The 91,440-nt window shown below is 51.1% G+C and carries 71 protein-coding genes and 1 tRNA gene; 39 read left to right on the top strand and 33 right to left on the bottom strand.

All coding sequences use genetic code 11. The annotated features are described in order from the left end of the window. Positions 1-1,136: 1,136 nt before the first annotated feature. Together ACO0LK_RS25055 and ACO0LK_RS25050 are read left to right on the top strand one after the other, a co-directional pair. Positions 1,137-2,165 (top strand): glucokinase, encoded by a 1,029-nt coding sequence (locus ACO0LK_RS25055; RefSeq protein ID WP_422979969.1) that lies wholly within the window; start codon positions 1,137-1,139, stop codon positions 2,163-2,165. A gap of 58 nt (positions 2,166-2,223) precedes the next feature. Further along, positions 2,224-3,867 carry an alpha-glucosidase gene (locus ACO0LK_RS25050; protein WP_422979967.1) on the top strand — a complete coding sequence of 548 codons (1,644 nt, stop codon included), beginning with the start codon at positions 2,224-2,226 and terminating at the stop codon, positions 3,865-3,867. Positions 3,868-3,940: 73 nt separating this feature from the next. Here ACO0LK_RS25050 and bcsQ (ACO0LK_RS25045) read toward each other — a convergent pair whose 3' ends face one another. From bcsQ (ACO0LK_RS25045) to ACO0LK_RS25030, 4 genes are all read right to left on the bottom strand, one after another. Next, positions 3,941-4,711: a cellulose biosynthesis protein BcsQ gene (gene bcsQ, locus ACO0LK_RS25045; RefSeq protein WP_422979965.1), complete on the bottom strand. Its 771-nt coding sequence runs from the start codon at positions 4,709-4,711 to the stop codon at positions 3,941-3,943. Then, positions 4,708-5,091 carry a hypothetical protein gene (locus ACO0LK_RS25040; protein WP_422979963.1) on the bottom strand — a complete coding sequence of 128 codons (384 nt, stop codon included), beginning with the start codon at positions 5,089-5,091 and terminating at the stop codon, positions 4,708-4,710. Before ACO0LK_RS25040 ends, bcsQ (ACO0LK_RS25045) begins: the two co-directional genes overlap by 4 nt. A 173-nt stretch (positions 5,092-5,264) precedes the next feature. Further along, complete coding sequence (locus ACO0LK_RS25035; RefSeq protein ID WP_422979961.1) at positions 5,265-6,614, bottom strand: alginate O-acetyltransferase AlgX-related protein; 1,350 nt, start codon at positions 6,612-6,614, stop codon at positions 5,265-5,267. A gap of 98 nt (positions 6,615-6,712) precedes the next feature. After that, on the bottom strand, positions 6,713-7,582 hold the full coding sequence (locus tag ACO0LK_RS25030) for an alginate O-acetyltransferase AlgF (protein ID WP_422979960.1): 870 nt from the start codon (positions 7,580-7,582) through the stop codon (positions 6,713-6,715). Positions 7,583-7,744: 162 nt separating this feature from the next. Between ACO0LK_RS25030 and ACO0LK_RS25025 the strand changes: the two genes are divergently transcribed. Genes ACO0LK_RS25025 through ACO0LK_RS25005 form a run of 5 tightly spaced genes read left to right on the top strand, consistent with a single transcriptional unit; the run spans position 7,745 to position 14,616 of the window. After that, positions 7,745-9,724 (top strand): BcsE family c-di-GMP-binding protein, encoded by a 1,980-nt coding sequence (locus ACO0LK_RS25025; RefSeq protein ID WP_422979959.1) that lies wholly within the window; start codon positions 7,745-7,747, stop codon positions 9,722-9,724. 32 nt (positions 9,725-9,756) lie between these two features. Then, on the top strand, positions 9,757-11,070 hold the full coding sequence (locus ACO0LK_RS25020) for a tetratricopeptide repeat protein (RefSeq protein ID WP_422979957.1): 1,314 nt from the start codon (positions 9,757-9,759) through the stop codon (positions 11,068-11,070). Continuing rightward, positions 11,061-12,419 carry a glycosyltransferase family 2 protein gene (locus ACO0LK_RS25015; RefSeq protein WP_422979955.1) on the top strand — a complete coding sequence of 453 codons (1,359 nt, stop codon included), beginning with the start codon at positions 11,061-11,063 and terminating at the stop codon, positions 12,417-12,419. The genes ACO0LK_RS25020 and ACO0LK_RS25015 overlap by 10 nt, the downstream gene beginning before the upstream one ends. Position 12,420: 1 nt before the next feature. Then, complete coding sequence (locus tag ACO0LK_RS25010; RefSeq protein WP_422979953.1) at positions 12,421-12,645, top strand: hypothetical protein; 225 nt, start codon at positions 12,421-12,423, stop codon at positions 12,643-12,645. Between the two features lie 27 nt (positions 12,646-12,672). Continuing rightward, on the top strand, positions 12,673-14,616 hold the full coding sequence (locus ACO0LK_RS25005) for a polysaccharide deacetylase family protein (protein WP_422979951.1): 1,944 nt from the start codon (positions 12,673-12,675) through the stop codon (positions 14,614-14,616). Positions 14,617-14,654: 38 nt separating this feature from the next. Here ACO0LK_RS25005 and bcsQ (ACO0LK_RS25000) read toward each other — a convergent pair whose 3' ends face one another. Both bcsQ (ACO0LK_RS25000) and ftrA read right to left on the bottom strand, forming a co-directional pair. Then, positions 14,655-15,407 carry a cellulose biosynthesis protein BcsQ gene (gene bcsQ, locus ACO0LK_RS25000; protein WP_422979949.1) on the bottom strand — a complete coding sequence of 251 codons (753 nt, stop codon included), beginning with the start codon at positions 15,405-15,407 and terminating at the stop codon, positions 14,655-14,657. Between the two features lie 169 nt (positions 15,408-15,576). Further along, positions 15,577-16,548 (bottom strand): transcriptional regulator FtrA, encoded by a 972-nt coding sequence (gene ftrA / locus ACO0LK_RS24995; protein ID WP_422979976.1) that lies wholly within the window; start codon positions 16,546-16,548, stop codon positions 15,577-15,579. Positions 16,549-16,811: 263 nt separating this feature from the next. On the opposite strand from ftrA, the gene ACO0LK_RS24990 reads away from it, so the two are divergent. From ACO0LK_RS24990 to ACO0LK_RS24975, 4 genes are all read left to right on the top strand, one after another. Beyond that, the gene (locus ACO0LK_RS24990) at positions 16,812-17,084 is read left to right on the top strand and encodes a DUF2798 domain-containing protein (protein WP_422979947.1); all 273 of its coding nucleotides are present in this window, start codon (positions 16,812-16,814) and stop codon (positions 17,082-17,084) included. A gap of 564 nt (positions 17,085-17,648) precedes the next feature. Then, positions 17,649-19,478, top strand: a complete 1,830-nt coding sequence (locus ACO0LK_RS24985; protein ID WP_422979945.1) for a PAS domain S-box protein — start codon at positions 17,649-17,651, stop codon at positions 19,476-19,478. Continuing rightward, a complete protein-coding gene (locus tag ACO0LK_RS24980; RefSeq protein ID WP_422979943.1) occupies positions 19,478-21,922 on the top strand; it encodes a two-component system response regulator in 2,445 nt (814 codons plus the stop codon). The genes ACO0LK_RS24985 and ACO0LK_RS24980 overlap by 1 nt, the downstream gene beginning before the upstream one ends. Positions 21,923-22,107: 185 nt before the next feature. Next, positions 22,108-22,752 carry a hypothetical protein gene (locus ACO0LK_RS24975; protein WP_422979941.1) on the top strand — a complete coding sequence of 215 codons (645 nt, stop codon included), beginning with the start codon at positions 22,108-22,110 and terminating at the stop codon, positions 22,750-22,752. Positions 22,753-22,798: 46 nt separating this feature from the next. Here ACO0LK_RS24975 and ACO0LK_RS24970 read toward each other — a convergent pair whose 3' ends face one another. After that, complete coding sequence (locus tag ACO0LK_RS24970; protein ID WP_422979939.1) at positions 22,799-24,961, bottom strand: prolyl oligopeptidase family serine peptidase; 2,163 nt, start codon at positions 24,959-24,961, stop codon at positions 22,799-22,801. Between the two features lie 76 nt (positions 24,962-25,037). Between ACO0LK_RS24970 and ACO0LK_RS24965 the strand changes: the two genes are divergently transcribed. The 4 genes from ACO0LK_RS24965 (at position 25,038) to ACO0LK_RS24950 (ending at position 27,290) form a co-directional block, all read left to right on the top strand. Further along, positions 25,038-25,202: a hypothetical protein gene (locus ACO0LK_RS24965; RefSeq protein ID WP_422979937.1), complete on the top strand. Its 165-nt coding sequence runs from the start codon at positions 25,038-25,040 to the stop codon at positions 25,200-25,202. A gap of 101 nt (positions 25,203-25,303) precedes the next feature. After that, positions 25,304-25,921, top strand: coding sequence for a LemA family protein (locus tag ACO0LK_RS24960; protein WP_422979935.1), 618 nt, complete (start codon positions 25,304-25,306; stop codon positions 25,919-25,921). Beyond that, positions 25,918-26,781 carry a TPM domain-containing protein gene (locus ACO0LK_RS24955; RefSeq protein ID WP_422979933.1) on the top strand — a complete coding sequence of 288 codons (864 nt, stop codon included), beginning with the start codon at positions 25,918-25,920 and terminating at the stop codon, positions 26,779-26,781. The genes ACO0LK_RS24960 and ACO0LK_RS24955 overlap by 4 nt, the downstream gene beginning before the upstream one ends. Before the next feature lie 2 nt (positions 26,782-26,783). Further along, positions 26,784-27,290 carry a TPM domain-containing protein gene (locus ACO0LK_RS24950; protein ID WP_422979931.1) on the top strand — a complete coding sequence of 169 codons (507 nt, stop codon included), beginning with the start codon at positions 26,784-26,786 and terminating at the stop codon, positions 27,288-27,290. Positions 27,291-27,302: 12 nt separating this feature from the next. Here ACO0LK_RS24950 and ACO0LK_RS24945 read toward each other — a convergent pair whose 3' ends face one another. After that, the gene (locus tag ACO0LK_RS24945) at positions 27,303-27,953 is read right to left on the bottom strand and encodes a hypothetical protein (protein ID WP_422979929.1); all 651 of its coding nucleotides are present in this window, start codon (positions 27,951-27,953) and stop codon (positions 27,303-27,305) included. A gap of 244 nt (positions 27,954-28,197) precedes the next feature. Then, entirely contained in the window at positions 28,198-28,623 is a 426-nt protein-coding gene (locus ACO0LK_RS24940) for a DUF2177 family protein (RefSeq protein ID WP_422979928.1), read from the bottom strand. A gap of 247 nt (positions 28,624-28,870) precedes the next feature. Here ACO0LK_RS24940 and ACO0LK_RS24935 point away from each other — a divergent pair, with 247 nt between their 5' ends. The 5 genes from ACO0LK_RS24935 to ACO0LK_RS24915 all read left to right on the top strand — a co-directional run bounded on the left by ACO0LK_RS24935 (position 28,871) and on the right by ACO0LK_RS24915 (position 37,584). Next, positions 28,871-29,566, top strand: a complete 696-nt coding sequence (locus ACO0LK_RS24935) for an ATP-dependent Clp protease proteolytic subunit (RefSeq protein WP_422979926.1) — start codon at positions 28,871-28,873, stop codon at positions 29,564-29,566. A 78-nt stretch (positions 29,567-29,644) separates the two neighbouring features. Continuing rightward, entirely contained in the window at positions 29,645-30,400 is a 756-nt protein-coding gene (locus ACO0LK_RS24930; protein WP_422979925.1) for a substrate-binding periplasmic protein, read from the top strand. Positions 30,401-30,509: 109 nt separating this feature from the next. Continuing rightward, positions 30,510-31,421: a transglutaminase family protein gene (locus ACO0LK_RS24925; protein WP_422979923.1), complete on the top strand. Its 912-nt coding sequence runs from the start codon at positions 30,510-30,512 to the stop codon at positions 31,419-31,421. A gap of 160 nt (positions 31,422-31,581) precedes the next feature. After that, on the top strand, positions 31,582-35,022 hold the full coding sequence (locus tag ACO0LK_RS24920) for a DUF2126 domain-containing protein (protein WP_422979921.1): 3,441 nt from the start codon (positions 31,582-31,584) through the stop codon (positions 35,020-35,022). Between the two features lie 42 nt (positions 35,023-35,064). Beyond that, positions 35,065-37,584, top strand: a complete 2,520-nt coding sequence (locus ACO0LK_RS24915) for a circularly permuted type 2 ATP-grasp protein (protein WP_422979919.1) — start codon at positions 35,065-35,067, stop codon at positions 37,582-37,584. 216 nt (positions 37,585-37,800) lie between these two features. Here the strand turns inward: ACO0LK_RS24915 and ACO0LK_RS24910 are convergent, their stop codons facing one another. From ACO0LK_RS24910 to mutL, 10 genes are all read right to left on the bottom strand, one after another. Beyond that, positions 37,801-38,838 (bottom strand): retron St85 family RNA-directed DNA polymerase, encoded by a 1,038-nt coding sequence (locus ACO0LK_RS24910; RefSeq protein WP_422979917.1) that lies wholly within the window; start codon positions 38,836-38,838, stop codon positions 37,801-37,803. Positions 38,839-39,052: 214 nt separating this feature from the next. Further along, positions 39,053-39,367 (bottom strand): hypothetical protein, encoded by a 315-nt coding sequence (locus tag ACO0LK_RS24905; RefSeq protein WP_422979915.1) that lies wholly within the window; start codon positions 39,365-39,367, stop codon positions 39,053-39,055. Between the two features lies 1 nt (position 39,368). Beyond that, positions 39,369-40,223, bottom strand: a complete 855-nt coding sequence (locus ACO0LK_RS24900) for a phosphoribosyltransferase-like protein (RefSeq protein WP_422979913.1) — start codon at positions 40,221-40,223, stop codon at positions 39,369-39,371. 126 nt (positions 40,224-40,349) lie between these two features. Then, on the bottom strand, positions 40,350-43,565 hold the full coding sequence (locus ACO0LK_RS24895; RefSeq protein ID WP_422979911.1) for a type I restriction endonuclease subunit R: 3,216 nt from the start codon (positions 43,563-43,565) through the stop codon (positions 40,350-40,352). Between the two features lie 105 nt (positions 43,566-43,670). Next, positions 43,671-44,894, bottom strand: a complete 1,224-nt coding sequence (locus ACO0LK_RS24890) for a restriction endonuclease subunit S (RefSeq protein WP_422979909.1) — start codon at positions 44,892-44,894, stop codon at positions 43,671-43,673. Further along, positions 44,878-46,434 (bottom strand): N-6 DNA methylase, encoded by a 1,557-nt coding sequence (locus ACO0LK_RS24885; protein WP_422979907.1) that lies wholly within the window; start codon positions 46,432-46,434, stop codon positions 44,878-44,880. The genes ACO0LK_RS24890 and ACO0LK_RS24885 overlap by 17 nt, the downstream gene beginning before the upstream one ends. Before the next feature lie 222 nt (positions 46,435-46,656). Further along, positions 46,657-46,733 (bottom strand) — tRNA-Met (locus ACO0LK_RS24880). 252 nt (positions 46,734-46,985) lie between these two features. Further along, a complete protein-coding gene (miaA, locus tag ACO0LK_RS24875; RefSeq protein ID WP_422979905.1) occupies positions 46,986-47,939 on the bottom strand; it encodes a tRNA (adenosine(37)-N6)-dimethylallyltransferase MiaA in 954 nt (317 codons plus the stop codon). Next, a complete protein-coding gene (locus ACO0LK_RS24870) occupies positions 47,936-49,156 on the bottom strand; it encodes a multidrug effflux MFS transporter (RefSeq protein WP_422979903.1) in 1,221 nt (406 codons plus the stop codon). The genes miaA and ACO0LK_RS24870 overlap by 4 nt, the downstream gene beginning before the upstream one ends. A gap of 43 nt (positions 49,157-49,199) precedes the next feature. After that, positions 49,200-51,143 carry a DNA mismatch repair endonuclease MutL gene (mutL, locus tag ACO0LK_RS24865; protein ID WP_422979901.1) on the bottom strand — a complete coding sequence of 648 codons (1,944 nt, stop codon included), beginning with the start codon at positions 51,141-51,143 and terminating at the stop codon, positions 49,200-49,202. An 84-nt stretch (positions 51,144-51,227) separates the two neighbouring features. Here mutL and ACO0LK_RS24860 point away from each other — a divergent pair, with 84 nt between their 5' ends. Both ACO0LK_RS24860 and ACO0LK_RS24855 read left to right on the top strand, forming a co-directional pair. Then, positions 51,228-51,875, top strand: a complete 648-nt coding sequence (locus tag ACO0LK_RS24860) for a VTT domain-containing protein (protein ID WP_422979899.1) — start codon at positions 51,228-51,230, stop codon at positions 51,873-51,875. Between the two features lie 40 nt (positions 51,876-51,915). Then, positions 51,916-52,257: a hypothetical protein gene (locus tag ACO0LK_RS24855; protein ID WP_422979897.1), complete on the top strand. Its 342-nt coding sequence runs from the start codon at positions 51,916-51,918 to the stop codon at positions 52,255-52,257. Between the two features lie 27 nt (positions 52,258-52,284). Here the strand turns inward: ACO0LK_RS24855 and ACO0LK_RS24850 are convergent, their stop codons facing one another. Continuing rightward, positions 52,285-52,935, bottom strand: a complete 651-nt coding sequence (locus ACO0LK_RS24850; RefSeq protein ID WP_422979895.1) for a hypothetical protein — start codon at positions 52,933-52,935, stop codon at positions 52,285-52,287. Positions 52,936-53,073: 138 nt separating this feature from the next. Continuing rightward, on the bottom strand, positions 53,074-53,697 hold the full coding sequence (locus tag ACO0LK_RS24845; RefSeq protein WP_422979893.1) for a LysE family translocator: 624 nt from the start codon (positions 53,695-53,697) through the stop codon (positions 53,074-53,076). A 101-nt stretch (positions 53,698-53,798) separates the two neighbouring features. Here ACO0LK_RS24845 and ACO0LK_RS24840 point away from each other — a divergent pair, with 101 nt between their 5' ends. Beyond that, positions 53,799-55,124 (top strand): PLP-dependent aminotransferase family protein, encoded by a 1,326-nt coding sequence (locus ACO0LK_RS24840; RefSeq protein WP_422979891.1) that lies wholly within the window; start codon positions 53,799-53,801, stop codon positions 55,122-55,124. A 16-nt stretch (positions 55,125-55,140) separates the two neighbouring features. Here ACO0LK_RS24840 and ACO0LK_RS24835 read toward each other — a convergent pair whose 3' ends face one another. Together ACO0LK_RS24835 and tsaE are read right to left on the bottom strand one after the other, a co-directional pair. Beyond that, complete coding sequence (locus tag ACO0LK_RS24835) at positions 55,141-56,556, bottom strand: N-acetylmuramoyl-L-alanine amidase (RefSeq protein ID WP_422979889.1); 1,416 nt, start codon at positions 56,554-56,556, stop codon at positions 55,141-55,143. Beyond that, a complete protein-coding gene (gene tsaE, locus ACO0LK_RS24830) occupies positions 56,520-57,005 on the bottom strand; it encodes a tRNA (adenosine(37)-N6)-threonylcarbamoyltransferase complex ATPase subunit type 1 TsaE (RefSeq protein WP_186950868.1) in 486 nt (161 codons plus the stop codon). Before tsaE ends, ACO0LK_RS24835 begins: the two co-directional genes overlap by 37 nt. 79 nt (positions 57,006-57,084) lie before the next feature. Between tsaE and queG the strand changes: the two genes are divergently transcribed. Continuing rightward, positions 57,085-58,167 carry a tRNA epoxyqueuosine(34) reductase QueG gene (gene queG, locus ACO0LK_RS24825; RefSeq protein WP_422979886.1) on the top strand — a complete coding sequence of 361 codons (1,083 nt, stop codon included), beginning with the start codon at positions 57,085-57,087 and terminating at the stop codon, positions 58,165-58,167. Beyond that, the gene (locus tag ACO0LK_RS24820; RefSeq protein WP_422979884.1) at positions 58,164-58,568 is read left to right on the top strand and encodes a hypothetical protein; all 405 of its coding nucleotides are present in this window, start codon (positions 58,164-58,166) and stop codon (positions 58,566-58,568) included. The genes queG and ACO0LK_RS24820 overlap by 4 nt, the downstream gene beginning before the upstream one ends. 582 nt (positions 58,569-59,150) lie before the next feature. On the opposite strand, the gene ACO0LK_RS24815 is transcribed toward ACO0LK_RS24820, so the two are convergent. The 6 genes from ACO0LK_RS24815 to ACO0LK_RS24790 all read right to left on the bottom strand — a co-directional run bounded on the left by ACO0LK_RS24815 (position 59,151) and on the right by ACO0LK_RS24790 (position 65,588). Continuing rightward, positions 59,151-59,516 (bottom strand): hypothetical protein, encoded by a 366-nt coding sequence (locus tag ACO0LK_RS24815; RefSeq protein WP_422979882.1) that lies wholly within the window; start codon positions 59,514-59,516, stop codon positions 59,151-59,153. A 341-nt stretch (positions 59,517-59,857) separates the two neighbouring features. Further along, positions 59,858-60,748 carry an AEC family transporter gene (locus tag ACO0LK_RS24810; protein WP_422979880.1) on the bottom strand — a complete coding sequence of 297 codons (891 nt, stop codon included), beginning with the start codon at positions 60,746-60,748 and terminating at the stop codon, positions 59,858-59,860. 34 nt (positions 60,749-60,782) lie between these two features. After that, positions 60,783-61,373: a response regulator transcription factor gene (locus ACO0LK_RS24805; RefSeq protein WP_422979878.1), complete on the bottom strand. Its 591-nt coding sequence runs from the start codon at positions 61,371-61,373 to the stop codon at positions 60,783-60,785. Between the two features lie 27 nt (positions 61,374-61,400). Beyond that, positions 61,401-63,389 carry an ATP-binding protein gene (locus ACO0LK_RS24800; protein WP_422979876.1) on the bottom strand — a complete coding sequence of 663 codons (1,989 nt, stop codon included), beginning with the start codon at positions 63,387-63,389 and terminating at the stop codon, positions 61,401-61,403. Between the two features lie 172 nt (positions 63,390-63,561). Further along, positions 63,562-64,851 carry a TRAP transporter large permease gene (locus ACO0LK_RS24795; RefSeq protein WP_422979975.1) on the bottom strand — a complete coding sequence of 430 codons (1,290 nt, stop codon included), beginning with the start codon at positions 64,849-64,851 and terminating at the stop codon, positions 63,562-63,564. A gap of 98 nt (positions 64,852-64,949) precedes the next feature. Beyond that, positions 64,950-65,588 (bottom strand): TRAP transporter small permease, encoded by a 639-nt coding sequence (locus tag ACO0LK_RS24790; protein ID WP_422979874.1) that lies wholly within the window; start codon positions 65,586-65,588, stop codon positions 64,950-64,952. A gap of 662 nt (positions 65,589-66,250) precedes the next feature. Between ACO0LK_RS24790 and ACO0LK_RS24785 the strand changes: the two genes are divergently transcribed. The 3 genes from ACO0LK_RS24785 (at position 66,251) to xerD (ending at position 69,443) form a co-directional block, all read left to right on the top strand. Then, on the top strand, positions 66,251-67,255 hold the full coding sequence (locus tag ACO0LK_RS24785; protein WP_422979872.1) for a TRAP transporter substrate-binding protein: 1,005 nt from the start codon (positions 66,251-66,253) through the stop codon (positions 67,253-67,255). Positions 67,256-67,986: 731 nt separating this feature from the next. Next, a complete protein-coding gene (locus ACO0LK_RS24780; protein WP_422979870.1) occupies positions 67,987-68,508 on the top strand; it encodes a methylated-DNA--[protein]-cysteine S-methyltransferase in 522 nt (173 codons plus the stop codon). Between the two features lie 14 nt (positions 68,509-68,522). Beyond that, on the top strand, positions 68,523-69,443 hold the full coding sequence (gene xerD / locus ACO0LK_RS24775; RefSeq protein WP_422979973.1) for a site-specific tyrosine recombinase XerD: 921 nt from the start codon (positions 68,523-68,525) through the stop codon (positions 69,441-69,443). Positions 69,444-69,533: 90 nt separating this feature from the next. Here xerD and ACO0LK_RS24770 read toward each other — a convergent pair whose 3' ends face one another. Both ACO0LK_RS24770 and ACO0LK_RS24765 read right to left on the bottom strand, forming a co-directional pair. Then, the gene (locus ACO0LK_RS24770) at positions 69,534-71,516 is read right to left on the bottom strand and encodes an alpha/beta fold hydrolase (protein ID WP_422979868.1); all 1,983 of its coding nucleotides are present in this window, start codon (positions 71,514-71,516) and stop codon (positions 69,534-69,536) included. 96 nt (positions 71,517-71,612) lie between these two features. Next, entirely contained in the window at positions 71,613-74,498 is a 2,886-nt protein-coding gene (locus ACO0LK_RS24765; RefSeq protein ID WP_422979866.1) for a TonB-dependent receptor plug domain-containing protein, read from the bottom strand. Positions 74,499-75,157: 659 nt separating this feature from the next. Here ACO0LK_RS24765 and ACO0LK_RS24760 point away from each other — a divergent pair. The 7 genes from ACO0LK_RS24760 (at position 75,158) to ACO0LK_RS24730 (ending at position 85,166) form a co-directional block, all read left to right on the top strand. Then, positions 75,158-77,761 (top strand): zinc-dependent metalloprotease, encoded by a 2,604-nt coding sequence (locus ACO0LK_RS24760; protein ID WP_422979864.1) that lies wholly within the window; start codon positions 75,158-75,160, stop codon positions 77,759-77,761. A 464-nt stretch (positions 77,762-78,225) separates the two neighbouring features. Continuing rightward, positions 78,226-78,360 carry a hypothetical protein gene (locus ACO0LK_RS24755; RefSeq protein WP_422979862.1) on the top strand — a complete coding sequence of 45 codons (135 nt, stop codon included), beginning with the start codon at positions 78,226-78,228 and terminating at the stop codon, positions 78,358-78,360. Further along, complete coding sequence (locus tag ACO0LK_RS24750; RefSeq protein ID WP_422979860.1) at positions 78,357-81,107, top strand: TonB-dependent receptor; 2,751 nt, start codon at positions 78,357-78,359, stop codon at positions 81,105-81,107. Before ACO0LK_RS24755 ends, ACO0LK_RS24750 begins: the two co-directional genes overlap by 4 nt. 143 nt (positions 81,108-81,250) lie before the next feature. Beyond that, positions 81,251-83,248 carry a S9 family peptidase gene (locus ACO0LK_RS24745; RefSeq protein WP_422979859.1) on the top strand — a complete coding sequence of 666 codons (1,998 nt, stop codon included), beginning with the start codon at positions 81,251-81,253 and terminating at the stop codon, positions 83,246-83,248. A 149-nt stretch (positions 83,249-83,397) separates the two neighbouring features. After that, on the top strand, positions 83,398-83,889 hold the full coding sequence (gene ybaK / locus ACO0LK_RS24740; protein ID WP_422979857.1) for a Cys-tRNA(Pro) deacylase: 492 nt from the start codon (positions 83,398-83,400) through the stop codon (positions 83,887-83,889). 87 nt (positions 83,890-83,976) lie between these two features. Next, a complete protein-coding gene (gene plsY, locus ACO0LK_RS24735) occupies positions 83,977-84,594 on the top strand; it encodes a glycerol-3-phosphate 1-O-acyltransferase PlsY (RefSeq protein WP_422979855.1) in 618 nt (205 codons plus the stop codon). A gap of 98 nt (positions 84,595-84,692) precedes the next feature. Then, positions 84,693-85,166, top strand: coding sequence for a cache domain-containing protein (locus ACO0LK_RS24730; RefSeq protein WP_422979853.1), 474 nt, complete (start codon positions 84,693-84,695; stop codon positions 85,164-85,166). A gap of 39 nt (positions 85,167-85,205) precedes the next feature. Here ACO0LK_RS24730 and tsaD read toward each other — a convergent pair whose 3' ends face one another. Beyond that, positions 85,206-86,234: a tRNA (adenosine(37)-N6)-threonylcarbamoyltransferase complex transferase subunit TsaD gene (tsaD, locus tag ACO0LK_RS24725; RefSeq protein ID WP_422979851.1), complete on the bottom strand. Its 1,029-nt coding sequence runs from the start codon at positions 86,232-86,234 to the stop codon at positions 85,206-85,208. Positions 86,235-86,424: 190 nt separating this feature from the next. Here tsaD and ACO0LK_RS24720 point away from each other — a divergent pair, with 190 nt between their 5' ends. The 4 genes from ACO0LK_RS24720 (at position 86,425) to ACO0LK_RS24705 (ending at position 90,417) form a co-directional block, all read left to right on the top strand. Next, positions 86,425-87,060, top strand: a complete 636-nt coding sequence (locus ACO0LK_RS24720) for an ANTAR domain-containing response regulator (protein WP_230412247.1) — start codon at positions 86,425-86,427, stop codon at positions 87,058-87,060. Between the two features lie 460 nt (positions 87,061-87,520). Beyond that, positions 87,521-88,690: a CmpA/NrtA family ABC transporter substrate-binding protein gene (locus ACO0LK_RS24715; protein ID WP_422979971.1), complete on the top strand. Its 1,170-nt coding sequence runs from the start codon at positions 87,521-87,523 to the stop codon at positions 88,688-88,690. 9 nt (positions 88,691-88,699) lie between these two features. Further along, on the top strand, positions 88,700-89,602 hold the full coding sequence (ntrB, locus tag ACO0LK_RS24710; RefSeq protein ID WP_230412246.1) for a nitrate ABC transporter permease: 903 nt from the start codon (positions 88,700-88,702) through the stop codon (positions 89,600-89,602). Between the two features lie 2 nt (positions 89,603-89,604). Next, a complete protein-coding gene (locus ACO0LK_RS24705) occupies positions 89,605-90,417 on the top strand; it encodes an ABC transporter ATP-binding protein (RefSeq protein WP_422979848.1) in 813 nt (270 codons plus the stop codon). Between the two features lie 66 nt (positions 90,418-90,483). On the opposite strand, the gene ACO0LK_RS24700 is transcribed toward ACO0LK_RS24705, so the two are convergent. Beyond that, a complete protein-coding gene (locus ACO0LK_RS24700; RefSeq protein WP_422979846.1) occupies positions 90,484-91,278 on the bottom strand; it encodes a hypothetical protein in 795 nt (264 codons plus the stop codon). Between the last annotated feature and the right edge of the window lie 162 nt (positions 91,279-91,440).

Raw genomic sequence — 91,440 nt, 5'->3', positions numbered from 1 at the left:
CTTCCATGGCCTTGCGCGCCAGGCCCGACACCAGTGCATATACCACCAGCACGTGAAATAATATGACCAGCCCTAATCCGATAAATTTCTTTCCCGGCTCTTGCTGGCGATTTGAAAAATCCATTCCCGCTGTCTCCTCGAACTTAGAATATGAAGGCGGTAATAATAACCGCTGTTGAAGAAAAATTTGCGCTTCTTTGCTGAAAACTTGCCATATTTTTTGCACCAAGCATTGAATTTAACTCCACGGTCAATATTTATGTGCGTGAATGCCAGTTCTTGCTCGCTGTAGGAATAAGCAAATCCAACTTCTAACTATCAAAATAATGATTATTTGTAGTGACTCTGAAACTAAGCAGTCAAACAGGTGCTGGGTACGTAGCAATAATTGAACCATGCATGATGTATGTGGACAGTCAGCACACCCGATCTGGATACGCACCAACACGATGAGAAATTCTGTAGGTGTACGCCCCAAAAAAATGCACTATGGGGTGAACAGTTTTGAGGTCATCTTATCCATATTTTTGTTTCTTTCAAACCGGCAATAAATAGCAGCTTCTGATGTGCCTGGAAATTGCCTGTGGCGTTGTAAATATGCATGTTGATACGACTAAATTTTGTGCTGTCTGTCCAGTAACTCTTGTGGTCTTGATCCGAAAAGTGAAACAGGGAAATTTTTTGCCGTGATCGCCATTCATGCTGATGTCGTTCTTTGATTGGATGGTACTCATGTGTGCATGCAAAGTCTCTTTATATTTTGCGAAAGAAAAATCACCCGCCATCGTGCCGTTAGGCATCTGCCTTGCCAGGTTTGTTGGTGCGAGTCATTTGTAGTCGCATGGTCATGCTTCACGATAAAAGTGCTGATATGGCTTGAGGCGCGCGAATGCATCATAAAAAGAGGATGGCAAGATGAATTCAGTTATGGCATAAAAGTAGTGTGACTACATATGACTGCGTTGCATTTTATTAAATTTTTACCAAATACCTTTCATTTTCATTGCTATATTTTTAGATTTCTCCTTAATACATATAAATTAGTTAGACATCAATGCGCATTATATGTAGTATTGTTACATAAATTAATGCCGAGACAGGTAGCTAGAGGCAAATCTGAACATATGAATGCTGAGATGTTGACCAAAAATCCAAAAACACCAGGTAGTGCAGGGCCGCGTTTGCTGGCAGATATTGGTGGCACCAATGCGCGCTTTGCACTGGAAACGGCGAATCATCGTTTTGAAGCGATTACCGTATTGCCCTGCAATGCCTATCCCGACTTGCAGGCTGCCATTACTGCCTATCTTGCCAGAGAGGAAGTGAGGGCGCTGTGTCCACAGGCAGTGCAGCATGCGGCAATTGCCATTGCCAACCCTGTGGATGGCGACGTGGTAAGCATGACCAACCATCACTGGACTTTCTCCATCGAGGCTTTGCGCCAGGCTTGCGGCTTTCAGAATCTGGTGGTGGTGAATGATTTCACTGCGCTGGCGATGGCTTTGCCGCATCTGGCGGACCATGAAAAATTGCAGGTGGGTGGTGGCCAGGCGCAGGCACAGCGCGCCATCGGTCTGATCGGGCCTGGTACCGGCCTTGGTGTGTCCGGCATTATTCCTTCGGGGCAGCACTGGATACCTTTGTGCAGTGAAGGTGGTCATGTCTCGTTTTCACCGGCAGATGATACGGAAATCGAGATTCTGCGTTATGCCCGTAAGGAATATGCGCATGTATCTGCTGAGCGTCTGATTTCCGGCATGGGTCTGGAAATCATGTATCGCGCCCTGTCATATATGGATCAGATACCCAATCCGGAAGACATGAATGCAGCCGATATCACGCGGCGCGCGCTGGATGGCAGTTGCCCTGTGTGTGTTCGTACAGTTGAATATTTTTGCGCCATGCTGGGAACCATCGCCGGTAATTTGGCGATGACACTGGGGGCTACTGGTGGTGTATATATAGGTGGCGGCATCGTGCCGCGCCTGGGTGAGTTTTTCAACACCTCGGCATTTCGCCTGCGTTTTGAGGCGAAAGGGCGTTTCGCCACTTATCTTGCGCAGATACCGACTTTCTTGATTACCGCAGAATACCCGGCCTTTTTAGGCGTATCTGCTATTTTGACAGAACGGCTATCGGTGGCTGACCACGCGACATATGCCTGACATGCCTGACATGCCTGACGCGTCAGGTGTATTTTCAATTATTTTCTGGTTTGAGTGAATGAATACTGGTGTTCAAACGAAACAGGTGCAGCAGCCTGCCGACTGGTGGCGTGATGCGGTGATCTATCAGGTCTACCCGCGCAGTTTTTTTGACAGTAACGGTGATGGTATCGGTGACTTGCCTGGTATTACCGCAAAGCTCGATTACATCGCTGCACTGGGTGTGGATATTGTCTGGATATCGCCTTTCTTCACCTCGCCCATGAAGGATTTTGGTTACGATGTGGCAGACTATTGTGACGTCGATCCCATTTTTGGGTCGCTGGCAGACTTTGACCGTCTGTTGCAGCGCGCCCATGTGCTGGGTTTGAAGATCATGATTGATCAGGTCTTGTCGCATTGTTCTGATGCGCATCCCTGGTTTGCCGAAAGTCGCCAGAGTCGTGATAATCCCAGGGCCGACTGGTATGTCTGGGCTGACCCCAGGGCGGACGGTTCACCGCCAAATAACTGGCTCTCGGTATTTGGTGGTTCTGCCTGGCAATGGGATGCACGCCGCCGCCAGTACTACATGCATAATTTTCTGGTCAGTCAGCCGGATCTGAATTTCCACCATCCCGCAGTACGCCAGGCGCATTTGGACAATATGCGCTTCTGGCTGGCACGCGGGGTGGATGGTTTTCGGCTGGATGCCTGCAACTTTCATTTCCATGACCGGGCGCTGCGCGACAATCCGCCCAGCCAGGTGCGTGACAATAAAACCGTGCAGGATAATAATCCCTACGGCATGCAGGCGCATATCCATGACAAGACACAGCCGGAAAATCTGGCTTTCCTGGAAAGCATACGCAGTTTGCTGAATGAATTCGGCGCGATTGCCATCGGTGAAGTGGGCGCCGATGATTCATTGGGTGTCATGGCAGAATACACGGCGGGTGGTAACAAACTGCATATGGCTTACAGTTTCAATTTGCTGACGGCAACGTATTCTGCTGCGTATATTCGTCAACAGGTCGAAGAATTTGAAGCGCGTGTCAAGGGCGGCTGGGTGTCCTGGTCGGTCGGTAATCATGATTCGGTGCGGGTCATGACGCGCTGGGGTGGTCCGCAGGCAACGCCCGCTTTTGCCAAAATGCTGCTGGCCATGCAAATGGCCCTGAAAGGCACACCATGCCTGTATCAGGGCGATGAGCTGGCGCTGACCGAAGCAGAAGTTGCCTATGAAGATATACAAGACCCTTACGGCATTACGTTTTGGCCAGAATTCAAGGGGCGTGACGGTTGCCGTACGCCCATGCCCTGGCAGGCAGATCAGGTACATGCAGGCTTCAGCAGCGGCAAGCCTTGGTTGCCGGTGTCAGCAGAACATACAGCCCACGCCGTATCGGTGCAGGATGAAGATGGCAATTCAGTGCTCAATTATGCGCGCCATATCCTTGCCTGGCGCAAGCAATACCCGCAACTTAGCCGGGGCGATATCAGCTTCTTTGACGCGCCCGAACCGGTGCTGGCGATACGTCGTGACCTGGCTGGCAGCAACAGTATTGTGGCCGCATTCAATCTGGGTAATCAGCCGGTGAGTTTTGACTGGCCTGATGCAGCCGGGGTACAAAAACTGGATGCAGCAGGTTTGCCAGGGCAGGCTGACGCAGGAAAAGTCAGTTTGCCAGCCTATGGTGCATGGTTTGGGGAATTGAGTTAAACAGGATGTTTTGCAGCGCGCTTGACAGGGCTGTACGCGTGGCGTACGGCCCTTTTTTAATCTTTTCCTGGTCTTAAATGCCGTCACTCAGTATTTCTGTCACCCAGTCAGCGATACCCTGAAACTGTTCGACAGCCGGATGATCCGGAGCGTAATGGCAAAGCGGCTGCTGAAATGCAAAAGCCATGCTGATGGCTTCATCGCGCGGTATGCCAAAAGGCAACATGCGCTGGCCATATGATTTACTTAATGCAGATGCGATGTCGCAATTGAGCTTGTTATCGGGTTCGAGCTGGTTCAATAGCAGCATGCAATGATCAAGCGATGTGCCGGTTTCCATATTGCTTAACCAGGATTCCATCGCAGGTATGGTGGCGTAAGAACTGGCGTCAGCCAGCGCAACCATGATAATCAGATCAGCGCAGGCAACGGCTTGCCGCAGGTACACCGATGGCCCGGGTGGTGTATCAATCAGCAGGATAGCGTCATCGGGCAGATCAAGCTGGCGGATCTGTTGTTCTATCCAGTCGGGCTGGCTGGTCAGGCAGACTTCAAATGCCTTGCGTTCTGCTTCGCTGACATCGCCATAGGGCAGGTTGATGACGTTATAGGCAGTCGGATAGGCAACATCTGACCAGTCTTGCCCCAGCACTGTCTGTCGGCATACCCCATCTTCCAATGCGACACCCAGCCCAAAATGCAGGTGCAGGCTATTTTGTGGATCCAGGTTCAAAACAGCGATGCCGTCGGTACTGGCATCCTGCGCCAGAACCGCAGCCAGATTGGCGGTCACGCTGGTTTTACCGACGCCACCCTTCATGGAAACAACTGCAATAATTTTCATTTTTTAAGTAGCTGTCCCAGAAATCCGGTATCGCCGGATGGCGCGGACAAATTTTTCTCACCGGTTGCCAGGCGCTGAAACAATGCCTGAACCGAGGATGAACCCTTTGCATTGCTCATGCCTGTGATGGAGGGTGTCAAATGCTGGAGCTGACTGGCGATCTGTTGTTTGCGGTTGGGTGCGCCACCAGGCAGCGAGCCGGCATATGGCGCTACCCCTGCTGCCCCTGCTGTAACTACCTCAGCGACAGGCTGGCATTGCCAGCGCGCTTCCCGTTCCGCTTCTGTTAACAGCGCAGGACGATGTGCCTGTTTTGCAGCGATAGACTGCAAAATGGGCCAGCTATGTTCAGGTGCTTTGCCATCGTCCTGGCGATTCATGAATACTTTCTATGGTTAATGGAACGTACTGCAAGCCGTTCAGATGATTTGTAAAACAAGTCCACGCGCTTTGCAAAGGCGGCCTGGTCCTGATTATTCAGATTAATTTTATCAATCATTAATGAAGCGGCATAGAAATACTTGCATGCCTTTCATCAATGCACGTGTTTTGCTTACTTCAATGACACAGCTGTTGCGCGACACATTTTCAAACCAGTGATCGATATCGCACCTGGCTCACTGGCGGTTATCTTCACACCCGTATAGGTTTTGCCATCACGGGGCAATGCAAATACCAGGCTGTGTGCAGCGGCATCACCATTAACGGGGACGGCCTGGCTTGATTTGCGTCCGCCCACTTCCCCTTTCATTGCTTCCAGGGTCAGTGTTTGCGATGTCTTGCTGCTCACCTGTGCTTGCAGATAATCAAGACCATCACTGGCGGGACTGAGTTGTATGTTCAACTCACCGCCTGTAATGGCCCCTTGCAAGCTGGCAGTGACAGATGTTGGGCGGCACTGCTGTTGTACCAGCGCCGACACACGTTGCAGCCATTCCAGATTGTCGCTGCGATAGCGTTCTTCGCGGTAAGGGAAAGCAGGTGGTGCACGCATATCCCTTTCCGGCATTTCCCATATCAGCAGTTTCGGTGGATTATTGCGAAAGGCATCATCGCGCAGATAAGATTCCATGCCTACCCACGACCCCTGGTCGGCACCAACCGCAACCGTCAGCACATCTTTTTGCAGGCTATATTTCAATAAGTCAGGAAAACGTGTCCAGGGTTTGGAATAGCTGCTACCTACCAGGCTGATCATAGGGACAGACGCATCACCCAGCAGATTATTGCCACCAGCGGCCTTGCTGACCTCGACGTCGTACACCATTTCTGGTGCATAGGTGCCCGCATTTTTCGGTAGCTGATTGACCAGGTCGCGTGATACGGTGGCGATGGCTTGCTGGGTCCAGCGCACCGAGAATTTTTCAGTCGGAATAGTGCGCAGTGTGGCTTTGAGTGTTGCATCAGTTTCCATGCTGATGGTGGCGGTGTCTGCCGCCAGCATGGCACCTTGCGCAGACCAGTGACTGTCAAGGCGGAAAAACAGGTTTTTATCCGGTTGGCTTTTTACATTCTGCAAAAAGCTGGTATTCAGGTCAATGACTTTGACTCCTGCAGTACTCAATGCCTGTGCCATTCTCTGGTAATTGCCCGCCATGTAAGGATTGAGCTTGTTCTGATCCGGCAGGTGTGCCTGGTAAATGCGTGCCTTCAACGGCACCATGGCTATCACCAGGGTAATGCCATTGTCTTTCAAGGCCTGATTGAAACCTTTGATCAGGTCCAATGAGGTATTACTTGCAGCCAGATCGGCACTGGTAGTCCATTCATAGCGATAAAACAGCCAGTCATGTTTGCCTTCAATCGCGGCGGCTTCCTGCGCACATGCAGATGTGGCACTCAGGCCCACCGCAATGAGGCTTGTGGCCAGCCAGCCGGCCAGATGTAGGTTGGGGCGCAGCATGCTTATACTCCTGATATGGTAATGACAGTGGTCATGAATTTACTTGTGACGTAGATAAATGATATAGATAAATGATATGGATAAATAAGGGGCTAATCTCATTTGGAAAACCCCGGCTCCAGTGTGTTTTTGGAAACCCGTGCACGCAAGCCTGAACCGGCGCGCAAGGCGGGATTCGCTTCTGTTGAAAGCAGCAGACTATAGTTGTCCCCGCGTTCCATCGCCAGCGAAGTCCTGGCCTGCCCCTTGCCTGAAGGCGCACAATCAAGCGACGCCGCTGGTTGCACATTCGATGGGCATACCAGCAATTCCACACTGACCGGATTCACCGCCAGCGAGTGGCTGGTGGATGGAGCCAGATCGTGAAAAACGCTGGTCTTGCCATCAGCCGTTTTGATATTGACCGCGCCAGACTCTGGTGCCAGATGGTAAGCCGTCAAGGTGGACTTGAGCCGGTTGGTGTTGCTCTTGTCTTCAAATATGATGGGGCTGAGGGACCTTGCTTGCGCTTGCAGATTCATGAAAGCCAGCGTCTGTATGCGCTTTGCGCGGACATCAAGCTTCAGTGTCAGGGCTTTCTTGCCACCGCTACGTGACTGCAATACCAGCTCATGCGGGCCGGCAGGCAACACCATGTAATGACTGAACTGGGATTCCTGCAAAGACGCCTGGCGTAGTTTGCCGTCGATAAGTACATCCACCTGATCTTGCTGGCCGAGGTAAATCACGCGTATATAACTGGCGTCCGCAGGTGGTTCGGGTTCATACAGGACACCGGTGGATTGTGCTGCGGCTAGCGTCGATAAGGCCAATTGCAGGCTCAGTAGTAAAAAAAGCGGCAAAAAAAACAGCGAACATAGCTTCAACAGATAGCGGGTGCCAAAGCCTTGCTCCATCGGCAGATACTGATTGCCAGGGCATGTTGTTGATGAAGCTTTTCTTTGCATATTGAAGTTTGTTGAAGACATGCTATGGTGAAAATGAAAACATAATTAACAAATCAATCACATTTTCAGTAATGTTACACATGGTAAAATGGCTTGATAAATAAGGCTGTAATAAGGCTGACAAGTGTTCTCAGATGTTTTTAACAGGATTCTTTGTCAATTAAACAAAAGGCGCTCGCCATTATGCATCAGACCCCCACCGTTGCCAACGCCAGGCTTAATCTTCCTGGTCTTCCCAGCCTGACAGATCAGATGCTGGTTGGCGGCCTGTATGCATTGATTGCAGAAATGCCGCCTTCACGCGTGCCTTTGCTGGCCAGCAGTCTGGCACATGCGTGGAACAGAGACATGGACTGCACTATCATTTTGCCATCACATCCGGAAGCCTTTCTCGAACGCATAGACGCGCTGGGTATTTACGATACCCAGCAGGCAATCGATAGTGGTCAATTGCAGATATTTTTGCGCCAGGATAATTTTTCCAAAAACATGTTTCGCTTTGGTGCAGACCGCTTTGCCAGGGAACTTGATCATTTTGCTATTCCAGACGGCAGTTATCTGATATTTGATCAGGCAGATGAATTATTCAGCCTGCACGATATCTCGCTGGCGATGGAACAAATTGAAGTCTTGCGGCTCTGGTTCAGCAAGCACAGGGTGACTGCCTTGCTGATATTTTCCCGCCTGAACAGTAACAGTGCCGATACCCTGCAAGCCATGATGGATCAACTGTCCGGCATCGTCAAAATTACCAGCGGGCGTCAGGGACAAGAACTGGTTTTTGATTATTGGCAATCACCCGAAGGCACTATCGCAGCCCGGCAATACCCTTTGCTGACACTTGATAACGGCATGTACCAGATCGGTGTACGCAACAATGAAGATGCGAATGACAATGTAATCAGCCAGATCATTGAATCCGTCGCAAGCGGACCCGCAAAATTCTTTTACATGGATGAAGACCTGTCTGGTCTTGCCAACGAATTACCCGGCACCTGGCAGCAAGTCAACAGCATGGTTGGAATGTTGCATGCCACCCGTGGCTTACATGCAGCGACCGTCATACTAAGCTTTCAGCGTGATACCGGCCTGCGTGAAATTGCAGAAACCGTGCACACCCTGCGCACCAGTCTCGGCAAGAAAGCGCATATAGTCGTTCGTGAAAAACAGGCGTCGCTACGCTACCAGAATGAAGCCCTGTTGCTGCGTCTGGGCGTCAACCTGGTGATACACCGGGATATCCCGGAAAGCCGACTGCCGCTCTTGCTGGAATCCTTGAAGGGGCAAAGTTTTGACCGCAATGTCGAGATTGATTTTGAAGTTGCCCTGGCCAGTGTCATACCTTCCGGCGCACGTGGCTATTTATTGCCAGCACGTTTTGCCCGTGAAGCCAGCGCCATTGTTGAACGTGGCGCAGCTTTGAATATTCCATGCGCACTGGTCATCGGCGAATTGGTGCGAGGTACCAGTTTCCCTGACATACTCGGCCGGGTGAGTATTTCCCGTCCTGGTGATTTGCTGTCCAGCGATGGCCGCGCATGCTATCTGTTTTTTAATGGCTGTCCGGAATCTGCCTTGCCATTTACCATAGAGCGTATTTTAGGTGGGCGGGTGGAGGGCACATTTTACGATCCCGAATTTTTGCTCGACAGGACATCTATTGAAGCCGCCTTGAATGCACTGGCGCGTGTAGCGCGGGAGAAAAATCTTCCTGACTATTCCACTGAGCCTGTGCTTGAGGAAAAACTGGTCAATACCGCGCCGGAACCAAAGACGGCAAAGCTGGCAAAGCCGGAACTGCCTGCTGTGAGCAAAATACCCAAAATATCTAAAGTATCTCAGGTGCCTGATGTCTCTGTTGCAGACAGTGCCACCGTTCCTGTTAAAAAGGTATCCTCTGCACCGCAACAGATGGCAAAGTCTGTGCAGGCAGACATCAAACCCGTCATGACCGAAACGAAGGTACTGGCCAGCACCGTCATTGCAGAAGCCAGCCCCGTCTTGTCCGCAAATGCCAGACAAGTGCCAGAACTGCTGGCGGAGGTGGTGTCGAACGTAGTGACTCAGCCAGACATGCCCCAGCCCCGCGCAGCCAATCAGGTATTCGGCAAACAGCCGGCACCAAGGGCTACTCGTGCATCCTATAAAAAGCAGACGGGTTAATGTTTACCGTTCAGGCTATTAATAAAAAATTTATGATCCTTTCACCATTGTTCTCAGCGTCAGCAAATCATTCGGCACCCTTGTCGGCAGTGCTTTTTTTTGTTGCCTTATGTGGCAATACGCTGGCGTTTGCAGCGGACCCTGTCTCACCGGATGTAGCACAGAGTCCAGCACAGCAACGCATCGTTGAACTCAGTGCCAGCGGTAATTACCAGGCCGCCGGTACCCAGGGGCTGGAAGTGCTGGAGCGAGAAAAAACCGATACCGGCCTGCGCCTGATTGTTGCAAACAGCCTGGCATGGTCCGGGCGTTTCAAGCAGGCGGCATTGCAATACAAACTGCTGTCGAATAGCAAGCAGCGCAAGGAAGCACGGGTCGGTCTGGCCAATGTCTATCGCTGGAAGGGGCGTGACGACCAGGCACTGCCCCTGTATCAAACCGTATTGGCGGAAGATCCGCAAAACGCCGCTGCCCTTGAAGGGCTTGGCTATGCCATGCGTGAACTTAATCCACGCACGCTCATCACCGTGGGTGCTGGGCAGGATTCTGGCGATGCCAAACGTCGCGAAGCCACGATCAGCCAACGCTGGCGTGACGATACGGGCCGCCATGTGTTTGAAATCGGCACCGCCGGTTTGCGCGATCAATTACCGACTACCGCCGTCCAGCAAAGAGATATCAGTGTCAGTTACCAGAACCTGAACCTGCCGCTGGAACCAAGACTGGAGCTGAATGCCCAGGCCAAGCCCGCAACCGATGTATTTGGCAACCTGAAACTGAAGATAGACGATGGACGTTTTCTGCTGGAAGTCGGCAGGACCAACTGGGGCAAATCTGCCTTCAACGCCCGCGCTGTGGAAGATGGTCTGACCGCAGCCCATATCGGGTTCGACGCCAATCTGAATTTTGAGGTAGGACAATTGAGCGAGCATGTCGATGTTTTCCGCATCTCCGACAACAACGTGATCCTGACCACGCGCAGCAATTTCATTCCCTCCTGGCGGCCCTTTGGTCACCGTATCAAACCGTTTGCGGGAATAGAGACACGCGATGTGCGTTTTTATTCCAACCGCTACTGGTCACCGACAGACGGTTTTGGCACCGCCTATGTAGGTCTGTCAGCTGACTGGGGCAGTGAAAACTGGAGTCTGTTTGGCAGCGGGCAAGTTGGTACCCGTCTGTATGGCGAAGCCGGCAGTAATTGGAGCCTGGGCGTAGGGGGTAAGCGCTGGCTGGGCAAGAACCTGGCAATCGGCGTTAACCTGTGGTCCATGGCCAGCCGTCGTGACAACGCCCGGTATCGTGCCAAATCTTTCTCGATGAATCTGGAGAAACTTTGGGACTGAGGCAATTCTGGCGTTACCTGATTGCTGCCCTGTCCATAGGCGGCGTTGCTGCGGTTTTTATATTCAGCCTGAGCGGCATACGGCAATTCGGCCTGGGCAGATTCAGCGTTCTGTTTGAAAACCTGTTTCTAAGCGCTGTCTCAGCCTATCTCTTGTTCTTCCTGGCTTTGCTGGTGATACGTTACGCCGTCTTGATCCTGTATTCCTTCATGGAACATCTGGAATACCTGATGAAGCGTCGCCAGGAACCAGAAAGCACCTTGCATGATGAAGCATCGCTGCCCATGATTTCGCTGGTGGTGCCGGCTTATAACGAAGGGCCGGTCATACAGCAGGCCCTGCGCTCACTGTTATTGCTCGACTATCCAAATTATGAAATTCTGGTGATTGACGATGGGTCCAGTGATGACACCTATGAAAAAGCACTGGCCGTGGCACGCGAAGACCATCAGGTGTCCATCCGCGTCATCACCAAGAAAAACGGTGGCAAGGCGGATGCTCTCAATAGCGGCATGACCGCAGCGCGCGGTGAATATATTCTGAACATGGATGGTGACACCAAGCTCTCGCGCAATACTCTGCGTGCCTGCATACGGCATTTTGATGATCCGCGTGTTGGTGCGGTAGCAGGCAACGTCAAGGTATTGAATCGCGAAAATCTGTGGACCAAGGTACAGGCGCTGGAATACGTCGAAGGCCTGGCCATGGCCCGCAAGGCCCAAAGCTTCATGCGCGCAGTCAATATCATACCCGGGCCACTGGGCATGTTTCGCAAGACTGTCTTGCAACAGGCCGGCGGTTATGACCATGACACCTTTGCCGAAGACTGTGACCTGACACTGAAGTTGTTGATGCGTGGCTGGCACATCGCCTATGAGCCAACCGCCATCGCCTGGGTCGAGACACCCAGCGGCCTGCTGGATTTGCTCAAGCAGCGTTACCGCTGGACCCGTGGTATTTTGCAGGCAACCCGGAAGCATAGCTCAGCTCTATGGAGTCCGCGCCGGGCTGGCCTGAACTTCTTCATCTTATGGTACATGCTGTTTGAAGGTATCATGTGGCCGTTTTCCACTGTGCTGGGCAATGTTTTCTTTGTGTATATAGGCCTGCAATACGGTGTGGTCATCTTCCTGTTTTACTGGTGGTTGCAACTGACTATTCTTGATATTGTCGCCGCTACCTATTGCATTATTGTCGAAGAAGAAGACCCCTCGCTGATATTCTATGCCGTCGTGTTCCGGCTGTTCTACATTACAATTATTGATATTTCCAAGGTCTTTGCCACCATAGAAGAATGGCGGGGAACGGCAATGACCTGGGGCAAGTTACAGCGGGAAGGCAAACTCTGACATGGACCTGATTTCGATACTGGCAACGGTGATACTGATCACCACCATAGGCACCCTGGTGGTCGGCGTGGCGGCTTATGTTGCTTTCAAGTTGCGCGACAAGCGCCGTCCCAAACGCAAAGACCCGACGGCATCCGGTGATGGTGAAATACAGCCAATTTTTCTCAAGCGTTATACGCCAGAAAAACACGCTACTGCTGATGCCACGACCACAAGCTCATCTTAAGTAATGGTAACGGTGCTTTAATTTTACATGCAAACAGAAGATCCAAGTGGTTTTGAAAACCGGCCAGCCTACCGGCGTATAGGCACCTATCTGATCGGGCTGATTGTGCTGGTCATGGCCGTGTCGGTATTTGCCTACCTGTCGTCGATGCAGGTACTGGGCTGGCAAATGCCGCAATTCGGCTTGAACACACCTTTTGGTGCACCTGGCGGGAATACGTCGACGCCCGTATCCAAAGGCCTGTACCTGTACGTATCGCCAAATACCCGTAGCTATTTTTCTTCCATAGGTGGCAATTACGACCGCTTGCTGGCACCCTGGCGCGCGTATGGCAAGCAGCGCCAGATCAGTTTTAAGGAAATCACTGATCCACAAGAGTTGCGCAACATCAGCGAAGGTGTCCTGATACTGCCTTCAGCAGTTGCACTCAGCGAGCAGGAACGGGTAGATTTACAGGCTTATCGCACACAGGGCGGCGCAATACTGGCGACCTGGGCCAGCGGCACACGCAATGAAAAAGGTGAATGGGCTGGCTGGCAATTTCTTGAAGGTCTGGGTGCTATTTCCAAAGGCGAAATTGCGCAGGGGGCGCCGGCAGCAGCGGCATCTGTGGCATCTGCGGCATCCCTGGCATCCGCGACATCACCAGTGTCACCAACATCACTGGCGCGTTATCTGATACTGGATGGTGAAACACCACTGACTCACAGCCAGGCTGCCGGGCAACGCATTTGGCTGGGCAACGCCTCGGAAAGTTTGCTGCGCTTCAGTGGCAAGGCGGGTGCCGCCCGCATCATGGACTGGGGCAGGGTACAGGATGCAGAACGCAAGAATGAAGCTGCGGTCTTGTATGCCGAACCCTCGGCAGAATCTGGCCGCAGTGCCGTCTTCGCCTTTGCCGAATCCGCATGGGAAGCCCAACCCTATCCTATTTACAGTCTGGTCGATGATACTCTGAGCTGGCTGCAAAGGCGGCCTGCCCTGGTGCGTGCGGCCTGGCCAGAAGGTAAATATGCTGCGCAAATCATAGAAATGGATACCGAGCAAGGTTTCCCGAATGCGCTGCGCTTTGCAGCGATGATACGCAGCATCAGTTATCGTGGCAGTTTTTATATGCTGACTTCTGTTGCCAGACAATTTCCTGAAGAAACGAAGACACTGGCACGTGATTATGATGTCGGTTATCACGGTGATGTACATGAAGGCTTTAAAGGTCAAAGCGCCGGGCAGCAGGAAAAGCGCCTGAACACCATGCGTGCCGACATGAAATCCATCATCAATGATACAGCAGCCTTGACAGGATTCCGCGCACCGCTGGAAGCCTATGACGATACCACCCAGCTAATGCTGCAAAAGGCAGGCTTCCTGCATCACCTGACCGACCCCGGCAGCACAGAGGGGCGCTTGCCAGCGTTTGTCAAATTGGATGGAGTAAGTAACGACAAAGCCATGGTGTTGTTGCCACGTACCCAGCGCGACGACCTGAATTTAAGCAAGGAACAACTGGATGTAGAGCAAACGAAACAGGCCCTGATTGCCGATGCCGAAACCAGCAGGCAAATGGGCGCACTGGGCATACTCAGTGTCCATAGCCAGAACTTTGAAGAAAACAGTACGCTGGCCCAGGCATTTCCTGCCTATCTGGCCTACCTCACGGCCAACAGGAATACTATCTGGCTGGCATCGGCTACCCAGGTTGCCAACTGGTGGCATGAACGCGATCGCCTGAAACTGTCGTCCACAGTGAAAGGCAGGCGCATAGAATTTGATATGACCATCACCGGCGACAAGCCTCTGGAAAATGCCAGCCTGATTTTGATGCTGCCGCAAAAAGGACAGTTACCCAGTGTTCTGGGTTTGAAGATAGGCACGCCCAAGGCCAGTATCAAACGCATTGATGATTATCGCGTAGCGATCGTGTTTGATGCGCTGGAGCCAGGTAACTATGCTTATCAGGTGGTGTTTAACTGAGTAGATGCGTTGCTTGGGCAACATCCGTCCAGGCAGCTTTATGCCGTTGTCCTGAGCCAGTCTGCCAGATGCTGAATGTCGCGGCTGGCCGGTGCATCCGGTTCATATTGCAGCACTGATCGTTCATAAGCCAACGCCTCCGGCACCGTGGCATCCCTGTGTATCACCATGGGGGCCATCTTGGCACCGTAAGTGTTCATCAGGGCCGTTCTGACCTGTTGTCCCAACTCGCTGTTTTCCTGCATCTGGTTCAGCAAGATATGTGTGGTTGTTGATGTATGCGGATAGGTGTCGTGCACGCCATATTCGGCCAGCAGCTTGAATAGTTTGCTCAGGCTGTTGTAAGAGGCTGCATCGGCCAGTACCACAACCAATGCACGCTCTGCCGCCTTCAAAGCCTGTGGAAGATAGACTGTTGCACCTGGTGGTGTGTCCAGCAGAATGTAATCATAGGCGGCCACCCGCAAGCCCTGTATGGCTGTCGCCACCCACTCGGGACGTGCTTCCAGTGCAGATTCAAATTCCAGCAACTCTTCTTCAGTCACTCGCCCGAAGGGAATAAAGTCGACACCAAAGGGGCTATGGAAAATAACTTCAGGAAAAATACCCTCGCGTACCAGACCAGCATCATCACCCGGGTCCATCGCCAGATGCAGGCGTACCGCGTTTTGTGGATCAAGATCAATCACCAGTACACGTTTGCCACGCTGCCCCAGCGCGATGGCCAGATTGGTCGTCAAGGTCGTTTTGCCTACGCCGCCTTTGCCAGAAATGAGGGAGATTACATGCATGGTTGCATAGGGATAAATTATTATTATGTACGGCTGACTGACAGCATCAAGGCTGAAAAAATGCAGATTAAATTACTGAGCGCAGTGTACCCGTAATTTGCTCTCTTGATAAGAGCAGTCACGGTGTGAATGTTCTTGAATAATTCATCACTTGTATGGCGCGATAGCCTTAAACCGGCACTATGGTCAGCACATCGGCAAACTGCTTGCGATAATTGCCCGGGCTGTTGGCCACGATGCGGCGGAAGTGACGGCGCAGCGATTCTTCAGAACCAAATCCGGCCAGTTCAGCCACCTGTGTCAGGCTGGTGTGCGGTGATTCCAGCAATTCTTTGGCGATGGCAACGCGTTCACGTGTCAGCCATTCACCCGGGGTCATACCGGTGGAATCCTTGAACTGACGTTGCAGCGTGCGGGTACTCATCGCTGCTTTTTCTGCCATCGATGTCAGGTTGTGCGGCAGGGCAGGGTGGGATCTGATCCAGTCCATCAGCTTTGCCAGGCGTGCATGCTCGTCGCTGGGCATGGGGCGCGGTACAAACTGCGCCTGACCGCCTTCACGATGCGGCGGCACCACCAGTCTTTGCGCCACCAGGTTGGCGACCCTGGCACCGTAGTCCTTGCGTACCAGGTGCAGCAACATGTCCAGCCCGGCGGCGGAGCCTGCCGACGTCAGTATCTGTCCCTGGTCTACATACAGGGCATTTGATTCCACGTGGACGGCGGGATAGCGCTTCAGCAATTTTTCGGCATAGCGCCAGTGAGTTGTTACCGTCTTGCCATCCAGTATGCCGGCTGCTGCGAGGATAAACACGCCGGAACAGATACTGCAAATTCTGGCACCACGCGCATGGGCTGCACGGATTTTTTCCAGTATCGCTGGTGGCGGTATTTCGTCGGCATCGCGCCAGCCGGGGATGACGATGGTATCGGCCCGATCCAGCATACTCAAATCATGTGGCACTTCCACAATGATGCCACCCGCAGCCCGCAATTTGCCTGCTTCCATGGCGCAGACGGCAAAGTCATACCAGTCCACATCCAGCTCGGGGCGATGCAATGCAAATAACTCTACCGTGCAGCCAAATTCAAAGGTACACAATTGATCATAGGCGAGGGCAACGACCAGATGTTTCTTCATGCCAGTTTTTTTGAGTGCAGAATTGTCCATGGCAAAATCTTACCGCAGATTGCATTTCCGGACATGTGCACTATACCGTGCACAGGGTAAGAGGTAGTTTACTTTTGGATCAACGCCAATTACACTGGCTGTGCACACTTCCCCAAGTTGCCGTAAGCGTTTACGTCAAGCAACGCGCCAACTGCCGCCGGACTGGTCCGGAGCCAGATGTTCATTCATCCCTGGATGAGCAGGCGCCTGCTGGGTCGGCTTATGGAACTTTTATGAAATCTCAAAAAAACACTTCTTCCGCAACAGCTATGCGCAAATTGCCCGCACGCTACGCAGCTTTCGTCATGCCGTTTTTTCTGTCGGTGCTGATGACCTGTATTGTTTCGCTGATCAGTAGCTTGCGCAGCGTAGGTATGGTCGATCACTTCATGGAAATATGGATGGGGTCCTGGTTGCTGTCATGGATATTCGCTTTTCCGACATTGCTGCTGGTATTGCCTCTGGTAAGACGCCTGACCTTGTTGGTGGTAGAGACGCCGCAATAATAGAACTCATTTCATCAATAGGGGTGAGATGCGTTTGCCTCATAACGTGGGCTGGCAAGGGTAAAGCAGGGGTTTCGTGCAGCATGCTGCACGCCTGCGTACGATGTGCGCTTAACAGCGCACATGCGCCCTGCAAGGGGACAAGGCGGTCAATAGCGGGTCTATTGACAACGAGTCGAATTGTTCACACCTTGCAGTCCAGCACGCGTTATGAGGAAATGAGTTCTAGTCAGGAATGTGTTGCCGCAGCAAAATAGCTGGACAATGCATTAATATGGACTAATGTTACTGCCAGGGAAGCTTTTGTTCTGATTTCCTGGCGTGTTGATGCCTAAACCTTTTGTTCCGACAAAGCCAGACAAAGCCAGACATAGTGCCTGGCTTTGTTTTGATGACTATGCAGACATATGCTGCATCGCACATCTATGTCGCACAAACAACAGACAGCCAGGCAATACACGCCAAAGGCACAACAGATATTCATAAATTGTTAAAAAAACTATTTAAATTTTAATGTCCTATTGTTTATAGTTAGAATAAAGTTTTCGTACTAAGGGCTGCGCCATGCATGGTCTTCAAGGTCGGGAAATGGAGCAATTGTTTTTGCTCATGACAGATACCTTGCCGGTAGGTGTGGCAGTGCTCGACCTTGATCTGCGTTTGCTCTTCATCAACCGACGGCATGCAGAACTGAATCGTATCCCTGTCACAGAACAGCTTGGCCACCCCATCCGTGATTATCTGCCGCAGGTAGCCGACATTGTCGAACCCAAACTGCGTTTCGTGCTTGAAACTGGCATTCCATTGGTGCGTCAGGAAATACGTGGCGATGCACCGGGAAAAGAAGGCGGCAAATTGTTCCGTCTGGCCTCTTACTATCCCAGACGGGATGACAGCGGCAATATTTGCGGCATTCTTGCACTGATACAGGATGCATCCATCGATTCTTTTGAGGCGCAGGTCGCTGAAGAAAGCAAACAGCGGCTGTTGCAGGTGCTGGATAATCTGTTTGCCTTTGTCGGTGTACTGGATCTGGACGGCACCGTGCTGGAATGCAATCGCGCCCCATTGGAAGCTGCCGGTATTGCCATTGAAGACGTACGAGGTGAAAAGCTGTGGGATTCGTATTGGTGGAGCCATGACACCGGGGCCCGTGAGCAGTTGAAAGAGGCAGTCAGTCGTTGTCGCAATGGTGAAATTGTACGTTATGACATTCATGCCAGAATGATCAATGACAGCCGCATGTGGGTGGATTTCATGCTGGCTCCGCTACGCGATGAAACCGGCAAGATCACTCACCTGATACCGTCTGGCATTGACATCAGCAAACGGCATGACAGCGAAGCGGCCCTGCATCAGTCAGAAGACCGGTATCGCTCGGTTATAGAATCATCCGATGATGCCATCATTACCAAATCACTCGAAGGCATTATTACCGGCTGGAACCCGGCTGCCGAGCGCCTGCTTGGTTACACCGCCGGGGAAGCACTGGGCAAACCGATTACTTTCTTGTTTCCTGCGCCACTGCTCAGTGAAGAACAGCATTTATTACGGCGTATCTCCAATGGCGAACGCATTCCACCTTTCGATACGGTACGCATACACAAAGACGGACATCTGGTAGATGTATCGATCACGATTTCCCCCTTGCGCGACCGCAATGGAAAAGTCATCGGTGCATGCAAGCTGGCACATGACATTGGTGCCAAAAAAAGACAGTGGGAAGCACTGGAACAGGCATTGGAAGAAAAAACCGCCCTGCTGCACGAAGTGCATCACCGCGTCAAAAACAATTTGCAGATTGTTTCCAGCCTGCTGAGCCTTCAGGCCAGACAAGCGTCTGAAGAGGTCGCCCGGGTTCTCAGTGAAAGTCAGGGCCGGATCAGGGCCATGGCCTTGGTGCATCAATTGCTGTACGACTCGGAAATGATGTCAGAAATTGAATTATCTGAATTTATCAATCGCCTGATTTCCCTGACAGTAGCTAGTCACGATACAGTCAAGCTGGGCATCAAAATAGAATATTCAGAGCCGGGCAAGCCAGTCTTCATGAGTGCGCACCGCATGATTCCGCTGGGTCTGGTCATCAATGAACTGATATTGAATGCCATCAAGCATGCTTTTCCTCCAGCCTGGTTGACTGGACATGGCCCGCAACAAGCCCGTATTCATATTAGCCTGCAAGAAATTTCTGACGACAAACTGCATTTGCAGGTCGCTGACAATGGCTGCGGACTATCATCGGAATTTGACTGGGATGCCGCAAAAGGCCTGGGAACCCAATTGATCCCCATGTTTGTCGCGCAACTTCATGGCGAGCTGACGACAACTTCGACGGCCACCGGTTCCTGTTTTACGATAGCACTCAGTCCTAAACGGAAAGGGTTTGCCTGATGCATGCCGAACACATACTGATTGTGGAAGATGAACCCGTAGTGGCACTGGATCTGCAACAGACTCTGGTGGAACTGGGCCATCGCGTATGCGGCATACGCAGCAATTTTACCCAGGCACTGACTGCCGTTTCTCAGCTTGAACCTAGCCTGATTCTGATGGACATCCACCTTGATGGCGCAGAAGATGGTATCGATGCCTGCCAGGCAATTTATCAGCGCTGGAAATTGCCCGTCATCTTTCTTACCGCCTACGCAGATGACAAAACCGTCCAACGTGCCATTGCCAGCAAGCCCTTTGGTTATGTCATGAAACCGTTTGGTGCCAAGGAACTGGCGGCGGTCATACAGGTGGCACGCTCGCGCCATGACGCCGAAGTCGCGCTGGAAAAATCCGAAGAGCGCCTGGCCATAGCTTTGGAAGCCGCCGATCTCGGTATCTGGGAATGGGAAGAGCAACTGGACACAGTCAAAGGTGACGAACGTTTTTACCGCATGTGGGATAGCGCCCTCAGTCCCTTCCAGGCCAATCTGCTGACCATGCTGGAACGCATACATCCGGATGACCGGTCCAACGTGCAGCAGGCACTGACCAGGTCAGATGTATTCAACTGCAGCTTCCGTGCGCTGCGCAGCAGCGGTGATTATGCCTGGCTGGAAATGGTCGGCAAACTGCATGTAGGGCATGCCAGAAAACAAACCGTGATCGGTGCCCTGCGCGACATCACCGTGCGCAAACTGGCAGAAGAAAATCTGCGCCAGGCAAGCGTCGTTTTCAGTACCACGGCTGAAGGCATCATGATACTCGATGAGGACGGCAAGGTCTGTTCCGTCAACCCGGCACTGACACGATTGACCGGCTATCCTCAGGAAGAAATACTGGGTTTCTATCCCAATGAAATTTTGCTGGCACGGCGCGATAATGACCCTACCTACCAGGATATTGCCGTCATGCCAGAAGCCTACTGGTCGGGCGAAGTTGCCTGTAAATGCAAGGATGGCCGTTTGTTCCCGGCACTACAGCATATCTGCGTGGTACGTGATGAAAGCGGCAAGGCAAAGCAATATGTGCATGCCATTTCAGACATCAGTTTCATTCGCGAAGCACAACGTCAGCTGGCGCACCTCGCTTACCATGACCCCCTGACTGGCCTGGGCAACCGCTACCTGCTGGATCAGCGACTGGAGACCGAAATCCAGCAGACCCTGAATGCAGAGAATCATTTCGCCGTCATCTTTGTTGACCTGGATGAATTCAAATCCATCAATGACACCATGGGCCACCATGTCGGTGACCGCGTGATTCAGGAAGCCGCCATGCGCATCGTGCGGCAGATACGCCGTCACGATGAAGCGATACGACTGGGCGGGGATGAATTTGTCGTCATTGTGTCCAATCTTCATCATCCTTCGGAGGGCTTGCTCGTCGCTGAAAAAATCCTCAAATCTTTCACCGAACCGGTGGTGATCGAAGATCACCACTTTGTAATTGGTGCCAGCATAGGCGTTGCCAAGTTCCCCGGAGATGGCACTACCAGCCATGAAATTCTGAGCGCTGCCGATAGCGCCATGTATGAAGCCAAGCGTTGCGGCAAAGGCAAGATCTGCGCCTATTCCAGCAACCTCAGCGACAAGTCAGGCACTCGCCTGAACATTGAACAACATCTGTATGGTGCCGTTGAAAGAAATGAATTTGAACTGTTCTATCAACCCATCATTGATCTGACTGATTTTCGCCTGATCGGTTTTGAGGCCTTGCTACGCTGGAACCATCCTGATTCTGGTTTGCTGGAACCAGGGCAATTTGTGCATATCGCCGAAGAGCTTGGTCTTATTGACAGCATAGGCAACTGGGTAGTGGCAGAGGCCTTGAAACAGTTGAATTGCTGGAATGAAGTAGGGCAGGGGCAGTTATTCATGGCCGTCAATGTCTCTGCCGGTCAGTTCAAGAATGAGCAATTTAGCAGGCAAATTCAGGATGCCCTGGATGCCTATCAATTACCACCTCATTTACTGGAAATTGAAATTACTGAAGCCATGCTGCAAGACTTTCATCTAAGTCGCAAGGTGGTCAACAGTTTGCGTGAAATGGGTGTCCGGGTGGCAATTGACGATTTTGGTGCAGGCTATTCTTCCATCGCCCTGCTCAAGCACCTGCCCGTGTCGCGTATCAAGATCGACCGCTCATTCGTGATTGCCTTACCCGGCGCAGAACGCGATCTAGGTATGGTGGCCGCCATCATGCAAATGGCAAAAAGCCTGGATCTGGATGTCACCGCCGAAGGCATAGAAACAGCTGAACAGGCACGCATACTAAGTGAATTGGGTTGCCAGACCATACAGGGCTATTACTTTGGTCACCCCATGGGAGCCTATGACTATTCCAATGGCTGGATCAGCCTGGGTATGGGCAAAAACTATTTCTTGCCACGTCCTGGGCGGTAATGGACCGGCTTCGCGCCAAGCCTGGGTCATCAATTGATACAAAGTATGATAAATGAAACAAATGCTTACAAGTATTTACTATTTATCACGCCTTTTTCATTATAAGTTTACTATTATTGCCATAAGTAAATATTTCCACCGATGGATAGGCACACATGTGCCTTTTGCCATTCGTCCCATTTCCAATGAACACCGCATTCTTAGACGTAGTCACCGACAGCAAACTGGCTCATGAATTGAGGCAGATTGCCGATGATTTTCAATTTTTGGAGTTTTTTGATCGCTACGGTAGCTGTTGCTTCGCCATGTCCGCCATGCTGGCACACATACTTCAAGAAAAAGGCTACGTTGCCAGAGTGCAGGGCTGTTATGCCGAAATCCGGCAAAATAATGGTATTTTTTACATAGGCTACAAAGGCTTTGCGCATGACAGGCAAAGGGAAGGACATGCCGTCTGCATCATCAGCGAAAAATACCTGGTGGACTTTGGCCTTGGCACCTTAAGAAAATTCTATGCCAGTGATTTTGCACCGGCGCTGGCCAGTGAAATCCTGAATGATGAGATCATGCTGGCCAGCCTGCCGCTGGAGAATGGCATGCGTATAGACTGGCGCATAGACTGGATTTCGCCTGCGGTTGAACAAGAGTTGCAAGCCCAGGCGTCGGGCTTGCAACAAGTGTTGGCGACCTATGATGATTTCCAGAAAAACCGCATGTCCCATCTCATCAAAAAGTTGTTCGTCAAAGATCGTGGCGCATCACAGGATGAGCATGATTCGGACACAGCATTGCCACCACAAAGAAGCCGGCATTACACGATTGAGATCTGACGCCAGACCTTAACTCCCGGTAAGCCTTCTACCTCGGCCAAGGCGCTTATTTACGGGTATGGGCGAAAATGAATGTGAAGACATCGACATTCTTGGTGATGCCATTTTTTCTGGTTGTGGAGTAGTGGCCAGAATCAAAATCAACACGCATTAATACCGGGCGTTCAGGATCATAGTTTTTTTGCATACGTGCAGCCATCTTGGCGACTTGCCAGGGCTCTACCCGTATATCATTGGCACCAGTCATCAACAGCGTGGCCGGGTAGCTGACATTTGGCAACACATGGTGATAGGCGTCCATTTCCATCAGGCCATGGAACTCGTCCTCTTTTTTTACCGTACCAAATTCTTCATCGTTACCTGGGCCATTTGATGTCAGTTCAAAGCGCAAGGTATTGAAGGCACCCACCTCACCAATGGCGACGGCAAATAAATCGGGGCGCTCGGTAATGGCGCGGCCCACCATGATGCCACCGGCGGATGTACCCCACAGTGCAATTTTGCCGCGTGAAGTCCAGCCATCTTTAATCAGGGCTTCGGCCACGTCTATTGCGTCACGCCAGGTATTGGGTTTGTTGGCTTTTTGTCCGGCCAAATGCCAGCTCTCGCCTTTTTCGCCGCCGCCGCGTACATGGGCATACACAATCACGCCACCCTGATCCAGAAAAGCCAGTTTGGAACCCTGAAAGCCCGGGTCGAGGATGATGCCATAGGAGCCATAGGCTTCGATCAGAACAGGGTTCTTGCCGTTGAGTTTGGTATTGTTTTTATGCAGGATTTCTATCGGTACTTTGACACCGTCGCGCGCCTTGATTTCCAGACGTGTAGTTAAAAAGGGCGACGTATCAAACGGTGCTTTCGGGGTAAGGCCAATATCTTTTGCCTTCAGGTCGGCACCCGTACTCATGATGCGGGCAAACCATGTCAGGCCATCCATGCCAAACCATGCACCTTCCAGCCTGGCATTGCAATTGACATCCCACACGGCACCGCTCAAAGGCAATGCAACGTCTTCCACCTTGCCGGTGGCAAAACTGTAGCGACGCAGCGCACCTACCTGACCACGCAGTTCATGAATATACAAACCATCTTTGGCGAGGCTCAGGCTGTCAATCACATATTCGCCTTGCGCTACCACTACTTCACGTTTTGCCTTGTCCGGGTCACGAATGCTGACCTTGAAAACTTCACCCCGTTCAGCCTTGCCCTTGGCCAGCACATACACATCGTCACCTACGGTCACTGCATGCACGGCAATATCATCTTTGCCAAATACGGCTATCCAGCTGGGTTTGCCCTGTGCCAGCTCACTCGTGCGTGCCACCATCCCGTAAGCTGGCCATTCACCGTTGCTGTAGATGGCACCCAGTGCCCAGTCACTGACCGTACTTGTGAGTATCATTGGCATTTCGCGTTCGGTCTGGCCCATGGCCGGGCCATCTGACCAGCGTAGTGCCATTGTGTCTTGCGTTGCATCGGTGTTCATCCTGTGCAGCCAGCTCGCGGTGTCGAACGAATAATCGACCTTGCCCTTGACCGCGCCATCACGCAGACGCGAATAAAAAAATCCGCTGGAATCGGGCAGCCAACTGGCCGGCAAACCATTCTGCTGTGTGATCAGCACGTCCTTGCCACCATCCAGTGTCAGTACGCGCAATTCACGTATCTCGTCGCCGCCTTTATCGATGGTGTAAGCCAGATGTTTGCTGTCTGGCGACATCAGCAAACCGGTCACCCGGCGCGGAGCACCACCCTGGGCACCAGCTTCGGGGTCAATCAGCAAGATGTCGGCACCACCGGTATGGGGGCGCGCATAAATTTTGTAAGTCTGTTGCCCGGGTATACGACGAGCAAAGATGATGTAAGTGCTGCTGATCTGGCGTATTGCCACATCCGTCACGGCGGCAGTGAAACGCGTTACCGATGCTTCCACTGCACGCCGACCGGGCAGGCGATCCAGCATCTGCCTTGCATAGGCACCCTGTGCTTTCAGGTAGCTGACAAACTCGTCGGTATCGGGCTTCTGTTCCATCCAGCGATAGGGGTCCACAACAGATTTGCCCCACAAGGTGTCAGTCACCGCTTCTTCCCTTGCCACAGGTGGGCGCAAGATGGCTGGTATTTTCCTGACCGCAGCATGGACATAAGAGCTAAGCGGTGACAGGGCAAGTGCCGAAAGCGACAAGGTAAATCTGCGACGGGTAATCATCAGCGGTTTCCTATCGGTAAAGGGATGGTGGAAATGAGTATAGATGGATTTACAAACAGCTGACAATATGTAAATGATGGCGATAGCACAAGTTGACGACACCCAGGCAAACTACGGCTGTCAAAAACTGGATGTAGCCTTTTTGCGCATTATCAAATCACAAGCAGGTAAACTGGATTTAGATGTCCTTGCGGCAAATAATGAATTCGGTCGCTCTATAGAGTGCGTTACCGCACAGTGATTCTCGGGTAGGTATGGCAAAGTAAAAATAATGCAATATTGTCACCATCGCAGGAATCAGTACCGATTTCAGTCAAATCTATCCAATCAGGAGAATTCCCCATGCGCAAGTTTTGGCTGCTGTTGTCAGCAATACTCATACTTAACCTCTCCGGCTGTGGATATAACAGTTTCCAAAGCGGGGATGAGCAGGTCAAATCAAGCTGGTCGGAAGTCCTGAATCAATACCAGCGTCGTGCCGATCTGGTGCCCAACCTGGTCAACACCGTCAAAGGTTTTGCCGCGCAAGAAAAAGACATCTTGCTTGGCGTTACCAATGCCCGGGCCAAAGTCGGCAGCGTGCAGGCTACGCCAGAACTGTTGAACAATCCTGAAGCCTTTGCAAAATTCCAGTCCGCCCAGGGTGAACTGTCCGGTGCCTTGTCGCGCCTGCTGGTCGTCACAGAAAATTATCCGCAACTGAAATCGGATGCCAATTTCCGTGATTTGCAGGCACAACTGGAAGGCACAGAAAATCGCATCACCGTCGCCCGCAACCGCTATATCAAATCCGTGCAGGAATACAATGTACTGGTCCGTTCCTTCCCATCCAATCTGACAGCCATGATGTTTGGCTACAAGGTCAAACCCAACTTCGCTGTTGAGAATGAAAAAGAACTGGCCAAACCACCTGCTGTGGATTTTGGCACACCCGCAGCCAAACCCGGCGGCGCGCAATGAACATCTCTCGACACGCAAAAATACTGTTGTTGAGCGGCATACTGGGATGGGCAGGTGCTGCCTGTGCCCAAGTTGCCGTCCCACCCATGCAGAACCGCGTGACCGACCAAACCGCAACCCTGACGACAGAACAAAAAGCCACGCTGGAACAAAAACTGCGCGATTTTGAAAATACGAAAGGCAGTCAGATTGCCGTCCTCATCATACCTACCACAGCGCCGGAAACCATAGAGCAGTACGCCCTGCGCGTGGCCGAACAATGGAAGCTGGGGCGGAAAAAAGTCGACGATGGTGCCATTCTGCTGATCGCCAAAAATAACCGCAGCCTGCGTATAGAAGTAGGCTATGGCCTGGAAGGGGCACTCAACGACGCCACCAGCAAACGCATCATCAGCGACACCATCACCCCTTATTTAAAACAAGGCGATTTCAATGCCGGCATACAGGCTGGTGTCGATCAAATGATACGTGTGCTTGATGGCGAACCCTTGCCTGCAAAAGCATCACGTCAAGCCAATGACGCCGATAGCTTCCAGCAATATGCACCGGTATTATTTATCATGGCCCTGGTGGTGGGTGGTGTATTGCGTGCCCTGTTTGGCCGCTTACCCGGCGCCATCGTCACCGGCGGTGTTGTTGGGGGCATTGCCTGGCTGGTAGCAGGCGCCATACCCATCGCTGTGATCGCGGGTGTACTGGCATTATTCTTTACGCTGTTAAGCGGCAGCCTGGGCGCGCGCGGTATTGGTGCCTACTATGGCGGTAGTGGCAGAGGTGGCGGTGGATTTAGTGGCGGCGGTGGTGGCTTTAGCGGTGGTGGCGGTGGTTTTGGCGGCGGCGGTGCATCGGGACGGTGGTGACCATGACTAACTTCAACATCAGGCGCATCACAAAACACCTGCTCACGACACACAACGAGCTCAGGCGGGTCTTTCCGCCATTGAGTCTGCAAGCCATCGAGCAAGCCATTAAGGCCAGCGAATCCAGCCACCTGGGTGAAATCCGCTTCGTGGTAGAGGCGGCGCTGGAATGTGGTCCGTTGATCCGTGGTCAGACAGCCCGTGCACGCGCTATCGACGTGTTTTCGCAATTACACATCTGGGATACGGCACACAATAATGGCGTACTAATTTACCTGCTGCTTGCTGACCGCGACGTAGAAATCGTGGCTGATCGCGGCATTCATGCCAGGGCATCAGACGAAGAATGGGAACAAATTTGTCGCATGATGGAAAACGCCTTCAAACTGGAGCAGTATGAACAAGGCGTCATCCGAGGTATACAGGCCATCAGCCAGCACCTGACAAAACACTTTCCGGCGAATGGTGATAATCTGAATGAATTGCCGGATGCTGTTGTGGTGTTGTAGCCCGCGTAAAAATCAGCCAAGCTTTAATTTATGCAATGCGGTTTCAACTTTCTCTAAATCGTTGCGCTGTTTTACAGTAAGTGCGCCATTTGCCCAAAGTTCCATAAGTGCCAGCCGATGTCGGCTCAGGTCATAATAATTTGGACTTGCTAACAATGCGTTAACATCATGTTCTGTAACATCGTAAACATGGTTCGAAAAAACCTGATGCGTAGCTTGTATATCTGGGTTTATTTGCTCGCTAACAAGCTCTTTTACAATGTCAGTTGTGGCTTGTAGTAAATCATCGAACTCAGTCGGAACATCTGCCTCGTAGGAAATAAGCGCGTCAAAATATTTTGCTAAGGCACAGCACACTATCATGACGCAAGCCAAATCTTCTGTGCTGCTGTGCCAAACCAAGCTAATGCAATAATCTCTGCCGTTTGCCAATTCAAGGAAAATTTCTTCATCGTCGCTCAAACTGGTAACTGCGTCATATGATATTTCAAATCCCGTCCCATCTTTGCCATTGAGTGTGCAGGGCGAAAAGCCAGAGTCTTCAAATGCTGTGAAATCAGAATCAAGTTGTAGATCAAAACCAAGTTGATCTATTGCTGATTGCAAGGATTCACGATTTGGTACTTGTTCCCGTTGGATAAATGCGAACTGCGTATTGGACATAAATTGGCTAGGTAAATGTTGGTATTTTTCTTGCTTTTACGATTTTAACATTGTCTCTGTTTGCTGAAAAATAGACTAAAGGCAAAGTATGGAAGTTCGTTAAAAAACTGCGCTGTGCTGGCATACATTTCAATTCATCATCCCGATACGATTGACATCTGCACTCTCCAGTATCCGTGCCGACTCGCCGTGTTTGGCAACATATAGCATGGCATGTAATTAATGCCAGCGTATTGATACCAGCTTAAATCCGGCTCGCCACAACATACCCCACCGTACCAGCGATACCTGACACCAGCGCACCCCAGCAGATATCAATCACCGTCAGCGTCACTGGCCAGGCTTTTAATGTTGCCAGGTTGCTGAGGTCATAAGTGCCATACGCCACCAAACCCAGCAAAGCACATAACATTACCGCTTGCTGCCAGCTTTGCGTACGCAGGGCAGGCACAATGCCAAACACCAGCATGCCTGTGCTATACAATAAATAGAACAGCGCAGCCGGTATCAACCGGGGTTGTGTCAGCATCATCTCACCCAGGTATGAGCGGTAAGTCGATCCCATCAACACTCCCAGCCATATTGCATCCAGCGCCAGCAGGGTGAGCAGTGCACTGCCATAAGCAAGCAGCATTTGCTGCCAGGTAAGTGAGGTAGATAGCGTCAGCATGAATATATCCTTGTGGATGAGAGATGAAGACCAACATCAGTGCCGCACATTCTCGCCCAAATGTCATCGTATGTCTGTGCGGTAGATAATATATAAAAACATTGTCAAATTATGAATGTCTGGTGTTTAATGCGTGCAATGCCAAAAGGACAGGTATCTGCTTCGACTTGTTTTTTTAAGACTGGTACCCGTTCGTCAGGAATTGGCAACATGAATCATCATTTTATTTAAACGACGCCTTATCGCCATGCAATCCAAATTAAAACAGCTTTTTGTCTTTTTCACTCTGTGCGCCATCCTTTTTTCTGGCAACGCGACTGCCATGACCATGTTGCGGTCCAACCAGACACTGATATTGTTCGGCAAAGTCGTGCCTGAAGACAGCCAGCTATTCCGCAAGAAACTGGAAGAAGGCCCCGTCAAAACAGTCGTCATGACAGAAAGCCCCGGTGGCGATATGCGTGCTGCCTATGCTATCGCCGATCTGATTACAGAAGGCAAGATGAATACCGCAGTCAACGGCAGTTGCATGTCTGCCTGTGCGCTTATCTTTATGGCTGGTGCAGAAAGGCAAATGCTTGCCAGCAAGCATTTGGAGAAAACACGCTTGGGTTTCCACGGCCCACACAATAAACGTACCAAGGAAATCGCCACCGCCGCTATCCCAAGATTCCGTGAATGGTTGCTCAAGGTAACGCAAAACAAATTTCCGGAAGAAGTGCTGGACCGCGCCCTGAATATAGAGCGTGCCGGTGACATGATGTTCTTCTACTACCCAAATCAAAATTACCTCGGCGACATCCGTTTTTGCACAGAAGGTTCATTGCGTTGTGAAACCCTGAATGGCTACAACATCGTCAAGATAGGTATCCTGACGACGGCAGATTTGTTGAAAGTTGAAAGTCTGGATCAGTCTGACGAGGCAGGCGCTAAATCAGAGTAGCTGCGCCTCTCATTAAGACCTATGATGGTTTGTGTAGCAGACAAGCTTTACTATCACCACAAAGAAAGTAACAAGATCATGACAGACGCAACGACGCCCACAACCTTCACAGCCATCACAACCCTGACCCCCGGTAAATTGACGGTCTGCACATACGGCGGATTTGCGCCAGTCTGCTACAAGGACAAAGACGGTAAACTTACCGGTCTGGATGTCATCTTTCTGGAAAAATTCGCCCTCAGTCTGGGCTTGGACATCGTCTTGATAGAACATGACTTCGACGGCATCTGGACCATGCCTGACGAGAACCGATGCGATATCGCCGCAGCCGGCGTGCAGCAACGGGATAATCGCCATGTTGGGCCAGGTGGCTGCTGGAGTGACGCCTATTTTCAGGTACAAAGATCATTATTGGTGCGCAGCGCCGACAAGGCAGCGTTTGACGACTACGAAACCGTGGCTGGAAAAACGATAGTCGTGACCCGTGGCTCAACAGCAGACATCGACGCCAAAGCGCGTTACCATCCCCGCTGTACGATAAAATGCGTTGATGAGCTTGTTCCCAAGGATCAGCCAGACGCGCAAGAGTACATCGTCAATACGCTGATGAAATACCACAAGGTCGACGCCTTCGGCGAAGGTGATGTCAGCAACCAGTACCTGAGTGGCATCTATAGCAAAAACATTGAAGGTGGCCTGGCGCTGGCGGATATTCATCATATCGATGGCAGCAATGAAACCTTCAACTTCATCACGCGCAAGGCAAGTAAGGGCTTGCTTGATCTGCTGAATACCTACATTGCGGACAACAAGGGAAGCTACGCTAAAGCTTAAGAATTAGCCAATGAAGCAGCAGAAATCCCATCCCCTTCAATTGAACTTGCGACGGATGCACGCGACCAGGCATGCTACAGTACGGTTTTTGCTTCTTACTTAATTTGCCATGAATTCAACCGTGGCCCGCACTGCGCCCGTGTTGCGCTACAGCGTGGCGCATGAAACCCGCTACACTTACCAGAGCCTGGTGACACTGTCGCAGCAGTTGCTGCACATGGCACCGCGCTGTTTTGCCGTGCAGCAGACCGAATCGCACAATTTACTGGTCGATCCGGGTGCCGACGAAGCCGTCGACGGGGTTGATTTCTTCGGCAACGCCATTCGCCGCCTTACCGTGACCACGCCGCACAAGGTGTTGCGTGTTCTGGCCGAGTCCACCATTGCGCTGGCAGGCCGTCCCGGAATCGAACAGATTGCCGTCTCACCGCGCTGGGAAGTGGTACGCGACATGGTGCAACAGTCGCGCCAGCCAGCCATACTTGAAGCCTGTAGCTATTTGTTTGAATCCCCCCATGTGCGCTGGAATACCGCAGTGGAGTTGTATGCGCGGATCAGCTTCTCCCCTGGCCGACCGATACTGGATGCTGCGCTGGATCTGACCCGGCGCATCTTTGATGATTTCGAATTTGACAGCAACGCCACCGACATCGCGACGCCGCTCGAACAAGTGCTGGCGGGCCGGCGCGGCGTGTGCCAGGACTTCGCTCAACTGATGATAGGCGGCCTGCGTAGTTTGGGCCTGCCGGCACGCTATGTCAGCGGCTATATCCAGACCCATCCACCGGAAGGGCAACCAAGGCTGGTAGGGGCTGATGCCTCGCACGCCTGGGTTTCGGTATTTTGCCCGGAGCTGGGCTGGGTCGATTTCGACCCGACCAACAGTTGCCTGGTGCAGAGCGAACACTTGACCCTGGGCTGGGGACGCGATTTCAGCGATGTCACCCCGATGCGCGGTGTGGTGCTGGGCGGCGGCGCCCACGAACTACAGGTCAATGTCACGGTCACACCCTTGTCATGAACCCTTATGGGCGATGTCGGTGCGTGCTGCACCAGTATAGGGGGAGCGGGGCGGGCAGAGTGCATCACACTGTGCTGGCAGTGCTGGATTTTCTTGCGCCAGTGGCATAGATCCTGCTAGATTGACAGGGTCGCCCCCTCACTCAACCAAAGGTCTCCGCATGGCAATCCGAGTCGCGCTACATCACAAAACCAGCTACCGTTATGATCGACTGGTTGCGTTATCACCGCATGAAGTGCGCCTGCGTCCTGCGCCACATGCCCGCACCCCCATCCTGTCCTATTCACTGACAGTGACGCCAGAACAGCACTTCATCAACTGGCAGCAAGACCCGTATGGCAACTATATCGGTCGCTTTGTGTTTCCCGAAAAGGCTGACCGGCTGGAATTTACGGTCGATCTGGTGGCCGACATGACGGTCATCAATCCCTTCGATTTCTTCGTCGAGAAATATGCAGAGACCTTCCCGTTTGCGTATCCGGCACAGCTCAAGGCCGAACTTGGTCCCTATTTGCAGACCGAGGCGCCCGGCGCAATGCGTCAGGAATGGGTGAAGCAGATGCGTAGCGACCTGCTCAAGGAAGCAATGGGCACCAACGATTTTCTGGTCGCCATCAATCAGCGCCTGCAAGCTGACATTGCGTATCAGTTGCGCATGGAACCCGGCGTGCAGACGCCCGAACAAACACTGGGCTTACGCGCCGGCTCTTGCCGTGACAGCGGCTGGCTGCTGGTGCAGATCTTGCGCGATGTCGGTCTGGCGGCTCGTTTTGTATCGGGTTACCTGATACAGCTACGGGCCGATCAGGAAGCACTGGATGGCCCCAGCGGCACCACCGTCGATTTCACCGACCTGCACGCATGGGCCGAAGTATATGTGCCGGGCGCTGGCTGGATAGGCCTCGACCCGACCTCCGGCATGCTGGCCAGTGAAGGCCACATTCCGCTTGCCTGTACTGCCTTGCCATCGTCAGCCGCGCCGGTCACTGGCTACACCGACAAAGCCGAAGTGACGTTTGAACATGAAATGACGATCACCCGCATCCATGAAGACCCGCGCGTGACCAAACCTTATTCAGACGCAGACTGGCAACGGATCGATCAATTGGGTGAGCAAGTCGATGCCGACCTGCGACATCAGGACGTACGCCTTACGCAGGGCGGCGAACCAACCTTTGTGTCGATCGACGACATGGATGGGGCCCAGTGGAACACCGAGGCCCACGGCGACGACAAACGCCGCCTGGCAGGCGAATTGATGCACCGTCTGAAGAACCATTTCGCACCTGGCGGCATGTTGCACTATGGCCAGGGCAAGTGGTATCCGGGCGAGCCGCTGCCGCGCTGGGCGCTGAATATCTATTGGCGTGTCGACGGCCAGCCGATGTGGCTGGATGCCAGCCTGTTCGCGGATGAACAGGTCAACGATGGCTATGGCCCACAAGACGCCGAACGCTTTGCCGCAGCACTGGCACGTGCGCTGCGCCTGCCTGCCGGCAGCCACCTGCCAGCGTATGAAGATGTAGTGCAGCAAGCCCGGCTTGAACAGACGCTACCAGCTAATCTTGATCCGCTGAACGTGGACCTGGCACAGCCCGATGAAAGACGCCGCCTGGCGCGCCTGTTGCAGACGGGTTTAGGCGCGGTGGTAGGCTATGTACTGCCGCTCAAGCCGGAACCAACCGACCAGTCGCTTGCCATCGGTACCCTATGGCGCACCTCGCGCTGGCCGCTCAAGCGCGAACATTTATATCTGCTGGATGGCGATTCGCCCATGGGCTTGCGCCTGCCGCTGAATGCGCTGCCGTGGGTAATGCCGGAAGACGAGGAACCAGTCTTCGATCGTGATCCTTTCGCGCCGCGCGATGCATTGCCACCGCCGCTGCACGACAAACAGCCTGGACTGAACGTCGCCGCTGCCAAGACTGGTCAGCACATTAAGGCAAGCCAGCAAGTTAAGGCGGATCAGCAAGCCAAGACTGGTCAGCCAGCTAAAGGCGTGCAGGGCGGTCAGGCTGCTCAGCAAACCAAGACCGATCAGCAAGCTGGTGCCGCGTCCAAACTGGCACCGCGTGACGTGATCCATACTGCGCTGTGCGTGCAGGTGCGCGTTGGCCGCTTGCACGTGTTCATGCCACCACTGACCCGGGTCGAGGATTATCTGGCGCTGGTAGCGGCAGTCGAAAGTACCGCCGCGCTGCTGAAGATGAAGCTGTGGATAGAAGGCTATCCACCGCCGCGCGACCCGCGCATCAAGTTGCTGAGCGTAACGCCAGACCCTGGCGTGATCGAGGTCAATATCCATCCGGCAGCCAGTTGGAAAGAGCTGGTCTACAACATGTCCACCTTGTATGAAGAGGCGCGCCTGTGTCGGCTAGGCACAGAAAAATTCATGGTCGATGGCCGCCATACCGGCACGGGTGGCGGCAACCATGCGACACTGGGCGGAGCCACTGCCGAAGACAGCCCTTTGCTGCGACGCCCCGATTTGTTGAAGAGCCTGATCACCTACTGGCAAAACCATCCATCGCTGTCCTACCTGTTCTCAGGCACCTTCATCGGCCCTACCAGCCAGGCACCACGGGTTGACGAAGCGCGCGACGATAATCTGTACGAACTGGCGATTGCCTTCCAGCAGATGGACCAGTTATTGCCCACGCTGCATCCGGGCGATAAGCCGTGGATGGTCGATCGCCTGTTGCGCAACTTGCTGGTAGACCTGACAGGTAATACCCACCGTGCCGAATTTTCTATCGACAAACTGTATTCGCCTGATGGGCCAACTGGCCGTCTTGGCCTGGTCGAATTCCGCGCCTTCGAAATGCCACCGCATGAACGCATGAGCCTGCTGCAAATGCTGTTGCTGCGGGCGCTTGTTGCGCGCTTCTGGCGCCAACCCTACCAGGCCAAGCTGGTGCATTGGGGCACGGCACTGCACGACCGCTGGATGTTGCCGCATATGGTGGCGCAGGATATCCGCGATGTTGCGCGCGACCTGCGCGAGTCTGGTTACGCTTTTGAAGATCACTGGTTTGACCCCTTTATTGAATTCCGCTTCCCGCGCTTTGGCACCGTGGTCTATCAGGGCGTTGAACTCGAACTGCGTCAGGCAATCGAACCATGGCATGTGCTGGGCGAAGAAATGAGTGCCGGTGGCACCGCACGCTATGTCGATTCGTCGGTCGAACGTATGCAATTGCTGGTACGTGGCCTGACGGACGGACGCCATGTGGTCGCCTGCAATGGCCGCATGTTACCCTTACATCCGACCGGCGTGCCAGGAGAATACGTGGCCGGCGTGCGCTTCCGCGCCTGGAGCCCGTGGTCAGCACTGCACCCGACCATCAAAGTGCAAGCGCCGCTGACTTTTGATCTGGTCGATAGCTGGAGCGGGCGCGCCGTGGGCGGTTGCACCTATCATGTCAGCCATCCGGGTGGCCGTGCCGAGAGTGGTTCGCCAGTCAACGCCAACGCCGCCGAGGCCCGTCGCTTTGCCCGGTTCTGGTCTTATGGACACACGCCAGGGCCGATGACCGTGCTGCGCGAAGCGCCCAATCCCAGCTTCCCGATGACGCTGGATTTGCGCTGGCAGCCGGGTTAAAAGTAAAACTAAAAATAAAAATAAACGCATAACAGGAGACGCATGGACTACACACTACTGGCGGGTTATCCGGGCACACCCGGCAGCTACGATGAAATGATGGAAGCGAGCATGCGCCCGCGCGGCCACTGGCGCGCCATGCTCGACAGTCTAGCTGGCGAACCGCCAGGCATGATGCGTCAGCGCATTGAAGTTGTGCAGCGCCAGGTACGTGAGAACGGTGTCACCTACAACGTCTACGCCGATGCCAAAGGCATGCAGCGGCCATGGGACCTGAACGTGCTGCCGCTGATCTTGCCGTATGAAGAATGGGCACAGATAGAAGCCGCAGTGGTACAGCGCGCCACCTTGCTCAATCGCATCCTGCTAGATGTCTACGGCGAGCAGCGCTTGCTGGCCGAGGGCCTGCTGCCACCCGCGCTGGTACATGGCCACGCGGGCTTTCTGCGTCCCTGCCAGGGCATACGCCATCAGGGCGACATCGCCTTGCATTTCTATGCACTGGATCTGGCGCGTGCGCCTGATGGCCGCTGGTGGGTCGTGGGTGACCGCACCCAGGCACCTTCCGGTGCTGGCTATGCGCTGGAAAACCGCGCCGTCATTGGCCGCATTTTCCCAGACATGCTGCGTGATCTCAAGGTGCGCAAGCTGGAAGGTTTTTTTGACACCATGCGCGACAGCCTGGCGCACTGGGGCAGACGCAGCGCCGGTGCCGGGCTGCGTGCGGGTGAGCCGCCATTGATGGTGCTGCTGACCCCGGGTCCGCATAACGAAACCTATTACGAACATACCTATCTGGCACGCTATCTGGGCCTGCCGCTGGTCGAAGGCGGTGACCTGACAGTGCGCAACGGCATGGTCTGGCTCAAGACCCTGTCCGGCATGCAGCGCGTACACGTCATCGTGCGCCGGGTGGATGATGATTTTTGCGATCCGCTGGAGCTGCGCGCTGACTCTGCGCTAGGCGTGGCTGGCCTCACCGACGCCGTACGGCGCGGCACCGTGCTTGTGACCAACAGTCTGGGGTCTAGCTTGCTGGAATCAGGTGCCTTGCTGGGCTTCTTGCCGTCGCTGTGCCAGCGCTTGTTAAGCGAACCGCTCAAGATGCCGTCAGTGGCGACCTGGTGGTGTGGCGAGGCAGCCGCGCTCAATACCGTAGTCAGCCGCCTCGACAGCCTTGTGATCAAACCGGCGTTTCCACAACTGCGTCAAGGCCCGGTGTTTGGCGCAGACCAGCGCGGTGAGGCCCGTGCCGCGCTGATTGGGCAACTGCGCGCCAACCCTGGCAATTATGTCGCACAAGAACTGGTGCGCCTGTCACAGGCACCAGTCTGGAAAGAAGCCCCCCGCGCCGGCTTGTACCCCTGCGCCACTGGCCTGCGTGTATACGCCTGCGCTACGCCCAAGGGCTATGTCGTCATGCCGGGCGGGTTGACCCGCGTGGCCACCGGGCCAGATGCACGTGTCATCACCATGCAGCAAGGCGGCGGCAGCAAGGATACCTGGGTCCAGGCCAGGGCCCAGCAAGACCTGCCACATCAGGAACGCAGTAATGCCGAGCGGCGCGAGCCAGTGCGCGATGACACCCACCTGTCAAGCAGGGTGGCAGAAAACCTGCACTGGTTTGGCCGCAACACCGAACGTTGCGACAATATTGCCAGGTTGCTGCGCGTCACACTTAACTTTCTTTTCCACGTCCGGCCAGATGATCGCGGTGCCGAATGGGCAGCCATGACCGGCCTGTGCCAATGGTACTGGCTGATCGCACCGCCCGAACCAACTGACGTCACCGCTGAACCGGTGCAGCCAGCCGCCATGCTGACCGACGCCCAAATCGAATCCGCGCTGCTGCGTGCCGTGGTGTCACCGGATGTGCCGGGGCTGGTGCAGCAACAGCAGCAACTGTACCGCTGCGCCAGCCAGTTGCGCGAACGCATTTCGCTCGATAACTGGCGTGCAATCAGCAAGATGCGGCAAGACAGCCCCGTCGAAGAACAACCATCCCAGGCCGAAGCAATGCGCCGCCTGGACGACGCCACCGAAGCCGCCATGCTGATGTCCGGCTATGCAATGGATGGCATGAGCCGCGATCTGGGCTGGCGCTTCCTGTCGCTAGGGCGGCGGCTGGAACGACTACAATTCCAGTGCCAGATATTACGGCGCGGACTGGCCATGGATGGTGGCGACCTGGAGTGGATGTTGCTGCTGTCAGACAGCATCATCACCTACCGCGCGCGCTACCAGGCCCGGCCAGAATGGTTGCCTTTACTTGATCTGCTACTGCTGGATGAAAGCAATACCCGCTCCATCGTCTTCCAGGTCGATGGCATCCTCAAGACCTTGCAACAAATGGCACCCGGTCGCGGCCCGGCCGGCACCGAACAACTGGCAGCACTGGCCGATGAATTACAGGCGCTGACACCAGAAGCAGACCTGGTCGGCGGCAGCCTCTACCTGGCCGACTTGCTGCAACGCCTGATCCAGGCCAGCGAAACTTTGTCGGAACAGATAGGTGTGCAGTTTTTTAGTCATACGGGGAAAGCGGCGGGGGAGGGGGATTAGCAGCCCTCTTTTTTCATTGTCTCGCCTGAAGCAGGACATGTTGGACTTGTACTACCGACCCCAGCATTGTGAGTCAGAAATAGGGTGTTACTAATCTATATTAGTCAATGAATTACAACGCTTGCCAAACTTCATTTGCAATGTAACTCACAGTCAAGTGTAGTGAGTCACGAACTAGATTTTCTATGGCACAAGTTTGACACAATAATTTCAACTTTAAACAAACGACAATTGGCTATTCCTAATTTCATGTAAAACAGAAATTGCTTTCTCTGCATCTCTATCGTTAGGATTTATGAAGCGTATAAATGTCGCCTCTCCCAACAAATGAAGCAAGTAGTTCGCGCGACATTCATTTAATCTGGCGACATGATTATCTAAGCCAAAGCGCTCAATGAAATAGACGGCCTGTCTTAAGCTTCTGCGAACTTCTCGTGGAATCTGTAGTTTTCTATTAACAACTATGCCAGTAACTTGTTGCCTTTCGTGGCTCCGCATTAATCTAGTTTTATTGTCATTTAATCTAAAACCCAGAGTCGATAATGCTGATCGTGTGAAATTGATAATTTCGCTTACTACGAACTGACCAGAAAATGTTAAATCATCAGCGTATCGTGTATATCTAACGTCTTTGTTTATACAATATGTAGCTATCTGGCGGTCTAGTGCTAGAAACACCAAATTTGAAAGTGCCGCACTAGTTGGAGCACCTTGAGGCAAACTTCCGTTGAGTGTACAGAGTCTCGTAAGGAAATAACAAACTTTCGGGCTGTAACCCGCGCCCTTAAAAAATGAGTTGATACGTGCACTTGAAATAGATGGGAAAAAATCTTTTATATCTAAAGTCAAAACCATCGGCTTATTGCGATGAAACTTTGCATTATCCTTGATTGATCGACCAGGTACAAATGCTTTTGCAAAAGGGCTTGGCTCTAATCGGTAAAGAATGTTTTCAAGAATCCAACGTTGGACCAGCTTTAGATTTGGTAGCGGCTCATCAATTTGACGTTCACCGCCAGAGTTTTTTTTTACGCTAAAAGAACGATAAAATTTGTTAGGATCGTAGGAAACAAATCTTAAATATGATTCATCCAAACCAACAAGTGATGCAAGGTGTTCAAGCGAATATATTATTGGTAGATTCTGTTCGTGCAAGCGATGTGCATACTTCAAACATCGTTCAGTATAAGAACTATCGTAACCGTTACTCTCAGCGTAACGTTCAAATTCTGACTTATATAAGTTCCAGTCCATACGCCCATTCATAAAAAGTGACCCTGACACCACCAGTTTCGCGTATTTCATACTTAACAGAGCGTGCTTTTCGCTCTGTTAAGTTGCCGCAAGGCATTGAGATCTGGCCTAGCTGTCTCCCGACGGCGCGGGGCAGATCTCAACTGGCTTGAAAGTAAGTTCGTCCTAGAGCGTCGAATCGCCGCTCCCGTGGTTTTCACCACTTAGTCTAGTGTCAGGGTCCCAAAAACTTTGAATCTTTAAGTTTTGGTAAGTATATCCTATCGACTGGAACTTGGGGAATGACATAACTTTCGTCTGGGAACACCCATTTTCCGTTTCCTCCGTACTTATTTGAGGAACCTGAAAGAATTGCCAAACCCTTATCAGTCAATTGAAAACTATTCTGATCTTTTTGAATGAGTCCATCTCGAAGGATTTCACCAAACAAAATTGAAATTTGCGAAAACGTAAGGCCTTGACGCAAGAGAAAACTGGAGTCTGCCCCCTCTTGAATTAGTTTCAACAACATATTGGTATGTTTGCTCATATTATTTTCTAGGAAATGGTGCTGGCCAGTCTAATTTACCAACCTTTTTTTTTGTGCACCAATACATTGGGAAAGTATTGTCCGGAGTCCGAATCATAGTTACTAGAGCCTCTGATTCCTTGTATCCACGAACATAATCAGGGCCTACATCAAGATCAGCAGCAATACTATCAACTATCGCGTAGGACTCTGCTTTATTGTGTAAGTCCAAATTTTCCTCTATGCCTTTGGTGACCACATCTGCAGATATCACGTCTATTCGATATTTTGCGAGATATTGAATCGCATGTCGCATAGCAACTAACGAAACCACAAGTAACTTATCATTTTTGCGTAGAAAGTCCATAACTTTCCAAGCTGAATTTTTCGCTGTGTCACCTGAACCGATAAAATCATCTAAGAGTATTACCAAAATATTTTCCTTACCTTCGATACAGTTGCTTATCATATCAAGGCTTACAAGCTGAGTTATCTTCAAATCGTTTAATTTCGGATTTAATGGTGCTGCAACATGCCTCGCAATATAGGGTAAGAGGTGCCCGCTTTTTGCCACACCTCTTTTGTCATCGGATGGATTAATGAGGGGCGCGAAAATTAGGTGGCCGATGCCATCCACGTGAGAATCATCGAGCTTCGACAATGCATCTATGAGAAGGCTTTGATAGTTTGTAAATGAATAAACGGAATATGAACTCGTTAGATTTAGAACAAATTCTTGCGATGAAACAGGTAACTGTCTAAGCATTTCACAAAATGACTCAAATGAAGCATTTTTTTCATCTGTAGTTGGGAATTCCCATTTTTTCGAATCCCAAAGTTGAGTTGCTCTGCCCAACATATCTAGTCCCAAGCTCATTGCTCTCCTCTCAAGTTCACCTCAGCGCAAAAAAAAGACATTACCATTTCGAAGTCCTCAATGTTCAATCACAAAGAATCTCTAAGATGGACCAAGTTCCCCTTACTGCTGTAAATCATGGTCGGCTCATTTTACAGTCTGATTCTTCTTAAAATTTTCCGCTTGCTCAAAAATTTCAACGTACACTTCATCTCGCTCGACCGGTGGATAGCCAAACTCATCAAGCAAAAGAATCAGGCCTACCTTCAAAGCAGATTTGATGTCATCTCTCTTGTTCCAATCGGGGAACTTAGCTTGTCCATCAACTAAATCTTTAACTGCTTTCGCTAGTTCAATTAAACGGTTTTCGGGGTATTTGAAGTCATACTTCGCGCAGAGTTCTTTGAGAATGTCGTAAAACGCCTTTTCTTCAAAATTAATACCTAAGCTATCACCCGCGGCAAATTCCTTGTGCACTTCCAAGATCAACTTGGTAAGTTGTTCGGCCATTTCTTCATAAACTTCACTACGTAAAATATCACTTTCATCGCGTTCGTTATATTTCTCGACGAGAGCCTGCATTTTTTTTGAAAAGTCAGTGCCTTTAACCTTATTGACCTTTTTCATTTCCCCAATAACTTTTGCAAGCAATTGTTGAAGCAACTTGATCTTCGTATTTGGCAATTTGATCTTATCGATCTTCGCCAAGTAATCTTCGTCAAATAAGTCTTGTTCAGTTTCGTTGTCATCGCCCAGTTTAAAGATTTCTTGCACACCGTCACTTTGCAAGGCATCTTTTATCATTTCTCTCACTTTGACATTCATCTGCGCCGTATCAGGCGCATTGCCCTTAGTCAGTTTGAACACAATTGATCGCACTGCAAGATAGAAGTGGGTAGTATCACGTTCTAGCTGAGTTAATTTCTCACTGCCTGCGCAGATATCATAGGCTGCCTTCAAACGCTTCACCAAGCCCATAAATCGGGTCTCAATATCTTTGGTCTGTTGCGCAAACTCCGCTGCTAAATTCAAAGTATTTAATTGCTGAAGTTCAGTGCCACTGAAATATTTGCTACTGTCAAACTTGTGGAACAGCTTCTCTAAAAGATCCAGGTGATTTCTGACGATGATTAAGGACTCAGCAATATCCTCAAAATTATCTTTGTCTCCTTTACCGTATATGGCCAGAGCCAAATTCATTTGTTTTTTGATGCCAATATAATCGACAACTAGTCCTTTGTTTTTGCCTTCAAATTTACGGTTTACCCGTGAAATTGTCTGAATGAGATTATGCTGTTTAATTGGCTTATCGATATAAATGCTGTCCAAGAACGGCACATCGAAGCCAGTCAACCACATATCAACAACAATAGCGATTTTGAAGTTGGAATTTTCGTTTTTAAACTCGGCGTCTAGCGTCTTGCGGTGATCGGAAGTCCCCAACAGTTTATAGAGAATTTCATCGTCATCTTTACCTCTGGTCATGATCATCTTGATCCGCTCCATTGGCTTTATTTTTTGTTTCTCTTCTTCAGTTAATTCTACATCGTCCGCAGCAACTTTGATTTCGTTCCATTCAGGGCGTAATTTAATTATTCTCTTATAGAGGTCGTAGGCAATTTCACGGCTACTACAAACAAACATTGCCTTGCCCTTTACGGTCGCACCTTCTGCTATCCTATTTTCATAATGCGCTACAAAGTCTTCTGCAACAGCTTGCAGTCGTTTTGGATCACCCAAGATGGCATTCATCTTCGCCGATTCATCTTTACTTTGCTCAATTTGATATTGATTCGCACCAGCATCCGCGGCTTCTTGGTAATACGCCTCGATCTTCTCTAATTCAGTATTATTCAACGCGATTTTAGCGGCTCGGCCCTCGTACACAATTCTGACTGTGATCTCATCTTTGACCGATTCAGTCATGGTATAGGCATCGACAACTTTGCCGAACACATCTAATGTGGCATCGATAGGTGTTCCAGTAAATCCAACGAAAGTCGCGTTCGGCAAAGAATCATGCAGGTACTTTGCGAAGCCAAATGTTTTAGTCACGCCTTTTTCAGTGATTTTTATTTTTTGGTCTAAGTTAATCTGACTACGGTGCGCCTCATCTGAAATACAAATTACATTATTTCTGTCAGTAAGTAATTGCGCATCTTCGGTGAATTTATGGATAGTCGTCAAAAACACGCCACCGCTTTGGCGCCCCTGAATCAATTCACGTAATTTGGCGCGGCTCTCGACACTAACAATCGTACTGTCTCCAATAAACTTCTTGGCGTTAGTGAACTCCCCCGCCAATTGATCATCCAAATCAGTGCGATCAGTAATCATCACGATTGTAGGACTAGCAAAATGCTCACTCTTCATCAGAAGCCGCGCGAGATAAAGCATCGTAAAACTCTTACCGCAACCGGTCGCACCGAAATATGTGCCACCTTTGCCATCACCTTCTGGCTTTTGAGCTAGCTTGACATGGTCGAACAGGCGCTTGGCAGCATAGTATTGCGGATAGCGGCAAACGATCTTTTCGTTCTTTTTAGAAGAGTCGGGAATGTAAATAAAGTTTCGGATAATATCGCGTAAACGGTTCTGATTGAGCATGCCTTGCACCAAGGTATACATGCTGCCGATACCATCGACATCTTTAGCCAAGCCTGCTACGCGACGCCATGCATAAAAAAATTCGTAAGGCGCAAAAAAAGAACCTGCTTTGTTATTAACACCATCGCTAATCACACAAAAAGCATTGTATTTAAATAGTTCAGGAATGTCTCTGCGATACCGTACTGTCAATTGGGTAAAGGCGTCGAAAAGTGTTGCTTCTTCACGTATTGCACTTTTGAATTCGAATACCACCAGCGGCAGACCATTAATGTAAATAATACCATCTGGAATGCGTTTTTCTGATCCAAGAATTTCTAGTTGATTAACGAATTTATAGACGTTGCAATCGGCTTGGTATTCTGTCAAATCTTGCGCAACATGCACAGTGTCTAAATCCGGGGCAGCAAGCTGAGCCTCTAAGCCACTGTAATCAATAAGCTCAATGTGGATGTCTTTTTGATTGCGATCTTCACGTTTCAAAATAAAGCCGTCGCTCAACCAACGCAGAATCGTTTTATTACTCTCATACAAATCACTGGCAGGCAAATTTCTCAGTTGCAGAATAATCGATTTGGCTTCCGTCACGGTGAGTTGTTGATCAGCATACTTGCTTAATAAGTAATTGAGCAAATCTTCCTCAATCAACACCTCATCCAAGGCTCGGCTGATGCCATTGCCCAATTGATGTGGAAATTTTTCATTTTCCAGCAAGGCAATAAAAGCCTTCTCTAATTTTTCTTCGGTAAATTTCATGTGCGGGATGGTCCCAGTTGTTTGATACCGCGCTCAAGCAGCCCTTCAATCTTGATCTTGCCGTCTTTATTCTGATAGAGAAGGATGTCGCTGTTGTTCATAGACTTAGTTTTCTATGGCGGCGATTTTGGAGAGAAGGATGTTTTTCAATTCATTCAGTTTTATGTTCTCTTTTTCTATATGTTCACAATGATTGATAACTTGAACGAAGGGATGCTTTTTTAGAACATCGCTAGTTGGCTTCAGTATTCGAATATTTTCAATTAGTTCTTTGCTTAAGTTTGGTTGCGCTCCTCCATTGGCCAAACTTGCGATTCTTTCTTGATTCACCCTTAAAAAATAGTAGAGAAGACCCGAAAGATTTTCGTCCTCGCAGCTGATTGCGCAGCACGCCTGATTAACCGTTGCTTCAAATCTGAGATAACCGCTTTGTCCTTTGGTTTTTCCTTCTCCATACATAGCGACTAACACCGTGTTAATGGGAAGAAGTTTGGCTGAGCTATTTTGCATTCCCAAAGTAGATATGTATTCCTCTGAACTGACTAGAACTTTATTCGCGATTTCACCTGTTTTTAGCCAAGGTATATCTTTGCTACCCCAGTAGCTTATTTCGTCTCGGCTTGGTGTTCCGCCAGATCTAATTTTTAGAGAAAAGTCTTTAATACTCACATTTTTCCATCTCTCTGGAATTTCCATTTCTAAGTCTTTGTCAAAGACCATCTCCCCGCCATTGCTCTTATATGGTTTTCCGTTTACATCAGGAAATTCAAAATCCACAAACCATTGCTTGTAAATTGCCTGCGCAGTTTCTTCCAGCTTTTGTATTAGTTGCTGATTTAGGATGATGCGATTTTGGATGTTTTTGTATTCTTTGACGATTTCTTTTTGTTTAGTGATGGATGGCACTGGCAAGAGAGTGTTACGCATCGACTCCCAATCAAATAGTTCACGTGCGCTACCATGACTCATGAATCTGGCATACCGATCAAACTCAGGCCTTCGAAACCACATCATTAAATACTCTGGTAGGAGTTCGTTAGTATCGATTATTTCGAAAGAAGAATAAGCCTGCGAAATAATCGCCTGCTCAACTTCCTCGAGCAAGGCCACGGAAATTTTGTCACCGTTTCGCGAGGTGACTGGTCCATAAGCAAATTGATTTTTTTTGATGATTTTGTAGGTGGACATATCCGTGCCAATAGTATTGGCAATGGAAGGAATAAATTTCTTTTGAATGCTGACGCCCAACAGCAATGTGACTGATTCTTCAGCGTCGCGAATATCCACTTCGCGAATGTAATTACCTAAAGGCTTATAGTTTGATCTCATAGCCTAACTCTTTAAATACACTCAGCAAGTCAATTTTTGAATTCATTTCGGCTTTAAGCATTTCTGCGAATTCTTTCTGTAAGCCTCGCATTTTTTCATCAAAGTCGATATTTTCATCTCGGTTGATAAAAGCAATGTATTTGCTTGGGACGAGAGAGAAATCTTTTTTGATGACTTCATCAAGTTGAGCTGCGTAACAGAACTCGGGAATGTTTTCTATCGTTGCACTTTGCCATTGATGATATGTACTTGCGATTTGTCGAATGTTTTCGTCGGAAAACTGTGTAAATTTCTTTTCAAATGGTTCCCCCATTTGACGCAAATCCATAAACAATATTTCGCTTTCACGATTACGGTATTTGCGTTGCTCATCGCCTATATTCTTGGTTTGGGCTTTTTTGTTTTTATTCAAAATCCAAAGCGTAACGCTGATGTCAGTGGTGTAGAACAAATTTCGTGGCAGCACCAAAATTGCTTCCACTAAATTATTCTCTATCAGTTTTCTGCGGATTTTGTATTCTTCGCCACCACCACTGAGCGCACCATTCGCAAGGATAAATCCCGCCACGCCATTGTCAGAAAGTTTGCTAACCATGTTGAGAATCCATGCATAGTTGGCATTGCTCTTGGGTGGCACTTCGTAGCCACGCCAGCGCGGATCGTCTTTCAATTCATTTTCTGCACGCCAGTCTTTTTGGTTGAATGGCGGATTGGCCATGATGTAATCGGCCTTGAGATCTTTGTGCTGATCGTCAGCAAAGGTATCAGCGGCTTTCTCACCCAAGTTGCCGCTAATGCCTCGAATGGCAAGGTTCATCTTGGCGAGCTTGTAAGTAGTGTTGGTGTACTCCTGCCCGTAAATCGAGACCTCTTTTTTATTGCCGTGATGGTTTTCGATAAACTTCATCGATTGCACAAACATACCGCCTGAACCGCAAGCGGGATCATAGATGATGCCCTTGTACGGCTCGATCATTTCGGCGATGAGGTTGACGATGCTCTTAGGCGTATAAAACTCGCCTTTGCCTTTGCCCTCGGCTAACGCAAATTTGGAAAGGAAATATTCATATACTCGGCCTACGATATCCTGTGCTTTGTCTTTAAGAGTATCAATATCGTTGATGGTGTCGAGCAGCGACGCAAGCTTGGTGATATCCAAACCTAGACGCGAAAAGTAATTATCTGGTAACGCACCTTTTAGGGCTTTGTTATTCTTCTCTATGTGATGCAAGGCGGTATCAATTTTCAACGCAATATCGTTTTGCTTGGCATTCTTGATGATGTAGCTCCAACGACTCTCTTCATCTAAAAAGAAAACGTTGGCCTGATTATAGAACTCAGCTATCTCAATATATTTTTCCTGCTTTTTCGCGATCAGAGATTTGCGGTGTTCTTCAAACTTATCACTGGCGAATTTCAGAAATATAAGACCAAGAACCACATGCTTATATTCAGCGGGCTCCACACTGCCTCGCAGCTTGTTAGCTGATTCCCATAGCGTTTCTTCAATGCTCTTTTGTTTAACTTCTTTTTTCGCCATGATTTTTTTGTGTCTAAATTAAGTAAGAATTTTATTTTTTAGTAAGTGTGATTTTAATACAAAGCAACTTATTTCTTTGGCAATCTTGAATAAAGGTGCAAAATAACTTTTACTGTGAGTAAAGCCAAAGGGCATAAAAGCGTGCAGACAACAAAAAACCCGCTTCAGCACTGGGCAGGAAGCGGGTTCTTGTATTCCAAAGAACTTCTTTGGACATATATCTGGTGGTGATAGGTGGACTTGAACCACCGACCCCAGCATTATGAGTGCTGTGCTCTAACCAACTGAGCTATATCACCAAGAAGCCTGCGATTATGTCAGCTTGGGCTTGGGGTGTCAATACTTTGGGCTGTATTTTGCTGGAAATCGCCCCTGTTTTGGCATAAAAAGCAATGGTTTTTGCAGTTTTGTCGGGTTTCTGCCAGGCGTTGGGTGGGGCTTGTTGCCTGGCTTTGGGCTGCGTTGGTGACTTTTTAGTGGCTTTTTTAGTGGCTATTAAGTAGCGGTTTTTTTGGGGTTTAGTGTCTGTATGGCGAAGATGTGGTGCTAGCTTATGGTGTCAACGCCTGCCGTACGCTGTCCATGATCTGCGCCTGGGCGTCGGCTGCCAGGCAGTCGATGATGATTCGGTTTGGCATGGATCTTAGCCAGGTGACCTGGCGTTTGGCCAGTTGGCGGGTGGCGATGATGCCTAGCTCGCGCATTTCTGCCAGGGTGGTTTGCCCATCCAGATAATCCCAGGCCTGGCGGTAGCCTACGCAGCGTATGGATGGCAGGTTGGCGTGCAGGTCTGGCCTTTGTTTGAGGGCTTTTACTTCATCAATAAAACCTTGCTTGAGCATGGTGTCAAAACGCAGGGCGATGCGTTGGTGCAGCACGCTGCGGTCGGATGGTTCCAGTGAGATGGAGTGCATGTCGAACGGTGGGGCGGCGCGTTCTTGTTTGGCCAGCAGGGCGGACATGGGCTGGCCGGTGATGGCGATGATTTCCAGCGCGCGTTGTATGCGCTGGCTGTCTTGTGGCTTTAGCCTTGCTGCGGTTTCCGGGTCCAGCGTTGCCAGTCTGGCGTGCAGGCCGCTTATGCCTATGCGGGCGGCTTCTGCATCCAGTTCTGCACGTATGGCGGGGTCGGCACCGGGCAGGTCGTCCAGGCCATCCATCAGGGCTTTGAAATACATCATGGTGCCGCCCACCAGCAGGGGCAGCTTGCCTCTGGCCTGTATGTCGCTGACCAGTCTTTGCGTGTCTTTGCGAAACTGGGCGACGGAGTACGATTCTGCCGGGTCGATGATGTCGATCAGGTGGTGTGGTACGGCGGCCAGTTCTTCGGCGATGGGCTTGGCTGTGCCTATGTTCATGTCGCGGTACACCAGGGCAGAATCAACAGAGATGATTTCTGCCGGATAGTGGCGCGCAATTTCCAGCGCAGCGGCGGTTTTGCCTGAGGCGGTAGGCCCCATGATGGCGATGACTTTATTCGTCAGGATAGTGGTGTGGGTATTCATACGGTGTGTTCTGCCGGGATCATGGCGGGTAAGACGCGTGCCGCGATAAAGATCAGGCTGCCCATGCTAAAGGCGATGATGGCTAATGGGTAGACCGTGCCATTATGCGTGCCACCGACAATAGTGCCAACGATAAAGGCCACCAGCATGTATAGCGCGCCCATCAGCCCCGCAGCAGTGCCAGCCTGTTGCGGAAAAGGCGAGACAGAATTGGATTGCGAAATAGGGAAGTTGATACCATGCGCACCCATGGTCATGAACATGACGGGCGGTATCATGGCCCAGTGCTGCATGCCTGCCAGCACCATCGCCAGGAAAATTGCACCCGCAGCTAAAGACAGGCTGCTGCCTATGCGCAAGGTGAGCTTGGTGCCGAAGCGTGCATGCAGGCGACGGCACACCACGGTGCCACTTAAGTAACCTGAAACGCCAAAAGCAAAACAGTAACCAAACCAGCCGGTGGGCAGGGCCAGTACCTTGATCAATACAAACGATGCGCCAGAGATAAACGCAAAGATGGACCCATACGACAAAGCCCCCGGCAAGGCATAGGCCCAAAACAGCGGCGAGCCCAGTACGATGCGGTAATTGCGGGCCAGGCCAGACAGTTCAGTGGCCTTGGGGTCTTTGTACAAATTGGTTTCTGGCAGGCGTGCAATGACCATGATCAGCAGTGCGGCTGCCAGCATTGCATGCACCGCAAAGGCGGCGCGCCAGCCCAGGTGCACCTGCAAAAATGAGCCCAGTATTGGCCCCAGCAAGGGCGCGGCAGATACCCAACTGCTGGCCTTGGAGATAACCCTGACACTGTCTTGCGGCGCATAGGCATCGCGCACGATGGCCCGGGCGATGATGACGGCAGAGCAGCAGCCCAGTGCCTGCAAAAAGCGCGCAAAGATCAGCATGCCTATGCTTTGTGATGCACCACACAGCAGGCTGGCCAGCAAATACAGGCTCAGGCCAGCGATGACCACAGGGCGACGGCCATACCTGTCAGACAGCGGGCCTATCACCAGTTGCGCGCCACCAAAGCCAGCCACAAACAATGACAGCGTCAGTTGCACGGTGGAAGCCGGCACGGCAAACACCGTGGCCAGGCTGGGCAGGGATGCCAGGTACAGGTCAGTGGACAGCGGTTGCAGCATCAGGAAGACTGCTATCAGAAAAAATAGCGGCGCTGCCTGAAAGCCGGGTATGGCCTGGGCTGGTTCAGTCATGGTGTGGCAGGGTGTTGGTCATGGAATCACGGGGCCATGCTTGTTACTGGCCACGCAAGAACATCTTGTCCAGATCATTCAAGCCTAGTTGTACCCAGGTTGGCCGGCCATGGTTGCACTGGTCTGAACGTTCTGTCTGTTCCATCTGACGCAGCAGGGCATTCATTTCAGGCACGGTCAGGCTGCGGTTGGCGCGCACGGCGGTATGGCAGGCCAGGGTGCCCAACAATTCATTGCGCCTGTCTATCAAGACGCGTGAACCACCAAATTCGCGCACTTCACGCAATACATCTCTGGCCAGTGATTGTGCATCGGCATTCTTCAACAGGGCAGGCACGGCGCGCACCGCCAGGGTGGTGGGCGAGATGGCGGCCATGTCAAAGCCGAGGGCCTTGAGTGTATCCTGATGTTCTTCCACGGTACCGACTTCAATCGCATCCGCAAAGAAGGTCACGGGTATCAGCATGGGCTGTACTGGCATGCTGTTTTCATCAAGGGCATTTTTTAGCTGCTCGTACAAAATACGTTCATGCGCTGCATGCATGTCGACCAGTACCAGGCCCTTGCTGTTTTGTGCCAGCACGTAGACGCCATGCAATTGGGCGAGGGCGAAGCCTAATGGATAGTCGTCATCCGGCAGGCTGTTGGCAACTTGATTGGCGGGTGCGAAATTGGTCCCTGCGTAGTTGGCCCCGGCCTCATTGACGCCTGTGCCATTTGCATTGGGACGAAAGAAAGCGCCATAGCTTTCCATACTTTGTGTGACGTTACCATTTGGCTGAGGGCGGTAGGGATTTTGGTATGCATTGCCGTAGCCGCTGCCATGGTTTACACCTCCGCCACTAATGCCACCTGCGCCACCACCACCACCGGCATAGGGCGATGGATTGGCAAATTGCGCTGCAAAAGTGGTTTGTTCGCCGCTGATCCAGGGCGTGCCCTGGCCTGAAGGCACAGCCGTGGCTGGCCCCGGCACGGTGCCAAATGATGTGGCAGATGTCTGCGCCAGTGCACGGCTAACCGCATGAAACACAAACTGATGCACAGACCGGCTATCGCGGAAGCGTACTTCTATCTTGGATGGATGCACGTTCACATCCACCAGCGCCGGGTCCAGATCCAGCCCCAGTACATAGGATGGATAACGGTCGCCATGCAATACATCCTGATAGGCAGCGCGCACGGCATGGGTCAGCAGCTTGTCGCGTACAAAGCGGCCATTGACGTAAAAGAATTGGGCATCGGCACGTGCCTTGGATGCAGTTGGCAAGCCAACAAAGCCATGCAGGCGCAAAGGGCCAGCGCTTTCATCAAGCGACAGGCGGGCATTGCTAAAGGCATCCCCCAATATCTGTGCGCTGCGTTTGTCGATGGCGCTGACATTCCAGTGGTCGACGGCTTTGCCGTTATGGCTTAATGAAAACGAGACATCGGGTCTTGCCAGGGCAATGCGGCGCACGATTTCTGCGCAGTGTCCAAACTCTGTCTGTTCCGACTTTAAAAACTTGCGCCTGGCCGGGGTGTTGTAATACAGGTCTTGCACATCCACAGTCGTGCCTTGCGCGCCAGATGCAGGCGAGACCTTGCCGTTTTCTATCTGCCAGGCATGCGGGGCGTCGGCAGTGCGGGTGGTCAGCGTCAATAGTGATACGGAGGCGATGGAGGCCAGAGCTTCACCGCGAAAGCCCAGGGTGGCCACATGTTCGAGCTCATCCAGGCTGGCGATTTTGGAGGTGGCATGGCGCGCCACGGCCAGCGTCAACTGGTCTGGCGGTATGCCACGGCCATTGTCGGTAATGGCAATGCGCTTGACGCCGCCTTCTTCAAGACGGATGACGATAGTGCTGGCACCGGCATCAAGAGCGTTTTCTAATACCTCTTTGACAACGGCAGACGGCCTTTCCACGACTTCGCCTGCGGCGATCTGGGAAATGAGGTTGTCGGGCAGGGCCTGTATAGGCCGATAAGTAGGGGCGTTCGCATTCATGGCATGATTATACCTGTCAGGGCGTCTCAGACATTGCGGTCTGGTGTATGATTGCGGCGGCTTCGTATCGACCCTGGGAAAATAATGGATTTTATGCAACTCCTCGACATGATTCTGCATGTCGATAAAATGCTGGGCACCGTCATTCAGCAATATGGCACCCTTGTTTATTTTGTGTTGTTTGCCATCGTGTTTTGCGAAACGGCATTTGTTGTTTTTCCTTTTCTGCCAGGGGATTCACTGCTGTTTATTGCAGGCACCTTCAGTGCGACGGGTTCAATGAATGTTTGGCTGCTGATCACCCTGCTGGTGATCGCGTCGATTGCCGGCAATTCTGTCAATTACTGGATAGGCAGCATGATCGGTCACAAGGTGCTAGAAAAAGACTATCGCTGGATAGATCGCAAGGCGCTGATGAAGACCCATGAATTCTATGAAAAGCACGGCGGCAAAACCGTGGTGCTGGCGCGCTTCATTCCGCTAGTACGTACTTTCGCGCCCTTTGTGGCAGGTATTTCGGACATGACGCATAAAACCTTCCAGCTATATAACGTGCTGGGTGCCTTGCTGTGGGTATTCAGCGTGGTGCTGGCTGGCTATTTTTTCGGTAACATCCCATTTATCCGCGACCACCTGAACGCCATCGTGCTGATCGGTGTCGGTGCTGCCGTGGTGCCTGTGGTGTTGGGCGCATTGTGGAAATTGTTTCAGAGCGCACGCAAAACCAGCTAACAGCAACTAGTCGACTTCACTTCACAAGGGGCATGATGCAATGGGTTCCACCATCATATGGTTGCAAACCAGTGCCCCGATGAAGCCCGCCCTGGGCCAGCCCTGCAATGGTTGTGGTGTGTGTTGTGCGGCAGTACCCTGCCCGGTGGCCAGGGTATTTTTATGGCAGTTACGCGGCAGTTGCCGTGCACTGGAATGGCATGCCGATGTACAGCAATACCGCTGTGGCATGTTGGTACAGCCAGCAACGTATTTGTCCTGGCTGCCAACAAGCTGGCAAGCCTGGTTCGCCCGCCGCGTAAGACGCTGGATAGCAGCAGGCACAGCCTGCGATTCGGACGCCATCGCTGCCAGCGGCGCCCAGCTTGAAGATCAAATCTGAATACAGATTACTGGCATTTTTTTGTACTTACCTGAAAATTATCGGCAGTACCCACGCACACACCAGCGCCACACCGGCATTGCCTGCCACCAGTATCTGGGTCTGGCGCATGTCTGGTTTCAGGGTGCCTACATTAATTTCTGACTTTAACGCACTGGCGATGCGTTCCACTTTTTCGTCCTGCGTGGTTGCACCTTCTGTAGACGTTTTTTCCATCACGCGGGTGACGATGGAAATGAAGTCAAACTTTTCCAGCAGCTTGTCGAAGATCGCCTTGTTGATACTTGATTGCTGGCTGATGCTGGTAATCACGGCACTCAGCTTTTCTTGGATGGCACCACTCTTGGCGTGGGCAGTATCAAGCAATTGTGGATAGGTATCGGCCAGTTTGCCGACGACAAAACGGCTCAGGTCGTCACTATGTTCGTCTACAATAAAATGCAGGGCAGTGGCCGTACCCTGTTTTTTACCCATGATGAAATACACCACCGGTGACAGCAACGCCATCACCAATAACAGGAACCATGGCACGCCGCTGCTATTTCTGCCAGCAGCGCTGGAAAAGAAAATCAGCAAGAACAAATTGAAGACGATGCCAAAGGCTGTATAACCAATGATGCGCGTTGACAGTTTGACGCCTGCTGCTGCGGTCACATTCAAGATACTTTTAATTGCCATGCTGGTGTCCTGTTGCTGTGGCAGCGCCTTGGCCTGCCAGTTGTTGGAAGTGGGGAGTGGATTGATTGCCAACAAATCATAACATACCGACAATTCAGACTCGCCAATTCCACCCCGACAGCCGATAGTGGGTGGGCATTAGCGCGTCATCAGCATCAAGCGAACCGCCAACGATACCAGCACTGCCGCCAGCAGCCAGGCTTGCAGCTTTGCTGCATAGGCGTGTCTTGTCAGCACACCGCGCACGGCATGGCCAAAGCTGCCCAGCACGGCATGAAACAGGCTGCTGATCAGCGTCAGTACCAATCCCAGCAACAGCAGTTGTTGCACCACCATGCCGTTTTGTGCATCCACAAATTGCGGCAAAAATACCATGAAGAATAGCCAGGCCTTGGGATTGAACAGGCTGTTCAGACTGGATTGTACAAATACCGTTCGCAAGGAAAATGTGGCCACACTGGCCTGCATCACCATCGCAGGACGACGCAAGGCCTTGTAGGCCAGCCACAATAAATACAGCGCCCCGGCATAACGCAACAGATCAAACGATGGCGGCCAGGCTGTGATGACGGCAGTAATGCCGCTGGCAGTGAGCACTGTCAGTACGATGTCGGCAGCCCCTATGCCCAGCGCAGCAGCAACGCCACCACGCACACCATATTGCACGCCGCAAGTCATGACAAAGGCCATGTTGGGGCCAGGTGAACACAGTAAAAATAAAACCGCAAGACTAAATGTTGCAAACGTGCTGAGGCTGATCATTGGCGCATCCTGGAAATAAGACTGGCCGTGATTGCCAGAAATAAAAACGCAGTGTAGTCTTGTGATCTGATACAGTAAAAAAATTGTTCTAGATACTTTCCATGGCTCTGGCGCGTTATAAATCCATCGTCGATGATTTTGCCCTGCGCATAGGCAATGGCAGTCTGCGCCCCGGTACACAGTTACCCACACTGCGAAAACTGATGCAGCAACAGGGCATTGCCCTGGCGACGGCATCGCGTGTCTATGCTGAACTGGAAGCGCGTGGTCTGGTCGCCAGTGAAATGGGGCGGGGTACATTTGTACGCGATACCACACTGCCGCGCGGTCTGGGGCTGGAACAACAAACCCTGCAGGCCGGGAGCATTGATCTGGTTTTCAATTACCCAACCCTGCCGGGACAGGACGAATTGTTACGAGAAGGCTTGCGTAGAATGGCCAGTTCAGGTGACCTGGATGCCTTGCTGCATTCGGCACCGCAAGGCGGTCGCCTGCATGAAAGACATACTATGGCCAGGCATTTGCGCAATCGCGGCCTGCGTGTACCGGCGGAACAGGTTTTGATCGTCAACGGCGCACAACAGGGGCTGGCAGTCAGCGTGCTGGGTTTGCTGATGCCGGGCGATATTCTGGTGATGGACGCGGTGACCTTTCCGGGCATGAAAATACTGGCGCAACAGGCCAGGCTGGATGTCGAAGCATTACCCTTGCATGACGATAAACTTGATCTGACGGCACTGGCAGCGCTATGCAAGCGGCGACCGGTGCGTGCGGTCTATGTAATGCCCAGCATGCACAACCCCATGGGGTCGGTCATGTCGGATGCTGAACGCAAGAAGCTGGCGCAACTGGCAGCGCGGTATCGGTTTCTGATTATTGAAGATGCTGCCTATGCTTTCCTGGCAGAACCCGCGCCCAGACCAGTGTTCACCTATGCGCCGACACAGACTGTATATGTGTCTGGTTTATCAAAAAGCGTGGCGTCTGGTTTGCGCATAGGCATGGTGGTGGCACCACCAGCCTTGATACCGGCATTGGAAACGGCGATACGGGTATCGTCCGGCAATACACCATCACTGATGGTCAGCCTGGCCTGCCAGTGGATAGAAGACGGTGTTGTTGACAAGCTGGAGGCGCAAAAACGCAAGGATGCCAGACAGCGCCAGCGGCTGGCACGCAGTATCTTGCAGGGTTGCCATATCAGGGCGCACCCATCATCGTATTATTTGTGGTTGACGCTGGCAGATGGCATGCGGGCAGACCAGTGTGCTGCTGCTCTGGCACAGCAGGGCGTCATGGTGAGTACGGCAGATGCATTTGCTGCCGGTACCAGTGCGCCCCAGGCTTTGCGCTTGGCATTGGGTTCTATCTCTATGGAAGCGCTGGCGAATGCGCTACGCAAGGTGCAGCGTCTTTGCTGTCTATGACCCAGGCACCATTACTTCAGGTCATGCGGTTTTTTGCCAGTGGCGGGTTCTTGGCGAAATATTTCTTAATACCCTTCATGACGGCATCGGCCAACTGATTCTGATAGTCTTCATCGGTCAGTTTGGCTTCTTCTTCCGGGTTCGAGATAAAGGCAGTTTCTATCAGGATGCTGGGGATGTCCGGTGCTTTCAGCACCGCAAAGCCAGCCTGTTCTACTGAACCCTTGTGCAATTTGTTGATACCACCGATTTCATTCAGCACAACTTTGCCAAGCTTAAGGCTGTCATTGATCTGTGCCGTGGTGGACAGGTCGAGCAAGACACTGGCCAACTGTCTGTCATGGGTTTTGATGTTGACGCCGCCGATCAGATCGGCAGCGTTTTCCTTGTCTGCCAGCCAGCGTGCAGCTGTGGAGCTGGCCCCTTTTTCTGACAGCACAAACACCGATGATCCGCGTGCGCTGGAATTGACAAAGGCATCGGCATGTACCGACATGAACAAATCAGCCTGCACGGCACGGGCTTTCTGTACCCTGACATTCAAGGGCACAAAATAATCCGAATCACGCGTCAGCATGACACGCATATTCGGATGCTGTTCAATTTTAGCTTTGAGTCGCTTGGCTATCGACAGAACCACGTCTTTTTCACGGCTGCCACCACGGCCAATGGCACCGGGGTCTTCGCCGCCATGGCCTGGGTCAATGGCGATGGTGATCATGCGGGTTAGCTGCACCGGCTTTTCAGCAGGTTTTTCGGTAACTTTTTCTACCGGTTTTTCTGGTGCGGTTTGCTGTTGGGTTTCTGGCTTGGCGGCGAGCTTTTCATCCGGCTTGCCAGCTTCAGGCTTGTTCGGAATCGCCGCTACTGCATTGGGCGCACCTGGTGCCGGAATACCATCCTTGTTCCATTCACCCTTTTCTATCATCGCAGCGATAGGGTCGGGCGGGTTGGCAGGGTAGAGATCAAATACCAGGCGGTGTTTGTAATTGCCCACGGGTTGCAGGGTAAATACCTGCGGGTTGACTTCTTCTTTCAGGTCAAACACCAGGCGCACGACATTTGGCTTGTTCTGGCCCACCCGCACCTGTTTGATGTAAGGGTCGTTCGACTTGATCTTGGCAACCAGTTCTTTCAGTTTGGCATTGAGTTCCAGACCTTCGATATCGACAAACAGGCGATATGGGTCTTTCAACACAAAATGGCTGGTTTTCAGTTCACTGTCGTTTTCGAGCGTGACGCGGGTATAGTCTTCTGCCGGCCAGACGCGCACGGCCAGTATTTGTGCCGCATTGGCAGCGGGCGCAAACACGGATAGCAGCAGGGTACCGCCAGCCTTGAGCAGGACACGGCGTTGTTGGGAATGCACGGTAGTGCTTGCCGTATTAACGGCGCTTACAGATTCGGGGCAAACTTGAGTAATGCGAGACATGCGACACCTTTGGCAGACAACGCGTGCAATTCTACCTCACGACCGTCACCGGCGACGCGCAAAAATATATTCAAATCAGGTTCTGGCAGCACACCATCGGCTTTTTCTGGCCATTCCACCACACAAATATTGCTGTCGTTAAACTCGTCACGGAAGCCAGCCTCAGCAAATTCATCTGCACTGATCATGCGATACAGGTCAAAATGCATGATGGTGACAGTTTGCCCCTTCAGCGTAACCTGATATGGTTCGGCCAGGGTATAAGTCGGGCTTTTGACATTGCCGGCGTGCCCCGCAGCATGGATCATGGCACGCGTTAAGGCTGTCTTGCCGGCCCCCAGGTCGCCATGCAAAAAAATGCTCATGCCCGGTGTCAGTGCATGCGCCAGGCATTTACCCAGGGCCTGGGTGGCAGCTTCATTCGCGAGTGTGGTCTTATAATGTGACATTTCCTGCAAAGTTCTTATTCATGAATTCGCTAAACATAGCACATCACCCACACTCTGTGTGCACCGCAGGGGCATGTTCATGATTCTGGACAGTGCCGCCCTGGCCGATCTGGCCGGGCAAATACGCCTGTGGGGCAAAGAGCTGGGCTTTGCCGAACTGCGTATCGGCGATGTTGACCTGTCGCATATCGAATCCAGTTTTCAGGACTGGCTGGACGCCGGTTACCATGGCGAGATGGCTTATATGGCCAGCCACGGCAGCAAGCGTACCCGCCCGGCAGATCTGGTGCCCGGCACCGTCAGGGTCATTTCTGCCCGCATGAATTATCTGCCTAAAACGGAAAGCTGGCGTGCCGAAGAGCAAGGCCAGGCAGCAGACAAAGCCGTCATATCCTTGTATGCACGCGGGCGCGACTACCACAAGGTCTTGCGCACCCGTCTGCAGCAACTGGCCGAACGCATAGAAAAAGCCATAGGCCCCTTTGGTTATCGGGTATTTACCGATTCTGCCCCGGTCATGGAGGTGGCCCTGGCCGCAAAAGCCGGGCTGGGCTGGCGTGGCAAACATAGCCTGTTGTTGAGTCGCGAAGCAGGGTCCATGTTTTTTCTGGGCGAAATCCTGATCGATCTGCCGTTGCCAGTGGATGAACCGGTGGGCCAGCATTGCGGCCAGTGCAGCGCCTGCATCGATGTCTGCCCGACCAAGGCCATCGTCGCCCCGTACACGGTGGATGCACGCCTGTGTGTGTCTTACCTGACCATAGAATTGCACGGCAGCATACCGGTAGAGCTACGCCCCCTGATCGGTAACCGTGTGTACGGCTGCGACGACTGCCAGTTGGTCTGCCCCTGGAATAAATTCGCCCAGGCTGCCGCCGTGGACGACTTCGCCGTCCGCAACGGCCTCGACAATGCCCGTATGGTGCATTTGTTTGCCTGGACCGAAGAACAGTTCCTGCGCATGCTGGAAGGTAGCCCGATACGGCGTATCGGCCATGAACGCTGGTTACGCAATATTGCAGTCGGGCTGGGAAATGCAGCGTCCAGTATGCGTGGTGATGCAGAGATTGTTGCAGCCTTGCAGGCACGGCTGGCGCATCCGTCGGAGATGGTTAGGGAGCATGTGGGGTGGGCGTTGGGGCAGCATGGGGTTGTAGTGTGAAGAAATTAAAATTAATTCCCGTCCTTTGCCTGGCATTGTTGGCAACCGCCTGTGGCTACTCAGAGCCAGTTTATAACAAGCCTGGATATACGCCAGTCAATGGAAAGGTAGCCATTCCAACTGAGGTGATGAAGGCCCTTGTCGATCTATGTCATCAGTGCTCTTTTGCGGATATTGGCGAAAAGTACGAAAAAACCGATTTTATAAGAGATGCCTCGCTTCCCATGCGTGGGATTAGCTGGGCGGGATATTCTGGTTCAAAATGGATCATACGTTATGGTCACGGCGGTATTGGATTTCATTATCACGAGCTTGTTTTTGAAATGCGGCCTTCTGTTCATCTTGTGGCGATAGAAGATGATTCGTGCGATTTCCCTGATACGAAAAATTGCGATTTTTAATTATTTGGTCCAAATGAACATTGATTAAAACGATTGTCGTTAGTGGACGCAAGCCGTATTCCGGAAAATCAACGGCAATCATCATATCGTCGCTCCAGCGCAGGCTGGAGTCTAGTGGCGTTTGTTGTATGCCGTACTTTGATTAAAAGATTGCTCTCCGTGGATACAAGCCGGGACTCGGCCCGGCGGCCGAATTCCTTTCTTTGCTTCGCCAAAGAAAGGAATCAAAGAAAGGCGACCGCAGACTCGCCCTACGGGTGCTTACGCTGCGCTTCAGCATAATTTGTGCACCCCAAAAAATGGGAAAGCTTCGAAACTCGCTCCCCTTGCAGGGCGCACAATCGCTTGCAAGCGATTGCCGTTACGCTGGCGAGGTGCATGCACCTCGAAACCCCAGCTACACCTCAAACACGAAGCTTTCTGATCCATTTTCTGTGAAGCACAAATTACATCGTCCCAAGCGGATTGACGTCAAAAACAACTACAACTTCAAAAACAACTTCAACGTCAAAAGCAACCCCAAAGTCAAAACCAACGTCAATACAACCTCATTCATATTTAGTTAAATGCGGTCAATTAACGTTAGTGTTGCTGTTGCTGTTGCTGTTGCTGTTGCTGTTGCTGTTGCTGTTGCTGTTGCTGTTGCTGTTGCTGTTGCTGTTGCTGTTGCCTTTGACGTTCGGGGTTGTTGTTGACTCTAATCCGCTTGGGACGAAGCCATTTGTGTAGTGCAGAAAATGGAAAAAGAAGGTCCGATGTCTGAGCGAAGCGAGTTGCGGACCTTCCCATTTTTTGCGCTACATAAATGGGTACTCCCGCAGGGAGCGAGTCTGCGGTCGCCTTTCTTTGAATACGTTCTTTGGCGAAGCAAAGAAAGTATTTCGGCCGCCGGGCCGAGACCCGGCTTGTGTCCACGAAGGGCAATCGTTTTAATAACAACTCAAGCATACAACAAACGCCACTAGGCTCCAGCCTGCGCTGGAGCGACGTTAATATGATTGCTGTTGATTACCCCAAACCTGGTTTATGTCCACGGAGTGTAATCGAGTTAATTAACGACACGGCATACCACGACAGACACTAGGCTCCAGCCTGCGCTGGAGCGACGATAATATGATTGCCGTTAATTGACCGAGACCCGGCTTGTGTCCACGAAGGGCAATCGTTTTAATAACAACTCAAGCATACAACAAACGCCACTAGGCTCCAGCCTACGCTGGAGCGACGTTAATATGATTGCTGTTTATTGCAACTGTTCCACAAATGTTAGAGATCGACATCCCATCCCCTCACCGCACCAAACTCAACCACACCGGCAAAGTCAGCACCGACAACACGGTGCTTGCAGAAATCAGGAAAGCCACAAACGGCCCGTTGCCCCCCATGCGTGCCGCCAGTACATAAGCACTGGATGCGGTGGGAAGGGCGCAGAAGACGACGGCGATTTGTAGTTGCAACAGGGGCAGTTCCATCCAGCGGCCCAATAGCAGGGCGATGAACGGCAGGGCCAGCAATTTGATGGTCAGGAAATAACTGGCGATGCCTTTGGCTTGTTTCAGGCCGGACACCTGAATGCCGGCACCCACGGCCAGCAAGCCGAGGGCGATGGAGGCGTTGCCCAGGCGTGACAGGGTGGCAGCGATGCCTTCGGGTAGCTGGATTTGCAAAACACTGAACAGGACGCCACTGGCGGTGCCAACTACTAAAGGATTGCTGGCAATTTCTTTCAGCAGCCTGCCGCTGTTGTGTGCCAGCGCATACACGGCTGCCATATTGCATAGAGGTACCAGGAAGCCGATCAGCAAGGCCATCAGTGCCGTGCCCTGTTCACCGGCCAGGCGTGATGCCAGTGCCAGCGCAATATAGGAATTGAAGCGAAAGGCGGTTTGCACACCGGATTCAAAAATGCGTGGCGCGGTCTTGAACAGAAATTTTGCACACCAGCCCAGAAACATGCCGCAGGCGGTGGTAAAAACAGCGACTTGCAGCAGGTGCCCAGTGGAATGAAAATCAAACTGGGTGCGTGCTGTGGTGTAAAACAGCAGCGCCGGGAACATGATGAAATAAACGATTTTTTCTATGCCTGCCCAAAAATGCCCACCCCAGTGTGCATGACGTGCCAGTAAAAAACCAAGCAGTATCAGGGTGAAATCCGGGAAGAGCAGGGTGAAGATGGACATGCCTGGGTATTTTCTATTCGGTCAGAATAATTTTTTATTTAAGTATGCCAGCCAGTTCAACGGCAGTTTTTACCTGCATCTTGTCAAAAATATGGGCACGATGCACTTCAACGGTGCGCATGCTGATGCCTAGCTGATCGGCAATGACCTTGTTCATTTTTCCTTGCAGTATCAGGTCCAGCACTTCTTTTTCACGGCCGGAGAGTGTCGCCAGACGTTCATGGATGACCGCAGCGCTGCCAGCCTGGCGCGATTGTGTCATTGCTTCCTGCACACGATCCATGAGTTTGTTGTCGTTGAAAGGTTTTTCAAAGAAATCAAACGCACCGCGCTTGAGGGTATCGACTGCCATCGGCACGTCGCCATGGCCGGTCAAAAAAATCACCGGCAGGCGTTTGATCAATTGCCGGGACGCCAGCATTTCAAACAGGCTGGTGCCGCTCAGGCCAGGCATGCGAACGTCCAGCAAGATGCAGTCACCTTGGGTGTCGAAGGCCATCGGACGGTCGAGCGCAGTCAGAAATTTTTCTGCGCTTTCATAACTGTGGGCAGCAATCTGCCTGGACCTTGCCAACCATGACAAAGCGTCGCGTATGACTTCTTCGTCATCAATAATGTGTAACATGCTGCCTCCCTAACGTTAATCGGCGCTTCATTGGTCTGCGCTCTGCTGTTGATGGATCGGTAATGCAAACTGGAAAATAGTACCACCCAAGGGGTTATCCCTGTGTGACAGCTTGCCGCCATGGAATTCCACCGCTGTGCGGCAGATATTCAGGCCCATGCCCATACCCGAAGATTTGGTCGTAAAAAACGGCGAAAACAGTTGCTCTGCCACTTCAGAGGGAATGCCATGCCCACGGTCTATCACGGCGACGATGACTTGTTGCATGGCTTCGTCATAACTGGTTTCTATACGCAGGATACGATTTTCTGGTGGTGTTTTTTGCATGGATTCAATCGCATTTCTGGTCAGGTTCAATAATACCTGTTCCAGTAAAACACCATCGGCCAGTATCATCGGCAGTCCGGACAGGATTTGCCATTGCAGGGCAACGTGGCTGGCCTGGGCCTGCAATTCGACCAGTGGTGTGACGGTGTGAATCAGATCGGTGATTTGTACCGGTTCACGGGTAGCTTCGCGCTTTTTGACGAATTCATGCACGCTGCGGATGATGTGACCAGCCCGCTGCGCCTGGGCATTGACTTTTTCCAGTGCGCTCTGAAACAGGGGGCGGTCTATGATGCCGGATTGCAGCAGGTTGATGGCACCGGTGGTATAGCTGGAGATGGCAGCCAGCGGCTGGTTCAGTTCATGTGCAAGCATTGAGGCAATTTCGCCCATGGTGGCGAGTTTGGCGCTGGTATGCAGTTTTTCTTCCTGCTGGCGGGTTAGGTCTTGTGCCCGCCGCAGCTCAGAAATATCGAGGATGGAGCTCATCCAGCCAGTCTGCCTGCCATTTTCATTGATCAGGGCTGATTCATAGATCAGCACCGGTATGCGTTCGCCGCTGGCATGCTGATAGACGGTTTCAAAACCTTCTGACGGTACCGTACCGGCCAGTAATTGTGTGAACCTTTGCTGGTATTCTTCTATGGCTTCCGGTGCCCAGTAGGGCATGGGTGGCACGCGCCCTATAATCTGTTCAGCCGGAAAACCCACCATGCGACAAAACGCCGGATTGACATAGGTCAGCCGGCCTTCCATGTCGCGTGCGCGCAAGCCGGTGACCAGGGAATTTTCCATTGCCGTACGAAAGGTGACCTGTTGCCGCAATGCGCCCTCTGCCGCCAGCCGTCGGTTGATATCGCGCCACAGCGCCATCAGGCTCCAGATCAGGCCCGCCGACAACAGGATGACAGACAGCACCAGCAGGTTGGACAGCAGCTTGGGTTCGCTCTTGATGCTGTTGGTACGCAAAATCAGGGTCAGACTGGGCAGTTCCAGCGCCCGGCTGTGGGTATACACGCTTTTGCCACTACCACCGGCGGCGCGTTCGGCCAGTACGTGGTCATCAATGTCGGTGATGGTGATCTGGTTATCCTGGGCAAACCACCAGGGCACCAGTTCTTCCAGGATGCCGCCCATGCGGTAACTGATCATCATGCTGCCTATGCGACGCTCGTCCTTGATCATGGGAATCTGACAATGTAGCAGATAGGCATTCTTGGCATTGATTTCCAGTACAGGCTTCAGGCAGACGGTTTCTTCACTGACATCCAGCGCCCCGAATTCAAATTTGGGTAGTGGCAAACGCTCGGCATTGGCGACCACGCTTTCACGGGTATCAACGACGACCTTGTTATTGGCGTCATACCAGGCAATACGCTGGACTTCACGGTTGTTTTTAAGAATGGCGCGAAAACGGTCCAGTACGGTTTCTTTTTGCAGCTTGGCTGAGGCGATTTCACCACCAATCTGGCGTAACACTTCATCATTGCGGGTTAGTTGGAACTGTATGGCCTGTTCTACCCACAGCGAATCGGCGATCAGTTGTTCTTGCCTTTCATTGGCTTCCATGCGCTGCGCCTGCCATGGCAGCCAGATCAGGGTGGACAGAAACAGTAACAGCAGCAGGATGGGAATAATCCAGCGCCATTTCTGATTTGGCCAGGATTGGGTGCGGTAGAAGCTTTTCATGGGCCTAGTTTACTGCACCCTCAGCATTACGGACAGAGCCAAAGCATGGACGTGTGGCAGCCGTGGTAACAGCCTGACATGCCGCCTGTCATGCAACCACATAGCAAATCTGGACCATCCCGGTGTAGGGATGGTCCAGATTCTTAAAAGACTTGCTTGTTGCATGCCTTCCTTACATCATGCCCATTGCCCTTGGCAGCCATAAGGACAAACCTGGCCAGTAGGTGACGATGACGAGAAATACCAGCATCGTGCACAGCCACGGCATGACGGCGACGGTCAGTTCGGTAATGCTCATTTTCGAGATGCCGCTGGCAACATACAGGTTCAGACCCACTGGTGGGTGACACAGGCCGACTTCCATATTGGCATCAATCAAAATACCGAAATGCACGGAATCTATGCCCAGGCGGATGGCGGCTGGATGCAGAATCGGTGCCATCACTAGGATGATGGAAGAGGGTTCCATTACGTTACCAGCCAGCAGTAGCAGAATATTGGTAAAGAACAGGAAGCCTGCCTGACCGAGTTCTTTTCCTAATATCCAGTCTGCCATCATCTGCGGAATATTCTCATGCGCCATCAGGAAAGAGAACAGTACCGCATTCGTGATGATGTACAGCAGCATGGCTGACAGTGCTGCCGAATTCACCAGTACCTTGGGGGTATTGGATATTTTCATGTCTTTGTAGACGAAGACAGAAATAAGGAAAGCGTACACCGCGCTCATCGCCGCAGCTTCGGTGGCGGTAAAGATGCCGCTATAAATACCGCCGATAATGATGACGACCAGCAGCAAGCCCCAGATACTTTCACGGAAGGCTTTCCAGCGCTCACCCCAGGTGGCTTTTTTCATGCGTGGATAGCCATTTTTCTTGGCCAGGAACCAGGTGGTGGCGCACAGCATGGCTGTCAACAGCATACCTGGGAACAGGCCAGCAACAAACAGTGCACCGATCGAGGTATTGGTGGAAATGGCGTAAATCACTTTAGGAATCGATGGCAGCATCAATATCCCCAGCGAACCTGCGGTGATGATGACGCCGGCACCAAACTGTTTGGGATAACCCTGCTTGACCATGGCTGGCAGAATGATGGAGCCGATAGCGACAACCGTTGCCACGCTGGAGCCACATACCAGCGCAAACATGGCGCAAGAAATAATGCCTGCCAGCGCCAGGCCACCATGCCAGTGACCGACCATGCTGGTGGCAAAATTGATCATGCGTTTGGCGACACCGCCATGTGTCAGGAAATTGCCAGCCAGAATAAAGAAGGGGATCGCCATGATCTCGAATTTCTCTATGCCTGTGAATAGTTTCAGGGCAACCGCTTCAATCGGCACCTGGGTCAGCAGGTACATGAACATCAGCACAGTCAGGCCCAGCGCAATGGAGACGGGAATGCCGGTCAGCATCAGCGCGATCAGCAAGGCAAAAACGATGCCGACCTTGCCTACCATGCATAAGGCACCAAGTGCCAGCCCTATACATAGCAGGACGATCGTGGCACGCTGTTTTGACATCTGTTTGATGCCCAGGGTATCAATGGCGGCGCTCATTACACACCTCCTTTCATGGCAGGGGTGGCAGGTAATTCGACGGCATTTTCTTCATCACTCAGGCCTTCGACGTGGGCATGGTCATGTTGAGGCAGTTCGCCGGTACGGTGAAAGATAAAACCAACCTGTAGGAAGCGGAAGCACATCAGATAAGAACCCATCCACACTGCGGAGTAAACTATCCAGGTAGGCCATTCAAGATCCGGTGTGGTAGGGCCTTCTGACATGTCAGCACTGGCCATGCCAAACAGGTTAAACAGGGCGTAGTGCATGCCGTTTTCCCACACGAAAGTCAAACCCAGGGTACCGATGATGGCGGTAAAGATGGCGCCACATGACAGTGCTGTATACACAGTCGCGTTGCGCCATTCGGCCGGCAGCCGGGTGACCAGCACATCCACCCCGACGTGGACACCGGCGCGTACGCCATAGGCAGCGCCAAATTTGGCCATCCACACAAACATGATGATGCACAGTTCCTGTGCCCAGCTGAACCGCAGCGACAGCAGCCAGTCCTGAACATAAGGGATACTGAAACCGGTACCGTAACGGTGCAGTACCGAGATAAAAATGACGAGCGTTGCGCCGCCCATAAGGATGGCGATAATCCACTCTTCCAGATGATCGAGGAATTTCATGACAGTGTCCCAGTTGAAGAAAAAATTGGCGTTATTGTGAGAGTAATGGCCAGGTGTCAGCAAGTAAGCCTTGCAATACGGCAGATGTGCAAGGCAGATTGATATGTGTATCTTCGTTCAGATCAGGCTGTTTCGACAAGTGCCTGCTGTACTTGGGTGTGGTATTTCGATGCCGGTACTGTTCTGCCTGATTGGCTGGACAGTCAGTCGAGTCTTGGCCGGACGCTTGAATGCTGCGGATTTTGGTTTCATACAGTCTCCCATGTTGCAATATAATCATTTTTCTTGTGTGTAGTATTTTCCGGTAAGCATGTAATGGCTTGCAACTGTGGTTATCCACATATATTTGAAATAAACGACATTTTTGTTGAAACAGTAAAGTCAACTACAGTTGCCTGCATCGGGGTCTTTTTTATCAATTGCGAACAGGCTTGCGCCACGTCAGCTTGCATTTGCTTTTGCCGTGCTAATCTTTCGCAGACTGCACATCTCTGCTACCCATGACGCAAAGTATCTGTTGAGATGATGTTGGCGGGGCGAGCAATGCTTGTGAGATGTTGTCTTCTTTTATCTCTGCGTACTTGTGGTTTTCCACAGTTGCCGGATAATGCCGACATTGAAATAATCCGTGTAACAATCCACAAAAATGTCTGGAGACAAATATGAAACTGAAATCAGTGCTGTTTTCCCTGCTGACTGCTTCCCTTGTGAGCGGTGCCGCATTTGCGCAGGCCCCTATCGTCATTAAATTCAGTCATGTGGTTTCCAGCGATACGCCTAAAGGTAAAGCCGCTGAGCGTTTCAAGGAACTGGCAGAAAAAGCCACCAAGGGACGCGTCAAAGTTGAGGTCTACGCCAACAGCACCCTGTATAAAGATAAGGAAGAGCTGGAAGCACTGCAATTGGGCGCAGTGCAGATGCTGGCACCTTCACTGGCTAAATTTGGCCCTTTGGGTGTGAAAGAATTTGAAGTTTTCGATTTGCCTTATATTTTTCCTTCAAAAGACGTGCTGTACGCCGTGACCGAAGGCCAGATCGGCAAGGACCTGATGAAAAAACTGGAGCCCAAAGGTATTACCGGCCTGGGTTTCTGGGACAATGGTTTCAAGGTCATGTCGGCCAACAAACCCCTGCATATGCCTGCTGACATGAAGGGGCAAAAAATGCGCATACAGTCATCCAAGGTATTGGATGCGCAAATGCGTGCGTTGGGCGCCAACCCACAGGTATTGGCTTTCTCTGAGGTGTATCAGGCCTTGCAGACAGGTGTGGTTGACGGCACTGAAAATCCGCCATCCAATCTGTACACACAGAAAATGCATGAAGTACAAAAGCACGTGACCATCACTAACCATGGTTATCTTGGCTATGCTGTCATCGTCAACAAGAAGTTCTGGGACGGTTTGCCAGCCGATATCCGTGGCCAGCTTGATGAAGCGATGAAATCTGCCACCAAATACGCGAATGCAATTGCCCAGCAAGAGAATGACAATGCGCTGGAAGCGGTCAAGAAATCTGGCAAGACAACTGTGTACGTGCTGACAGATAAAGAAAAAGCAGAATGGCGCAAAACCTTGTTGCCGGTGCAAAAAGAAATGGAAGGCCGTATCGGTAAGGATTTGATCAGCAACGTCAACAAAGAAGCACTGAAGCTCGGTTATAAATAAGTCCCTCCTTAGCCGCATCGCCAGGGCATACAATGCCTCTGGCGTGGCTGCCTGGGGTCAGTGCCATCTGACCCAGCTCCATACCCTGAACAGGCTACTGGCATGATCTACGCTGGTAACTGTTATCACTCCCTACAGTCTTTAATTGCATCGACAGAGCCGGAATCACCAAAATGGGGATTTCTGTCCTGTCTGTAACAGCTTTGTCACACTTGAGTAAGAAAATTGGCTTGCTGCTGCTGATTACTTAAGCAGTTCACACCCCGGTGCCGTTGCCAAATCGGATATACAAGTAGATAAACAAAAGAGAATTAGCCAAAATTAAAAAGAAATCGTCGTGTTTTCCGCTAGGAAATACGGCAATTTTTATTTTGGCAAAATAAAAATTGGCATTGCCTAGCACATTTTTAAGCGTTATGATCATATTTCACAAATCTGCAACAATGCACCAATTTGTACCATTTTTATTTTGAAAGCCAATTCTGAGCATGCTATATTCTCGTCAGTTCAGATTTCTGCAAGACGAAAAGCAAGTACCAGTTTAAAAGGCGGTAGTGCAAAATAACGGTAACAATACCGTACACACTGAGGAGACGCGCGTTTTTACTACAAGCTGAGCGGATGTGATAAATTAAAAAAAATCATGTACGCTAAACAGCCGAAAACGCGAAAGACGTTTTAAAGGCGCATCAGATGATGCGCCTTTTTTTCTTTTGCCTGAAAGGAAAATCATGCTGGATAAAGAATCGGGTATTTTTTCAGCTATCGTAGAGGCACCATTCGGTGCGGTCGGTATTCGCAGTGAAGGCCCTCATATTTCTGAACTGGTCTACCTGCCAGCCCGCTTTAAAGAAAAAGCGCCGGTCGACAAGCTGGCCGAACAGGCAGCGAAACAGGTGGATGCCTATCTGAAGAATCCCGATTATCAATTTACCTTGCCTTTGAAAGAGGCTGGCACTGTCTTTCAGGGCAGGGTGTGGCAGGCAATTTCATCCATACCGCGCGGTCAGGTATTAACCTATGGGCAGATTGCCAAACATTTGCGTTCTGCGCCACGTGCAGTGGGGCAGGCTTGTGGCGCCAACTGGTACCCTCTGGTCATTCCCTGCCATCGTGTGACGGCTGCCGGTGGCATAGGCGGCTTTGCCCACCATGATGATGAAACAGGCTTCCACCTGGGGGTGAAGCGCTGGTTGCTTGCCCATGAAGGCGTCGCTGGCTATGACCGGACTCAGGATGCATTGTGGAAGTAAAAGGCAAGTCAGCCCTGGCGCCAGAACCGGCGATTGTCTTACCCGCCGCGATAACGGCACAAATCGATCAGTTTTGCGATGCCTTGTGGCTGGAAGACGGGCTGGCGAAGAACACCATCGAAGCCTACCGGCGCGATATGCGCCTGTTTGCCGAGTGGCTGCACCCTGGGCATGACAAGCACCTGTACCAGGTCAGCCATGCGGACATCAGCAGCTATATCGCGGCGAAGCATGCCAGCTCCAAAGCCAGTTCTGCCAACCGCCGCATGAGCGTACTGAAGCGTTTTTATCTGTTGGCATTTCGTCAAAACCTGATCAGCCAGAATCCTTGCAGCAAACTGCGTTCAGCCAGGCAGGCACCACGCCTGCCCAAGACCATGAGCGAAGCCCAGGTGGAATTGTTGTTGAAGGCACCGGATGACTCGACCCCGCTTGGCCTGCGTGACAGGACCATGCTGGAAGTGTTGTACGCCTGCGGCTTGCGCGTCAGTGAACTGGTGGGTTTGCGATCGATTGAAGTGGGCCTGAATGAAGGTGTTTTGCGCATCACCGGTAAGGGTGGCAAAACCCGGCTGGTGCCTTTTGGTGAGATCGCCCGCGCCTGGCTGGAACGTTATTTGAAAGAAGGGCGGCCAGCCATCTTGAATGGCCAGATAGATGATGCCCTGTTCGTCACCGCACGCGGCGCAGCCATGACCCGGCAGATGTTCTGGATACTGATCAAGAAATATGCTGAACAGGCAAGCATCACGGTGGCACTGTCACCCCATACCTTGCGCCATGCCTTTGCCACGCATTTGCTGAATCACGGCGCAGATTTGCGGGTTGTGCAGTTATTGCTGGGCCATGCGGATATTTCGACGACGCAAATCTATACCCATGTCGCCAGGGAACGTTTGAAGAAACTGCATGCGCAGCATCATCCGCGTGGTTGAAGCGGGTAGCAGATATTTATTTGCCTGACTGCTGACAGGATAAAAAAAATCCACGCATGCCATGCGTGGATTTTTTTGGGAATTACCTGCTTACTTGACTGCTGTATTCACTTCCAGGAACTTCTCTACCCTGGTCCAGAAGTCCACATTGTTCTGAGGTTGGCGCCAGCCGTGACCTTCACCCGTATAAGTGATCCATTCCACTTTGGTGCTGGCAGGGAGTGCTTTCTTGAAACGCTCACCGTGCACCAGAGGAACGCGGCGATCTTCGATACCATAGGCCAGTATCAAAGGTTTGGTCAGGCGGCTTGCCTGCTCTACTGGCGACGTGGCTTTCAATTGCGCCGCATCTTTTTCCTGATCCCCGATCAGGACTGGCATGCCATAGCGCGCCCAGGTTGTTCCAGCGGTATCGCTCCAACTGACGTCATACAACAGATTGATATCGGTGACACCGACCCAACTGATACCGCAGCGATACATGTCAGGTTCTTTGATCAGTCCCATCAGGACAGCGTAACCGCCATAACTTGCACCTGCAATGCAAATGCGCTTCGGGTCAGCATAACCCTTCTCAATTGCCCATTTGGTCACATCGGTGACGTCATCCTGCATTGCCAGACCCCATTGTTTCCAGCCGCCTCTGTTTAATGCTTTTCCATACCCTTCGCTGCCCCGGAACTCAGGCTCGATTACGACATAGCCGCGGGATGCCAGGAATTGTGTTGCAGGGTTCCAAGACCAATGTACCCCACGTACATAGGGGCCACCATGAACCATGACTACCATTGGCAAATTCTTACCCGTACTGTTGCGCGGGATAGTGACATAGGTAGGAATCTCCAGGCCATCGCGCGCCTTGATTCTGACAAAGTCCTTATAGGACATTTTTTTGGAGTCGACTTCTGGCCTGGAGTCACCGATGGCGGTAAATTGCTCAGTTTTTGTGTTGTAAATCAGGTATGAGCCAGGGTGGACGTCTGAATATGAATGCACAATAATCAAATCACTGTCAGAATTTATGCTCCCCGACAGGCTATTGACGGTGTTTGGTAATGCTTTATCAATTTTTGCCTGATAGGATTTCCATTTTTCATCCAGCCACAACACACCTGCGGCATCAGTTTCATAACTGATGCCCAGGAGTTTGTTTTGCTTATTGTTATAGATGAACCCGCCAGAGAAATCAAACCCTTTAGTCGATACGATGGGCGTATCGTCTATCTTGTTTTTTTCCAGGTCATAACGATAAATGGAAGTCGTGTCCTGCCCCTTGTGAGCACGAACATAAAGCTGGCCGTCTGGGGCAATAAATGCAGGGGAAAAACCATCTTCCTTGATATTGTCAAACGTAATCAGATTGCGCCATTGCTGGGTTTTGGGGTCTTTGTATTCGACGCCCGTCAGGTTGTCCAGACTGGTAGTCGCCACGCGAAGCTGACCAGATTTGTCGAGCATGAATCCTACAGAATTGACTGGAGCAGGGATGTTTTCATTTTGTCCCGTTATCGTATTCAGTTTAAACAATGCTGCACTGCGATTTTTACGATTACCCGTTTCACGAGTCACATACACGTCATTTTCTTCGTTGGAACCTACGGTGGAGTGAAGTTCATATAAATTGTTGAGTACCCGTATTTTTTCACTGCCCTCTCTACCTATCAGTTGACGAATTTCAGTACCATCCTTATTGATGGCAAATGTTCCGCTGCCGCCGCGGCCTTCACCAATCAGTGCGCGAACATCGCCTATGCTGAAAACCAGCCTTTGGCTACTGACCCAGCTAAACGAAACTACGTCTGTCTTGTCATAGCCGGCAATAACTTTTGGCGTCAGAGTCGCAGTATCGAGAATTGATAACACAAACCGATCATTATTATTCAATGCCAGCATGCCGATGGATTTGCCATCCGGCGACATTTGTACTTTTTCTATGTGAGAAGTCTTGAAGAAATTCTCAACCGGAATTTTTTCTTGTACTGGCGTCTGGGCATGGACTGGCACCGCCAGGCTGAAAGCGATAATTGCGCAAACAGAAAGTTGCCTGCACATTGTAGTGAGCACCTGTTTCATTCTTTTTCCTATGGGTTTTTTTATTTGAAAATAAGAAGCACCAAAAATAAACGCCCCGGATTACGAGGCGTCTATTCTTTACACTACGTCAACCGATCAACGGAAAACGTATCTTGCAGAGATCGTGAAATAACGGCCGAAGTCGTTATGCAAAGTCGAGTTGTAACCTTGCTGTACTGTTGTAGCAGTAGTTGTTGGACTGTAAGGTGCTTTGGAATCAGTGATGTTTCTGATGTTGATGCCCAAAGTCAGATCTTTAAATCCAGAGTAGCTATAACCTACGTCCAGTGTAGTCCAGCTTGAGATTTGGCAATCTGGGAAATACTTGGTGTAGTTAGGTTGATTCGCAAACGTTGTAGTCGCACCAGCTGGAACACCGGCACCATAGTAGCAATATGGTGTAGCGTAAGTAGTGGCGTTGTCATAACGACGGTATTGCGAAACGCTGTCGGTAAAGTTGATTGTACCGTATGCAGTGTGAGGACCTTTTTCCCAAACGGTGCGCAATGTTGCACGCAGACGTGGGATGTTACCTACCGATGTTGCCCAGTCATTCAAGCCACCAGCTGTACCAACCGCATTTCTTTCTACGTCGCCTGGAGATTCAGCACGACGATAGGAAATCAGGTAAGTAGAGCGCAGGGAAGTGGACAGTTTGCCATTTTCACCCAGGTTGTTGCGCATTTTCAGCTCAACGTCCACACCGCTGACTTCAGTACTACCTTGGTTAACCCAAGGAGTTTTTACTGCCAGCAATGGGCCTGTACCAGGGATAGGGTTACCGTTTGCATCTTTCAACTGGTTCAGCGGATTGGTATCACGGATGATGTAATCAGCTGGGAAGTTGCCTGGATGTTCCAGCAAGAAAGTAGAGCTACTCAGAGCAACTTCACCTTCTTGACGCAGTTTGTAGGCATCTACAACAACGTCAAAGTTGGCTGTTGGGGAGTAGATCATACCAAAAGCAAGACTCTTGGATTTTTCTGGTTTCAGGTCAGGGTTAGCACCACCAACGCCGGATACGCTCTTGGAGCAATCAGCTGTTTCAGCGCCAGCAACAGGATTTGCACCGTTAGGGCAGCGGATAGGATCAACTGTACCGTTCAGGAAGAACTGCGCACCACCGGCAGCAACCTGGGACAAAGCTGGAGCACGGAAGCCTTCAGCATAAGTACCGCGGAATGCCAGACCGTCAACGACTGTCCATTTTGCACCGACTTTAGGTACGAAATTACCTTTGAAGGAAGGGTATTTATCGTAACGGCCAGCGAAATCCATTTCGAAATTTTTCAGGAATGGCGTACGGACCTCGAAGAATGCAGAAGAAACATTACGTTTCGCATCAATCGCTGTCGTTGCCAGGCCCAGAATGTCACCACGAGCATTGATAGGATCAGGAGCAATAGTCAGTTTTTCCTGACGCAGTTCAACACCAGCTGCAAAGCCGATTGCGCCGCCACCCAGGCTACCGAATTCTGTCGTTGCCTTGGCATCCCATTGGGCGATTTCAGCGGTACCGATGTTGGTCAGGTCAGGGCTCAGAGTTGGGTCAGCTGCGATGGAAGCCAGTGAACGGTTGTCTGTGACGAGCTTACGCAGAGTAGGCAGGTACAGGAAGCCGTGTGCAACTTCATTGCGTTCGGAACGGTTCCACAATACGGCACTTTCCCAATCCCATGTAGCAACTGTGCCTTTCAGACCAGCAACCAGACGGGAAGCCTTATTGTCCAGATCTGTACCAGTTTTGAGGTTTTCAAAACGGTAGGAAACGGCAGTACGGGCATCTTTATTCGGATTGTCCGGATGGCCGATAGGCAGAATTGCCTGGAACGGAGTCGCCAGACCACCAACCAGGAAGTTGGTAGTTGGAGATGTACCGCTGATGGTACGTGGAGATGCACGATACACACGCTTGGAATCGTTATAGGCAAATTCACCGAAAGCAGACAGCTTGTCGTTGATTTTCAGATTGCCGACTGTCATGAAGCTGATGTCATCGCCTTTGGTCTGTACATCAGTATCTGCATCCAGATCGTAGTTACAAAATGTACGGCCAAACAGTACGCTGGTGGCAGCGATATTGTTGACGGCAGCGCCAGTCACTTTACGTGAAGGATCGCAGTTAGTCTGGTTGATGACTGTTGCGCCTGTCGTGAAGAAGGACAGGGAACCAGGCGTACGTTCTTTGTAGAAGAATGCCTGATTGGAAACACTGCTGCTGTATGGATTCAAGCGGTAGTTAATGTCAGCGTACGCTTGAGCATTGATATCGTTGGAACCATTTTTCATGGTAGTCGCGTTTTGTTTTCTGTAATCTACAGCAAACAGAACGTTGTAACCCTGGCTGGAATAGTCACCGAAACCGATTGTACCGTTGACATTTTGACGACCGAATTCGCGGTCATCATTGGCAGCGATACTAGTGGAGATTTCGCCACCCTGGTAATCGCGCTTGGTGATGAAGTTGATAACGCCGGCAACCGCATCGGAACCATACACTGCTGACGCGCCGTCTTTGAAAATCTCTACTTTTTCAATGGCAGACAGAGGGATACTGTTCAGATCGTAAAGTGTGGACTGGCCGTTGTTTGGATTCGCGTACGCGGAAGGCGTCATGCGGCGACCATTCAACAGGATCAGGGTAGAAGTGGAACCCAGGCCACGCAGGGATGCTGTTGCAACACCGCGGGAGAAACCGTTCTGGTCTGGTGTATCACTGTAACCACCGGTACCCATGGACGGGACATTCTTCAACAATTCCAGCACGGTTGTTGCACCACTCTGCTTGATTTCTTTTGCAGTGATGGTTTGAATTGGTGATGTACCTTCTTTATCGGCGCGCTTGATGTTCGAACCGGTAATTTCAATACGTTGCGGTGCTTCAGTCTGAGCGTGGGCGTAGCCCCCGATCAGCATGGAGCCAGCTATAACGCTGAGCGCCAGACGTACTGACTGTACGCCAACTTTTTCTTTGAAAATCATTATTATTCCCTCTTTATTGATAGACCAGATGCAATCGGGTGCCGGATCCGTTTGTGGCAGTTTAACTTTGGCACGTCGGAAAATTTCGTGAACTTTCATGTTTGCCTGTACTGCAGTCTGATGAGATATTGCTATGTTTTTTCCTCTCTGAACTTACACGCGGGAAATGAAAGGCAATTAATCAAACAGAACTTTATTATGTAAATAAAATACCTTTATGGGAAAGCATTTGTTACGCTTTTTTGACTTCTTGTTGTATGACTGAGACAGGAAATGAAAATTTACTTTCGAAATTTCTTAAAAAGCACGATTTTGTAACTTTTTTGAAAATTCGCGTAATTGCATATAATTTCAAGTAATAAGCTTATAAAAGCAGAAAAAATAGCCTATTTTCTTGCAAATATGATCAATAACCTAATATTTCATTATCTAAATGCATATGTTTTTTCGCAAAAAAATGCGAAAAAATTTTCAAATTGTGAAAATTCTGCAAAAATCAATGCGTGAAAAGGTTCCTGCGACTTGTAAGAACTTGTAACGAAATATGTGGTCTATGAACACAGCCAGGTAGCACCCGGATCCGGGTTGACTGCCTATTTTTAATGTAACCAGGATTGATTATGAAATCGTCAAAAGAAAGCCATTTTAAGAAAAAGACCATGCTGCTTTTGTTATGTGCGCTTGGTAGTGCTGCATTTGCGCAAACGCCACCAGCACCAGTTGCCGGTGTTCCGGCTGCCAACGGTGCTGCCACGCCTGTGCCTGGTGCCGCTCCTGCTGCTGCGCCAACAGCAATGCGTCCGTTCAAAGATATCATTAAGGATGCCAAAGAGCTTAAAGGCTTTTTCAATCTGTATCAGAAAGACGACAAGGTATGGCTGGAAATTCGTCCTGAGCAATTCGACAAGCCTTTCCTGTTCACTTACAACATTCCGAACAGCATTGGTGAGCGCGGTCTGTATGGTAGCCAGATGGGTGGTGGGCATCAGGCGGTTTTCCATAAGATCGGTAACCAGGTGCAATTGCTGGCAAAAAATACTGATTATTACGCCGCTCCTGGTACACCACAGGCCCAGGCTGTGGCACAGGCGTTTTCTGACAGCCTGTTGGGTAGTGCGCCCGTGCTGAGTTCACCGCATGCAGAATCGAAAGGCATCCTGATCGATGCCAGTGCCTTGCTGTTCTCTGATATACCCGGCTATTCGACGCGTCTGGAATCGGCTTATCGTATGGCCTATGCAATAGACCGTACCAATACCAGCTTCAGCAAAGTCAACGTGGATGAATCATTGACAGGTTTCCTGGTGAATACGCATTTCTTCGTTCCAAGAATTGCTGCTGCGCCACTGGTGCCGACGCCAGTTCCCATGCCGACACCGCCAACAACGACACCAGATCCGCGCAGTTTCTTTGTCGGCTTTTACTATAACTTCGCGGCCCTGCCGAAAGAAGCAATGCGCCCACGTATGGCCGATGACCGTATCGGCCACTTCGTGACAACCAGCTTTGACTATACCGATGACATCAAACCCAAGACTTCACGTCATTTTGTGAACCGCTGGCGTCTGGAAAAGAAAGATCCATCGGCAGCCTTGTCTGAGCCGGTACAACCCATCGTGTACTGGTTGGATAAAAACGTTCCTGAGAAATACCGTAAATCGATTACCGAAGGCATCCTGGAATGGAACAAGGCGTTCGAGAAAATCGGTTTCAAGAACGCTGTGGTGGCCAAGCAGCAGGTAGAAAGTGACACCTTTGACACGATGGATGCGCGCCATGCTTCGGTTCGCTGGTTTGTCGGTGCCGATGTCGGCTTTGCGATTGGCCCTTCCCGTGTTGATGAACGCAGCGGCGAAATCCTGGATGCCGATATAGGCATGTCCGATGTATTTGCCCGTGGTGCGCGTCGCATGGTAGGTGAAGACACGGCTGGCCAGGTCGCCAGCCATCAGCACAGCGGTGATTGCGATTTCGCTCACGAAGCGGCAATGGAAATGGGCTTTGCCATGGAATTGCTGGAAGCACGTGGTGAAGTGGACATGGATAGTCCAAAAGCCGAAGCATTGGCACAAGCCTATGTCAAAGACGTCATCATGCATGAGGTTGGCCATACACTGGGCCTGCGTCACAACTTCCGTTCTTCCACCATCTATACATTGAAACAATTGCAGGACCCGGCCTTCACCAAGGCCAATGGCCTGGCAGGTTCTGTCATGGATTACATCCCCTTCAACCTGTCTACCAAAGGTGAGCCACAGGGCGAGTATGTGATGTCTTCACTTGGCCCGTATGATTACTGGGCGATTGAATATGCATACAAGTCGATAGAAGCCGATAAGGAAAAAGACGAACTGACACGTATTGCGTCACGTTCTACCGAGCCATTGCTGGCTTATGGTACAGATGAAGATTCCTCTGCTGCCCTGGTGTCTGACCCCGATGTTAACGTTTTCGATCTGGGTTCCGATCCTTTGACGTATATCCAGAAGCGCCTGACGATTTCCCGTGAGCTGTGGGACAAATTGCAGACCCGCCAATTGAAGGCCGGCGACAGCTATGAAAGTCTGCGTCGCAGTTTTGAGTATGGTTTCGGTCAATTTGCCCGTACCGTGCCGCTGGCGACCAAATATGTCGGTGGTACCACCTTCCTCAGGGACCATGCCGGAACTGGTCGCGCTACCTTCACGCCAGTGCCGGTAGAGCGTCAGCGTCAGGCTTTGAAACTGGTGTCGGACAGTTTGTTCACTGCGAAGAGCTTTGTGTTCACGCCAGAATTGCTGAGTCGTCTGGGTGTGGATCACTTCCAGCGTGCTAGCCGTAGCGATATCTCCATCTCGGCCCGCCTGCTGGGTTTGCAAACAGCGGCTCTGGATCAATTGATGTCGGACGTGGTTGCGCAGCGTATGCTGAATACGGCAGAAAAACTGCGTGACCCTAAGAAAGTGCTGTCCTTGCATGAACTGTACGGCAACCTGCAAGCCAGCATCTGGAGTGAATTGTCCAATGGTGCAGAAATAACATCTGCCCGTCGCAATTTGCAGCGCGAGCATCTGAAGCGTTTGTCGAATGCCCTGATCAAGCCAACTGCAACTGCCCCCGCAGATGCCCGCAGTTTGCAAAGGGAACAGGCTACGCAATTGCTGTCTGCCATTCGTGGCGCTGTCGGCAAGCCGATGAGCCCTGAGTCGCGTGCGCATTTGTCTGAAAGCTTGGCTACGCTGAATGAGGTCTTGAAAGCCTCATTAGTAAAAACAGGCGTCTAAGCTTTTGTAAGTCTGAGCCTGATTTTTCAGCTTGTTTTTGAAACCCGTGCTTCTGGCACGGGTTTTTTATTGGGCGTCGCAAACCGATCGGGTGAGGGGATTTTCACTAAAAATATAAACAATATTTCCATAACAAAATGTTTGATCAGCATTACTGAAAAGAAATGACTCGAAAATACAACATCCTAAATATATTTATAAAGTTATTTAAAGACTAATTTTTAAAAACTTAATTTTGGCAGAAATGAAAAATCCATAAGAAAAGTGCTTTTTGTTAAAAAATGAAAAACAATATTTCCAAATTTAACAAATCCTAGATTTCCTCTTCCGGGACGCAGCATTAAAAACCCTGCAAGTAACATTCTGTAACGGCTCATAATCAAATTTCTCTCGATGGTCGTGGTGCTTTTGCAAGTGAAAATACCAGACGTGTTTGATGCAAACGGTTTTTGAAGGAGGACTGTTTGCTACCGGATGGTGTGTCATGGATGGGTATGGAAGGGACAGATGTTGATACCTGCATCCATGGCGGCAACGACGATACAGAAAAGAGAAACGCGCTTGCATTGAAAAAATTAAAACAGAAAGGTAATTCATGAAGCTGAGTCGTCTCACATTCGCACTATCCAGCATAGGTCTGTTCTCTATCGCTACCGGCGTATTGGCACAGGTAACCACCACACAAGAGGACGAAAAGAAGGTAGAAAAAGTCCAGAAAGTGGAAGTGACTGGTTCAAAAATCAAGCGCATCAATTACGAAACAGCATCACCGGTGCAAGTGATCACCCGTGATGAAATCGTACGTGGTGGCGCTACATCTCTGTCGGAAGTGCTTAAAACCATTTCTGCCAACCAGGGTGGTATTGATGAAAACCGTACCAATGGTTTTACCGCTGGTGCATCCGGTCTGAACTTGCGTGGTATCGGTAGCCAGGCAACACTGGTACTGATCAACGGGCGCCGTCTGGCCGCTTACGCACAACCAGAATATCAAACTACCTTCGTGGATTTGAATTCAGTTCCGGTAGGGGCGGTTGACCGCATCGAGGTCTTGAAGGACGGTGCGTCAGCGATTTACGGTTCTGAGGCGATGGCGGGTGTGGTCAACATTATTTTGCGCGACAATTTTGTCGGCGCTGAAATCAGCGGTTCGATCTCGCAGTCCCAAAAAAATGATGGTGAACAAGTCCGCACTACCCTGAGCTATGGTTTTGGTAGCCTGGTTGAAGATCACTACAATGTGTATGCCACATTGGATATCCGTCAGCGCAAACCCATGTTCATCAGCAAGCGCGATGATTACCTGAGCACAGAAGATCTGCGTCCTTACGGTTATAAAGACAACCGTTCCCTGTACACGTTTCCTGGCAATATTTACTGGACTGACAAGGCCACCGGCAAGTTCGTTTCCCGTAGCCTGGACAAGAATTGCCCTGCCAATAGCCTGGTTCCTGCCGATACCTTCTTCGGTGCCGGCACGCTGGGAACCGCCTGCGTATTCGATGACCTGAAAGATGCATCGGTGAACTCTGGCGGCAAGACAGACCGTGTGGGTTTAATTAGCCGTGGTACGTGGCAAATCAATGCCGATACGAGTGCATTTGCCGAAATCATGTACAACCAGAACAAAGCGATCGTCACCGGTTTGCCACACTGGTTTGCTGGCCAAAATGGTTTGGATACCGGTGCTTTGCCGATTACCCATCCACAATATCCTAAAGAGTTGATCGATCCGGTTACCGGCAAGACACTGGCGGGCGGTAACGGCACCGTGCGTGTGCGCGCATCCCTGAAAGATTTTCCTGGGCAAGGCTTGGAAAACACTACCGATTTCGGTCGTTATCTGGCAGGCCTGAAAGGCAACTATTCAAACTGGGATTGGGAGTCCGCGCTGATGTATAACACCAGCAAGGTCGAATCCAAGGCCACTGCCGGCCTCTTGTCAGTGCCCTTTATTGCCGCCTACAACAGCGGTACTTTCCTGTTTGGCAGCTCTGCACAAAATGCTGACCTGTACAAAAAAATTGTGACTGATTCTTCGGACAATTTTAAATCTGGCATGTATATGTGGGATGCCAAAGTCTCGGGCGAATTGATGCAGTTGCCAGCCGGCCCTTTATCCATCGCTATTGGTGCTGAAGCACGTCGGGAAACCCTGGAAGTCAATCCTTCGCAATTGTCCATTGATGGCGCTTTGTACCACAGGGCACAATCGCAACCGGGTTATACGCGTGGCCGTAATATCGCATCCACCTACGCTGAATTGTCGGTACCTATTTTCAAGACCCTGGAAGGCCAGATTGCCGGACGTTATGACCGTTATTCCGACTATGGTAATTCGACGACACCAAAAGTGGGTTTGAAATGGAATCTCCATCCGACACTGCTGGTACGTGGTACGTATGCAACCGGTTTCCGTGCGCCGACGCTGGTAGAAAACTCCACCCAGATTCTGAAGGCTTTCCTGTCTTATCGTGATCCTGAACGTTGCAACGATAAATTCAAGAATGGTTGCCAATGGAGTAGCTCCTATGAAAGCGGTTCCAACCCGAATCTGAAGCCAGAAACGGCAGACAGTTTCACCCTGGGTCTGGTGTGGGAACCAGCCACGTGGTTGAATGCCAGTCTGGATTTCTGGCAGATCAAACGCAAGGATGAAATTTCTACATTTGATCTGACCACGGTATTGGCTAATCCCGGTCGTTACGCCGGTAATCCGGCGGCAGTCATTACGCGTGATCCTTTGAGTGCAGCCGACAAGGCCGCTGGTGCGACTGCGGGTGAAATCACCAACCTCAGGTTGTTGCTGACTAACGTGGCAACCACTCAGGTGCGTGGTTTGGATATGGATGTTAACGCCAATTTCAATCTGGGCGAATATGGACGTATCAATCCTAACCTCAGGGTCACTTACAACCATTCGTATAAGTCTGCACCTTCTCCAGAAGCAGAAGCCATTGAATATGCTGGCTCCCGTAATCAGCCGCGGGTACAGGCAACAGCAGGCATAACATGGGAAAAAGCCGCATGGAAGGCATCTCTGGATGCCGTGCATATCGGTCATATGTCGTCGAATGCCGACTTCACCCAGCCATGCGTATTTGAAACCCAGGGTTATGCAAATCTGTGCAAGGACATTCCATCCTTTACCACTTTCAACCTGGGTGGCAGCTATTCTGGCCTGATGAAGAATCTGAAGTTGAGCTTTGCCATCAGAAACGTGCTGGACCGCATGCCTCCGTTTGCACCAAGCGCCACGTCTACACAAGCCATTGCTGCCATCACCAGCCTGCATGATGTAGTGGGGCGTTACTTCCAGATCACAGTGGATTACAAATTCAAGTAATTCCATGAGCTGATCAGTGCCGGAATCTCAGGTTAGTACATACTGAATTCCGGCATTTTTTTATCAGCCAGTTTTCTGATGCATGGTGATATAGAGACATAAAAAAGAGTAACAAGAACAGATTCTTCTGAGGGAGATAAATAGTGAAGAAACAATTTTTCAGGACTGTAATAGCCGGTATGTTATCGGTGGCTGCGGTAGTGAGCCTGCCAGCGAGCGCAGACAAATCCATACCGGTGGCAGATTTTTTTAAAAAAGCACAATTCAGCGGTCGCCCGGTCTTGTCACCTGATGGCCAGAGCATGGCAGTACTGACGCCACGCAATGGCCGTTTCGTGCTGGCCATCATCAGCCTTGATTCGCGCCAGCCCAAAGTGATTGCTGCGGATGCAGAATATGACATCATTGCTCCGCGCTGGGTAAATGACAAACGCCTGGTATTTAGTGTGAGTCGAGGCAGCGATGTTGTCTTGGAAGATAATGATGGTGGTGGCTTGTTCGCCGTCAATAGTGATGGCTCCGCTTTCCGAAAACTGGTGCCGACCAGAAAAGAAGCACGTGGTGGCAATATCGCTTACAAACCGCTTTCCGTGTTGGCACGCGTTTTGGATGGCAGCAATGACTTGATTGTTGTCAACAACCACCGCGGCAGGGATGCTCAATTAGGGGCTTCGGATGTATTGCGCCTTGATACTGTCACGGGCCGGACCAGGTTGCTGACCTTTGATAATCCCGGTAAGGTTAGTGAATGGCTACTTGACCATAACAATGTGATACGAGTTGCAGTGTCCAACGGTGTCGATCCTGATAATAAGCGTATCAAACAGGTGGTGTATTACCGTGATGCCGAGAGCGATCCGTGGAAAGCCATTCATGTGGCTTATTGGGATGAGGGCAAGGAATTGCAACCACTGGGCTTTGATTTTGACAATAAGACTCTGCTGGTGGCAGGCCGCTTCAATGGCCGTGACAAAACGGCCGTATATATATGGGACTTCGCCAAAAAAACCGTGGGTGAGATGGTGGCAGATCATCCTGATGTAGACGTATCAAATTTGGCATTAGACGGCCTCCGTAAAAAGATCATTGGTGTCAGCGTAGACGGCATGTTGCCAGAAATGATCCACTTCGATGACGACTATGCCAAACTGGATGCAACTTTGCGGGCAAGTTTTCCCGGGCAAGAGGTTTCCTTTCAGTGGAGTGGGAAAAATGTCGTGGTGACGGTGCGTGGTGACAACAATGCTGGTTCCGTTTACTTTTATGACACTGAGAAAAAAGTGCTGGAACTTGTGTACGTCGCCAAGCCTGAATTTGAAGGCAAGAAATTATCAGCGCAGAAAGTCATCAATTACACAGCACGCGACGGATTGAATATTCCGGCTTACCTGACCCTGCCCGAAGGAATGCCAGCGAAAAACCTGCCTCTGGTGGCATATGTTCATGGTGGGCCGCATGCCCGTGATCACCATGGCTATGACCCCATTACGCAAATGCTGGCATCGCGCGGCTATGCAGTTTTGCAGCCGCAATTTCGCATGTCGACCGGCTTTGGCTGGAAACATCATACCGCTGGCTGGAAGCAATGGGGCCTGTCCATGCAGGATGACGTGACGGATGGTGTGGAAAATCTGGTCAAACAGGGTATCGTTGACAAGAATCGTGTCTGTATCATCGGTGCCAGCTATGGTGGTTATGCCACCATGTACGGTTTGGTGAAAGACCCTGACCTGTATAAGTGCGGTATCAACTGGGTCGGTGTGACCGATGTCAAAATGCTGTTCACGGTTAACTGGTCAGATATGTCGGGCCCCGTCATGGACAATATAGGCGCGAAAATGCATGGTGACCCTAAGACCGACGATGCCTATTTCCATAAAGTGTCAGCGATAGAAAATGCCAGCAAGATCAAGGCACCGGTCTTGATGGCCTATGGCAGTGAAGACGTCAGGGTTCCGCTGATCCATGGTGAAAAAATGCGCGACAAGCTGCTGGCGCAAGGTAATACGGTGGAATGGATGGTATTCACCGGTGAGGGCCATGGCTGGGCGAAAGAGAGCAACAACATCAAATGGGGCGAAGCTGTCCTGCGTTTTATAGACAAATATATTGGCGACAATTCTCCCGCAGCCAAAAAATAAAAAGGCCGGTATTAAAATCAATAACCGACAGCTTTGTCTGTCGGTTTTTTTATTCCTCGGGAATTGGGGCGCAAATTATGCAAGTTGGCCATCGAACGCTATAATTTGCACCAGCATATTTCACCAATCCTGTTTTTGAGAGTGTAATTTTGGCCAAGAAAGAACATGTTTCAGTCACCCAGGCAACCCAGTTTTTGCGCAGACACAAGGCGGAATTCTCTGAGCATCCATATGCCTATGAAGAGCATGGCGGCACAGCGGTGTCTGCGCGCGAGCTGGGGGTAGACGAACACGCTGTCGTGAAAACCCTGGTAATGCAGGATGAAGCTGCCAAACCTTTAATCGTACTCATGCATGGCGACAGGAAGGTGTCAACCAAAAATCTGGCAAGGCAGATAGGCTGCAAATCGGTAGAGCCCTGCAAGCCAGAGAATGCACAAAAGCATTCTGGCTATCTGGTTGGTGGTACTTCACCCTTCGGCACTAAAAAGGCCATGCCTGTGTATGTAGAGCGCAGCATACTGGCTTTGACAAAGATTTATATCAATGGCGGCCAGCGCGGTTACCTGGTCGGTATTGCACCGGGTTTGCTGGAAAGCTTGCTTCAAGCCCGTCCGGTCGATTGCGCCCTGGAAGAGTAATCAGCCTGGGTACCGGTTTTTACCAGATGCACTGGCTGCTGGCATATACTTGCGGGGAATTTTTCTCCATGAAGAATAAGGAATAAGATGAATACAATACTGGCAGCCATTGCCGCCTACCTGATCGGCTCATTGTCGTTTGCTGTGGTTGTCAGCAAATTGTTTGGCCTGGCGGACCCGCGCACGTATGGGTCAAAAAACCCCGGTGCAACCAATGTTTTACGCAGTGGTAACAAGGCAGCAGCAGTGCTGACCTTGCTGGGGGATGCGGTCAAGGGCTGGCTGGCAGTCTGGCTGGCCAGCACGTATGCAAGCCAGTTTGGACTGGATGATGGCAGCGTTGCACTGGTGGCGATCGCGGTATTTCTGGGCCATTTATGGCCGGTGTTTTTCAAGTTTGTCGGCGGCAAAGGCGTGGCAACTGCCGCTGGTGTCCTGATCGGTATTAATATCTGGTTGGGTGTGGCGACACTGGCTACCTGGATGATTGTGGCATTCGCCTTCCGTTATTCTTCCCTGGCTGCCTTGATCGCGGCCATCTTCGCACCTCTGTATTACGGCTTCCTGTTTGGCCCTGATGTCAAATTACTGGCTGTTTTTGTGATGAGCGGTTTGCTGATTTATCGCCACAGCCAGAACATCGCGAATTTAATGAATGGTAAGGAAAGCCGTTTAGGAAGCAAGAAAGAAAGTGTTAAAAAGTAAGTAATTTGGCAAATAGTGCTAGATTTTTTTCAGGTTGTTAATTATGCTGAATTTTACAATATAGAAATTAATGCCGATTTAATGCCAAGGAGCTGGAAATGATTGCGAGTGCATACCGTTTGCGGTTCCTGAATTTTCTCCTGTTCAGCTTTGTACTGATAGTAATGAACTTGCCGGTACATGCTGCGGAACATGGTACCGCCAACGAAGCAAAAGCCATGGTACAGAAAGCGATTGATGCCATGAAAAAAAATGGTATTGAAGCCACCATTGCTGAAATCAACAAACGCGATGGCCAGTATCAGGACAGGGATTTATACGTAGTCGTGTACGACGTGAAGGGTAAAAATGTCGCGCATTTGAACCCCAAGATGGTAGGTAAGGACATGATAGACCTGACCGACGTCGACGGTAAATTTTTTATCCGCGAACGGCTGGAAATGGTCAAGGCCAAGGGCAAGGGCTGGCAAGACTATAAATTTGTCAATCCAACCACCAAGCAGATCGAGCCCAAATCCATGTATGTGGAAAAATTTGAAGGCGTGATAGTCGGTTGCGGTATCTACAAATAAGAGTTGCCCGGGCCAAGTCTGACCCGGCTGAGCCACCAGTCAGGCTTCCAGTAATTCTTGCAAAGGCCAGCGTGGCCGCACATTGAAACCATATTCCCGTGTTGCCAGCGCGGGATTTTTTTTGAGCCGCATGGCTCCGGCAAAGGCAATCATCGCACCATTATCGGTGCAGAATTCCAGTTCAGGGTAGTAGACCTGAAAGCGACGTTTCTGCGCGGCGGCATTCAGGGATGCGCGCAATTGCTGGTTGGCACCGACACCGCCAGCTATCACCAGGCGCTTCAAACCGCTCTCGCGTATGGCCGTCACGCATTTAGCTGTTAACACATCCACAATGGCATCGACAAAGCCACGGGCGATATTGGCTTTGTCCTGTTCGCAAATATTCGCAGGATGGTTTTTGACTACGGTCAGAACGGCCGTTTTCAAACCTGAAAAACTGAAATTCAAATCTTTGGAATGCAGCATCGGGCGCGGGAATTTATAGGCAGCAGGATCACCAAATTCTGCCATGCGTGAAATGGCGGGGCCGCCAGGGTAAGACAGCCCCAGCAATTTGGCAGACTTGTCAAAGGCTTCGCCGGCAGCATCGTCCAGTGTTTCCCCCAGTAATTGATAGCGGCCCACACCGTCAACCCGCATCAATTGGGTATGTCCACCTGACACCAGCAAGGCAATGAAAGGAAATTCTGGTGGTTTGCTGGCCAGCAAGGGCGACAGCAAATGGCCTTCCAGGTGATGTACGCCCAATACCGGTTTGTCCAGCGCCAGGCCCAGTCCACAGGCGACAGAAGCACCTACCAGCAAGGCACCAGCCAGACCAGGCCCCTGGGTGTAGGCAATCGCATCGATCTGCTGTTTTTCCAGGCCGGATTTGCTCAATACTTCCGTCAGCAAGGGCAGGGCGCGCCGGATGTGGTCGCGCGACGCCAGTTCTGGCACGACACCGCCGTACTCCTGATGCATGGCGATTTGTGAATGCAGAGCATGGGCAAGCAGACCCTGTTCAGTGTCGTACAGGGCCAGGCCGGTTTCATCGCAGGAAGATTCAACTCCAAGAACTATCATGTTAATTTCTAAATTGCGCAGAGCACAGCCTTGTCCGAACTGCCGGGAGTGGGCCGGTGAATGACAGGAAATGATGCTTTTACTTAAATAATGTGGCGGATTGGTGCGAATCTTGCTAAAGAACGCATACCGAGATTATATCTGCCATGGCCTATCTATGCGCACCAAACAGAATAGTGTTAATGCGACAATGTCTGTTTCACCCAGCTTGCGTATCGTGGTGGTGAATACGGTCATACAGACCGAGGATGAGTTGCATGAAGACGCGCAGGCGCAACTGGCGCGTTCGCGCGCCCTGCGTATAGGGCTGCTGCAGGCAGGGTATAACATCATTGCCGTGATTCCCGGTGATATGTATATGAGTGAACGGGTAGCGCAATTGCAGCCGGACATGATCATCATTGATGCCGAATCTGATTCGCGTGATGTTCTTGAACATATGGTCATGGTGACCCGTGACGCCCCTCGCCCCATCGTATTATTTACTGAGGACGGCAATCAGTCGAACATGGCCGCCGCCATGGAAGCCGGTGTGTCGGCCTACGTCGTCGCCGGCTTGCAGTCGGACCGTATCAAGCCTGTGCTGGATGTGGCTATGGCTCGCTTTAACGCGGACCAGAAGTTGCGCAGCGAATTGTCAGATACCAAGGCCAAGCTGGTTGAACGCAAGACCATAGAGCGTGCCAAGGGTTTGTTGATGGAAAGGCATCAGTTGTCGGAAAACGAGGCTTATCAAAGAATGCGCAAGCAAGCCATGGAAAAGAATCTGAAGCTGGTTGATCTGGCACAACGCATGCTGGATGTCGCCGATTTGCTTGGTGGCTAGGAAATGTCTCCTTCATGCGGAATATAGGGTGCAGGGGATTGGAGTCCAAGTTTGTGCGTGTAATTGGTGCGCTGCGTCATTCCGGTGCGAAATAAGGTCTTGGCCTTGTTGGCTTTGTATCGTTAGAGCCGTCTCATAAGACAAATCCACTGAATCAGGTCTGGCACGGCAATTGCTAAAGAAAGAGAAAGTGCTAACGCTGGCGCTAAACAATAAATGAGACTGACTAACGGCGGTCACCTCATTAGACAAAGGTGTCTTTCTACTGGTTTTTACCACGTGGAATGACACCTTTTTTCGTTGCAGAAAAACTTTCTCAGGCTGGAGTGCAGACATGTCGAATCAGGAATCGAACAAGAAATCTCTCATCATTGATATCAACAAGCAGGAAGATCATGAACCGAATTTCAAACGTCGCAGTTTATTGCAAAGCGCTGCATTGGCAACGGGAGCTGGCATCATGGGTCTGAGTACAGGTGGTGTCTGGGCCGCAGGGTCAGACAAGCCAGAAAAAGAAGAAGTGCATATCGGCTTTATTCCACTGACGGATTGCGCATCGGTGGTGATGGCCTCTGTCCTGGGTTTCGACAAAAAATACGGCATCAAGATTATCCCCACCAAAGAATCTTCCTGGGCCAGCGTGCGCGACAAGCTGGTGAATGGTGAACTTGATGCCGCCCATGTCTTGTATGGCTTGCTGTATGGCGTGCAACTGGGTGTGGGGGGCAACAAGAAAGACATGTCGGTGTTGATGACATTGAATAATAATGGTCAGGCGATCACGCTATCCAAAAAACTGGCTGAAAAGGGTGCGGTAGATGGTGCGGGTCTGGCCAAGCTCATGCAGACCGACAAGCGCGAATATACTTTTGCACAGACTTTCCCTACCGGCACTCATGCCATGTGGCTGTACTACTGGCTGGCAGCACATGGCATCAACCCGATGAAAGATGCCAAGGTCATTACCGTGCCACCACCACAGATGGTCGCCAATATGCGTGTCGGTAATATGGACGGGTATTGCGTGGGTGAACCCTGGAACCACAGGGCGATTGCAGATGGTATCGGCATCACTGCAGCAACAACGCAGGATATCTGGAAAGACCATCCGGAAAAAGTATTGGGTACTACCTCCGAATTCGTACAGAAATATCCGAACACGGCGCGCGCCATGGTTGCTGCGATACTCGAAGCCAGTCGCTGGATTGATGCTTCGCTGTCCAACAAGAGCAAGATGGCCGAAACCATCGCTGACAAGTCTTATGTCAATACTTCAGTCGATGTCATCAACCAGCGTATTTTGGGCCGCTATCAAAATGGTCTGGGTAAGACCTGGGATGATCCTAACTACATGAAATTCTTCAATGACGGTGCGGTGAACTTCCCTTATCTGTCTGATGGTATGTGGTTCCTGACGCAACATAAACGCTGGGGTTTGCTGAAGACAGATCCTGATTATCTGGCGGTTGCCAAAGCAGTCAATCGCATTGACGTGTACAAGGATGGCGCGGCCATGGCCAAAGTATCTGTTCCCAAAGACGTCATGCGCAGCAGCAAGTTCATGGATGGTACGGTCTGGGATGGTAAAAATCCGGCTGCCTATGCAGCCTCCTTCAAAATCAAGGCTTAAGGAGTCGCAATGAATACCTTGGTACATGGCGCAATGCAAGAGCCGGCTGTGGAAAAAACCGAATCGGCAGTCGTCGAACTAAAACCGGCAAAGGTGAAACCAGTGAAAAATCCAACTGCAAAGAAGCAGCGTTCATTTCGCCCATTCTTTCTGAGTGTACTGCCGCCGCTATTCGGCATAGGCATGCTGATACTGATCTGGGAAATTATCGCGGTCAAGAACAGTGCATTTCCTTCGCCCTGGGTGACCTTGCAGGAAGCCATCAATATATTCTCAGATCCTTTTTATCAAAAAGGACCCAATGACCAGGGCATAGGCTGGAATATCTATGCCTCCCTGAAACGGGTGGCTGTGGGCTTTGGATTGGCGGCGGCTGTAGGTATTCCAATGGGTTTTCTGATTGGACGTTTCAAGTTTTTGTCAGGCATGTTCAATCCCATCATCAGCCTGCTGAAGCCGGTATCGCCGCTGGCCTGGTTGCCGATCGGTTTGCTGGTATTCAAGTCTGCCCATCCGGCAGCGATCTGGTCAATTTTTATCTGCTCGATCTGGCCCATGATCATCAATACCGCAATCGGTGTGCAGCGTGTGCCGCAAGACTATATGAACGTGGCCAGGGTACTCAACTTGTCTGAATGGAAAATCGTCACCAAGATTTTACTGCCGTCTGTATTGCCTTATATGCTGACGGGTGTGCGCCTGGCGATAGGCACGGCCTGGCTGGTCATCGTCGCCGCAGAAATGCTGACTGGTGGTGTCGGTATCGGTTTCTGGGTCTGGGATGAATGGAATAACCTGAATGTACCGCACATCATTATCGCCATCGTGGTGATCGGTTTGGTGGGCTTGATACTTGAACAAATCCTGGTGGCAATTGCACGCGCCTTTACTTATGAAGATGTGGGGACATGATCATGAACGAAATCGATAGCAAGTACATCGCAGTCAGCCAGGTTGAAATGGTATTCCATACCCGCAAAGGTAATTTTCATGCCCTGCGTGATATTAATCTGAATGTCGCCAAGGGTGAATTCATTACCCTTATCGGTCACTCCGGCTGCGGCAAGTCAACTTTACTGAACCTGATCGCCGGTTTAACCAATGCCACTTCAGGTACACTGATTTGCGCTAACCGCGAAATTTCCGGCCCGTCGCCGGAACGCGGCGTGGTGTTTCAAAATCACTCCTTGTTGCCGTGGCTGACCTGTTATGAAAATGTGTTTTTGGCAGTGGAACGTGTATTTGGTGCGACAGAAAATAATACCAAATTACAGAAACGCACCATGCAGGCCTTGTCGCTGGTTGGGCTGACGCATGCAGAAAAAAAACGTCCGAATGAAATTTCTGGCGGCATGAAACAGCGCGTTGGTATTGCCCGCGCGCTGGCGATAGAGCCGAAAGTCTTGCTCATGGATGAACCCTTCGGTGCGCTGGATGCGCTGACGCGTGCCCACTTGCAGGATGAGCTCTTGAAGATCGTCGCCAAGACCCAATCGACCGTGGTGATGGTGACACATGATGTGGATGAGGCCGTGCTGCTGTCAGATCGCATTGTCATGCTGACGAATGGCCCGGCAGCGACCATCGGCGAGATTTTGAAAGTGGATCTGGAAAGACCGCGTGACCGCGTTGCACTGGCACAAAATCCCAAGTATGCAGAATACAGAACAGAAGTGCTGGAATTTTTATATCACCGTCAATCGCACCCCGCGCACGAGGCTGCGTGATCTTAATGCCATCGCAATACAGTATGCCGGATTTGGTCTGGCATACTGTAATTGGCAATCAGTGATTCAGGACCTGCCTGGTAGCGATAAAAGTAAAGTCAGCAGAGCGTCATAGCGCTTCAGATGTGCACTGGTCGTGAATGGCAAGATGTCAAAAATTGGAAAAGGTTCTTCTGTACCCCAGCCAATTTCACCGGCATGATCAACCGGCCAATCTTCCAAATGGGTATGCCCTTCGTAAAGTGCGGAACTTTTAAGTACCAGTCCATCATTAATTTCCGTATTTGATTGTTCAAGCAGAGTGGCCAGCGGGTAAAAAAGCGAAGGCGTGCCCTGCTTGGCATTGCCGGCGATATTGTAATAACGAACTCCTTCGGCATCAGATGTAGTGGCATTAAATTTTTTTGCAGCTGCAGTCGTCAGGTCTTTCAATGCACCCGCCTGGTTTTTGATGAATTCTGGAATGGCCTGTGTCAGAGCATTTGGTATGTGATTACACACGGCGTCTGCAACGGGGGAGCCCTTATGCGGTGTTCCTATCGTGACAAGCGCCGTGACCCTGGCTGCCACATCTGGCATGCGGGCAAGGGCATAACGCGCATCCAAGCCTCCCATGCTATGTGCTATGACATCAATGCGCCCTGGTGGTTGTAGGCTAATGACCTTGGCCAATGTTTCTGCACGTTCGGCAATGGAGCCGATGGGAGATACTTGCGGTTCTAAAACCTGGTCCACACGTTTCTTCAAATGCCTGGCAACGCCATTGAAATAGGCAATGGGGGAATCGATTGGTAAAGGAAGGCCAAAATAATGACCAAATCCAAGAACACCATGAGCAAGAATGATTGTGTGTGTAGGCATGTCCGTGTCCTGTCGTTGTTATGAAGTACTGAAACTACTAGGGGCTGTTAACATTCAATAAATCCAAAGGTAAGCAAATACAAGATTGATGAAGGAAAGGAAGTTTCTATCCAATTTTTCATACCGTGTTGCAAGCCTGCGGAATTGCTTTATGCGATTGAA

This window comes from Undibacterium sp. Ji49W, assembly GCF_049340205.1.
GTDB lineage: Bacteria > Pseudomonadota > Gammaproteobacteria > Burkholderiales > Burkholderiaceae_D > Undibacterium.
The sequence above is the reverse complement of the archived record's forward strand: the minus strand, read 5'-3'. Positions and strand labels throughout refer to the sequence as shown.

Coding starts and splice junctions, on each gene's coding strand:
- ACO0LK_RS24760 (WP_422979864.1), top strand. CDS start 75,158: ATGCTGCTTTTGTTATGTGCGCTTGGTAGTGCTGCATTTGCGCAAACG.
- ACO0LK_RS24895 (WP_422979911.1), bottom strand. CDS start 43,565: ATGAAATTTACCGAAGAAAAATTAGAGAAGGCTTTTATTGCCTTGCTG.
- ACO0LK_RS24980 (WP_422979943.1), top strand. CDS start 19,478: ATGCATGCCGAACACATACTGATTGTGGAAGATGAACCCGTAGTGGCA.
- ACO0LK_RS25030 (WP_422979960.1), bottom strand. CDS start 7,582: ATGTCTTCAACAAACTTCAATATGCAAAGAAAAGCTTCATCAACAACA.
- ACO0LK_RS24700 (WP_422979846.1), bottom strand. CDS start 91,278: ATGCCTACACACACAATCATTCTTGCTCATGGTGTTCTTGGATTTGGT.
- ACO0LK_RS24715 (WP_422979971.1), top strand. CDS start 87,521: ATGGGTCTGAGTACAGGTGGTGTCTGGGCCGCAGGGTCAGACAAGCCA.
- ACO0LK_RS24810 (WP_422979880.1), bottom strand. CDS start 60,748: ATGTCCATCTTCACCCTGCTCTTCCCGGATTTCACCCTGATACTGCTT.
- ACO0LK_RS24905 (WP_422979915.1), bottom strand. CDS start 39,367: ATGAGCAAACATACCAATATGTTGTTGAAACTAATTCAAGAGGGGGCA.
- ACO0LK_RS25005 (WP_422979951.1), top strand. CDS start 12,673: ATGCAAACAGAAGATCCAAGTGGTTTTGAAAACCGGCCAGCCTACCGG.
- ACO0LK_RS24955 (WP_422979933.1), top strand. CDS start 25,918: ATGAACATCTCTCGACACGCAAAAATACTGTTGTTGAGCGGCATACTG.
- ACO0LK_RS24910 (WP_422979917.1), bottom strand. CDS start 38,838: ATGGACTGGAACTTATATAAGTCAGAATTTGAACGTTACGCTGAGAGT.
- ACO0LK_RS24965 (WP_422979937.1), top strand. CDS start 25,038: ATGGCGATAGCACAAGTTGACGACACCCAGGCAAACTACGGCTGTCAA.
- ACO0LK_RS24770 (WP_422979868.1), bottom strand. CDS start 71,516: ATGAAACAGGTGCTCACTACAATGTGCAGGCAACTTTCTGTTTGCGCA.
- ACO0LK_RS24705 (WP_422979848.1), top strand. CDS start 89,605: ATGAACGAAATCGATAGCAAGTACATCGCAGTCAGCCAGGTTGAAATG.
- ACO0LK_RS24800 (WP_422979876.1), bottom strand. CDS start 63,389: ATGAAAAGCTTCTACCGCACCCAATCCTGGCCAAATCAGAAATGGCGC.
- ntrB (WP_230412246.1), top strand. CDS start 88,700: ATGAATACCTTGGTACATGGCGCAATGCAAGAGCCGGCTGTGGAAAAA.
- ACO0LK_RS24835 (WP_422979889.1), bottom strand. CDS start 56,556: ATGTCTCGCATTACTCAAGTTTGCCCCGAATCTGTAAGCGCCGTTAAT.
- ACO0LK_RS24855 (WP_422979897.1), top strand. CDS start 51,916: ATGGGTTCCACCATCATATGGTTGCAAACCAGTGCCCCGATGAAGCCC.
- ACO0LK_RS24900 (WP_422979913.1), bottom strand. CDS start 40,223: ATGAGCTTGGGACTAGATATGTTGGGCAGAGCAACTCAACTTTGGGAT.
- ACO0LK_RS24795 (WP_422979975.1), bottom strand. CDS start 64,851: ATGGTAGGCAAGGTCGGCATCGTTTTTGCCTTGCTGATCGCGCTGATG.
- bcsQ (WP_422979965.1), bottom strand. CDS start 4,711: ATGAAAATTATTGCAGTTGTTTCCATGAAGGGTGGCGTCGGTAAAACC.
- ACO0LK_RS24890 (WP_422979909.1), bottom strand. CDS start 44,894: ATGAGATCAAACTATAAGCCTTTAGGTAATTACATTCGCGAAGTGGAT.
- ACO0LK_RS25020 (WP_422979957.1), top strand. CDS start 9,757: ATGATCCTTTCACCATTGTTCTCAGCGTCAGCAAATCATTCGGCACCC.
- mutL (WP_422979901.1), bottom strand. CDS start 51,143: ATGAATGCGAACGCCCCTACTTATCGGCCTATACAGGCCCTGCCCGAC.
- ACO0LK_RS24805 (WP_422979878.1), bottom strand. CDS start 61,373: ATGTTACACATTATTGATGACGAAGAAGTCATACGCGACGCTTTGTCA.
- ACO0LK_RS24940 (WP_422979928.1), bottom strand. CDS start 28,623: ATGCTGACGCTATCTACCTCACTTACCTGGCAGCAAATGCTGCTTGCT.
- ACO0LK_RS24730 (WP_422979853.1), top strand. CDS start 84,693: ATGATTGCGAGTGCATACCGTTTGCGGTTCCTGAATTTTCTCCTGTTC.
- ACO0LK_RS25055 (WP_422979969.1), top strand. CDS start 1,137: ATGTTGACCAAAAATCCAAAAACACCAGGTAGTGCAGGGCCGCGTTTG.
- ACO0LK_RS24790 (WP_422979874.1), bottom strand. CDS start 65,588: ATGAAATTCCTCGATCATCTGGAAGAGTGGATTATCGCCATCCTTATG.
- ACO0LK_RS24975 (WP_422979941.1), top strand. CDS start 22,108: ATGAACACCGCATTCTTAGACGTAGTCACCGACAGCAAACTGGCTCAT.
- ACO0LK_RS25010 (WP_422979953.1), top strand. CDS start 12,421: ATGGACCTGATTTCGATACTGGCAACGGTGATACTGATCACCACCATA.
- ACO0LK_RS24960 (WP_422979935.1), top strand. CDS start 25,304: ATGCGCAAGTTTTGGCTGCTGTTGTCAGCAATACTCATACTTAACCTC.
- plsY (WP_422979855.1), top strand. CDS start 83,977: ATGAATACAATACTGGCAGCCATTGCCGCCTACCTGATCGGCTCATTG.
- ACO0LK_RS25050 (WP_422979967.1), top strand. CDS start 2,224: ATGAATACTGGTGTTCAAACGAAACAGGTGCAGCAGCCTGCCGACTGG.
- ACO0LK_RS24750 (WP_422979860.1), top strand. CDS start 78,357: ATGAAGCTGAGTCGTCTCACATTCGCACTATCCAGCATAGGTCTGTTC.
- ACO0LK_RS24920 (WP_422979921.1), top strand. CDS start 31,582: ATGGCAATCCGAGTCGCGCTACATCACAAAACCAGCTACCGTTATGAT.
- ACO0LK_RS24720 (WP_230412247.1), top strand. CDS start 86,425: ATGTCTGTTTCACCCAGCTTGCGTATCGTGGTGGTGAATACGGTCATA.
- ACO0LK_RS25035 (WP_422979961.1), bottom strand. CDS start 6,614: ATGCTGCGCCCCAACCTACATCTGGCCGGCTGGCTGGCCACAAGCCTC.
- ACO0LK_RS25040 (WP_422979963.1), bottom strand. CDS start 5,091: ATGAATCGCCAGGACGATGGCAAAGCACCTGAACATAGCTGGCCCATT.
- ACO0LK_RS24930 (WP_422979925.1), top strand. CDS start 29,645: ATGACAGACGCAACGACGCCCACAACCTTCACAGCCATCACAACCCTG.
- ACO0LK_RS24990 (WP_422979947.1), top strand. CDS start 16,812: ATGAAATCTCAAAAAAACACTTCTTCCGCAACAGCTATGCGCAAATTG.
- ACO0LK_RS24860 (WP_422979899.1), top strand. CDS start 51,228: ATGGATTTTATGCAACTCCTCGACATGATTCTGCATGTCGATAAAATG.
- ACO0LK_RS24935 (WP_422979926.1), top strand. CDS start 28,871: ATGCAATCCAAATTAAAACAGCTTTTTGTCTTTTTCACTCTGTGCGCC.
- ACO0LK_RS24840 (WP_422979891.1), top strand. CDS start 53,799: ATGGCTCTGGCGCGTTATAAATCCATCGTCGATGATTTTGCCCTGCGC.
- ACO0LK_RS24970 (WP_422979939.1), bottom strand. CDS start 24,961: ATGATTACCCGTCGCAGATTTACCTTGTCGCTTTCGGCACTTGCCCTG.
- ACO0LK_RS24850 (WP_422979895.1), bottom strand. CDS start 52,935: ATGGCAATTAAAAGTATCTTGAATGTGACCGCAGCAGCAGGCGTCAAA.
- miaA (WP_422979905.1), bottom strand. CDS start 47,939: ATGAATACCCACACCACTATCCTGACGAATAAAGTCATCGCCATCATG.
- ftrA (WP_422979976.1), bottom strand. CDS start 16,548: ATGAAGAAACATCTGGTCGTTGCCCTCGCCTATGATCAATTGTGTACC.
- tsaE (WP_186950868.1), bottom strand. CDS start 57,005: ATGTCACATTATAAGACCACACTCGCGAATGAAGCTGCCACCCAGGCC.
- ACO0LK_RS24945 (WP_422979929.1), bottom strand. CDS start 27,953: ATGTCCAATACGCAGTTCGCATTTATCCAACGGGAACAAGTACCAAAT.
- ACO0LK_RS24985 (WP_422979945.1), top strand. CDS start 17,649: ATGCATGGTCTTCAAGGTCGGGAAATGGAGCAATTGTTTTTGCTCATG.
- ACO0LK_RS24845 (WP_422979893.1), bottom strand. CDS start 53,697: ATGATCAGCCTCAGCACGTTTGCAACATTTAGTCTTGCGGTTTTATTT.
- tsaD (WP_422979851.1), bottom strand. CDS start 86,234: ATGATAGTTCTTGGAGTTGAATCTTCCTGCGATGAAACCGGCCTGGCC.
- ACO0LK_RS24950 (WP_422979931.1), top strand. CDS start 26,784: ATGACTAACTTCAACATCAGGCGCATCACAAAACACCTGCTCACGACA.
- ACO0LK_RS24780 (WP_422979870.1), top strand. CDS start 67,987: ATGCTGGATAAAGAATCGGGTATTTTTTCAGCTATCGTAGAGGCACCA.
- ACO0LK_RS24785 (WP_422979872.1), top strand. CDS start 66,251: ATGAAACTGAAATCAGTGCTGTTTTCCCTGCTGACTGCTTCCCTTGTG.
- ACO0LK_RS24925 (WP_422979923.1), top strand. CDS start 30,510: ATGAATTCAACCGTGGCCCGCACTGCGCCCGTGTTGCGCTACAGCGTG.
- ACO0LK_RS24765 (WP_422979866.1), bottom strand. CDS start 74,498: ATGATTTTCAAAGAAAAAGTTGGCGTACAGTCAGTACGTCTGGCGCTC.
- ACO0LK_RS24815 (WP_422979882.1), bottom strand. CDS start 59,516: ATGCTTGAGTTGTTATTAAAACGATTGCCCTTCGTGGACACAAGCCGG.
- bcsQ (WP_422979949.1), bottom strand. CDS start 15,407: ATGCATGTAATCTCCCTCATTTCTGGCAAAGGCGGCGTAGGCAAAACG.
- queG (WP_422979886.1), top strand. CDS start 57,085: ATGATTCTGGACAGTGCCGCCCTGGCCGATCTGGCCGGGCAAATACGC.
- ACO0LK_RS24915 (WP_422979919.1), top strand. CDS start 35,065: ATGGACTACACACTACTGGCGGGTTATCCGGGCACACCCGGCAGCTAC.
- ACO0LK_RS25025 (WP_422979959.1), top strand. CDS start 7,745: ATGCATCAGACCCCCACCGTTGCCAACGCCAGGCTTAATCTTCCTGGT.
- ACO0LK_RS24885 (WP_422979907.1), bottom strand. CDS start 46,434: ATGGCGAAAAAAGAAGTTAAACAAAAGAGCATTGAAGAAACGCTATGG.
- ACO0LK_RS24870 (WP_422979903.1), bottom strand. CDS start 49,156: ATGACTGAACCAGCCCAGGCCATACCCGGCTTTCAGGCAGCGCCGCTA.